Genomic DNA, 109,818 nt, shown 5'->3' on the forward strand with positions numbered 1-109,818 from the left:
GCCGCCTTGCCCGTCCGCCACGGGAGCTTGTCGAAGCGGTCGCGGCCATTTTTCGCGCCGTATTTCGGCAGCTGGAGGATCACGTTCTGCGCATAATCGCGCCACGCCAACTCGCCGAGGAATACGCGGACCGAACCGCCCTTCCCCGCCAGCCGGTGCCAGACCTGCGCCGCCGATACTTCACCGAAGTGAAGATGCGGCGATAGCCGTGAACTGCCTTCGACCGAGGGCAGATTGCGGGTGTGATCGTAGTCGGCGACCGCATCGACGAAATCGTCGAGCCGGTCGTGCGCTCCGGCTTCGCCCGGCGTCCACTCCTTGCCGAACCCGGTCGACCAGTCGGGCTTGGTCGGGAGCAAATCCCAATCCGCCAACACATCGCTCGCGGGCCATGTAGTAGGTGCCGGGATCGCTCGCGGTCGATTGTGCGGATGCGGCGGCGGCATGACGCCATCGAGCGCGCGGCGGAACGGCGTGTAGATCTTGTACGGCGTCCCGCTACCGGTCATGATCGATCCGGGCGACGCGAGATAATTGCCGTCGTGAAGGATCAGGTCGAGCTGCTTGGCGACCGCATCCTCAGCCGCCCGCCACCACGGCTCGTAATGGCTGATCGCATGAACGGCCTGCGCGCCGACCGCCTTGGCAACCTTCGTCAGTTCCTCGGCGCAATCGCCCCGGCGCAGGACCAGTCGCGATCCGCGCGCGCGCAAATCCTTGTCGAGGCTGGCGAGACTATGATGCAACCACCAGCGCGACGCACCGCCCATCCGCCATTGCCCGGCGACATCATCGTCGAGCACGAAGACCGGCACCACCGGCCCCTCCGCGATCGCCGCGGCCAGCGCGGGCTGGTCGGCGAGGCGCAGATCACGGCGGAACCAAAGGAGGTCAGGATCAGGCATTCATCGACGGTACGGTCGGCGCGCCCGTCGGTTCCCTACTCCGCGCGCGGCTCCTTCTCGACCATCCAGGTCTGGCCCTGGCTGAGCAATTTCTGGAGGTTCGCTGCCTTGCCCTCGCTTGCTGCCGTGTTCTGCGCGACGACGGCGCTGTCGAAGGTCGGCGCGGGGTCGTCGTACAGCACGCCGAGCGCCATCGGGAACGACCCGAACGGCATCTCGACCAGCATGTGCGCGAGGCCGCGGTTGGTCTGGTCGTGCACCGCGACCCCCGCCGCCTGCCAGTCGCCGCCCGCCACGTCGACGACCTTCAGCACCAGCCGCTCGACGTCCATCGCCAGCCCCTTGGTGCCGCCGTCGAACAGCAGCGGCTTGCCGTGCTCGACCCACATCTGGTTGCCGGCATTGGGCTTGGCCGTGAACGACGCGAAGACGTCGTCGTTATAGACGATGCAGTTCTGGAAAATCTCGACGAACGCCGCGCCCTGGTGGGCATAGGCCGCCTTCAACACCATCGGCAGGTTCTTGTGCACGTCGATCCCGCGCGCAACGAACCGCGCGCCCGAGCCAAGCGCGAACGCACACGGCGTTGCCGGGCGATCGACCGAGCCGAACGGGGTCGACGGGCTGCGTGTGCCGACCCGCGACGTGGGCGAATATTGCCCTTTGGTCAGGCCGTAGATCTCGTTGTTGAACAACAGCACTTGGCAGTTCAGGTTCCGCCGCAGCAAGTGCATCGTATGGTTGCCGCCGATCGACAGCGCGTCGCCGTCGCCGGTGATGATCCACACGTCGAGATCCGGATTGGCGAGCTTGACCCCCGTCGCCACCGCCGGCGCGCGGCCGTGGATGGTGTGGAAGCCGTACGTCTCCATGTAATAAGGGAAGCGCGACGAGCAGCCGATGCCGCTGACGAACACGGTATTTTCGGGCCGCGCGCCGATTTCCGGCATGGTCCGCTGCACCGCCTTCAGGATGGCATAGTCACCGCAGCCGGGGCACCAGCGCACCTCCTGGTCGGTCTCCCAGTCCTTGGGCAGCGACTTCGCGGACGGGGTCATGTCGTTCATGGATTGACGGCCTTGATCGAGGGCAGTTCGGTGCGATCGGCGGCGACCTCGCCGCCTTCCCCACCCGCCAGCATCGCGTCGATCGCGGCTTCGATCTCGGCGATGCGGAAGGGCTGGCCCGACACCTTGTTGAGCGGCTTCGCGTCGACCAGGAACTGATCGCGGAGCACGGTCTTTAGCTGGCCGGTGTTCATCTCCGGCACCAGAACATGGTCGAACCGCTTGAGCAAGGAGCCCAGGTTCTGCGGCATCGGCCAGATGTGGCGGATATGGATGTGGCTGACGTCGAGCCCTTTGCGCCGCGCGCGTCGCACCGCCTGGTGGATCGGCCCGAAGGTCGAGCCCCAGCCGACCACCACGAGCTTCCCGCTATCCTCGCCGAGCTCCACCGCCTGGTCTGGCACCTTGATCCCCGCTACCTTGTCGCGGCGCGTGTCGGTCATCGCCTGGTGGTTGCCGGGCGAATAATCGATGTTGCCCGTCCCTTGCGCCTTCTCGATCCCGCCGATGCGGTGGAGCAGGCCGGGGGTGCCGGGCTTGACCCATGGCCGCGCGAGCTTGGCGTCGCGGGCATAGGGCTTGAACCCCTCGGCCGGCGCTTCCTCGAGGAACTGGACCGGGAACGGCTCGTACGTGCTCACGTCGGGCACCTTCCACGGCTCGGCGGCGTTGGCGATATAGCCGTCGGTCAGCAGCATCACCGGCGTCATGTACTGCGTCGCGATGCGGCACGCTTCGATCGCCACCTCGAACGCGTCGGCGGGCGAGCGCGCGGCGATCACCGGCATCGGCGCGTCGCCGTTTCGCCCGTAAACCGCTTGGTATAGGTCGCTTTGCTCGGTTTTGGTGGGAAGTCCGGTCGACGGTCCGCCGCGCTGCGAATTGACCACCACCAGCGGCAATTCGGTCATGATCGCGAGCCCGATCGCCTCGCCCTTCAGCGCAATTCCGGGCCCCGACGACGAGGTGACGCCGAGCTGTCCGGCATAGCTCGCGCCGATCGCCGAGGCAACCGCGGCGATCTCGTCCTCCGCCTGGAAGGTGGTGACGCCGAACTCCTTGAGGCGGCTCAGATGATGCAAGATCGCCGACGCCGGCGTGATCGGATAGCCGCCGAAGAACATCGGCAGGCCCGCGAGTTGCGCGCCTGCGACTAGCCCCATCGACACCGCTTCCGCACCCGTCACGGTGCGATAGAGCCCGGGCTCGGCGGGCGCGGCCGGCACGCTGTGCTGCTTGAGCGGGCCCGAAATCTCCGCCGTCTCGCCATAAGCATGGCCGGCGTTGATCGCGGCGATGTTCGCCTCGGCCAGCGTCGGGTTCTTCGCGAACTTCGCCTTCAGCCAGTCGATCAGCGGCTGGCGGTCGCGATCGAACATCCACAGCGCGAGCCCCAGCGTCCACATGTTCTTGCAGCGGAGCGCTTCCTTGTTGCCCAGCCCGAACGGCTTCACCGCGTCGAGCGTCAGCTGCGAGATGTCGAACGCCAGCAATTGCCACTTCGCCAGGCTGCCGTCCTCCAGCGGGTTGGCGTCGTACTTGGCCTTGGCGAGGTTGCGCTCGGTGAACTCGCCGCTGTCGGCGATGATGAGCCTGCCGAGCTTCAGCGCCTCCACATTGGTCTTGAGCGCGGCCGGGTTCATCGCGACCAGCACGTCGAGCGCGTCGCCCGCCGTCTCGATCGAGGTCGAGCCGAAATTGATCTGGAAGGCGCTGACCCCGAACAAGGTGCCGAGCGGTGCGCGGATCTCCGCCGGAAAATCGGGGAAGGTCGACAGGTCGTTGCCGGCCAGCGCGGTCGACAGCGTGAACTGGCCGCCGGTCAGCTGCATGCCGTCACCGGAGTCCCCGGCGAAACGGACGACGATCGATTCAGCGGACGGATGCGCCGACGCCTCGGCGGGGGTGATTTCGTGTGTGGCAGTCGCCATGCCTGTTCCTAGCGAGATAATCGCGACATGCTCTAGGCCGTCCCGCGACGGTGGCCAACCAAAGTTTGCGCCCGCCCTCAGTGTAGCAGTTTTTCACCCCAATCGACGCTAATCACGCGATAGCGTTGCGGCTCGGCCTGCCGCGACGACGCCATCGTTGCGCCCCAGCGTCAGGATCGTCGCGACGTGGCGGCGGGCGATGGCGAGGACGTCGTCGCCATAGCCGCCGCCGACGGTGCTCACGAGGGGGATGCGGCGGGTGCGTGCGAGGTCGGCGATCAGGCGATCGCGGCGGATCAGCCCCTCCTCGCTCAGCGCGAGACGGCCGAGGCGGTCGCCGACAAAGGGATCGACGCCGCCCTGGTACAGGATCAGATCGGGCCGTTCGGCATCGAGCAGCGGGGTCAGCGTCGTGCCCAGCGTCTCAAGATAGGCGTCGTCGCCGATCCCGTCCGCCAGCGGCACGTCGAGCGTCGAGCGGGCCTTGCGCGCCGGGAAGTTTTTCTCGGCATGGATCGAATAGGTCGCGATGCCGGGCCGGCCGGCGGTGAGCGCGGCGGTGCCGTCGCCCTGGTGCACGTCGCAATCAACGATCAGCACGCGGCCAACGACGCGCTCCTCGGTCAGGCGGATCGCCGCGATCGCGAGGTCGTTGAACACGCAATAGCCGGCGCCGGTGTCGTACAGCGCATGGTGGCTGCCCCCTGCCCCGTTCGCCGCATAGCCGCGCTCCAGCGCCAGCCTGGCTGCAAGGTATGTACCACCGGGCACCACCTGCGCCCGGCGCGCGACGATCTCGTTGACTGGAAAGCCGATCCGCCGCTCCTTCTCGCGCGGGACCTGGGCGGCCAGCACCTGCGCCACGTAATCGGGGTCGTGCGCCGCCTCCAGCCAGCGCAGCGGCATCGGCTCGGGGACATGCCACTCGATCACAGCGTCCGACTCGCGCAGCAGATCGCGGATCGCGCCGTTCTTGTTCCACGGATAGCCCGAACGCGGCAGGCCCGGCGCGACGTAATCCGGATGATGGACGACCGCGATCATCCTGCCTAGGTACGGTGGAAAGCCGAGAGAGGATAGCGATGACCGACCCGTACGTGCGCCCCGACGTCCGCCAGTTCCTGCAATTCCTGGCCAACATTCCGGGGCCGAAGATGCACGAGCTCGATGCCCCGGCGGCGCGCGCGCAATACTTCGCGATGAAGGATATCGCTGACCCGCCGGCCGGGCAGCTCGGCACGATGCTCGACCTGACCGTTCCGGGGCCGGCGGGCGATATCCCCGCGACCCTGTTCGATCCGCGCGCCAGCCGCGAGCCGGGGCCGGCAGTGGTGTTCTATCATGGCGGTGGGTTCGTGATCGGCAACGTCGCGACGCACGCCAGCTTCTGCGCGGAGATGGCGCGCACGCTCGATCTGCCAGTGATCTCGGTCGATTATCGCCTCGCGCCGGAGGCGCCGTGGCCCGCCGCGCCCGACGACTGCGAGGCGGCGGCGCGTTGGGTGGCAGAGAGCCCGGCGGCGCTGGATCGCGCGGTGACGGCGCTGATCCTGGCGGGCGACAGCGCGGGGGGTAATTTGGCGGTGGTGACGGCGATGGCGCTCCGCGATGTACCCGCCAAGGTGCCGGTGATCGCGCAACTGCCCTTCTATCCGGCGACCGATATGGCGACCGAGTATCCGTCGTACAGCGAGTTCGCCGACGGCTATCTGCTGACTCGCGACGCGATGGAGTGGTTTGGCGCGGCCTATGCGGCGGAAGCGGAGCATGTCCGCACGTCGCCGCTCCGCGGTGACCTCGCCGGACTGCCGCCCGCAGTGGTGCTGACGGCGAGCCTCGACCCGATCCGCGACCAGGGGCGCGCCTATGCCGCCGCGCTCGCCAAAGCCGGCGTGCCGGTCGTGTTCCGCGAGGCGAAGGGGCAGATCCACGGCTTCATCACGCTGCGCCAGGCGATCCCATCGGCGGTCGGGGACGTGGCGGGCGCGCTCGCCGCGCTCAAGGATCTGGTGGTCGAGGCCGAGGGCGAGCGCGTCATGGCCCAGGCCGCCGCATGACCGATCTCGCCGACCTTCCCTACCGCCCCTGCGCCGGGGTAATGCTGGTCAACCACGCCGGCAAGGCGTTCGTCGGCCAGCGGCTCGATGCCACGACCGAAGCGTGGCAGATGCCGCAGGGCGGGATCGATCCCGGCGAGGACGCGCGGACCGCCGCCGTGCGCGAGCTGGGCGAGGAGATCGGCGTCGGGCCGAAGCATATCGACTTCGTGGCGCAGGCGCCGGGCGAATTCACCTACGACCTGCCCGCCGAGCTGATCGGCAAGGTGTGGAAGGGCAAGTATCGCGGCCAGCGCCAGACGTGGTTCCTCTATCGCTTCACCGGCGAGGATACCGACATCAACCTCGCGACCGCGCATCCGGAATTCATGTCGTGGCGCTGGGTCGATCCGGCGGAACTGCCGTCGCTGATCGTCCCGTTCAAGCGCAAGCTGTACGAGGACGTGCTGGCGGCGTTCGCTGGGGAGTTGGGCGAAAAGATCGGCAACTAATACCCAACCTTCACTCCAGCCAATCGAGCGGGTAGAGCGTCGGGATGACGCTTCCGACCGACAGCGCCGCGATCCTCGACCGGGTCGGTGCCGAACCGATGCTGGCGAACACGCGAGCCTGGGCGGCGGTCAATAGCGGGACGCGAAACCTGGGCGGGCTGGCGACGATGGCGGGGCTGCTCGCCGATGCCTTCGCCGCGCTGCCGGGTGACATCGCGCTCCATGAACCAGCGCCGGCGAGCGCGGTCGGCGCCGACGGCACCACCAGCGCGATCGAGCATGGCCGCCACCTCGTCCTGCGCGTGCGGCCCGACGCGCCGGTGCGGATGCTGTTCACCGGGCATATGGACACGGTCTATCCCGCCGATCATCCCTTCCAGACGCTGACCACAATCGACGCCAACACGCTGAACGGCCCCGGCGTCGCCGACATGAAGGGCGGCCTCGCGCTGCTGCTCGCCGCTTTGAAGACCATCGAGGAAACCCCGCTCGCCGCGCGGATCGGCTATGATGTACTCATCAACTCGGACGAGGAAACGGGTTCCTTCTCCTCCGCCGCGCTGATTGCCGAACTGGCGCGCGGTAAGGTCGCGGCGCTGACCTACGAGCCGGCGCTGGCCGACGGGACGCTGGCGGGCGCGCGTAGCGGCACCGGCAATTTCTCGCTCGTCGTACATGGCAAGAGCGCGCATGCCGGGCGCAATCCGGACGAAGGTCGCAACGCGATCGTCGCAGCGAGCGACCTGGCGGTCCACCTGTTCGCGGCACGGCGCGAAGGGCTAGCGGTCAATCCGGCGCGGATCGAGGGCGGCGGGCCGAATAATGTCGTGCCCGATCTGGCGGTCCTGCGCGTCAACTTCCGCCCCGCCTCGCCAGAGGCCATCGTAGCCGCCCAGGCCGCGCTCGACGACGCCGTCGCCGGAGTCGCGAGCAACCACGACGTCCGCATCGAGCTTCACGGCAGCTTCAACCGCCCGCCCAAGCCGATCGACCCCGCCGCCGCGCGCCTGTTCGAGCTGGTCCGTGGCGCCGGCCACGACCTCGGTCTCACGATCGGATGGAAAGAGACCGGCGGCGTGTGCGACGGCAACAACATCGCGGCGTGTGGCGTGCCGGTGGTCGACACGATGGGCGCACGAGGCGGCGCGATCCATTCAACGGACGAGTTTCTGCTGGTCGACTCGCTGCCCGAACGTGCCGCCTTGTCGGCGCTGACCATCCTCAAGATCGCCGAACAGGGGGGCGTGTGAGCTTTCGAATCCGCGCGGCGCAGGACGCCGACATCGACCATCTCTACGAAATGGCCAAGCTGACCGGGGGCGGGTTCACCAACCTGCCGGCCGATCGCCCCGCGCTGAAGCGACGGCTTGACCAGAGCGGCGCGGCATTCGCGCGAGGCGACGATAAGCTCGACGACGACGTATTCGTGTTGATGCTGGAGAATATCGACACCGGCGACGTCCGCGGTACCTGCCAGCTGTTCAGCCAGGTCGGCCAGAAGCACCCGTTTTATTCGTACCGCATGGGCACGCTGACGCAGCAGAGCGAGGTGCTCGACCGCACGTTCCGCGCCGAACTGCTGAGCCTGACCACCGACCTGGAAGGGTCGAGCGAGGTCGGCGGGCTGTTCCTTCATCCGGGAGAGCGGGCCGGCGGGCTCGGCATGCTGCTCGCGCGCAGCCGCTACCTGTTCATCGCGATGCATCGCGCGCGCTTCGCCGACCGCGTGCTGGCAGAGCTGCGCGGGATCATCGATGAGGCCGGCGGCTCGCCGTTCTGGGACGGGCTGGCGGGGCGGTTCTTCGGGATGAATTTCCAGGACGCCGATCGCTTCAACGCAATGCATGGACACCAGTTCATCGCCGATCTGTTCCCCAGGCACCCGATCTACGTCGCGATGCTGACCGAAAGCGCGCGCAGCGTCATCGGCCTGCCCCACCCCTCCGGCCGGGCCGCGATGCGGATGCTGGAAAGCGAGGGGTTCGCGTTCGAGAAATATATCGACATCTTCGACGGCGGCCCGACCATGACCGCGCGGACCGACCGCGTGACCAGCATCGCCAACGCGACGACCGCAACGATCGTGGCGATCGACGAGGATGGCGGCGATCGCGCGCTGGCGGCGTGCGGGCAACTCACCGATTTCCGCTGCACCTTCACGCGTATCCGCCCGGCGGCGGGCGGGGTCGTGATCGACCGCACGGCGGCGGCGGCGCTGGGCGTCGGCGAGGGAGACGCGATCACCTATGTGGCGCGGGCGTGAGCGTGCTCGTCGAGATCAATTTCGACGGTATCGTCGGGCCGAGCCACAATTACGCCGGGCTGAGCCACGGCAATCTCGCTGCCACCGCCAATGCCGGCCGGGTGTCGCGCCCACGCGAAGCAGCGCTGGAGGGCGTGACGAAGATGCGCGCGAACCTGGCGCTGGGGCTGACGCAAGGGACCCTGTTGCCGCACGACCGGCCCAATGACGCCTGGCTTGCGGCGCTGGCGACCGAGTACGACGCGGCGCCCGCGTACCTAAGGGCGCAGGCGCTGTCGGCGTCGGCGATGTGGGCGGCGAACGCGGCGACGGTCTCCCCTGCCCCCGATACCGGCGACGGCGCGTGCCACCTGACCGTCGCCAATCTGATGACGATGCCGCACCGCAGCCACGAATGGCCGCAGACGCTGGCGCAACTTCGCCTCGCCTTCACCGACCCGGCGTTCTCGGTGCACGGTCCCGTCCCCGCCCCGTTCGGCGACGAGGGCGCCGCCAACCACATGCGGCTGTGCGAGCAGCACGGTGCGCCGGGTGTCGAACTGTTCGTCTATGGCGAGCCCGGTGGTCGCTTTCCGGCACGGCAGCGGCGCGAGGCGTGCGAGGCGGTCGCGCGGGCGCATCGGCTCGATCCGGTGCGAACGATCTTTGCCCAGCAATCTAATGAGGCGATCGCGGCCGGCGCGTTCCATAACGACGTCGTCGCGGTCGCCAACGAACGCGTGCTGTTTGCACACGAACAGGCGTTTGAGGACAAGGCGGCGCTCTATGCCGAGATCGCCGCCGTGGCACCCTGGGCGGAGATCGTCGAAGTGCCCGCCGCGCGGGTCAGCTTGGCCGACGCGATCGCCTCGTACCTCTTCAACGCACAGCTCGTGACACCGCCCGATGACGCGATGACGCTGATCGTGCCGGGCGAAGCGCGCGACAATGCGGCGGTGTGGGGCTGGTTGCAGGACATGCTGGCGGGCAATGGCCCGATCCGCCGGGTCGAGGTGGTCGACGTGCGCCAGTCGATGGCGAATGGCGGCGGCCCAGCGTGCCTGCGACTGCGCGTGGTGTGCGATCCGGCGACGGTCGATCCGCGCTTCCTGGTCGATGCCGCAAAGCTCGACCGCATCGCCGCGGTGATCGAGGCGCACTGGCCAATCGAGATCGCCGCCGACTCGATTGCCGACCCGACGCTGATCGCGCGCATCCGGGCGGCGCGCGCGGCGCTGCTCGACGCGCTCGATCTGTCGGATTTACTGACAGTTAACCCTGTTGCTTAATCCGAAGCCACGGATTTCCGCCGTTGGCACGGTGCATGCGTTAACGCAGGCATGTGGACCAAGCTCGCGCGCCTGTTCGTCATCAAGACCAAGTTCGAAGCGTTCGCGGTGATCTACGCGCTCGGCCTGGGCGCGGTGGAGCGTGGGATGCATTACCTTCAGCAATATCCTGGCGTCGGCGGCTGGCTGCTGTTCGCGTGCTGCCCGGTCGCCGTGTTCATGGCCGGCGCGCGGATCCTCGATTCGGTGGAGCGGTCACACGGGTGAGATGCGCGGAAGGCGCCGCGGCGAAGCCGCGTCGTCGGTCGGGAGCGTTGCCCCACCTGCCGGACTCGTCGCCGAGCCGCAAAATAGCTTCCGCTATTTCGCTGCGGCGAGCCTCACCACCACTGATCCGGCCGCGCGACGAACCCGGCCCGCTCTTCCAGCGCCAGCCCCGCGTTCAGCACGCTTTGCTCGTCCAGCGCCTTGCCGATCACCTGCAACCCCAGCGGCAGGCCGGCCGCGTCTAGCCCGCCCGGCACCGACATCGCGGGCAGGCCCGCAAGGCTCGACGGCACGGTGAAGACGTCGTTCAAATACATCGCGATCGGATCGGCCGACTTTTCGCCCAACGCGAACGCCGCCGATGGCGCTGTCGGCGTGAGCAGCAGGTCGCATGACTTCCACGCTTCGTCAAAATCGCGGGCGATCAGCGCGCGGACCTTCGACGCCTGCGTGAAATACGCATCGTAGAAGCCGGCCGACAGCACGTACGTCCCGATGAGGATGCGGCGCTTGACCTCCGGCCCGAACCCGACGGCACGCGTGGCGGCGTACATCTCCTGGAGATTCGCGCCCTCGGGCAAGTCACGCAGGCCGTAGCGCACGCCATCGTAGCGCGCGAGGTTCGACGACGCCTCCGCCGGGGCGATGATGTAATAGGCCGGCAGCGCGTATTTGGTGTGCGGCAGCGAGACATCGACGATCGCCGCCCCGGCATCGCGCACCCAGTCGATGCCCTGCTGCCACAGCGCCTCGATCTCCGCCGGCATGCCGTCGACACGATATTCCCTGGGGATGCCGATCCGCTTGCCGGCCAGGCTGGCGTTCAGCCCCGCCTCCCACTTCGGCACGTCGAGTTGCAGGCTGGTCGCATCCTTGGCGTCGAACCCGGCCATCGCCTCCAGCATGATCGCGCAGTCGCGGACGTCGCGCGCCATCGGCCCGGCCTGGTCGAGGCTGGATGCGAACGCGACCACGCCCCAGCGCGAGCAGCGGCCATAGGTCGGCTTGATCCCGGCGATCCCGGTGAACGCGGCGGGCTGGCGGATCGAGCCGCCGGTGTCGGTGCCGGTCGCCGCCGGGCACAGCCGCGCGGCGATGGCGGCGGAGCTGCCGCCCGACGATCCGCCCGGCGCGAGCGCGGCGTTGCCGCCGTCATTGCGCCGCCACGGCGAGATGACGTTGCCGAAATAGCTGGTCTCGTTCGACGACCCCATCGCGAACTGATCCATGTTGAGCTTGCCCAACATGCCCACGCCCGCGTTCCACAAATTCTGGCTGACGGTCGATTCGTATTCGGGCGTGAACCCTTCGAGGATGTGGCTCGCCGCGGTCGAGGCGACGCCCTTGGTGCAGAACAGGTCCTTCATCCCGATCGGCACGCCGGCAAGCGGCTTGAGCTCCTCGCCCTTGGCGCGCGAGTCGTCAGCGGCCCGGGCGGCGGCGAGCGCGTGATCGGGGGTTTCGACCAGGAAGGCGTTGAGCGTCTTCGCGGCGGCGACCCGCGCGGTGAACGCCTCCGCCACCTCGGTCGCGGAGAAGGTGCCGGCACGCACGCCATCGCGGATGGCGGCGACGCCGAGATCGGTGAGGTCGGTCACTTCAAATACTCCGTCATCCCCGCGAAAGCGGGGACCCGACTCCTGAGGGAGCCGCAAGGTGCAACAGTCGAGTGATGGGCCCCCGCTTTCGCGGGGGTGACGATCGAAGGCATCACTCGATCACCTTCGGCACGGTGAAGAAGCCATGTTCCGCTTGCGGCGCATTCGCCAGCACGGCGTCGCGCTTGCCGCCGGCGGTCGCGGGATCGGCATCGACTACGTCGTCGCGCAGGCGCAGATGGTTGGAGATCACTGCGGTCATCGGCGCGACGCCCGACGTGTCGACCTCGCCCAATTGCTCGATCCAGCCCAGGATGTTGTCGAGTTCGGGCGCGATCCTCGCGACTTCCTCGTCGGTGATCGCGATGCGGGCAAGGCTCGCGATCTTCTTCACGGTGGCGGTGTTGACGGACATAGAGGCGCGGCTAGCCAGCGGCGCCCGAGATTGCAACCGCCGCCGCCTTCAGGCACGGGCGCGGCGTGGCTCGCAAGTTCCTTTACGTCATCGTCGTCCTGATCCTGCTGGCGATCGCGGGAGCATTCGCCTACCGCTTCTTCGGCAAGCAGTTGATGCGGATGGCGCTGGTGCCGAGCGAAGCGTTCGTCGCCGCCCCGCCCGAGCCCGCCGCCGCCTACGCCGACAGGAAGATGTGGATCGCGCGGCCTGATCTGCCTGGCAATCCAGCCATGTGGACGCCGCCCGGCTACGGCGTGCCGGCGGCGGCGCCGGTCGCGGTGTTCTACATCCACCCGACCTCCTACATCGATCGCGCGCACTGGAACGCGCCGGCAGACGACGAGCGCGCCAATTCCTATGCCGACCTGTTCACCAAGGGGCAGGCGTCGGCGTTCAACCAGGTCGGCCAGATCTGGGCGCCGCGCTATCGCCAGGCGACGTTCGGCGCGTTCCTGACCGGGCAGAAGGAAGCGGGCCAAGCGCTCGACCTCGCCTATCGCGACGTGCTCGCAGCGTTCGACGCGTTCGTGCAGCAGATCGGGCCGGATCGCCCGATCATCCTGGCCGGGCATAGCCAAGGGTCGCTCCACCTGACACGCCTGCTCCGCGACCGGATCGCGGGGACGCCGCTCGCGCAGCGGATCGTCGCCGTCTACGCGATCGGCTGGCCGATCTCGCGCACCGCCGATTTGTCCGCGCTCGGCCTGCCCGAATGCCGGGCGGCGGATCAGAGCGGCTGCATCCTGTCATGGCAGAGCTTCGCCGAGCCCGCCGATCCCAGCCAGGTCCTCGACCTGTTCGATCAGACGACGGGGCCGACCAGCATAGCCCGGCGCGGCACTGCGCTGGTCTGCACCAACCCGCTGACCGGGACCGCAGACGCAACCGCGCCGGCGAGCGCCAATCTCGGCACGCTAACCTCGTCGGCCGATTTCCAGACCGCGACGATGGTCGCGAACACGGTGCCGGCGGCCTGCATTGGGCGCGGTATCCTGAGCATCGGCGCGCCAATCGACATGGGCAAGTATGTGCTGCCGGGCAACAACTACCATGTGTACGACTACTCGCTGTTCTGGGCGAACATCCGGGCCGATGCGGCGCGGCGGTTCGCGGCTTTCAGCAAACGATGATTACCGCCGATCGCTCCGTCTTCCGCGACGCTTTGCCGTCGGGCGGGCGGCTGCTCGGGCTCGATGTGGGGACGAAAACGATCGGCACCGCCTTGTGCGACGCCGGGTGGAGCTTCGCGAGCCCCGCCGAGTTGATCCGCCGCACCAAGTTCACCGCCGACAAGGCCGCGCTCGCCACGCTGATCGCCGCGCAGGGCGTGAAGGGGCTGGTCGTCGGCCTCCCCCTCAACCTCGACGGCAGCGATTCCCCGCGCACGCAATCGACTCGCGCCTTCGCCCGCAATCTCGCCGATCTCAGCCTGCCCATCCTGCTGTGGGACGAACGTTGGTCGACCCAGGCGGTCGAGCGCCAGATGATCGCCGAGGACCTGTCCCGCGCCAAACGCGCCGAACGCGTCGACAAGCTGGCGGCGAGCTACATCCTGCAAGGCGCGATCGATGGCCTGACCGCGAGCTGACCGCAACCGGTCGTTGCGCGATCGGCGGGCAGCGGCTAGGCGATGGCTTTAATGTCATCCTCGGACCACCGCCCCGCCGCCCTGATCGCAGGCGGCGCCGTTTTCCCGCACCGTCACCTGACCGGTATCGCCGATCTGCTGCCGCACGAGATCACGTTCCTGCTCGACGAAGCGGAACAGTGGATCGCGGCCAATCGCGCGCATGCCAAGCCCGACAAAAGGCTGGCCGGACTCACCCAGATCAACGCCTTCTTCGAAAATTCGACGCGCACGCTGCTGAGCTTCGAGATCGCCGGCAAGCGGCTCGGCGCCGATGTCGTCAACATGCATGCCGGGCAATCGAGCGTGAAGAAGGGCGAGACGCTGATCGACACCGCCCAGACGCTGAACGCGATGCGCGCCGACATGATCGTCATCCGCCACGCCAGTTCGGGCGCGGTGCGGCTGATCGCCGGTAAGGTCGATTGCCCGGTACTCAACGCCGGCGACGGCAGTCACGAGCATCCGACCCAGGCATTGCTCGACGCACTGACGATCCGGCGGCGGCGCGGGAGCATCGCGGGGCAGCGTGTGGTGATCTGTGGCGATATCCTTCACAGCCGGGTCGCGCGGTCAAACATCCTGGCGCTGACCGCGCTCGCCGCCGAAGTCCGCGTGGTCGCGCCGGCGACGCTGATGCCGGCGGCGATCGAGCGGATGGGGGTGACGCCTTTCGCCGATTTCGATGCTGCACTGGACGGCGCCGACGTGGTGATGATGCTGCGGTTGCAGAACGAGCGGATGGACGGCGCCTTCATCCCGTCGACGCGCGAGTTCCACCTACGTTACGGCCTGACGGTCGAGCGGCTGAAACGGGCCAAACCCGGCGCACTGGTAATGCACCCGGGGCCGATGAACCGCGGGGTCGAGATCGATTCGATCGTCGCCGACGGCGTGCAATCGGCGATCACCGAACAAGTCGAGATGGGCGTCGCGGTGCGCATGGCGTGCCTGGACGTGCTGACCCGGCGGGCGCGCGGCGTGGAGAGCTGGGCATGACCGCGCTTCGCTTCGTCAACGCGCGGATCGTCGGCGCCGAGGGCGTGACTGACGGCGAACTCGCGGTGCGTGAAGGCATGATCGTCGATGCCCCCTCCCCCGACGCGGCCACGATCGATTGCGGCGGCAAGCTGCTGGCGCCGGGGATTGTCGATCTCGGCGTGTTCGCGATCGATCGCGCGGCGTTTCGCGCGGGCGGCATCGTTCGAGTCGGGCTTATGCCCGACCAGTCACCGGTGCTCGACGATCCGGGCATCGTCCAGCGCGCGTCGCTGGTCGGCAAGCCGCATCTGTGGATCCACCCGATCGCCGCCGCGACCAAGGGCCTGAAGGGCGTCGACCTCGCCGAGATGGCGATCATGAAGGGAGCCGGCGCGCGCGCGGTCGCGACCGGACGGCGCTGGATCGCCGATTCGGGGGTGATGGCTAAAGTCTTCGCCTATGCCCGCGAGCTCGACTTGACCGTCATCACCCATGCCGAGGACGCTGGGCTGACCGCCGGCAAGGTCGCGACCGCCGGGGAGACCGCGACACGGCTCGGCCTGCCCGCTGCGCCCGCGCTGGCCGAGCCGCTGGCAATCGCGCGCGACCTTGCGCTGGCGGAGGAGACTGGCGCGCGGCTTCATATCCGGCAGGTCACGACGGCGGCCGGGTTCGACTTGGTGCGCAGCGCCAAGCGGCGCGGCGTCGCCGTGACGTGCGGGATCACCCCGGCGCACTTGCTGCTGTCGGACATCGCGATGAGCGACTTCCGTACCTTCGCGCATCTGTCGCCGCCCTTGCGCGACGAGAGCGACCGCCGCGCGGCGCTGGCGGCGCTCAAGGACGGGACGATCGACGTGCTGTGCTCGGGCCACGATCCGCGCGGGCCGGAAGAAAAGCGCCTGCCCTTCGCCGATGCGACCGCGGGCGCGTCGGGGGCGGAGACGTTGCTGGCCCTAGCGCTATCGCTGCAACTGCCGCTCGAGCGCCTGTTCGCGCTTCTCGCCGCCAATCCGGCAAAGGTGCTCGGGCTCGATACGGGGGCGTTGGCGCCGGGCCAGTCGGCCGACCTGATGCTGCTCGATCCGAACGCACCGTGGCAGGTCAAGGGCGACGCGCTACTCGCCCGCGCCGGCAATACGCCGTTCGACGGCCTGCCGGTGCAAGGCAAGGTGTTGCGCTTGTGGAAGGGCGGGAAGGAAATTCCGGCCTAGCGCGCCGCCTACTGCACCGTCATCCCCGCGAAAGCGGAGACCCATCTTCCGATATCGCCGATCACGCCCGTCGCGCCCAGTGCATCATCCGGGAGATGGGTCTCCGCTTTCGCGGGGGTGACGACGTAAGTAAGGCGAAGCTTACTTCTTGCTCCAATCCGCCGACTTCTCGCCGGCGCCGGTGCGCACGAAGCACTTGCCGCCATGCGCGCGGTATCCGGCGCACAGGCGCTTGGCGCCCGCTTCGTCGAACCCGCCGACCGACAGGCGGTAGAAGCTCTTGCCGCCGGCGGTGAAGTTCATGCCTTGCGGCGTCTGGCCGGCAAAGGCGGAATAGCGGCGTGAGGCGCGGCTCCAATCGTCGCGGGCGACGCCCACGCTGTCATAGGCGCCGAGCTGGACGAAGAAATTGCCCTTCCCGACCACCGGCCTCACGCTGACCTTGACTGCCCCCGGGGTGGGTGTGGCGACGGCCTCGGTCTTGACGACGTTGTTCTTGACCGGCGCTGCGACCGGCTTGGCGAGCTTGCCAGGGGTCGCGACGACGCGACCGGGGAGTGCCTGGACGACTTCGGCGCGCGGGCCGAACACGATGCGGGGCGTCGCGGCGACGGCCACGACCGACGCGGGCGCCTGAGCGGCGACGATGACCGGCGCGGGGGCCGGCGGTGCAGTTTCGACTGGTGCGGACGCGACCGCGACCGGAGCGACCGGCACCGCGGCGTTCAGCGCGAGCGCGACCGGCTGGCCGGGATCGCTCGCGGGGCTCACGCCCAGCAGCGAGGCGACCTGATCGGCGCGGCCCGTCGGACGCGCGAAGGCGGCCCATTGCTCGATCCGCTTGTCGAGATCGGCCGGCGACAGGTCCATGCTCGCGACGAGGCGCGCATCCTGCCAGCGACCCGCCAGCGCCAGGCTGAGCGCGAGGTTCTGGCGCAGCTTGGCATTGGCGCCCGGCTGGCGCGCGATCGGCAACAGCAGGTCGACCGCACCGGCGGGATCGCCCGCCAGCGCCATCGCGAGGCCGCGGTCGGCAACCGGGATCGTGCCCGAGTGGCGATCGAGCGTCGCCCGCGCCCCGGACCAGTCACCATCGGCGATCTGCGCCAGCGACAGGTTGAGTGCGACGCGCGGATCGCCCGGCGACAGCGTCAGCGAGTCGGTGAACGCGGCCTTCGCCGACGCGAACCGCCCGGCGGCGAGATACGCCTGGCCGAGCAACGAGCGATATCCGGCGTCCTGTGGCTGCAGCGACACGGCATACTCGGCATATTGCACCGCCGCCGCGCCGTCGCGCTTGGCGATCGCCTTGGTTGCCTTCACCGCATCCTCGCGCGCCTCGCGCTCAATCTGCGCGGCGGTCCGGCTACCGGCATAGGCGACGCCGGCGGCACATAGCGCCAGCGCCGACAGCCCCAGGGTCAAACCGTTCTTCATCGCAAAGTCCCCCCAACTTACCGCGACGCCCGCGCCGGAACCTGGCGTGCCAGGTCGTCGACTTCGGGCAAGGATGTCAGAAACGCGTCCAGCGCCTCGGTCACCAGCATCTGGGCCGAGTGCCCGCTCACCGCGCTGGCGAGACGGAGCCGCAGGTGGCGATCCTGATCGAGGCGGAGCGTGAACGCCGCCTTGTTCTTGTGCTGCGTCTCGCGCGCCAGCCGTTTGGCGGTGGCGACCGAGACAGAGCGGCGCGGCATCGCGACGACGGCGGGCGCCGGCACGGGCGTTTCGGCGACCGCGAGCTCTTCGATCACCGGTGCCGCCAGTTCCTCATGGAGCTGGCGACGCTGCGCGAGCACCGGCGGCACGCCTTCGGGCGGCGGCACGATGTCGGTCTGCGGCTCGATCGGGTGGACGTCGCCGGCATATTCGGGCGCATGGCCCATGTCATTCCAGCCGAGATCGTCGAGATTGCCGGCCAGCGACGCATAGCCGCCAGTGAACGCCTGCGGGCGCATCGCCGGGCGCGCCTGGCCCTTGCGGGCGAGCAGGCCGGACGACAGCGAGGCGAAGGGCTTGGGTTCGCTCATGGCCACCCCCTCAGCCGATCACGCGCCGGCCGAAGCCGCCGCCGGCCGCAGGCCGCTGCATGCCGAAGGTCGAGGGCACCGAAGTCGGCGCCGCGAACACCGTTCGGCGGAAATTCTTTTCGAGGCGATCGGCGATGTAGCTCCACAGCTCACGAACCTCGCCGGCCGAACGACCGTTGGGATCGACCTCCATCACTGTGCGGCCGTCGATCATCGAGGCGGCGAAGTCGGTGCGATGGTGGATGGTGATCGGGGCAACGGTGCCGTGCTGCGACAGCGCGACCGCGGCCTCGCTGGTGATCTTGGCCTTGGGCGTCGCCGCGTTGACGACGAAGATCAGCGGCTTGCCGGCGCGTTCGCACAGATCGACGGTGGCGCCGACTGCGCGCAGGTCATGCGGGCTCGGCCGCGTCGGGATGACGATCAGCTCGGCGACCTGGATGACGCTGGAGATCGCCATGGTGATCGCGGGCGGCGTGTCGATCACCGCCATCTTGAAACCCTGCTGGCGCAGCACCTCGAGGTCGGCGGCGAGCCGCGCGACGGTGGTCTGGGCGAACGCCGGATATTCGTCCTGCCGCTCGTTCCACCAGTCCGCCAGCGACCCCTGCGGGTCGATATCGATCAGCACGACGGGGCCGGCGCCGGCGAGCTGTGCCTGCACCGCAAGGTGCCCCGACAGCGTCGTCTTGCCCGATCCGCCCTTCTGCGATGCCATCGCGAGAACGCGCATTGATCCCCACACTCCCCTTATTGGTCGGGAGCGAGGTGCCATGGGCGGCACTAAGAACAGGTTAATGACGAAGTTATTGGTTGGATTGGGTTCCTTTATCGCGGTGCCGGCCCGCTCCCCCGTCCGACCACCCATAGGATGGAATATCTGGGTGGTCGCGCGGGGGAGCGGGCCGGCACCGCCTTACCCAACGAAATCTTTGCCTTTCGCCCGAGCGCGCGCGATAGGTCGGGCGAGGAACGACGAGGGGCGGATGATGGGACGAACGCTGATCGGTGCGATCGCGCTGTCACTGGCGGCGACGGCATGGGCGCCGGCGCTGGCCGATACCAAGGCGGGGGTCGATGCGTGGAACCGCGGCGATTATGTCGGCGCGGTCACCGAATGGCGCAAGGCGGCGATCGCCGGCGATCCCGACGCGCAGTTCAACCTGGGCCAGGCGTACAAGCTCGGCCGCGGCGTGCCGGTCGATCTCGCCATGGCGGAAGGCTGGTACCGCAAGGCGGCGGCGCAGGGGCATCCGCAGGCGATCGACAATTACGGGCTCGCCTTGTTTCAGGACGGCAAGCGCACCGAGGCGGTGCCGTGGCTGGAGAAGTCGGTCGCTCGCGGCGAACCGCGCGCGCAGCTGGTGCTCGGCACGATGCTGTTCAACGGCGACGGGATCCAACGCGACTGGGTGCGGGCCTATGCGCTGATGGTGCGGTCGTCGGCGGCCGGGTTGCCGCAAGGATCGCAGACGCTCGCCGACATGGACAAGCTCATTCCCGAGGATCAGCGCCGCCAGGGCTTGCAACTCGCGCGGACGTACGAGGAGCAGGCGGCGCGACCGGCGCTGGGCGGCGAACTGGCGAGCGGCGACATGCCCCCGCCGACGATCTATCGCCCGGCGCCGGATCGTGGTCACGGGCGCGGCCGACCGAGCGGGGCGCCGACCATCGCGACGATCGACGTGCCGCCCTCGGCCGATACCGGTCCGATCTACGCACCCCCTGCCCCGCCCGCGCCGCCGCCGCCAAAGGCGCCCAGGCCGGGCAAGGCCAAGCCGGTCGTCGTGGCGGACGCCGCTCCGCCCAAACCCGCACCCGTCGTCGCCAAGGCCACCCTGCCCCGCGCCCAGCCGGTCGCGACCGGCGGCAATTGGCGCGTCCAGCTCGGCGCGTTCAAGGACGAGGGCAACGCGCGCGCCTTGTGGGAACGCCTCCGCGCACAACTTCCCGCGATGGCAAGCTACCAACCCTATCTCCGCCACGTCGGCCCGCTGACCAAGCTGCAAGCCGGCCCGGTTCGGTCGAAAGCGGACGCCGAACGCCTGTGCCAGAGCGTCGCGCGGACGGGCACCCCGTGCGTGCCGGTGGCGCCTTAGTCTAATCCGTCATCCCGGCGAAGGCCGGGAGCGCTGGACGATCGGGCGGAACAAAAGCCGCCAGCGGCCCCGGCCTCCGCCGGGGCGACGATCAGAGGACCCACTCGCTCCGCTTATACCCTTGCGCATAGAGCAGCGCGGACAGGTCGCCATGGTCGATCCGTGCGCCGGCGGCCTGGGCGACGATCGGCTTGGCGTGATAGGCGACGCCCAGGCCGGCCTGCGTTATCATCGCCAGATCGTTGGCGCCGTCACCGACCGCCAGCGTCTCCTCGCGCATCAGACCGAACTCCAGCATCGCCTCCGACAGCGTCGCCAGCTTGGTCGCGGAATCGACGATCGGCTTGGTCACGGTGCCGGTGAGCTTGCCGTCGGCCACCTCCAGCACGTTGGCGATCGCGCGGTCGAAGCGGATCTCCCGCGCGACCGGCTCGGCGAACCGGGTGAAGCCGCCCGATACCAGGATCGCGGTCACACCGTGTGCGCGCATCGTCCGCACCAGCGCCCTAGCGCCCGGCATGATCGTCACGCGTTCGGCGAGGCAGCGGTCGATGACGCTTTCGTCCAGTCCCTTCAATAGCGCGACGCGGGCATCGAGCGCCTGCTCGAAATCGAGTTCGCCGCGCATCGCCGCCTCGGTCACGGCGGCGACCTCCGCTTTGATCCCGGCATAGTCGGCAAGCTCGTCGATGCATTCGACGGTAATCATCGTCGAATCCATGTCGGCGACGATCAGCTTCTTGCGGCGATGTTCGGCGGGTTGGACGACGACGTCGATCCCCTGCCCCTCCAGCGCCGCGCGCGCCGCGGCCGGATCGCGCGCGAAAGTCAGGTCGCACGCCACGCCGGGCTCGAGCCAGTCGGTCGCGACCGGCACGCACCCCGCCGCATCGAGGCGATCACGCGTGGCGGACACCTCGCCCTGCGGCAAGTCGGCGGCTATCAGGGTGGCGATGTACAACGCATTCCTCCTCGCACCGTCCCCTGCCGTTCGTGTCGAGCGAAGTCGAGACACGTTGTCGCAGCGACTGCTTCTCGACGTCGCTCGAAGCGAACGGTGAGGTGGTAGCCTCCCTCCCCAAAGTCGCGCTCATCGCAGGGCCGACCGCGAGCGGCAAGTCCGCGCTCGCACTGGCGCTGGCCGAGCGGACTGGCGGGACGATCGTCAATGCCGACAGCGCGCAAGTCTATCGCGACCTCCGCACCGTCACCGCGCGCCCGCCGGCCGAAGAGGAAGCCCGCGCACCGCACCGGCTGTTCGGGCACGTCGATGGCGGCGACACCGGTTATTCGGCGGCGCGCTGGGCAGCGGAAGCGCGGGGGACGATCGACGCGGCGGTGGCCGCTGGCAGCCTGCCGATCCTGGTCGGCGGTACCGGCCTCTACCTCCGCACGCTGATCGACGGCATCGCGCCGGTGCCACCGATCGATCCTGCCATCCGTGCCGAGGTTCGCGCGATGGCGGTCGGCGATGCCTATGCCGCATTGCGCGAGGCCGATCCGGCACAGGCCGCCCTGCTCAATCCCGCCGACACGACCCGCATCGCGCGCGCACTCGAAGTGGTGCGATCGACCGGCCGCTCGATCGCCGAATGGCGGCGCGAGCGGGTCGGCGGCATCGGCGATCGCATCGCCCTGACCGCGCTGATCCTGCTCCCGCCGCGCGACTGGCTGTACGAGCGGATCGACCGCCGCTTCGCCGCGATGGTCGATGCCGGCGCCATGGCCGAGGTCGCGGCCCTGATCGCGCGCGAGGACGTGCCGCTCGACGCGCCGATCCGCCGTGCGATCGGCCTGCCCGAACTCGCCGCCGCCGCACTCGGCACGCTGACCGTCGAGGAAGCGATCACGCGCGCCAGCCTCGCCACCCGCCAATATGCCAAGCGGCAATATACCTGGTTCCGCAATCAGCCGCCCGCGGACTGGCAGCGCAGCGACGCGACCGCTACCGACGAGTTGCTCGCCCAGATCGAATCCCGCCTGAAAGCAGATTGATGCGCACCTTCTTCGACGCCGACGCCGACTTGTCGATCATCCGCGGCCGGAAAGTCGCGATCCTGGGCTATGGCAGCCAGGGACACGCCCACGCGCTCAACCTGCGCGACAGCGGCGTCGAACAGATCGTCGTCGCCTGCCGCGAGGGCTCGCCGACCGGCGCGGCGGCCGAGGCGGCCGGGTTCAGGACGATGCGCAATGCCGGCGCCGCCGCCTGGGCCGACCTGGTGATGATGATGGCGCCCGACGAGCACCAGGCGGCGATCTGGCACGCCGACGTGGCACCGCACCTGCGCCCGGGCAGCGCCCTTGCCTTCGCGCACGGCCTCGCGATCCACTTCAAGCTGATCGTCCCCCCGCCCGGCATCGACGTCGTCATGATCGCGCCGAAGGGCCAAGGCCATGGCGTGCGCGCCGAGTTCGTGAAAGGCGGCGGCATGCCCTGCCTGATCGCGGTCGAGCAGGATGCGACCGGACGAGCGCTCCCGCTCGCCGTCTCCTACGCGGCGGCAATCGGCGGCGGGCGATCGGCGATTCTCGAGACGAGCTTCCGCGAGGAATGCGAGACCGACCTGTTCAGCGAACAGGCGGTGCTGTGCGGCGGGCTCACACACCTCATCACCGCCGGGTTCGAAACGCTGACCGAGGCGGGCTATGCGCCCGAGCTCGCCTATTTCGAATGTCTGCACGAGATGAAGCTGATCGTCGACCTGCTCTACGCGCGCGGCATCGCCGAGATGCGGACGAAGATTTCCAACACCGCCGAATATGGCGACATCACCGCGGGCCCGCGCATCATCACGCCCGAGGTTCGCGCCGAGATGAAGCGCATCCTGGCCGACATCCAGTCCGGCGACTTCACGCGGAAGTTCGTCGCCGAGAGCGCGGCGGGCTATCCCGAACTGACGGCGGCGCGCACGGCGGCGGCGGCGCATCCAATCGAGGCGATGGGCAGGAAGCTCCGTATGCTGATGCCGTGGCTGGCGAAATAGTCGTCGTCCCGGCGCCGGGGAACGGACGTTTGACGCCGAAGCCCTGGTCGGTGCAGCGTGGGCACGAAGGGGGAAGCGAATGAGTGAACGACGCGACGGCCGGCCCGAAATCGGGCGAGTCGAGGCGTTTTCCGACGGCGTGATCGCGATCATCATCACGATCATGGTGCTGGAACTGAAGGCGCCGGAGGATCCCGGCTGGGATCACCTGCTGCGGCTGTGGCCGGTCGCGCTCGCCTACATCATCAGCTTCGCCTATGTCGGCGTCTATTGGGTCAACCATCATCGTCTGTTCAGCCACGCGCAGCGGGTGACCAACGCGCTGGTCTGGCTCAACCTCGGGCTGCTGTTCGCGCTCAGCATCGTGCCCTTCTCGACCGCCTATCTCGGCGGCCAGCATTTCAGCCGCGACGCGACGTTGGTTTATCTCGCGACGATGCTGCTCCCGGCGTTGTTCTATTACCCGTTGCAGCAAGTGATCCGCGCGACCGGGGCGACTGGCACCGATGCCGACACCTATCACCGCCAGACCAGCCGCAAGGGGGCGACGGCGACGATCATCTACCTGCTCGGCATCCCGTTGGCGTTCGTGTCGCCGTGGCTCGGGATCGGTGCGGCGGCGCTGGTCGCGATCCTGTGGTTCCTGCCCGACAGTCCGTTCGATGGCCTGTTCGGCGACTAGACCTCGAAATGCCGCGCAATGTCGGGTGAAACGCCCGACAGCAATCCGCGCAGGCGCTGGGCGAAGTCGGCGGCATGTTCTCCCCGCTCGCGGCAGGCCATCGACCATCCGCCGAAATCGCGCACGGTGATGATGCGGTCAATCAGCACATCGAGTTCGCCGTGCCGCGGATCGACTTTCAGCCGCGCGACGAGCGCCTCGACCGCGCCGTCCTCACCCTCGATCGCCTGGACGAAGGTGTCGCCATCCGCGAACAGCAGCCCGCTGATCCCGTCGATACCATTGCGGACATAGGCGCCCTTCGCGATCGCCGCGCAATCGTCGGCCGCTAGCCCACTCGATGCCGTCGTGATGCTGCGATAGACTAGCTGTCGCATGTTCCCCCCGGAAGGACAGAAGGGGAACGGTATCAGGCCGGTCCGGCCAAGTCCTTGCGCTCGATCAAGGTTCGCTCAATCGCGACGACGGACGATCTCGCACCCGATCTGGGCGTCTGGATAGATGTCGGGCTTGGTCGAGCGGACCGTGACCGCGACGACGCGCGGGTCGGCGAGACACAGAACCGCGATTCGCTCGCACAGCACTTCCTGCAGCATGACGTGCCCGGCGGCGGCGATCGCGTGAATGCCCTCGCGCACGCGGTCGTAATCGACCACCGCTTCGATCCGATCGGCCGGCATATCTGGATAGGCGCAGGTCATCGCCACCGACACCAGCACGCGCTGCGGCGCCTGCTCGTGCGCGTGGATGCCCAGCCCCATCGTCACCTCGAGCGCGTCGAGCCGGATCGTGTAGACCGCCTCAGCCATCGCGGCGGCCGGGGGTCGAGAACATCACGTCGCCGTCGCGCTTCAGGAAACGCTGGCCATTATCGACGAACAGCGTCTGCCCGGTGACAGCCGGGGTCGCGAGCAGATAGGTGACGGCCTGCGCGATCACCTCCGCGCCGACCGGACGGCGGAGCAGGTTCTCGCTTGCGACCGCGGCGAACTCCGCCTCGCTCTGGTCGCCGCTCGGCAGCGTCAGGCCGGGGGCGACCGCGTTGACGCGCACCCGGGGGGCGAGCGCCTGCGCCAGCATCGTCGTCGCGCCCTCCAGCGCGACCTTGGTCAGCGTGTAGCTGAAGAAATCGGGATTGAGGTTGTCGACCTTTTGATCGAGCAGGTTGACGACGGCGCCGTCGGTCAGATCGTCCTGCTGTGCCAGCGCACAGGCCAGTGCGACCGGAGCGGCGAGGTTTACGGGGGCGAGCTTCGCCAACAGCGTGGCGTCGAAAGCAGGCGGGCGGTCGAACTCGAACAAGGATGCGCTGTTGACGAGGCCGTCGATCGGTCCCCGCATCGCCTCGCGCGCCGCACGCAGGATCACCGGCGGCGCGGCGGGATCGGCCAGGTCGCCGACCACCGTCGCGACGCGCTCCCCGCTCGGATCGAGTTCGCGCGCCAGCGCCGCCGCTTCGTCGTCATGCGGCTGGTGGTGGTGGATCACGACGCGATGTCCGCCCTGCGCCAACGCGCGCACGATCGCCGCGCCGAGACGACGCCCGCCGCCCGTGACCAGAACGGTACGACTCACGCGCGCCCCTGCATGTCCATCAGCGCCAGCACCTCGCGGCGGCTGCGATCGTCGTCGCGGAACACGCCCATCATCCGGCTGGTCACCATGCCGACGCCGGGCGTGCGCACGCCGCGCGCGGTCATACAGGCGTGCGTCGCCTCGATCACCACCGCGACGCCCTGCGGCTTCAAGTGATTCCAGATGCAATCGGCGACCTCGGCGGTCAGACGCTCCTGCACCTGCAACCGCCGTGCGAAGCCGTGTAGCACGCGCGCCAGCTTGGAGATGCCGACGACATGGTCCTTGGGCAGGTACGCGATGTGCGCGTGGCCGATGATCGGCGCCATGTGATGCTCGCAATGCGACTGGAACGGAATGTCCTTCAGCAGCACGATGTCGTCATAGCCGCCGACTTCCTCGAACACCCGCGCCAGGTGCCGCGCGGGATCGTCGTCGTATCCCGCGCAATATTCCTTCCACGCCCGCGCGACGCGGAGCGGAGTATCGAGCAACCCCTCCCGCCCCGGATCGTCTCCCGCCCAGCGAATCAATGTCTTGACCGCTTCCGCCACCTCGGCCGGCACGGGGATTTTGGGAGCCGACGCTACCAGGTCGCCATCGTTCAGGTCGTCGTCGTGATCGTGCATCGCGGATGGTCGCCTTCGCTCGGGATCGGGTGACGCTACGGCAAGGCCGATCGCATCACGGGAAAGGGGTAACCACTGTTCCCTTTCGGCAACAGAAGCGTGTCCCTGCAACTTTCGGTACGTGTAGCCCATTGACGGCGCAAGTTTAAGCCTCGTAAGTTTGGAATGTTGGGTATGATCCACAGCGCCATCCGGCAAAAAGATCGGGGCGTCGTCCAGAGGGGATGTCATCATGAAGAAGTTCGAGCTGCTTGCTGCATCGGCCATCGCGATGCTGGCCGCGACCCCAGCGCTGGCGCAGACCGCCCCGCAGGATGCGCCGGCGACCACCGCCACCACCACGCCGCAGGATACGAGCACACCCGACGACATCGTCATCACCGCCCAGCGCCAGTCGGAAACGCTGCAATCGGTGCCGATCGCGGTGTCGGCGTTCAGCGCCGCCAACCTGGCGCAGCAGCAGATCAAGACGACCAGCGACCTGCAACTGTCGCTGCCCAACGTGACCTTCACCAAGTCGAACTTCACCTCGTCGTCGTCGTTCAACATCCGCGGCATCGGCGACCTGTGCGTCGGCGTGACCTGCGACGCGGCGACCGCGATCCACGTCAACGACGTGCCGGTGATCGGCTCGCCGATCTTCCAGAACGAATATTTCGACGTCGAGCGGATCGAAGTCCTGCGCGGGCCGCAGGGCACGCTGTTCGGCCGCAACGCGACCGGCGGCGTCATCAACTTCATCACTGCCAAGCCCGACCTCACCGGCATCCATGCCGCGGGCGAGGCCGAATACGGCAATTACAAGAGCATTCGCGTCAAGGGTATGCTCAACATCCCGCTCGGCGACGTGTTCGGCGTGCGCATCGCGGGCTATTATCTCAACCGCGACGGCTTCACCCACAACCTGTTCACGAACACCAATATCGACGGCCGCAACCAATACGACATCCGCGCCTCGATCCGCTTCCAGCCGTCGTCGAGCACGACGCTCGACATTGTCGGCCATTATTTCCACGAGAATGACGACCGCTCGCGCGTGCAGAAGCAACTCTGCCATCGCGATCCGACCGGCATACTTGGCTGCCTGCCCGACCGTCTGGCGAACGAGCAGGTGAATGGCGACTCGACGCTGGCCGCGGTGCTGACGTCGAAGGAGTTCTTCATCGCTCGCGGCATTCCAGGCGCGCTGGCCCTGGGCAGCGTCTATCCGACGGACGGCGACGTCTATTCGGGCTTCACCAACCCGCCGGGTCTGCGCACCGTCAACATCGACTCGCTGCCGACCTTCAAAACGAATGAGAAGCAGATCCTCGCCACCCTCAGCCAGGATTTCGGCCCCAAGTTCAACCTCAAGCTGGACGGCGGCTATACCGAGGGCGGCACCGATTCGTCGGTCGACTACAATATCGGCATCGAACGCTCGCTCGCCGGCAACTCCGGGTTGAATACGCTAGCCTTCCTGGCCGCCGGTGGCGGTGGCGCCGGGCTCGCCGCCATCCTCGGCCCTGTCGCGGCCAAGCTCATCCCCAACGGCCCGAACGGCAACGTCTGCCAGTCGCTGGCCGAACCGACTGGCACCGGCGTCTATGGCGGCCACGCGGTCTGCGCGCCGACCAGCCTCGATTTCGATCGCTCGACGGCCTATGGAAGCCAGTACTTCGCGGAAGGCATCTTCAGCTCGAAGCTTGACGGTCCGTTCAACTTCCTGGTGGGCGCGGGTTATCTTAACTACACCGTCCGCGACAACAGCTACTATGTCAATTCGTTCGCGCTGGACTATGCGTCGGGTATCCTGGGTTCGCTGTCGACCAGCAGTCCGTCGTATCTGGCGACGCCATTCTATCGCAACGATTCCGAATATTATCGGCTCAAGAGCTACGGTCTGTTCGGCGAAGCCTATCTGAACCTCGCGAGCAACCTGAAGTTGACCGCCGGCCTGCGCTACAACCACGACGCGAAGCATATCGAGGCGCGCACGACCTTCGCGAACTGCCCGGTTCCGATCGGCACGGCCAACGCCTACAATGCTGCCAACTTCGCATGCTTCGATGCCGACGGGAATGCGGCGAACGGCAACCAGCCGCTGGCGATCAACGATGTCAGCTTCGGCCGCCTGACCGGTCGCGCCGTGCTCGACTGGCAGATCACCTCGCGCAACCTGCTCTATGCTTCGTACTCGCGCGGGTACAAGTCCGGCGGCATCAACCCGCCGATCTCGCCGACCTTGGCGATCGTGCCGACCACGTTCGGTCCCGAGACGGTGAACGCGTTCGAGGTCGGGTCGAAGAACACCTTCCTCGACGGGCAGCTCCGGCTGAACCTGACGGCGTTCTATTATCAGTACAAGTCGTTGCAGCTCAGCCGCATCGTCGCGCGCACCTCGGTCAACGACAATGTCGACGCCGACATTTACGGCCTCGAAGCGGAAGCGGTGATCCGGCCGATCCCGGCGCTGACTATCAACCTCAACGCCAGCTATCTCCACACCAAGATCGCCACGGACAAGTTCCTCGGCAATCCGCAGGATCCGTCGGGCGGACGCGCGGACGCCGTCATCATCAAGGACATCAGCAACGGTTCGAACTGCGCGGTCGTTTCGAATGCGGGCAGCGCTGCTGTGTCCAACGGCTTCGTCAACGCCGCGAACGCGGCCATCAACGCCGGCGTGTTCAAGGCGCAGGGCTTCGGCGGCGGGTCGGGACTTCAGGGTACCACCGCGATCCCCGGCACGAACACGACCGGCGCTTTCAGCGTCTGCGCCATTCTCGCCGGCTTCCAGGCCGCGACGGCGTCGCCGGTCACCGTTCTACAATCGGGCGTGGCGGTGAATGTCCGCGGCAACGAGTTGCCGCAGTCGCCGCACGCCAAGTTCTCGGCCGGCGTGCAATATGTCGCCAAATTCGACGACTGGAACCTGACGCCGCGCGTCGACCTGTCGTATACCGGCGGCTATTACGGCAGCGTGTTCAACGGCAACATCAGTCGGATTCAGGGCTATGCCGTCGTCAACGCGCAGATCCAGCTGAACGCGCCGAGCGACAAGTTCTACCTTCGCGGGTTCATCCAGAACCTGACCAACAACAACGCGATCACCGGCCTGTACGTGACCGACCAGTCGTCGGGTCTGTTCACCAACGCGTTTACGCTGGAGCCGCGCCGCTACGGCATCGCGGCTGGGTTCAAGTTCTGATGCGGGCGGCCTCGGCTAGCATGAGCTAGCCGGGGACTCGCCGCGTCGAGCGGTGAGGTCGCATAGCCACCTCGTCCGACGGCGGCGCGAAAATATCGACTTCACCAAACCCCGGCCTCACCGCCGGGGTTTTCGTCAGCGCAGCCGCTCGGCGTGCCAGCGGAGGTGATCGGCGATGAAGCTGGCGATGAAATAATAGCCGTGGTCGTATCCCGGCTGCATGCGCAGCGTCAGGTCGATCCCCGCCGCACGGCAGGCGTCGGCCAGCAATTCCGGCTTCAACTGCTCGGTCAAAAAGGCGTCGGCGTCGCCCTGATCGACCAGAATGCTGCGCACCCGTGCGCCGTCCTCGATCAGCGCGCAGGCGTCGTACGCGCGCCACATCGCTCGATCGGGCCCAAGATACCCGCCCAGCGCCTTCTCGCCCCACGGACAGCGCATCGGCGCGACGATCGGCGCGAACACCGACACGCTGGCGAACCGGCCGGGATCGCGTAGTGCCATCGTCAGCGCGCCGTGGCCGCCCATCGAATGGCCCATGATACCCTGCCGCGCCATATCCGCTTGCGGGAACCACGCGGCGATCAGCGCCGGCAACTCGTCTTCGAGATACGACCGCATCCGAAAATTCGCCGCCCACGGCGCTTCGGTCGCATCGAGATAGAAGCCCGCGCCCTGCCCGAAATCGTAGGCGGGATCGTCGGGCACACCCTCGCCGCGCGGGCTGGTATCGGGCGCGATCAGCATCACGCCGAGCTCCGCCGCGACGCGCTGGGCGCCGGCTTTGGTGATGAAATTCTGCTCGGTGCAGGTCAGCCCGGCAAGGAACCACAGGACCGGAAACGGCCCCTCCCCCGGCGGCACGAACACGCCGAAATTCATCGGCGTGCCCGTCATGGCCGCGGCGTGACGATAGACGCCCTGCACGCCGCCGAAGCATCGTTGCTCCGACAGCGTCTCGACCGCCACCGTCACCGCCGCGTCCGTCGTCACGCCGACATGCGGTGCAGCGCGCACAATTTATTGCCGTCCGGATCGCGTAGATAGGCGAGATACAGGGTCATCGTCGCGCCGTTGCGCACGCCCGGCGGATCCTCGATCGCGGTGCCGCCGTGCGCGATCCCGGCCTCGTGCCAGGCATCGGCCTGTTCGGGGCTCATCGCGAAGCCGATCGTGCTGCCGTTGCCGTGCGTCGCGGCCTCACCGTCGATCGGCTTGGTCACCAGGAACAGGCTGCCGTTGTGCGCGTAGATCAACCGGCCCTTGTCGTCCTTCACCCCTGGCTTGCCGCCCATCGCGGCGAAGGTCGCGTCGTAGAATTGCTTGCTGCGATCGATGTCGTTCGATCCGACCATCATATGGCTGTACATCGGCGTCTCCCTCTTCGTGGTGCCGAAAGCGCTATGCGGGCAACCTTCGGCGCAATCAAACGCTGATACGCCCGGACGAAGGAGAGCGACGATGAGCGATCTGAAGAAGGGCGACGACGTGACCTGGCAATCGCACGGCGGCACCGCCCACGGCACGGTCGAGAAGAAGCAGACCAGCGACACCAAGATCAAGGGCCACCAGGTCCGCGCCTCAAAAGATGATCCGCAATACATCGTAAGGAGTGACAATGGCGGAAAGGCAGCGCACAAGAGGGGCGCGCTGACCAAGGCGTAACGAGTCCACGGCCGCAAAGGCCGATACGAACAGGAAGGAATGCAATGGCAACTGCACCCAAGACCGGCGGCATCCATGCCCCCGTCACCCCCTCGCCCGAGCTGGCCGCCGTCGTCGGCAGTGAGAAGCTCCCGCGCAGCCAGGTGATCAGCAAGGTGTGGGACCACATCAAGAAGAACAATCTGCAGAACCCGCAGAACAAGCGCGAGATCCTGGCCGACGACAAGCTGAAGAAGGTGTTCGGCACCGACAAGGTGACGATGTTCGAAATGAACAAGCACATCGCCAAGCACGTCAAGGCGTAACGTTTCTTATTATGCGACGGGGCGGCCGTGAGAAATCGCGGTTGCCCCGTTTATGTTAAGCGAAGTCACGAAGCGATATACGTCCAATGGTTATATCGGAAGACCTCTATGTCTTCCGCACCTCGCACATCGGTTTCTGAACCCTAATCTGGAGACTGGTACTCAATCCATCGGGAAGCAATCGATGCAGGATTTTGAGTAAACCGACGATTACAACCGAACCCATGGAATAAGCTGGTTCAGCATGATCGTAAAAAACGTCGACGCCAAAACCGCTAAACCATCGCATTAAGCTTCGACGATCGTTCATGCGATAAAACGCTGGAAAGACGTCATGCTCTTTGCGCCAAGGCTGGACGCGACGCAGCACCGCGGTGTGAAAAGCTTGAGGTATCAAGCGTGCCGCCATCGCGGGGTAGCCCCATTTATTCGGCGTGCGCGCAAAAATGATACCCCCTGGACGCAGGACGCGCGACAACTCAGCGGCGAACGATTGAGGATATTCGACATGCTCAAACGTCACGTCGCTTACAATTAAGTCGAACAGATCATCGTCGAAAGGCAAGCGCGCATCGTCTAGAATGACCTGATAATCTGAACATGGATGGGTTTGCACGACCGGGTCGACGTCGACAGCCCAAACCTTCCCAAGATCGCGGAGATCACGAAGCGGTCGGATTTCAGGGCTTTGCTCCCAAAAGGAGCCCGCGCCGGCTCCTATATCCATGATGTTTAGCCTGCTTTTGCCAGCAACGGCGTCGCGTATTCGTTGATAGAACACGACGGTACTATTAGGCCTCGCTCGCCCGTTCGACATTCCTGCGCCCCCCCGGGCTCCATCTCGTGCGTGGCCTCGAAATTATCCCCCTCGACCCTGCGCAACGTGTAGCGATACCCGGCGAGCAATTCACGGACAAGGTCAAAATTAGCAGCAGCGATTTCGACGATGATACGGGGGCGAACCTCGCGCAGTAATCGGTCCGCTCCACGTAACGCGTCCAATTCTCCACCTTCAATATCGATTTTGACCAAGCTTGGTGCGGCCCGGTTCCGTAACAGGCCATCAAGTGTTTCCACCCGCACAGCCCGAACTTCACGCGCGCCACCCGTCTGCGTCGATAGAACTCCGCTAATCAATCCGTTCGCGGAACGGCCGCGGGATGCGACCGCGAATTCACCGACCCCGGGTCGGGCGCCGATGGCGACGGACACGATTGACAGTTGGCGGTCTGCATTCGCGCGCGCGGTGCGCTCGATCAATCCCGCCAGCCACTTATCGGCCTCGATGGCCAAAACCGGCTGCTGGGATTGATGTGCAGCAATAAGAGAGAATAGGCCGACATTTGCTCCGATGTCCCAGACGATGTCGTCAGGCCGTACATCTCGACCAATGTCGAGAAGATGGGCATCGAACGCACGGGCCGAAACACGCAGCCAACGTAGCGCAGCATCGGGCGAAGCCATTATTGGTCGGCGGCCGAATTCCGCAGGTAATCGGCGCCAAAAGGAAATCTTACGACAGGCGAGTTCCACAAGGCGTCTGAACAACATTTACGGAGCCTCACACGTGGCAATCGACCGAGCAAGGCATTACCATGTTCACCGAAAATTTAACTAATCGAGCCAGCAGTCTATCGTTCTTAAACGACGACTGAGCCTGTCCTGAGGAAGTTGGTGGTCCCGGAGGGACTCGAACCCCCGACGCCCACTTTAGGAAAGTGGCGCTCTATCCGGCTGAGCTACGGGACCACGCGGGCGCCTAGGTATCGACGCCGCCGGACCTGGTCAATTGCAGGCGTCGGGCGGAACCACCGGAAACGGCAGCGGCGCGACCGGCACGCCGTCTTCGGCCAGCGCCTTCGCCTCCGCGATCGTCACTTGGCCGTGGATCGGCGCATGGTCTTCTGTGCCGTCGTGCATCGCGCGGGCTCGCGTGGCGAAGGTCCCGCCGACCCATTGCGAGCCCTCCAGCGCCTTCGCCTGCGCCGCCGCCAGCGCGGCCATCGCCGCCTTCATCGCCGCCGGCGCGACCTCGGCCTGGCGGTTGGACTTGGCCGCGACCGCCGGCGCCATCACCGCCTTTCCGATATGCTTGTCGCCGCACAGCGGGCACTCGACCAGTCCGCGCGCCTGCTGATCGTCATAATCGGTCGACGAGCCGAACCACACCTCGAACACATGGCCGCTGCCGCATTTGAGGTCGAAGACGATCACGCCTGCCCAACGTCCGGAATCGGCCGGCGGTGCCGCAGCGCCGGGATGCGCTGGCGAATGTCGGCCAGCCGCGTCGGATCGATCGTCGCGAACCCCAGCCCCGCCGCCTCGCCCATATCGAGCAGCACCTCGCCCCATGGATCGACCACCAGCGAATGGCCATAGGTCGTGCGACCGTCGGCATGCTCGCCGGTCTGCGCCGCCGCGACGACGAACGCCGCGCCCTCGATCGCGCGGGCTCGCAGGAGGACGTGCCAGTGCGCCGCGCCGGTCGGCCGCGTGAAGGCGGCCGGCACGCTCAGGATCCTCGCACCGGCATCGGTCAGCGCGCGGTAGAGGTCGGGAAACCGCAGGTCGTAGCAAATCGTCGGGCCGAGCCTGCCTGCGGGCGTATCGACCACCACCGCCGCCTCGCCCGCCGTGTAGGCCGCCGACTCACGCCAGCTTTCGCCATTCGGCAAGTCGACGTCGAACAAATGCAGCTTGTCGTATCGCGCCTGGATCGCGCCTGCATCGTCGATCACGAACCCGCGATTGGCGAACTTGCCGTCCTCCCTTCGGATCATCAGCGAACCGAGATGGACCCACAGGCGATGCTCGGCCGCCGCCGCGCGCACCGCCGCCAGTACCGGATCGTCACACTCTTCGCGGACATGCGCGGCCGCACGCTGGCGATCGCGATCGACCAGCCCCGACATTTCCGGCGTGAACAGCATCACCGCGCCTGCCGCCGCGGCATCGGCAACCGCCTGAACGATCGTGACGGCGTTGGCGGCGGGATCGATCCCGCTCTTCATCTGCAGGACAGCGAGCTTCGTCACGCTCACGCGCTCAGCAGCGGATCGAGCCCCCCGCGGTCATCCAGCGCGGCCAGGTCGTCCGACCCGCCGATGTGCTTCCCGTCGATGAACACCTGCGGCATCGTCATGCGGCCGCCAGACCGCTCGACCATCTCGGCCTTTTTCGGGCCGCCCATGGTCACGTCATATTCGATCGGCTCGACGCCCTTCGACGCGAGCAGCTTCATCGCGCGGGTGCAGTACGGACACCACGCCTTGGTGTAGATTTCGACCTTTGCCATGGTGCGAGAGGTGGCGAGCGGTCCGGTGCTTGTCAATCGGCGGCGTCGCCGACCACCCGTGCCCAGCACAGGATCGTGACTCTGGCCGCGCCGCCTTTCAGCAACGCGCGGGTACAGGCATCGGCGGTTGCGCCGCTGGTATAGACGTCGTCGATCAGCACGACATGGCGGCCGGCGATGGCGGCGGCCCATGCCGGATCGAGTGCGAAGGCCGCACGAACGGCGGCGGCGCGCTGACGCGGGTTCATGTTGCGGAGCGGCGGGGTGCGACGCGGACGGCGGAGTACCAGCGGATCGCAGTCAAGGCCGCTCGTCGCCGACAGCGCCCGCGCGATCAGCACCGCCTGATTGAACCCGCGCGTCCACAGTCGCCAGCGGTGGAGCGGCACCGGCACCAACACCTCCGCATCCGCCGGGATATGCCGCGCCATCAGTCGCGCCGCGGTGGTCGCGAACGCCAGTCGCCCGCCATATTTGAGCCGCAGCGCCAGCGTCTTCGCGACCGGGCCGTACGCGACCGCCGCGCGTACGCCCGCATGGCGCGGCGGATTGGTCAGGCACGCGGCGCACTGTGCATCCGCCCCGCGATCGATCGCGAACGGCACGCCGCAACTCGCGCAGCACGGCTCGCCCAGGAAATCGAGCGAGCCCCAGCACGTCGTGCAGAAGCGATGATCGCCGCGCACCACCGCGCCACAGCCGGGACAGCGCGACGGCAACGCCAGCGCGAGCGCCTCCGCGATCAATCCCGCCGCGCCCGTCCGACGCCACCTCATCCGGCGCTTGTCGCGCGACGACAAGGGCGGCACAAGCGCCGCCGCGATGGATGCCCCCGAAATCTTCGACCGCCACGCCCGCCGCCGCGCGCGCGACCGCGCCGCGCGCGATTATGCGGCGCACGACTTCCTGCGCGCCGCCATGCTCGACGGCATCGCCGATCGGCTGGCGAGCGTGAAGCGCGACTTTGCCGACGTGCTCGACCTCGGCGCGTTCGACGGCGCGTTCGTGGCACCGCCGGGCGCTCGCGTGACGCGAGTCGATGCGGGTGAAGCGTTCGCCGCGCAGACCGGCGGGATGCAGGCGGAGGAGGACCGCCTGCCCTTCGCACCCGGCAGCTTCGACCTGGTCGTGTCGGCCGGCGTGCTCGACAGCGTGGGTGACGTGCCGGGCGCGCTGATTCAGTTTCGCCGGGCGTTGCGGCCGGATGGGCTCTTTCTCGGTGCGTTCGTCGGCGGCAACTCGCTCGCCACCGCGCGCGGCGCCTTTCGCACGGCGGAAGCGGAGCGGCCGGCGGCACGGTTCCACCCGATGATCGACGTCCGTGCGGCAGGCGACCTGCTCGTCCGCGCCGGTTTCGCGCTGCCCGTCGCCGACAGCGAGACGCTGACGGTGCGCTATCCCGATCTGTTGCGGCTGATCGGCGACCTGCGCGGGATGGGCGCGAACAACGTGCTGACCGGGCGGACGGCACTGACCCGCGGCGCGTTGGCGCGAGCGGTCGAAGCGTTTGCCGCCCAGGCCGATGCCGATGGCCGCGTCGCCGAGCGCTTCGACCTGATCTTCCTGACCGGATGGGCCCCCGCCCCCGGCCAGCCGCAACCGGCGCGACGCGGCAGCGCGACGGCGTCGTTATCGGCCGCTCTCGGCCAGCGCGAGCGCGGCGAGTAGCTGACGGTCGAGCGGCGGCATCGGCAGAGCGTCGAGCTCATCGATGGCCGCCCACGTAATCGCCGCCGCCTCGATCGCCACGGCCTCGCCCCGCCATTCGGTACAGCGATAGAGCAACAGCACCATCGGTCGCTCCCCTGCCGATTCGGCGAAAGCCACCGGCTCGACCGCCCCGATCGCGATGCCGAGCTCTTCCGCCAGTTCGCGCGCCAGCGCAGCCGTCGCCGTTTCGCCCGGCTCGACCTTGCCGCCGGGAAACTCCCACAACCCGCCGTGCTGCTTGTCCACCGGCCGCTGCGCGACCAGAACGCGGCCAGCGTTATCGATCAACGCAGCGGCGACGACGATCAGCAACGACATTCCCGTTTCCTTATAGGCATTTCGTTAATCCTCCCGAGGTACGCCGATAGTCGGGATCGGGAGATGTGGCAGCCATGCCATGGAAATCTATGCTTAGCCGCCTGTGGTCGTGTCGTCGCGCCGCGACTGCGATCGAATACGGGCTGATCGTCGCGTTGATCGTGATAGCGATGATCGGCGCGCTGCAATTCTTCGCCAATACCAACACCGGCATCTGGAACAACGTGTCCAGCAAGGTGCAAGCTGCCAGCTAGGGCGACTTGTCGCCGCGATCGTTTCGGATGCGCACCGATCCGCCGTAGCTTGGCGAAGGGACGTGGCGAGGGATCCCGCCCTTAAGACTTTCTCAACCCGCGAGGCTTAATGATTCGGGCTGCTGGTTCGGGGGGCATCTTCCGGTCCAGCCGGGTGACTGAAGTTCGAACTCACTGGAGACCGGAAAATGAAGACCATTCGCAAGTTTGTCGGCAACAAGAAGGGCGCGACCGCCATCGAGTACGGCCTGATCGCCGCGCTGATCGCCGTCGCCGCGATCGCCGCGATGCAGGGCCTCGGCAACAAGCTGCAGACCACGTTTAACAACGTGTCGTCGAACATGAAGGCCACCTAGGCTTTACGCCTTTTGGCCAAGAAGGCGGTGGGACTTCGGTTCCGCCGCCTTTTTCGATTCCAGCACAGCTGAAATGAGACGGTACCGGTTCTCGCCGTGAGGCGAGCCGAATCTAAATCCGCCCCATCTCCAGAAACTTGTCGCGACGGTCGCGCTTCAGCTGATCCGGCGACAAATTGTGCAGGCTGGCGAGCGAGCTTTCCATCGCGTCGCCCAGTGCGGAGATCGCCGCATCCGGATCGCGATGCGCGCCGCCCAGCGGCTCGTTCACGATCGTGTCGATCACGCCCAGCCGTTTCAAATCCTGCGCCGTGATCTTCATCGCGTCCGCCGCCTCGGACGCCTTGTCGGCGGTGCGCCACAGGATCGAGGCCGAGCCTTCGGGCGAGATCACCGAATAGACGGCGTGCTCGAACATCAGCACGCGGTTGCCCGCCGCCAGCGCGATCGCGCCGCCCGAGCCGCCCTCGCCGACCACTGCCGCGATCATCGGCACTTTCAGTTTCAGGCACGCTTCGGTCGAGCGCGCGATCGCCTCGGCCTGGCCGCGCTCCTCCGCCTGCACGCCGGGGAACGCGCCTGACGTGTCGACCAGCGTCAGCACCGGCAAGCCGAAGCGGTCGGCCAGTTCCATCAGCCGGATCGCCTTGCGATACCCCTCCGGCTTGCCCATGCCGAAATTGTGGCGGAGCCGGCTGGCGGTGTCGTCGCCCTTTTCGTGGCCGATCACCATCACACGGCGACCGCGAAACGTCGCGAAGCCGCCCAGGATCGCCTGATCGTCGGCGAAAGCGCGGTCGCCCGCCAACGGCATGAACTCCTCGAACAACCCGGCGACGTAGTTCTTGAAGTGCGGCCGGTCGGGATGCCGCGCGACCTGCGTCTTCTGCCACGGCGACAGCTTGGCATAGGTCGTCTTGAGCAGCGCATCGGACTTGGCCTGCAACCGCGCGACATCGGCGTCGATGTCGATCGCACCGTCGGCCGCCGTCTCGCGCAGTTCGTCGATCCGCCCCTGCAATTCGGCGATCGGCTTTTCGAAATCCAGGAAAGTTGCCATGCGTGCTTGTTATCCGTCCGACGACGGCGGCACCAGCCCGCTCCCCCACCCGACCTCCCAACGGCAGTATCATCTGGGAGGTCGGGTGGGGTAGCGGGCTGGTGCCGCGATCCAACGCGCCTAAGCCCGCCGCTTTACCTCGTCAACGAGCGGGTGGCGGGTGTTGACCAGCTCGACCAGCCGTTTGGCATCGACATGGGTGTAGATCTCGGTGGTGGCGATGTCGGCATGGCCCAGCATCGCTTGCAATGCGCGCAGGTCGGCGCCGCCCTCCAACAGATGCGTGGCGAAAGCGTGGCGCAGCACGTGTGGGCTGACGCGATCCGGCGGGATGCCGGCCTTCGCCGCCAGCGCCTTGACGAGCTGATAAAGCCGCACCCGCGACAGATGCTTGCGGCCCGAAGGGAACAGCCACGCACGATCGCTCGCGACGTGCGTGCGCCACACCGCTACCGCCGCGCGGGCACGGTCGGAGATCGGCACCAACCGCTCCCGCCCGCCCTTGCCGCACAGGATCAGGTACGGCCGATCGACCTGGATCGCGTTGCGCGGGAGCGAGACGAGCTCGGTCGCGCGCAGTCCGGAGCCGTAGAGCAGTTCGATCAACGCCGCGATGCGGAGGTCGTTGGGGTTGGGCGGTACGTGCGCCAGCCGCTCAGCGATGGCGGCGAACAGGCGATCGACATCGGCATGGCTCAGCACCTTGGGCAGGCCGCGCTGCGCGCCGGGTCGCGGCAATGCTACACCGGGATCGTCGGCCCGATGCCCCTCGTCCGCCAGGAAAGCGAAGAAGCGCCGCAGCGCCGCCGACTTGCGCGCGACGGTGGCGCGCGACAGTGTGGCCCACTCCCCGCCGAGCCGCGTCAGAGCGGCCGCATCCGCTGCCGCCAGCCGCCCGCCCAGCGCCGCCGACGCCAGCCGCAAGTCGCTAGCATAAGCCGCCACCGTGTTGCCGGCGGCTCCGGCGGTCGCGGTCAGCATCTCCAGAAAGCGCTCGATCAGCGCAGTGTCGTCGAGGCCGCCGGCGGCGCTCAAGCGCGCGTCACCGCCTCGGTCGCCACCATTCGCGCCATCGCGCCCAACCCGACGACGCGGAGCGCGTTGACGATATGGAACAGCCCCTGCGCGGGTACCGCGCGCCAGTCGTTGGTCTGCATGCCGGTCGCGCACAGGATCAACACTTCGCCCGGGCGCCCTTCGGCGGCGGCGCGGTCGATCGCTTTGGTCCAGGCATTCTCTCCCGCGACATCGACGCCATAGCTCTGCGCGACGGACGCATCGAGCCGGCCGAGCCCGGCCAACCCCGCCGCGAACATCCGTTGCTTGCGCGCATCGCTGCCGAACGCGCCGACATCGCTGCTCGAGTAGCGTTGCTGGCTCTCCGGATCGGACAGCGCGATCAGCGCCCAGCCCAGGCTCCCGCGCCCGACGCTTCCACGCCATTCCGCCGCGCGGCCGTCGAACCCGGCGCTCAGCATCGCGGCGATCAGCGTGTCGCTGTCGTCGGTCTTGTCGGCCAGCGGGATGCGCGATGCGGCGCGCGCGGTCAGGACGTAGCGGCCGTAATGCGCCGCCTCGCCGGCATCGGCACCCTTCCACAATGTCCGCAGCGCGTCGAGCCGGCCATCGCGCGAATTCGCGACATAGGCGTTGCGCACGTCGTTTGCGACGGCGTTGGCGGTGACGCCGGTCTCGTCGCCGGCATCGACCGCACCGTACAGATCGACCAAAGCCGCGTTCGACAGCACGCCCTGCGCCGCCGCCAGTTCCGCGAACGGCGCGCGTGCGACCGGGGTCAGCCGCGGCGACAGCGCGCGCCAGTACGCGACCTGCGGCCCCAGCCCCGCAAACAGCTCGTCGGGGATCGTCTCGCCCAGCGCCGTCGCCAGGCCGTAGCGCCACATCGTCAGGCTCGGCACGCTTTGCCACTCGATCGTGATGTCCTGGCGGTTGCTCGCGCGCCCGGCGATCTTCTGCGCGAGCAACAGGTCGACCCCGCCCGCGATTCGTTTCGCCTGGTTCATCAGCGGCGGCGCGGTGGTCGGCGACGAGCCAAGCCCCGCGCACATCGCGCGTGCCAGCACCCAGCTGGGATCGTCGGTCACGGTGACGGCGGTCGTCGCCAGCGGGCACATCGCGCCGATATCGCCGGTCGCCAGCGCCGCCTGCATCGCCACATCGTACAGCCGCGGCGAGTAATTGTCGGGATCGACCGCCTGCACGATCGCGCGCGCCAGATCCGATTCGCCCATCCGCAGCAACAGCCATGCACGCTCCGCGGCGAAATCGGCGCCGCCCACGTTGCGCGGCGTCGCGAGCGGCTGCGCGAGCATCCGCCGCAGCGCGATCGACACCCAACGCGAGGCGACCGGCGCGCGCGTCGCCTGCATCAATCCGGCGATATAGCGGCCATCCGCGCTGCCGAACGCGGCCGGGTTCATCATCCGATCGGGCGGCACGATGCCGATCAGGTCGAGCGAGCGGCGCGACCCGGCGGGCAGCACGTAATGCACCGGCCCCGCCGCCGGCTGGCCGATCGGCAGTCCGGTCAGCGGATCGGTCGCGACCGGCGACGGCGTCGCACTGGGCAGCGGCGTCGACGTGGCAGCGAGCGGCGTGCCGGGCACGGTCGCCGGACTCGCGGGCGTGGCGCTCGCGGTCGCCACCGGTACGGGTCGGCTGGGCGTCGCACGCGGGCGGCTCGGCGTCGGCGCGCTGGTCGGCTGGTCGAACCCGGGCGGCAGGATCGATTCGGGCTTCTGCTGGCCCAGCGCCGGCCAGCCCGCGATCAGTCCGCCGCCGCCGAGCGCGACCGCCAGCGCTATGCCCGCGCGATCAGCCCTGAAGATTCGCAAGCGACACCGGCTGCTCGACGCGGGTCTGCGGCTTTTCGTGCGCGCGCGACGACAGCAGGAACAACGCCCCGATCAGCACCACCACGACCACCCCTGCGACAACGACCATCCGCGACATGCACCAAACCTCTACCAAATCAGGGTCTTTTCAGACCATGCGCTCATCGCTTGTGCGCAAGCGCCGGGTGCGCTGTATAGCGCCTTCGTCATGTTGCAAAGCGCCCTCTCTCCGCGTGCCTGGACGGGCAAGCCGATCGTGCTGGTCGGGTTGATGGGCGTGGGCAAGTCCACGGTCGGCCGCCGGCTGGCGGCGCGGCTCAAGCTGCCGTTCGTCGATGCCGATACCGAGATCGAGACGGCCGCCGGCATGAGCGTCAGCGAGATCTTCGAGAAATTCGGCGAGCCGTATTTCCGCGACGGTGAACGGCGGGTGATCGCGCGGCTGGTCGATGGCACGCCCAAGGTCATCGCGACCGGCGGCGGCGCGTTCGTCAACGACGAGACGCGCGCGCTGATCCTGGCGCAGGCGATCGCGGTCTGGCTCGATGCCTCGCCCAGGGTGCTGGCCGAGCGCGTGCGGCGGCGGGACACCCGGCCGCTGCTGCGCGGGCGCGACCCGCACGCGGTGCTCAGCGACCTCGCCGCCAAGCGCAATCCGCTCTACGCCCAGGCGCCGATCCGTATCGCCAGCGACCAGGCACCCCACGAAACCGCGGTCTCCGCCATTCTGAAAGCCATCGGACTTTGAAACGTATCGACGTGTCGCTCGGTGAGCGGTCCTATCCGATCCTGATCGAACGCGAGTTGCTGGCGGATGCCGCGACCCATCTCGGTCCGCTGGCGCGCGGGCGGTCGATGGCGATCGTCGCGGACGCCAACGTGACGCCGCATCTGGAACGGTTGCAGGGCGCGCTCGGCGCCGCGGGGATCGCCAGCGAGGCGATCGTGCTGCCGTCGGGCGAATCGACCAAGAGTTGGGAGCATCTCGCGTCGCTCACCGACCGCCTGCTCGCGCACGGGGTGGAGCGCGGCGATTGCGTCGTCGCGCTGGGCGGCGGCGTGATCGGCGACCTGGTCGGGTTCGCCGCGTCGATCCTCAAGCGCGGCTGCGGGTTCGTGCAGGTGCCGACGACGTTGCTCGCGCAGGTCGACAGTTCGGTCGGCGGCAAGACCGCGATCAACACGCCCGCCGGCAAGAATCTGGTCGGCGCGTTCCACCAGCCCAATCTGGTGCTGATCGACCCGCAGGTGCTCGACACGCTGCCGCCGCGCGAATTGCGCGCCGGTTATGCCGAGGTCGTCAAATACGGGCTGATCGACGATGTCGCCTTTTTTGAATGGTGCGAGGCGAACGGCGCGGCACTGCTGGCGGGCGATGCCGAAGCGCGCGAATACGCCATCGCCCATTCGGTCGCCGCCAAGGCGCGGATCGTCGGCGAGGACGAGCGCGAGACCAGCGGCCGCCGCGCCCTCCTTAACCTCGGCCATACCTTCGGCCACGCACTGGAGGCGGAGGCGGGTTTCTCGGACAAGCTGCTCCACGGCGAAGCGGTCGCCGCCGGCATGGCGCTCGCCTTCGCCTATTCGGCTCGACGCGTTCTCTGCCTAGGCCGGGACGCGGAGCGCGTCGCCGCCCACCTCCGCGCGGTCGGCCTGCCCGACAGCTTCGCCGCCGCGGGCATCACTGCTAGCGGCACGACCCTGGTCGACCATATGCGCCATGACAAGAAGATGGATGCCGGCACCCTGCCCTTCCTCCTCGCCCGCGGCATCGGCCAGACCTTCGTCGATCATTCGGTGGATCTGACGGACGTCGCGAGCTTTCTCGACGATCGCTAGCCCCGCACGCTCCACGCCAGCCACAACCACCCCGCGATCAGCATCGCACCGCCGATCGGCGTCACCGCGCCCAGCCAGCGTGGCGCGCCGAGCGCCATCGCGTAGAGCGTGATCGCGAAGATCGCGCCGCCGGCGACGAACAGCCAGGCCGGCCCGCGCGTCTCCATCCGGAGCGCGATCAGCGCGGCGACGGCATGCACGAGTTGATACTGCCCGCCGGTCTTCAGCCACTCCGCCGCCTGCCCGCTCGCGCCATGCGCCCCGAACGCCCCCGCCGCGACCGCCAGTGCGCCGGACAGCCCCGCCAGAATCGCCAGAACATTCATCGGACGGCACCCCATTCGCGTAGCACGGCCGGCCCGCGATCGACCATCAGCGCGCCAGCCGTCACCACCGCCGCTGCGCTGATTGCGAGTACGGCACCGGCGACCATGTCCTTCGCCGCCTTGATCTCGTCGTGCAGGCCGGGATGCAGCAGGTCGATCACGGCTTCGATCGCGCTGTTCAGCAGTTCGAGCGCGAGCACCAGCGCCACCAGGATCGCGACGTTCGCCCACCAAGCCGGTGCCGGCCGCAATATGAGCAGCGCGACCAGCGCTCCGATGCCGGTCAGCGTCTGGGCGCGAAAGCTGCGTTCGCGCCGCCAGCCGGCTCGCCACCCGGCCAGTGCAAAGCCGAGCCGCTCACGGAATCGCCGGTTCTTCACGGCTCCTGTCCCCGTCCGACGTCAGTGGCCGTGTCGCGGCTGGTCGCGGCGCCCAGCGCTTCGCGTTCGTCGGCGGTGATGATGCGCTCGCGGGCGGCGCGCAGATCGCCGGCTTCGTATTGCGCGCGCAGGCGTTCCTTGTCGCGGGCGCGATACATATCCTCGGCGCGGTCGATCTGTTCGTGGTCGACGTCGATCGCCTCGAGCGCCATGCGACCCATCTTGACCGCCGACTCCATGACTTCGCGGACCACGCCCGATACCGGCGAGCCCTTGAGCTTGATGAGCGCGCGACGATCATAGGTCCGCGCAAAGATCGCGGCCGCCGGGAACGCCTCGTGCACGCCCTCGATCAGATCACCGTCCAGCTGGTCGCCATCGATGCAGAAGAGGATGAGCTCGGCCTCATGCGCGCCGGCCTGGCGGAGCAGGTCGAGCCGGGTGCCGTCGCCGTAATAGACCTTCGCGCCGAATTCGCCGGCAATGTCGATCATCTCGATATCGGTGTCGATCAGCGTCACCGGCACGCCGGCCGCGATCAGCAGCTGCGCGACCGTCTGTCCGAACCGGCCATAGCCGATGATGAGAGCGTTGGCGCCGTCGGCGCGCGGCCCCTCGCGCTCGCCGGTCACTTCGGGTGCGCGGCGGATGCGCGCGGTCGCCATCATCAGGAACGGCGTCGTCGCCATCGACAGCGTGACGATCGCGGAGAACAGGCTGACCGCCGCCGGGTCGATCAGGTAGGCGCCCCGCGCCTGGGCGAAGATGACGAACCCGAACTCGCCGCCCTGACTGAGCAACAGCCCTAGCGCGAGCGCGGCGCGCCAATTCATCCGGAACGCGAGGCCGATCACCATGACGACCGCCGCCTTCACCGCGATCAAGGTCGCCGCCATGCCGATCACGAACACCGGCCGCTCGGCGATGACGTGGAGGTCGAGCATCATGCCGACCGCCAGGAAGAACAGCCCGAGCAGGATCGAGCGGAACGGCTCGACATCGGCCTCCAGCTCGTGGCGATAGGGCGAATCGGCCAGCATCACGCCGGCGACGAACGCGCCCAGCGCGGTCGACAGATGGAGATATTCCATCAACGCCGCCGCCGCGATCACGGTGAACAATGCGGCGAAGATGAACATCTCGCGCTCGCCGAGATTGCCGATCACGCGGAACAGCGGGCGCAGCAGATAGCGTCCCGCCAGCACCAGCCCGACCACCGCCGCGACCGTATAGGCGAACAGCAGGAACCCCGACGGCCCCTGCTTGTCCGCCGCATTGCGCGACAGGATCGTGACGAGCGTGATGAGCGGGACGATCGACAGGTCCTGGAACAGCAGGATCGCGAACGCGCGCTCGCCGAACGGGGTGCGTAGTCGCCCGGCCGATTGCAGCATCGGCAGCACCTGCGCGGTCGACGACAGCGCGAGCGGGAAGCCGAGCACCACCGCCGCCTGCCACGAAAAACCCACCGCGACGTGCAGGATCGCCGAGATCGCCGCGCCGCACGCCATCACTTGGAGCGCGCCGAGCGCGAAGATGTCCTGCTTCATCTTCCACAGGCGCGAGGGATTGAGTTCGAGCCCGACGATGAACAACAGGAGGGTGATGCCGAGCTCGGCGACACCGATCTTGCCCTCGGCGTCACCGATCAGGTGCAGTGCCTGCGGCCCGATCACCGCGCCGGCGACGAGATAGCCCAGCGTGGCCCCCAGCCCGAGGCGACGGAACAGGAGCACGAAGACGAGCCCGGCGCCGAGCATGACGACGCCGTCGCGAAGCATCGATTCGCCCATCAGGCGGCGGCTCGAGTCGATGCGGCGGCGGCGGCCTCCGCTCCCGCCTCGAACGCCAGGCGGATCGAGGGGTGGCGGGCGGTGACGGCGAGGGCGGGCGTGAACACGTCGATCCCCGGCCAGTCGGGCATCGCGCCCTCCCCGGCCAGCCACGCGGTCAGCGAGTCACGCGCCGCCGCCAGTTCCGCCGGGGTGCGCCCCACCGCATGCGCGGCGAACAGCGACGAGGATGCCTGGCCGAGCGCACAGGCGCGGACCAACATGCCGAGCGCATCGATGCGGCCATCCGCCATCGCGACATCGACCGTCACCCGGCTGCCGCAGATCGGCGAGCGCTTCTCGCTGGTCGCCATCGCCTCGGTCAATCGCTCGTGATGGGGGATCGTCGCCGCCAGCCGCAGGATGTCGGTGTTGTAGAGCGGCGCGTTCATCGCTGCGGCATGTAGGGCAGGAGACGGCAAAGCGCGACCCCCTCCCATACCGCCGTGCTCCTGCGAACGCGGGAGCCCAGGGTTACTCGGCGTGACGCTTCCGGCTCTGCGCTTCTGATTTCGTAGGAGAACGGGTAGGTTTGGGCGTCGGCTCCGCGTCTGCAGCGGTCGCGGCGGTCTCGTTGCTCGTCGCATAGCTCGCATTGTCACTACCGAACATCGACCGGCCGGCCCGGCGCTTGCCGATCACGTCGGCGACATAGGCGCTGGTCGAATTAAGCAGCGGATAGGTCCGCGCATGCGTCAGCCACGCCGGGCGCTGGCGCGGGCCGCCGCCTGCCGTATCGGTCACCAGCACCAGCAGCAGGAAGGCGAGGCTCGCGAGGATCAGGCCCTTGAGCGCGCCGAACCCAAACCCCATCGCGCGGTCGAGCGGCCCCAGGATCGACGCCTTCGTCCGGCGCCCCATCGCGCGGGCGAACAGCCGCCCGCCGAACCACGCCGCCCCGGCGATCAGCGCGAACGCCAGCACCGCCGCCCCGGTCGGCGTCGCGACCATGCCGGCCAGCGCCTGCGTCAGCGGCGCGTGGAGCAGCTTGAGCGCGAACACCACCAGCACCCAGGCGAACAGCGCCAGCACCTCGTGGACGAAGCCACGCCACGCCCCTAGCACCGCCGCCGCCGCGACGCCGAGCAGGACGAGGATGTCGAGCGTGTGCAGATTCATCGATTGGAGGAGCTAGCCGCGCCCCAGCATGTGGTCAACGAGGCTGCCGAGCGTACGGAAGCCGCTGACCCGCATGCCGTCGCCGGTCAGGCCCGCGGGACCCAGCGCGCGCTCGAACCCCAATTTCGCCGCTTCCTTCAGCCGCAACGCCGCGTGGGCGACCGGGCGCACTTCGCCCGACAACGCGATCTCGCCGAACGCGACGGCATCCGCCGGCACCGGCCGCTCGCTGAGCGCCGAGATCAAAGCCGCCGCCACCGCCAGATCGGCGGCCGGATCCTGCACGCGATAGCCGCCGGCGATGTTGAGATAGACTTCGCAGGTCGAGAAGCTGAGCCCGCACCGCGCCTCCAGCACCGCCAGGATCATCGCCAGCCGCCCGCTGTCCCAGCCGACCACCGCCCGCCGCGGGGTCGCGCCCGACGCCAGCCGCACGACCAGCGCCTGCACCTCGACCAGCACCGGCCGCGTTCCCTCCAGCGCCGGGAACACCGTCGTGCCGGTCACGCCCTCCTCGCGATGCGTCAGGAACAGCGCCGAGGGGTTGGCGACTTCGCTCAGCCCCGCCGTCTCCATCGCGAACACGCCGATCTCGTCGGTGCCGCCGAAGCGGTTCTTGATCGCGCGCAGGATGCGATATTGGTGGCTGCGTTCGCCCTCGAAGCTCAGCACGGTGTCGACCATATGCTCCAGCACGCGCGGACCGGCGATCGTGCCGTCCTTGGTGACGTGGCCGACCAGCACCAGCGCGGTGCCGCGCTCCTTGGCGAAGCGGATCAATTCCTGCGCCGACGCGCGAACCTGGCTGACCGTGCCGGGCGCTCCCTCGATCAGGTCGGAATGCATCGTCTGGATCGAATCGATCACCAGCAGCGCGGGCGGTCGCCCCTGACCCAGCGTCGTCAGGATATCGCGCACGCTGGTCGCCGCCGCCAGCTGCACCGGCGCCTCGCCCAGCCCCAGCCGCCGCGCCCGCAACCGCACCTGATCGGCGGCTTCCTCGCCCGAGACATAGGCGACCGACTGCCCGCCCAGCGCCATCCTCGCCGCCGCCTGGAGCAACAGGGTCGACTTGCCGATCCCCGGATCGCCGCCGATCAGCGTCGCCGACCCCTCGACGAACCCGCCGCCCAGCGCGCGGTCGAGCTCGGCAATCCCGCTCGCCAGCCGCGCCGGCAGCGCGACCTCGGCATCCAGCCCGACCAGCGAGATCGCGCGCCCCCCGCCCTGCAGGTTGTGCTTGGCCTGGAACGGCGTGACCACCGCGCCGGCCTCCTCGACCAACGTATTCCATTCCGAACAATCGACGCACTGCCCCTGCCAGCGATGGCTGACCGAGCCGCACGATTGGCAGACATAGCGCTTCTGGGGTTTGGCCATGAGCGCGCAAATATCAGCGGAACGAGACGGGAACAAGCACTGCCGCGTCAACGCTTCGGCAACTCGCGCCGAGTTATACGGACGACATGCTACCCACCGAGCCCCTGCCGCTTCACCATAGCTGGCCGCTCGACGCTCCGGCCGGGGGGATGGCGCAGGGGATGTCGTTCGATCCGGGTCGTCTGCCTGACGCCAGCGGTCGGTGGCAGTGCGATCTGGCGAGCGACACGCTGATCTGGGACGCGACGGTTCGGGCACTGTTCGGCCTGCCGCCCGGCACGGCACCGACACGCGACTATGCCCTGCGCTGTTACGCGGAAGACTCGCGGGCGGCGATGGAGCGCCTGCGTGCGCATGCGATCAGGCATCGTCGCGGCTTTACCCTCGACGTCGAGATCGGCCCACCCGCTTGCGCGCGACAATGGGTCCGCCTGATGGCGATGCCGATCCTGGACGGCGGCCGCGTCGTCGCGCTGGCAGGCGTGAAGCGGCGGCTGGACGCCTGAGCCCTCACTCGGCGCAGACGGCAAGTCCGCGCTGCACCGCCGGCCGCGCCAAGCCACGCTCCAACCAAGCCTGGACGTTCTTGAAGGCATCGAATCCCACGATGTCGCCGGCGCCGTAGAAGCCGGTCAGGTTGCGCACCATGCCGAGCATCGAGATGTCGGCGATGCTGAAGTCGTCGCCCAGAAACCACGTCCGCCCGTCGAGCTGCCGGTCCATCACGCCGAGCAGCCGCTTCGCCTCCGCAACGTAGCGGTCGCGCGATTGCGGCTCGTTCCAGTCTTTGCCTGCGAACTTCACGTAGAAGCCGACCTGGCCGAACATCGGGCCGACGCCGCCCATCTGGAACATCAGCCACTGGATCGCACGCCACCGCCCGGCGGGATCTGACGGAATGAACCGCCCGGTCTTGTCGGCGAGATAGAGCAGGATCGCGCCGCTTTCGAAGAGCGCCAGCGGCTGGCCGCCCGGTCCGTCGGGGTCGAGGATCGCCGGGATCTTGCCGTTGGGGTTGAGGCTCAGGAATTCGGGCGACTTCTGCTCGTCCTTCGCGAAATCGACCTTGTGCGCTTCGTACGGCAACCCGGTTTCCTCGAGCATGATCGACACCTTGACGCCGTTGGGTGTCGGCAGGCCGTAATATTGCAGCCGGTCGGGATGCTGCGCGGGCCATTTGCGGGTGATGGGAAATGTCGAGAGGTCGGTCATCGATGGGCTCCTTTCGGATGCGGGACGCGCTCGCTATGGCGCGGGGCATGGTGGACAAGCAACGATCGGCGGTGGTGATCGGTGCCGGCGGCGCGATCGGTGCGGCGCTGGCGGAGGTGATCGCGGAGGAGGATACCTTCGCGACCGTCCACCGTTTCGCGCGCTCGGCAAGCGGGGCGGCGCACCTCGACCTCGACGACGAATCGAGTATCGCGAGTGCGGTCGCGCATGTCGCAGGCGGCCCGCCGCCGACGCTGGTGATCGTCGCGACCGGCCTGCTGCATGACGACGCGGGGAACGGTCCGGAAAAAGCGTTGCGCGACCTCGACCCGGCCTGGCTTGCCCGCACGTTCGCGGTGAACGCGATCGGGCCGGCGATCGTCGCCAAGCATTTCCTGCCGCTGATGCCGCGCGGCGAACGCACCGTGTTCGCTGCTTTGTCGGCGCGGGTCGGCAGCATCACCGACAACCGGCTGGGCGGGTGGTATGGCTATCGCGCGGCGAAGGCGGCGCTCAACCAGCTCATCCGCACGATCGCGATCGAGGATCGCCGCCGCAACGAACGCGGGATCGTCGTCGGGCTACACCCCGGTACGGTCGACACGCCGCTGTCGCGCCCGTTCCAGGGCAATGTCGCGCCCGGCCAGCTATTCGCGCCCGATCGCGCGGCGGTACAATTGCTCGACGTGATCGACGGCCTCCGCCCGGCCGATAGCGGCAAGCTGTTCGCGTGGGACGGCGTCGAGATCGCGCCCTGATCCCGCGCGCGTAACGATGCGATAGGCAAGCGCGACGCGGCCCGCTATGGCGCGTGACCATGCAACCCGGGGATCTTCGCGTCGCGCTGTTTTCGGGCAACTACAATTACGTCCGCGACGGGGCGAACCAGGCGCTCAACAAGCTGGTCGGGCATCTGTTGTCGCGCGGGGTCACCGTCCGGGTCTATTCGCCGACGACGAACACGCCGGCTTTCCCACCGGTCGGCGATCTGGTCAGCGTCCCCGGCCTGCCGGTCCCGGGTGGGCGCGAGGAATACAAGTTCGCCATCGGCCTGCCGAGAAAGACGCGCAAGGATCTGGAGGGGTTCGCGCCCAATATCGTGCATCTGTCCGCGCCCGAATTTCTCTGCCACGGCGCGCTGAAATGGGCGCGCCGCAACGACGTCGCGGCGTTCGCCTCCTTCCACACGCGCCTGGAAACCTATCCGGCCTATTATCATCTCGGTTTCCTGGAAAAGCCGCTGACGCGCCTGTTCGCCCGGTTCTACAACCGGACCGAGCAAGTGGTGGTGCCGGCACCGTCGTCCGAGGAATTGCTGCGGCAATGGGGCGTCACCGCGCCGATCGACATCTGGTCGCGCGGGGTCGATCATCAGCGTTTCCATCCGCGCCAGCGCAGCCTGGACTGGCGCCGGTCGCTCGGCATCGGCGACGACGAAGTGGCGATCGGCTTTCTCGGCCGGCTGGTGCTGGAAAAGGGCCTCGACATCTTCGCCGACGTGGTGACGCGATTGAGCGAGCGTGGCGTCAAGCACCGTGTGATGGTGATCGGCGAAGGACCCGCGCGCGACTGGTTCGCCGACCGCGTGCCACAGGCGGTCTTCACCGGCTTCCAGTCGGGTGACGCGCTCGGCCGCGCGGTCGCGTCGATGGACGTGTTCTTCAACCCCAGCGTGACCGAGACGTTCGGCAACGTAACCGCGGAAGCGATGGCGGCCGGCGTACCGGTGGTCGCCGCGCGCGCGACCGGCGCGGTCGACCTGGTCAGCGACGGCGTGACCGGCTTCCTGGTGCCGCCGCGCGACGTCGACGCCTATGCCGACGCGATCGCCCGGCTGGCGCAGAACGACGAACTCCGCCGCCGGGCCGGGCTGGCCGGGCACGCCGCCGCCGAGCAGTACGAATGGGAGCCGGTCAACGAGACCGTGCTGCAGAACTATTTGTCGTTGATCGCTCGCCGCGGCGGCTGATCGCTCGCGCCGAGCCCGAGGTCGCGGCCGAGCGCCGCGATATCCGCACCCACCGGCACGACGCGCCACATATCGGGATGCGCGGTGTCGATCAGCGTCACGGCGTTGCGCGGGCAAATGCCGAGGCATCGCGTCTCGATCACCCCGAACGGCGCCTTGCGGCCCTTCTTGAGCCCGAATGCCTTGCGCAGCGCCTTGGCGAGCGACCAGCGCCGTTTCGGCCCGAACCCGCCGTCGAGCTTTTTCGAGCATTTGCCGCACACCAGCACCGCGCCGTTCCACCGACTGGCGACGCCGCGTCCCAGTCCGCCGATCGGCGTTACGCGGTCGGCTTCCACGTCCGCTCTTCCTCGGCGACGCGCAGCACGTCGTAGGCAGCTTGGATCGCCTGGAACCGTTTGGCGGCGTCGGCGTCGCCGGGGCGCACGTCAGGGTGGCATTCCTTGGCGAGCTTGCGCCACGCGCTGCGGACTTCGTCGAAGCTCGCATCGGGGTCGAGCTCGAACAGTTCGAGCGCGCGCATCTCGTCGCGCGAGCGGCTACCGTCGCCGGGGCCGGCCCACGCATTGTGCTTCGACTGGGCATAGCCGTTGGCGGTACGCGTCTCGTCCGCCTCACGCGCGGCGGCTTCCTCGGCGGTCAAGCCCTCGAAATAATTCCAGCCGCGATTGTATTCGGCGGCATGCTCCTGGCAGAAATACCAGCGGTCCGGGCTGTTGGGCGATTTCGGCGCGGGACAGTCGCCCTTTTCCTCGCAGCCGTGGCGGTCGCAGATACGCACCCGCGCCGCTTCGCGCGACGAACCGTATCCGCCCCAGCGGGGAAAGCCCCAATTGTCCGAACGGGTCGCGCGCGCCATCCGGGGGCATCTAGGCGGCAAGGCGGGGATTTGCCACCCGTGGGAAGGTAGTCGCGGCAATTTCGAGGATCGTATTCCTGCGAAGGCAGGAATCCATGGTCGCGAGCGATGCGGCCCGTGGCTCTGGGCTCCCGCCTTCGCGGGAGCATGGTGCGCGTGGGAACCGGCGCGGCGCTGCCGCGCGACCGGGATTAGCTTTCGCTAATCCCGGCGCACGAGCGCCACAGGATCTATAAGCCGGGTTCTGTCCTCCCCCGGACCATCATCCGGGGGATGGGCGACCATTCCTCTAGGACGACGCTCGCACGCCGCCTCCAGCAACCAACCCGGGCGACGAGCTGAAACGAAGCCCATGCGCCGCCCCTATTCGGTCTTGCTCCCGGTGGGGTTTGCCGTGCCGCGACCGTTACCGGCCCCGCGGTGCGCTCTTACCGCACCCTTTCAGCCTTACCGTGTCCGAAGACGTTGGCGGTCTACTCTCTGTGGCACTTTCCCTGGGCCAAAAATCGCTTTCTGGCCCGGCGGGCGTTACCCGCCACCGTCGTTTCGCGGAGCCCGGACTTTCCTCGCGTGCTTGCGCACCCGCGGCCGCCCGATCCTCTGGCCGTCACCTTGTATAGCCGTCTGCTCAATTGTCCAATATTGACAGCTAGATCCAATTGCCCGTCACCTGCATTGCCGCAACGAAGGTCGCGCCCATCGTCAGGCCAAGCATCGCAATCGCGATCGATGCTCCAAAAATGCGACGGTCTTTCATGAGGAGCGGCATGACCACGATCATCGCTGCACTAATCAACAGCAGAGAACACAAAAAGAAAACGACGATCGACGCGGGATGCAGATCGCCCGGCCGCACGCGAAAAAGCCATCCCAACCCAAGGGCGACCAACGGCGGCACAATCGGTGCAGCCGCCCACGCCCGGCCTCGGCCCAATCGAAAGCTGCTCCATGGAAAGGTCGCTGACGCAGTACCCACGCCAATCACGAATAGAATCGGGATCAACAGCAGCGGGTCCATTCACTCATCCCCCTGCGGCTTTGGCAACAGCAGCGCCAGCAGCAGGCTACGGCATTCGCCGTCGATCTCGCCGTCGATCAGTTCGGGGCGGAAGCGGCGCTGGAAGGCGACGACGGCGGCGAGCCGGTCGGTGACGTCGTAGCCGAACCGTTCGAGCGCAAGCAAGAAGCCGGCGTCGCTCCACAACGGGTCCATCAGATTGCGCGTCGGTCGCGGCATCGCCAGCCGGAGCCGCGCGAGCTTCCCCCAGGGAAAGCGCTCGCCCGGGTCCTGCTTGCGGGTCGGCGCGATATCCGAATGGCCGACGATGTTGCCCCGGGTGATGCCGTGGCGGTCCTTGATCGCCTGCATCAGCGGGACCAGCGCGTCGATCTGCGCGTCCGGAAAGTCGCGATAGCCGTATTCGTGCCCCGGATTGACCAGTTCGATCCCGATCGAGGCCGAGTTGACGTCGGTGATCCCCCGCCAGTGCGACGCTCCGGCGTGCCAGGCGCGCTGGTCCTCCGGCACGAGCGCGTGGACGGCGCCGTCCTCATCGATCAGGTAATGCGCGGACACTTGGGCCACCGGATCGGTCAGCCGCGCGATCGCCGCCGCGGCGCTTTCCATGCCCGTATAATGCAGCACGATCATCGTGACCGGCAGCTGCCGCTCGTTGAAATTGGGCGACGGGGTCTCGACGATGCTCACGAGGCCGAGGATTGCGGCGAACTGCGGCGAAAGTAAACCTGAAGCAATCAGGCCGCCGCAGCGGCGCTCCAGTTGGGCTCGTACAGGCCGCGATAGCGGCTGCTCGGGCGGAACGCCTCGCTATAGCCGATCACGGTCTCGCCCGCGCCCAGCACCAGCACGCCATCGGGCCGCAACACTTGCGCCAGCCGTTCCAGCACCGCGCGGCGCAACTCCGGCGCGAAGTAGAACAGCACGTTGCGGCACAGGATGACGTCGAACCGCCCGATCGGCAGCGGATCGCCGACCAGGTTCATGCGGCGGAACGCGATATTTCGCACCAGTTCCGGATGCGCGACCCAATCATTGTCGACCTGATCGAACCAGCGCACCATCCGCCGCACCGGCAGGCCACGCTGGATCTCGAACTGGCTGTAGCGGCCGGCGCGGGCACGGCGGAGTGCCGCATCGGACACGTCGGTGGCGACGATCTCCGGTACCGGGCCCTCGCCTTCCGCGAACATCATGGCCAGGCTGAGCGGCTCCTGCCCGGTCGAACAGCCCGCCGACCAGATGCGCGGGCGGCGTTCGGCGGAGACCGTGCGGACCGCTTCGGCGACGAGGTCGAACACCGCGGCGTCACGGAAGAACGAGCTTTCCTGGTTGAGCAGTTCGTCGATCACCCGGTCGGCGATCGCACTGTCGGGTGCGCGATGGACGGCGTCGGCCAGCGCGTCCAGGTCGCGGTGGCCGGTGTCGCGCGCAACGACCTGGAGCGCGGTCTCGATCCGCCAGGCGCGGCTGCTGCCGACCTGTTGCCCGGTGCGCGCCTCCAGCACGTTCAGCAGGCGTTCAATCGCGCCGGGCGGCAAGGCGTTCAGCATGACGGCCGGCGCCGGCCCGCCATCAGCGCGCCTATCCTGTCGGGGGGCAGGATCGCTGCGCCGGGACAGGACTGGACCGCGGCGCCCGGCATGCCCCAGATCACCGACGACGCGCGATCCTGCACGACGACGCTGCCGCCCGCCGCCGCCAGCGCCGCGGCACCGATCGCGCCGTCGCGACCCATGCCGCTCAGCACCACCGCGAGCCCGCGCGCGCCGTACACATCGGCCAGCGACTCGAGCATCGGATCGACCGACGGCAAGCATCCGCTCGCCGCCGGCGCGGTCGACAGCCGGATCGCGGCGCCGTCGCCCATCGAGACGATCCGCATGTGCGCGCGGCCGGGCGCGACAAGGATACGGCCGGGACGGATTCGCGAATGATCTTCGGCGACTTCGCAGGGCCGCCCGGCTAGCACCGCGACCTGCGCGGCGAAATACGGCATGAACGATTCGGGCAGGTGCTGGGTGATGAGCATCGGCAAACGGAACTCGGCGGGCAGCGCGCGGAGCAACTGGCTGAGCGCGTGGATGCCGCCGGTCGAGGCACCGATCGCGACCACATCGAAATCGTCCCCCGGCACCACCACCGTCGTCGGTGTCGGCGGCAGCGGCACCTCCTCGGCGGCGACCAGCCGGTTGAGGCGCTCATTGAGCAAGTCCGCGAACCGCCCGGCGAATGCGCCGACGGTCGGCTTGACCAAGGTATCGGCCGCCCCCAGCGCCAGCGCCTGCACGGTCGCCGCACCGCCGTCCGCCGCGCTGGACGAGACGATCAGGACGCGGGCTCCCTGCCCCGCCGCGATCAGGTCGGGCAGCGCGGTCAGCCCGTCGACGCCGGGCATCTCGATATCGAGCAGGATGACGTCGACGCGGTGGCGCGCCAGAAACGCCAGCGCCGCGTTCGCATCGGATACGGCGCCGGCGACGACGCAGCGGTCGCCACTGTCGATCGCGCGCGCCATCACCGCGCGCGCGACCGCCGAATCATCGACGATCAGGACCGAGCGTGGTTGGTCGGGATCCGGGGAAGGCGCCTTGCTGGCCATGACGGCGCGGACCGAGTCCGGCTCAGGCCATGCCGACGATTTGCAGCTTCGATTCCAGCGCCTCGCGGTCGAACGGCTTCATGACATACTCGTCGGCGCCCGCCTCGATCGCGGCACGGATATAGGCCATGCCGTTCTCGGTCGTGCAGAACACCACCTTGGGCCGGCTGGCGAGCGCGGTCTCGCGTAGCGCGCGCAGGAAATCCATGCCGCTCATGACCGGCATGTTCCAGTCGAGCAGGATGACGTCGGGCGTGCTGGCGATGCAGGCGTCGAGCGCTTCGCGGCCGTCAGCGGCCTCGCGGACGTCGAAATCGAGCGTTTCGAGGATGTGGCGGGCGACCTTGCGGATCACCTTCGAGTCATCGACTACCAGACACGTCTTCATCACCCAACAACCCCTTTACCCGACCCGTTTTCGGGCGATCCCCGCGTGTTAACGCGAAACCGTTAATTGACCGTCATCGTGGCGGCACCGACACCCGGTCCGGCGACCAGCGCGGCGAGGTCGATCGCCAGGATCGGCTCGCCGTCGCGTTCCACTTCGCCGCAACCGGCGCTGCGCCAGCCGTTGTCGAGCGCGATCCCCGGGGTCAGCGGCGCGACCGCGAACGGCGCGACATCCTCCAGCGCATCGACCAACACGGCATAGTGATGCCCGTCGATCACCGTGATGACCGCGCGGTCGCCGACGATCCCCGCCGCGCGCAGCCCGAGCGCGGCATGCGCGTCGATCACCGTCACCACGCGGCTGCGCAGGGCGGCGAGCCCGCGAATGTGCGGCGCCACGCGCGGCGTCGGCGTCACCCGGCCGATATCGACCACCGATTCGACCTGCGCCGAATCGATCGCGACGCCACGTCCGGCAATCGTCGCGATCAGGAAAAGCCGTTCGTTCATGCCGCTGCCCCCACTCGCTCGGCGACCGCGGCGAGCAGCCCCGCGCGATCGTATCGATAGACGGATCCGCGCGCGGTGCGATCGTTGCTCAGCCGCACGACGCGGGCATCGCCGCCCTCCGCCGCCGTTGTCAGGATCACCGCGGGCTGCTCGCCGGCCGCGCTCGTCGCGACACGATACCCCGCGCTTTCGAGCACCGGAGTCAGGAACGTCGCGAGCCACGCATCCGCCGCGCAATCGAGCAGGCAGAGCGGCGCCGCGCTCGTCGCGCCATCCGCCGCCTCGATCCCGAGCAGCCATTGCGGATCGATCAGTTCGACCTGATCGTCGTCCAGCGTGATGACGCCCAGGATCGGCCCCGGCGCCGCGACGGGCGCGATGTCGGCTGGCATCGCCACGATGTCGAGCGGCTCGGCGATCGCGTAAGCGACCTCGGCCGCGCCGTCCTTGATCCGCAGCACCGCGAATTCCGCGCCGCCGGGCAGGTCGCCCAGTGCCGCAAGCGGCAGGATGCGGCCGTCCGCGAGCAGGCGCCAGCGCCCGCCGGTCAGCGCCGCGGCATCGCGCGCCACGGTCTCGACGCGATCGATGATCGCCAGCGGGATCGCGCGGCGGCGCCCGTCGAGATCGGCGAACAACAGGGCGTCGACCACCGGCATCGCGCTCGCGGCGGCCTCGTCGACGTCACGCGCCGTCTCAGTCTCGAACGCGATTCCGGCGGCTTCGGCGATTCCGCCGCAATCGAGCAGCAGCATCGGCGACCCGCTGTCAGGCAGGGTCTGCCCGGCATAGATGCCCGCCGCCATCACGGCCGGCGCCGCCGGCTTGATGACCAGTTCCTCGTGATCGAGCACCGAATCGACCGCGACGGCGAAGCTGCCCCCGCTCGCGGTGATGATCGCCAGCATGTCGACCCGCGCCGGATCGGCCACGCTCAACGCCAGCAGCGCGCCGAGATCGACCAGCGGCATGCGGCGATCGCGCACCGTCACCGCGATGCTGTCGCCGATGCGATCGAGCCGGATCGAGCCGTCGCCGCCGGTCCCGCCGACATGGACGATCTCCTCGATCGCCTGACGCGTGACGGCGAAGCGCTGGCCGCCGACGCCGATCACGATCGCCGGGATGATCGACAGCGTCAGCGGCACGTGGATTTGGAGGCGCAAGCCCCGACCCGGATGGTTGGTGAGCTCGATCCGCCCGCCGATCTGCTCGACGTTCGCGCGGACCACGTCCATCCCGACGCCGCGGCCGGAAATCGCGGTGACCTCGGTCTTGGTCGAAAGGCCGGGTTCGAAGATCAGGTCGAGCTTGGCGCGCTCGCTCAGGGCGGCCAGGTCGCGGCCCCGCGTCTGGCCGGCGGCGGTCAGCTTGCGGACCAGCCGGTCGGTATCGATGCCGCGCCCGTCGTCGGCGACCTCGATGATGATCTGGTTGCCCGATTGCCGGGCGGAAACGGCGAGCCGGCCGCTCTCGCGCTTGCCGGCGGCGCGGCGTTCGTCGGGACTTTCGATGCCGTGGTCGATCGCGTTGCGGATGATGTGCACCATCGGGTCGCGCATCACCTCGATCATCTCGCGGTCGAGCTCGACATCGGCGCCATCGACGCTGAGCTGCACCGCCTTGCCGAGTTCGCCGGCGGTATCGCGCACGATCCGCGGCAGCGCCGAGAACAGGGCATCGACCTTCTGCATGCGCGTGCGGCTGACGGTGTCGCGCAGTTCGGCGACGGTCAGCGAGAGGCGATCGAGCGCCGCCTCCACCGCGGGGTCGGCGTCGCTGTCGCGCATCCGCCGCGCCAGTTCGTTGCGCGCCAGCACCATGTCGGACATGCCGCTCATCATGCGATCGAGCAGGTCGGTCGACAGGCGGACGCTGCGCTGGACGCCGCGCCCGGCGGGCGCCACGATCGCGACGGGGCTCGCGAGTTCGACCGGATCGGCGCTGCCGTCGAGCGCGGCGATCAGCAAGTCCTCGCCGGCATCGTCCAGCGCGGCCCCGGCATCGATCGCCTCGACCAGCGCGCCGATGCGATCGACGATCGCCAGCACCGCATTGACGAGCATCGGGTCGGGCACGCGCTCGCCCGAGCGGACCGCTGACAGCACGTCCTCAGCGGCATGGCTCAGCCGTTCGAGCCGCGGCAGATCGAGGAACCCGCAGCTGCCCTTCACCGTGTGCACGAAACGGAAGATCGCGTCCAACCGCGCGCGATCGGCCGGATCGGCTTCCCACGCGATGATTTCCCCCGCGAGCGCTTCGAGCGTCTCGCGCGTCTCGGCAATGAATTCCTGGAGCAGGTCGTCCATGGGTCCCCGGGGCGTTGGCGCGCGGCGATCCATGGACCAGCACTGGTTAAATACTGCTTTACCGGGGGGTTACAGAGAACCCAATCCTGCCGTGCTCCTGCGCAAGCAGAAGCCCAGAGCCACCAACGATACCGCCTGAAATCCTGGACTCCTGCTTCCGCAGGAGTACGGAAGCGTTCGTTAACCCACCAGGATCGTCGCGCCGAACAGCAGCACCGGCGCGTCGGGCGGGGAGATCTGGATGCTGCCGCCGCCTTCGGTCACCAGCGAGTGGACGAGGTAGGCGGCCGCGCCGCGCGGGGTCACCACGTCGTCGTCGAGCTGGCCCATCAGCGTCGTGCGCAGTTCCTGGTCGAGCACCAGCCGCGATCCCTCGGCACGGACGACGATCTCGACGCGGCCCTCGGCCTGTTCCGCGCCGATGTCGAGCTGGCCGCCGCGAACCAGCGCATCGGCGGCGATCAGCGACAGGTTGAGCAGTACCTTCACCGCCGACTTGGGCAGCGCGCCGTCATCGACCATCCAGCCGATCGTCACCTTGCCGCCCTCACCGAACAGCCCCTCGATCGCCGCCTTCGCCTCGCGCGTGTCGACCGTCTCGCCGAAGCCGCCGGCCGCGCCGAACGCCAGGCGGAAGAATTTCAGCTTGTTGGCCGACGCTCGCGCGCTTTCGTTGAGCAGGTCGAGGCAGCGCTGGCGCATGTCCGGATCGTTCTCGTCCGCCAGCAGCTCGAGCCCGTTGTTGAGCGCGCCGACCGGCGACAGCAGGTCATGACACAGCCGCGAGCACAACAGGCTGGCGAAATCGACCGGGGAAATGGACATGGAGCGCGTTCCTTTGTTGCCCGCCTTCTGGCCAAGCCGCGACCAAGGTTCAAGCCGCGATTGCCGGGTGCACCACCTTGAAATCCAACGCCGCGACCCCATTTCAGACCTGAATGGGATCGGGGGTTTCCATCTTGCAGGCAGAGATCGCGGCGACCGCCGATGGCTGGCGCGTGGACCGCGCGCTGGCCGACGCGCTGCCCACCCTGTCGCGCGAGCGGCTGAAGGTGCTGATCGCCGGCGGGCAGGTTTCACGCCCCGACGGCGCACTGATGCGCGACCCTGCCAGGAAGGCGGTGGCGGGCGAGACCTACGCGGTCGCGGTGCCCGATCCGACTCCGGCGCATAACGAAGCGCAGGACATCCCGCTCGTCGTCGCGTTCGAGGACGAACATCTGATCGTGATCGACAAGCCCGCTGGCCTCGTCGTGCATCCGGCCGCGGGCAATCTCGACGGGACCTTGGTCAATGCCCTGCTCCACCATTGCGGCGGTTCCCTGAGCGGGATCGGCGGGGTGGCGCGGCCCGGCATCGTCCATCGCATCGACAAGGACACGTCGGGACTGATGGTCGCGGCCAAGACCGACCGCGCGCATGAGGGGCTGGCGAAGCAGTTCGCCGATCACTCGATCGACCGCCGCTACAAGGCGATCGTCGGCGGCCGCCCGATCCCGCCAACGGGCAGCGTCGATGCGCCGCTCGCGCGGAGCCCGCACGACCGCAAGAAGGTCGCGATCGTCAGGACCGGCAAGCGCGCCGTGACACATTACCGGATGCTGGAACCGCTCGCCGACGCCGCCTTGCTCGAATGCCGGCTCGAGACCGGGCGCACGCATCAGGTTCGCGTGCACATGGCATCGATCGGCCACGCCTTGCTGGGCGACCCCGTTTATGGTAGAACAAAACCGGCCCACAGGAAGGTTCTGGAAACCCTGAATTTCCGCCGTCAAGCCTTGCATGCCGCCCGGCTCGGGTTCATCCACCCGATATCCAAGCACGCTTTGTCGTTCGACAGCGACATGCCTGCCGACATGCAGGAACTCTTCGTACACCTCGCTCATTGATTTTTTTGCAGCGCGGCATGTCGCCTCTTCTGGGGCATGCCGGCTGGACTAAGGGAGACACGATCATGGCAAACCGCAGCAACGTCCCGGCGACGATACCTGCCCTCGGCGGCGAGGCGAGCCTCAACCGCTACCTGGCCGAGATCAAGAAATTCCCGATCCTGACGCCCGAGCAGGAATATATGCTCGCCAAACGGTTCGAGGAGCATGGCGACACCGACGCCGCGCACCAGCTGGTGACGTCGCACCTGCGCCTCGTCGCCAAGATCGCGATGGGCTATCGCGGCTATGGCCTGCCCGTCAGCGAGCTTATCAGCGAGGGCAATATCGGCCTGATGCAGGGCGTGAAGAAGTTCGAGGCCGATCGCGGCTTCCGCCTCGCGACCTATGCGATGTGGTGGATCCGCGCGTCGATCCAGGAATTCATCCTGCGTTCGTGGAGCCTGGTGAAGATGGGCACCACCGCCGCGCAGAAGAAACTGTTCTTCAACCTGCGCCGGATGAAGTCGAAGCTCGACGCGTTCGAGGACGGCGACCTTTCTCCGGAGAACCTCGCCAAGATCGCCAAGGACCTGGGCGTGACCCAGGACGAGGTCACCAGCATGAACCGCCGCATGGCGATGGGCGGCGACACGTCGCTCAACGTCTCGATGCGCGAGGACGGCGAGGGCCAGTGGCAGGACTGGCTGGTCGACGATGCGCCGTTGCAGGACAAGGTCGTCGCCGACACGCAGGAGGCGGACGTCCGCCACAGCCTGTTGATGGAGGCGATGGACGACCTCAACGACCGCGAGAAGCATATCCTGACCGAGCGTCGCCTGACCGACGATCCCAAGACGCTCGAGGAACTGAGCCAGGTCTATGGCGTGTCGCGTGAGCGCGTCCGCCAGATCGAGGTGCGCGCGTTCGAGAAACTGCAGAAGGTGATGATGCGGCTGGCCGGCGAAAAGCGCCTGATCGCCGCATGATAGGATGCGCGGCGGCGGTGGACATGCCCCGCCGCGCTGGCTAGCCTTCGCGACGGGGCGAGCCGAGGAAACGACCATGTGGCGCTATGTGAAGATTCCGCTGGTGGTCGCCTTGCTGGCGTTCGTGCTGCCGTGGCTGTCGATCTCGCTGTTCGGGCAGCATCTCCTGTCGGCGACCGGCTGGCAGTTGGCGAGCGGGCATGCGCAGGCGCAAGTCGGCGATCTCACCGTCCGGAGCAGCGGCGATCAGATCAATTATTACATGACGGTCGCTCTCGCCTTGACCGCCGCCGCGCTGATCGCGTCGTTTCTCCGCCGAAGCGTCGCGGTCGTCGTGGCGATCCTGTCGGTGCTGGCGATGGCGCTGATCTGGGCGGGATCGAACCAGTATAACCAGTCGCGGATCGATGCGGCGGCGGCAAAGGCCGGCGGCATCTTCGGGTCGCTTGCCGCAACCGGCGTGCAGGTCGAATGGCAGATCGGTTACTGGGTGGCGCTGATCGCGCTCGCCATCGCCGCGGTCGTAGCATTCCTGGCGATCCGCGACCCTTCGTGATCGCGTGAGCTACGACGTCGTCGTGGTCGGAGCCGGTGCAGCCGGCATCGCCGCCGCGCGCCGGCTCCACGACGCCGGCTGCAACGTCCTGCTGGTCGAGGCGAGCGAGCGGATCGGCGGGCGCGCCCACACGATCCGCGTGCGTGGCGAGACGCTCGATCTCGGTTGTGCTTGGCTCCACTCGGCCAATCGCAACCCGTGGACGCGGATCGCGCTCGCCGAGGAATTCGCGATCGACCGCGGCGACGCGCACTGGCGCGAGCAATGGCGCGACCTCGGCTTCCCGCCCGAGGAACGCCGCGCGTTCGAGGCCGCCTATGCCGAATGGCACGATCGCGCCGAAGCCTATGTTGCCGGACTCGACCGCCCGCTGAGCGATTTCATTGCCGCCGATGCGCCGTGGCGACCGCTGATCGACGCGATCTCCGGCTATGCCAACGGTGCGAACCTGCGCGACGTGTCGCTGCACGACTGGGCGGCGTACGAGAATGCGGCGGGCGAGGACAATTGGCGGCTGCGCGACGGCTATGGCGCGCTGGTCGCGCGGCATGCGAAGGGTGTGCCGCTCCGGCTCGCGACCCCGGTCACGCGGATCGATCATCGCGGCGCGACGATCCGCCTGACGACGCCGAGCGGCACGATCGAGACCGATCGCGTGATCGTCGCCGTGCCGACCCCGGTGCTAGCCGACGGCGACATCATCTTCGACCCGCCGCTCCCCGACAAGCGTGACGCGGCAGCCGCCCTGCCGCTCGGCCTCGCCGACAAGATCTTCCTCGGCATCGCCGGTAGCGACTATCCGCACAACGCGCACCTGATCGGCAACCCGCATTCGGCGCACACCGCGAGCTATCAGGTCGGCTGGCTCGGCGCACCGGTGGTCGAGGCGTTCTTCGGCGGCGACTGCGCGGAGGCGATCGAGCGCGCCGACGATCGCGCCGCCGCCGACTTCGCGATCGGCGAACTAGCCGCATTGCTCGGCAACGACTGGCGGTTGCGGTTGCAGCCGATGGCGCGAACGCGGTGGCGCGCGGAACGCTTCATCCGCGGCAGCTATTCGCATGCGCGCGTCGGCCAGGCCGGGCAGCGCGGCGTTCTCGCCCGGCCGCACGACGATCGCCTGTTCTTCGCCGGCGAAGCCTGCCACGCCAGCGACTTCTCGACCGCGCATGGCGCCTACGAGACCGGCATCGCCGCTGCCGACGCCGTACTTGCGGCCAGGCCCCGTCCGCGCGTATCGGCGGCACCGCCGCTCGCCGCGGCATCCGCCCCTGACCCGACCCCAGCCCCCACCGAGCCCTCGCCCGATCCAATGCCCGCCCGCCCGACCAAGCCACGCCGTTCCTGGGGCCGCCGCCTGTTCAGCTGGCTGTGGAAAACATTGCTCGGGTTCGTCGTGCTCAGCGTGCTGTGGGTGCTCGCGCTCAAGGTCGTAAACCCGCCGATCACCTTCACGATGATCGGCGACCAGTTACGCGGCAACGGCGTGGTCAAGCAGTGGATGGGGCTCGACCGGATGGACCCCGACATGCCGCGCGCCGCGATCGCCGGCGAGGATGCACGCTTCTGCCTGCACAACGGCTTCGACCTGCGCGCGATCGAGCAGGCGTACGATCGCAACCAGAAGGGCGGCCGCATCCGCGGCGGCTCGACGATCAGCCAGCAGACCGCGAAGAACGTCTTCCTGATCCAGGGCGGTGGCTATGTCCGTAAAGGCTTCGAAGCGTACTTCACCTTCCTGATCGAGCACCTCTGGGGGAAGCGGCGAATCATGGAGGTGTACCTGAACGTGGCGGAGACGGGGATCGGCACCTATGGCGCGAATGCCGGCGCGATCCGCTATTTCGGGCACGACGCGTCGCACCTGACCCCGGTCGAGGCCGGCCGCATCGCGGCGGTGCTGCCCCAGCCGAAGCGGCGCGATGCCGTCGACCCGACCGGGTTCGTGCGGCGGCACGGGAATGCGATCGCCCGCTATGTCGGCGTGGTGCGGACGAGCGGGTTAGATGGATGCTTGCGGTAAAATCCCTCTCCCACCGGGAGAGGGAGGATGCGCCGAAGGCGCGGAAGGGTGAGGGATAGGTCGAAAGCGTTTCGACCTATCCCTCACCCCGCGGCGCTGCGCGCCTTGCCCCTCTCCCCGAGGGAGAGGGGGATAAGAGACAGTTCAAACTTCGACGGCAGCGGCGAGCCCTCGCGTGTCTCGGCAACATGGCGACGGCGAAGCCGCCGCCGTCGGCCGGGCGCGAGCGCCCGCCGGCCGGCCTGGCGCGAGGTGGCCGGGCGTAGCCGGCCCCCGCGCTTCGGCTCAGAACGGCAGTTTGAAACCCGGCGGCAAAGGCAGGCCCTGAGTCATCTTCGCCATTTCCGTGTTCGAGGCGGCGTCCGCCTTCGCCCGCGCATCGTTGAACGCCGCGACGACGAGATCCTCGAGCATTTCCTTGCCCGACGGCACGATCAGCGAATCGTCGATCGAGATGCCGATGATCCGACCCTTGGCCGACGCCGTCACCTTGACCAGCCCGCCGCCCGCGACGCCCTGGACTTCGATCTTGTCGAGCCCGTCCTGCGCCTTCGCTAGCTCGGCCTGGACGTTCTGCGCCATGGCCATGATGTCTTCGAGATTGTTCACGCGTTCGCTTCCTTCGGTTCCTTGGTCCAGTTTTCCAGCACGGCGTCCGGGAATGCCTCGAACGCCGCCTGGACGACCGGGGTTGCGAGGATCGCGGCGCGATCCGCTTCCTCGGCGGCCTTGCGGCGTTCGGCGATCGTCGCCTCGCCCTCGGCATCCTGCGTCGTGACTTTCCAGCGAGTCGCGGTCAACTCGCTCAACCGCGCGGCGAGTTGCGCCGGCAGGTCGGCCGGCAGCGGCCGTTGCGTGCTCAGCACGAGTTCGGGCGGGTCGTAGCGGACCGGCCGCGCATTTGCGTTGAGGTGCGACAGCAGCGAGCCGCCACCGTTCCGCTCGATCAACGCGACCATCGCCTCGAACGAAGCCGGCAATGTCGGAGCGGCAGGCGCCGCCGGAGCAAGCGAAGGTGCAGCCGACGGCGCCGCGATCGGCGCACCGCTCGCGATCTGCCGCGCCAGTTCACCCGGATCGGGCAGACTGGAAGCATGGACGACACGCAGCAGCGCCATCTCCCCCGCCTCGATCGGCAGCGTCGCCTTCGCGACCTCGTCATGCCCCTTCAGCATCAACTGCCACAGCCGATGCAGCGCCGCGAACGACAGCGCCGTCGCCCAGCCGGCATAGGCGGCGCGCTCGTCGGCGGATTGCGACGGATCGGCCTCCCCGCCCAGCTTGGCGAGCGTCACCGCATGGACCGTCTCCAGCAGCCCGCGCAGCACCGCCTGCGGATCGACGCCGAGATCATATTGCCCGCGCAATGCCGCCAGCGCAGCGGGCGCATCGCCGTCGAGCAACAGCCCGAACAAATCGCGGATCGCGGCGCGGTCGCTCAAGCCGAGCATCGCGCGGACCGCCGGCGCCGTGACGCCACCGCCCTCCATCCCGGCATGCGCGATCGCCTGGTCGAGGATCGAGAGGCCGTCGCGCGCCGACCCGTCCGCCGCCCGCGCGATCAGCGCCAGCGCCTCCGGCTCGGCCTCAGCCCCTTCGAGGGCCGCCACCTTCGCGAAATGCGCGGCCAGCTTGTCGGCGGGGATGCGTCGCAGGTCGAACCGCTGGCACCGCGAGAGCACCGTCACCGGCACCTTCTGCACCTCGGTCGTGGCGAGCAGGAACTTCACATGCTCGGGCGGTTCCTCCAGCGTCTTCAGGAGCGCGTTGAACGCGTTCTTCGACAGCATGTGGACTTCGTCGATGATGTAGATCTTGAACCGCGCGCCGAACGCCGCCAGCCGCGCCGCATCGATCACCGCGCGCATGTCGTCGACGCCGGTATGCGACGCGGCGTCCATCTCGATCACGTCGATGTTGCGCCCTTCCGCGATCGACACGCACGGCTCGCACACGCCGCAGGGGTCGATCGTCGGACCGCCCTGCCCGTCCGGGCCGATGCAGTTGAGCGCCTTAGCGATCAGCCGCGCGGTGCTGGTCTTGCCGACGCCGCGCACTCCGGTCAGCAGGAAGGCATGCGCCAGCCGCCCGCGCCGGATCGCGTTGGCCAGCGTCTGCACCATCGCATCCTGACCGATCAGCTGGTCGAAATTCTGCGGCCGGTACTTGCGCGCCAGGACGCGGTACGCGGTGTCCTTGGGCTGCGGCGGCTCACCGAGATCGAGGAAGGAGTCGTCGGACATCCCGCCTATCTAGGGCCCGGACCAAGGACCGGCAACGGTCGTGACGGAGCGGATTTTGGTGCCCAGGCAGGAGCAAGGAGGGAGCGATCTGAAAGCATCGTGACCGACGCACGACGCACATGGGTGCCAAAATCCGCCCGCGCAGCGGTCGCCGTGAGAAGCCCGCCGAGCGGCGTCGCTCGTTTGCGCGTAGCTTCAGCTACGCGTCTGCACCACGCCCCTTGTCAGCGGGCTTCTCACGGCGATCACGGCCATTGCCGGCCATTGGTCCGGGCCCTCGGCACGGCGCGCCGCGACGTCGAAGCCTCTGTCAGCGCCAGCGGCGGTAATAGGGCCGCCGGTAATAGCGCGAGCGATAGTATGGGCGATGGCGCCAGGACCGGTACGGCCGGTACGTATAGCGCGGACCCCAGCGGCGGAAGCCGTAGCGACGATAGCCGTAGCGCGGACCGTACCGATATCGGTCGCGGTAACGATATTGCTCGGCCTTGACCGGCGTGATCGCCGCCGGCGTGGCGGGCAGGACGCGGACGGTGGTGGTCTCCGCAGCGGCGGGGTTCGCGGCGAGCGACAGGCCGGTGAAGGTCAGCGCGGCGGCCAGGATCGTGAGCAGGCGCATGGTTCATCCTCTCGACGTTGGGCCGGGATGGTATCAGCTTGGCGGGCGGATGGAAGGGCGATCCGGTGGGCGGGTCGGCGTTCGGGATGGGTCGGGACTGGTTGTGGCGTCGCGGCGGAGCCGCGTCGTCGGACGGGCCGCTGGCTCGCCGGCCGCGCTTGCGCGACTTGGCATCAGCTTCGCTGCTGCCATGCGCGCTGCGCGGTGGGAGCCGGAACGACCCGCGGCGAAATCGTTGTGGCTGCTTCCGTCAGGATCTGACCAGGTTGGCGACGACCACGTCCGCCCGACTCCCGCGGCGCATATGGCGGGGTCGGGCGGTGGTTTCAAGCGCTTACCAGCGCACGCGCACCTTCTTGCAGGTGCGGTACTTGTGACCGTGCTTCCACCAGGTCCGGCACTGCGTCTTCCAGCGGGTGCGGCCATGCCAGCCGTTATGGTGATCGCGCACCGTGGTGCGGCTCGTGACCTGACCATGGTCGCTGGTCGTGACGGTCCGCGTCGTCGTGGTCTGCGGCGCGGCCGTCGCGGCGCCCGGCACCATCATGGCGCCGGCGACGAACGCGGCGCTCAGACAAGCTGCTATTTTCATTGTCACTCCTTTCACTCTCCCCTGATCCAGGGCAAACGACTTGGCGGCGAGGTCGTTCCATGAGCGCAATGGCCGGAGCGGGCGTTGTCGGGTCCGTAGTCGTCTGGCACGAGGATCGTGATTGTCAGCAGAAGGCCGCCGACGAGGAGTGCCGCGCCGTCGCGCAGCCGAAGCTGCGCGCAAGCAAGCGACGACGCTCGGCGGCCTTCTGCGGAAAACCGCATGGCGGCGGCCCGATTTGGCGCCCGGCGGCGGCGCTACGTCAGTTTCGATGCCTTCAGCATCGCGCCTTCCTTGCTTCTTGCCCGACACCAAAATCAGCTCCGTCACGACCTCGTGCCAGATGAGTACAGACCCTAGCGCCCCTGCATGTTGCGCGCCTCGGGCGGAATGCGGACGGTGAGGCCGTCGAGCGTGTCGTCGAGCACGATCTGGCAGGCCAGCCGGCTGTGTCGCGTCGCGCTCGCCGCGAGGTCGAGCATGTCCTCCTCCTCCTCGACCGCCGGCGGCAATCGCGCGAAGTCGGTGGCGTCGACGATCACATGGCAGGTCGAGCAGGCCATCTGTCCCTCGCACGTTCCTTCCAGCGGTTCGCCGGCGTTCTGCGCGACCGACAGCAAGGTGTCGCCCAGCGCCGCCATCACGTCACGCACCCCGCCGTTGCGTTCGATGAAACGGATGCGGATCATGCCGCCGCTCGCTGCGCGCGTGCCGCCGCGTCGATCCGCGTCAGCGCCTCGCACAGCTCGTCCTCGCGCGTGTAGCGACCGAACCCGATCCGGATGCTGGAGCGCGCCTCCGCCTCGCTCAGCCCGATCGCGCGGAGCACATGGCTCGATCGACCCGACCCGCTTGCGCAGGCCGACCCGGCGGAAAAGGCGATGTCGCGCAGGTCGGACATCAGCCGCGCCACGTCGAGCCCCGGAAAGCGCACGTTGAGATTGCCGCGATAACGATGCTCGGTCGATCCGTTGACGATCCACCCGTCGCCCAGCGTAGCGATCGCCGCATCCCACAAGCGATCGACATGCGCCGCGTCCTGCCCGGCGCGATCCTGCATCAGTTGGGCAGCAACACCGAACCCGGCGCACAAGGCTGGCGACAGCGTGCCCGATCGTCCCGCCGCCTCCTGCCCGCCGCCATGCAGCAGCGGCGCCAGCGCCGCCTTCTCGCCGATCCACAACGCGCCGATCCCCTTGGGGCCGTAAATCTTGTGTGCCGAGACGGCCACCATGTGGTCGGTCATCCCGACCGGCAGCGGCACGCGCCCATAGCCCTGCACCGCGTCGCATAGGAGCGCCGAGCCGACCTGCCGTGCAAGGCCGAGCAGTTCGGCCAGCGGCTGGATCACCCCGATCTCGTTATTGACCAGCATCGCCGCGACCAGTCCGACCCCCGGCCGGATCGCTGCGCGCGCCGCGTCGAGATCGACCAGGCCGTCGCGCCCGACCGGCAGGATCGTGATCGCCCGCCCGCGCCGCGCCTCCGCCGCGACCGTATCGAGGACGGCGGCATGCTCGGTCGCGATCGTGACGATCGGGCCGTCGGTGCCCTGGATCGCCCAGTTGATCGCCTCCGTCGCGCCCGAGGTGAAAGATAGCGCGCCGTCGCCCGCTCCGAACCCGCGCGCCACACGTTCGCGCGCCACCTCGACCGCCGCCTTCGCCGCGCGCCCCGGCCCGTGCGCCGAATGCGGATTGGCGTGTTGGTCGCGCAGCCAGGGCAGCATCGCGTCCAGCGCCTCTGGCGCGAGCGGCGTCGTCGCCTGATAGTCGAGATAGGTCACGCCGCGCGCGCTCGTCCGGCAGCGATCGCGCGCCACTCGGCCAGGAACGCGTCGAGATCGGCCCGCGTCGTCGATCGCCCGAAACTTACCCGCACCACTTCCTGCGACGCCGTGCGATCCCAGCCCATCGCGGTCAGCACATGGCTCGGCTTCATGCTCCCGCTCGCGCAGGCACTCCCCGCCGATACCGCGATCCCGGCCATGTCGAAGCGGATCAGCTGCGTGGTCGCGGCCGTGCCCGGCATGCGATACGCGCCGATCGCCGGATACCGGCTCGCGTCGGCCAGGACCGGCTCGCCCCCCGCCGCCATGACGCCGGCGTCGAAATAGTCGCGTAACTCCTGATACTTGGCGATATCCTCGGGCTCGGCCAGCGCGGCGGCATAGCCGAGGATCGCGGGCATGTTCTCGGTCCCCGGGCGATAGCCGCGCTCCTGCCCGCCGGTCGGATCGAGCGTCGCGAGATTGCGGACCAGCAGCGCCCCCACCCCGATCGGCCCGCCGCGCTTGTGCGCCGACAGCGCGACGAAATCGGCGTGCCGCGCAACCTCGCGATCGGCACCCGCCGGCATCTGCGCGGCATCGACCAGCAGCAGGTGGCCCGCCGCATGGATGCGCTCGGCCAGTGCGGCGATCGGCTGGCGCACCCCGGTCTCGGAATTGCACCATTGGATCGCGACGATCGCCTGCCCATCTCCTATCAGCATCGCATCGAGCGCCGCCATGTCGACCAGCCCGTCCGCGCCGACCGGCACCAAGGCGATATCGTAGGCCGCGCGCAGCACCGCATCGTGTTCGACCGCACTCGCCAGCCGCCGCGCGACCGCGCTCCGTGTCAATGCGATCCGCAGCGACTCGCTCGCCCCGCTCGTGAACAGCACCTCGCCCGCCCAGCCATAGGCCGCCGCGACGCTCGCCCGCGCCTGCTCCAGCGCCGCCTTCGCCGCGCGCCCCTCCGCATGCGGCGACGACGGATTGGCCCAACGCGCGAACCCTTCCGCCATCGCCTCGCGCGCGGCGGGCAGCAGCGGGGTCGTCGCGGCATGGTCCAGATAGATACGGTCGGCCATGATGCGGCGATTCGTTCCAATTGCGTGGGCGGGCGTCCTGCCTATATAGCGCGCAACCTTTCGCGCCACATCGGCGCGCGCACCAGTTTCGTCAGGATACCATGCCCGAAGTCATCTTTCCAGGCCCCGAAGGCCGCCTCGAAGGGCGTTTCGCCCCCGCTCCCAAGCCCCGCGCGCCGGTCGCCATGATCCTGCATCCGCACCCGCAGGCGATGGGCACGATGAACAACCGCATCGTGATGGAGCTCTACAAGACGTTCCAGCGGCGCGGTTTCGCGACCTTGCGTTTCAATTTCCGCGGCGTCGGCAAGAGCCAGGGGACGTTCGACAACGGCATCGGCGAGCTGAGCGATGCGGCCTCGGCGCTCGACTGGGTGCAGAGCTTCCATCCGGAAGCGTCGACCACATGGATCGCCGGAGTCAGCTTCGGGGCGTGGATCGGCATGCAGTTGTTGATGCGCCGGCCGGAGATTCGCGGCTTCATCTCGGTCGCGCCGCCGGCCAACCTCTACGACTTCACCTTCCTCGCCCCCTGCCCGGCGAGCGGCATCCTGATCGCCGGCGAGAATGACGAGGTCGCGACTCCGCCCGCGATCCAGAAGCTGGTCGACAAGCTTCGGACGCAACGCCACATCACGATCCACCACGACACGATCCCGAAGGCGAACCACTTCTTTGAACACGAAATGCCCGAGCTGATGGGCAGCGTGGACAAGTATCTGGATATGCGCCTCGACCCCAATTCACCGATCCGGTGAGCCGGTCGCCGATTTAGCGTCAGCTAAATCGCGACTTCAGGCTCACCCGGCCGACGGCGCTCAAGCGCCGGCCGACGGCAGCGGCTTTGCCGCTGCCCGCCCTAATGCTTTACCCGCGCCGCAAGATCTTCCGCGCCTCCCGCGGCCCCGCCATCGCGCAGGCGACGAGGAAGAACGCGACCGCCAGCGGCGCGATGGCGATGCTCAGCAGGATGCGTTCGATCGGGTTCTTCATCGCCTGCCCCTCATAGCGTCCAGATCACCACGTTCGCGATCAGCACGATGGCCATCACCACCATCAATACGCCCTTGGTCCGCGTGTCCGGGCGAAGCGCCAGGCGGATGCCGAACCAGGTCAGGATGAACGCCGCGATCATCGCGATCGCGGGAGCGGCTTGTTCGAGGCCGGTCATGCGGTCTCGCTGAGCGCGGCGATGGCGGGGATGTCCACGGTGTCGGGCGCGATCACACTTGCATAAGCGTCGACGTCGACGTTGCCGCCCGACAGGATCACGAGCAGCCCCGGCTCGGCCGCGACCTTGCCGGCGAGCAACGCGGCGAGTGCGACCGCGCCGCCCGGCTCGATCACTAGATGCAGCTTCGCCGCCGCCCAGCGTTGCGCGGCGCGGACTTCCGCCTCGCTCACCGCCACGCCGGTCGCATCCCGCCGGGCGAGCACGTCGAACGTCAGCGGTGATACCTCAGGAGTCTGCAACGCGTCGCAGGCAGTCGGCGGCGGATTGGGACCGACCGGCTCGATCCAGCTCGCGTCGAGACTGCGGCGCATGTCGTCCCAGCCCTCGGGCTCGACCACGGTGATTCGCGCCTCGCCCAGACCCAGCGCGATCCCGGCCGCCAGACCACCGCCGCCGCACGGTACGACGACGTGAGTCGGCTCGCCCAGCCCCGCCGCCTCCATCTGCCGCCGCGCTTCGATCCCGACGCTGCCCTGTCCCTCGATCACCCATGGATCGTCGAAGCTCGGCACCAACGTCGCGCCGCGCGCCTCGGCCAGTTCGGCGGCGATGCGGATGCGATCCTCGGTCATGCGATCGTAGGGCACGACCTCCGCCCCCAGCGCCAACGTCCCGTCGCGCTTCGCCCGCGGTGCGTCGGCGGGCATCACGATCGTCGCGGGAATGCCGAGCCGCTTCGCCGCCCAGGCGACGCCCTGCGCGTGGTTGCCGGACGAGAAGGCGACGACGCCCCGCGCCCGCTGATGCTCGTCCAGCGCGGTCAGCCGATGCCACGCCCCACGCAGCTTGAACGCGCCCATCGGCTGGAGCGACTCGGCCTTGAACGCGACCGCCACCCCGTTGATTTCGTGGCTGAAAAGCGGGGTCGGTGGCAGGATCGCCGCGATCTTCGCGGCGGCATCGCGCACCCCGGCGCGGGTCGGCTGTCGCACTATCGTCACTATTCGTCTCCGTCCCGCAATGACGCGGATCAAAACGCTTTACTTGGCCGTTTCGCGTCCCTAAGTCCGCCCTCCGCTGCCCCATGGGACTTCCAACCGCAAGGCAGCTTTTTGTCACCGTCGGCGAAAGCCACTTGGAGGTCCCTTGAATTGCACAAGCATCATAGCGCGCTGGGGCTAGTTGCCTCCCGACCGGTTCAGCCGGTCACGCTCATTCGTCCGCACGCCGCTGCGCGCGCCGCTCGTTACTTCGTGGAGAAGTTTCCGGGCCGGTCGCTCTATGCGGTAAAGGCGAACCCCTCGCCGGCGCTGATCCGGACGCTGTGGGAGAGCGGAATCACGCATTACGACGTCGCGTCGATCGCCGAGGTGCGGCTGGTCCGGCGCACGCTGCCCCAGGCGACCCTGTGCTTCATGCACCCGGTCAAGGCCGAAGAAGCGATCGCCGAGGCGTATTTCAAGCATGGCGTGAAGACGTTCAGTCTCGATTCGATCGAGGAACTGGACAAGATCGTCCGCGCGACTCGCAGTGCCAGCGACCTGACCTTGTGCGTGCGGCTGCGCGTGTCGTCGGAGCATTCCAAGCTCAGCCTGGCGTCGAAGTTCGGCGTCGCGCCCGGCGAATCGAAGGAATTGCTGTTCCGCGCCCGCCAGGTCGCCGACGCGCTCGGCATCTGCTTCCATGTCGGCAGCCAGGCGATGACGCCCGAAGCCTATGGCAACGCCATGGAGCGCGTGCGCCAGGCGATCGTCGAGGCGGCGGTGACGGTCGACGTCGTCGATGTCGGCGGCGGTTTCCCCTCGACCTATCCGGGCATGGAGCCGCCCCCGCTGGAGGCGTATTTCGAGACGATCCACCGCGCGTTCGAATCGCTGCCGATCAGCTATTCGGCGGAACTGTGGGCCGAACCGGGCCGGGCTTTGTGCGCCGAATACAGCTCGATCATCGTCCGCGTCGAACGCCGCCGCGGCGACGAGCTGTACATCAATGACGGCGCGTACGGCGCGCTGTTCGACGCCGCGCATATCGGCTGGCGCTTCCCGGTCACGCTGCTGCGCGAACCGGAGTCGAACGCGCGTGAGATGGCGTTCTCCTTCTACGGCCCGACCTGCGACGATCTCGACCATATGACGGGGCCGTTCCTGCTGCCGGCCGACGTGCAGGTGGGCGACTATCTCGAGATCGGGATGCTCGGTGCTTACGGTTCGGCGATGCGAACCGCGTTCAACGGCTTCGGATCGGACGAGACGGTGACCGTCGACGACGAACCGATGGCGTCGCTCTACACGCACGTGGAGCGCGAGGTCGCGTCGAACGTCGTCAAGCTGTAACAGCGCAATCCTAGCGAATTGGCGGCGGCGCGCTTCGGTGCGCCGCCCCTTACGGGTTTCCGCGTCCCCATAACGACGGCGGCATGAGAGAAAGACGACCCATGACCGACACCCTGACCAAGACCGCCGCGGCCAACGCGCCGATCAACGACACGCGCAAGGCCGAATTGCTGGCGAAGACGGTCAAGCATATCGACATCACCAGCTTCGACGCGCGCCCGATCGTCGATGCGATGGCCGACATGAGCTTCACCAGCCGCGACCTCGGCCGCGCGACCAAGATCTACAACCAGATGCTCGCCGACAAGGATTGCACGGTGGTGCTGGTCATCGCCGGCTCGACCTCGGCCGGCGGGTGCATGGACCTCTATGCCGAGCTGATCCGCAACAACATGGTCGATTGCGTCGTCGCGACCGGTGCCACCATCGTGGATATGGATTTCTTCGAAGGTCTTGGCCACAAGCATTACCAAGCGCTTGAAATCCCTGACGACGACACGCTGCGCTCGCTCTACATCGACCGTATCTACGACACCTATATCGACGAGGAGCAGCTCCAGGACTGCGACTTCACGATCAACAAGATCGCGAACGAGCTGGAGCCCAAGGCGTACAGCAGCCGCGCCTTCATACGCGCGATGGGCAAGTATCTGTCGGAGCACGGCAAGAAGGACAACAGCCTGGTCAAGCTCGCCTACGAGCATGACGTGCCGATCTTCTGCCCGGCGTTCGTCGACTCGTCGGCCGGCTTCGGCCTGGTCAAGCACCAGGTCGACCAGATGAAGGCGGGCAAGCCCTACCTGATGATCGACGCGGTCGCCGATTTCCGCGAACTGACCGAGATCAAGATCAAGGCGGGCACCACCGGGCTCCTGATGATCGGCGGCGGCGTGCCGAAGAACTTCGTCCAGGACACGGTCGTCTGCGCCGAGATCCTGGGCCACGAGGACGTCGAGGTGCACAAGTACGCGGTGCAGATCACCGTCGCCGATGTCCGCGACGGCGCCTGCTCGTCCTCGACGCTGCAGGAGGCGGCGAGCTGGGGCAAGGTCAACACCGGCATCGAACAGATGGTGTTCGCCGAGGCCGGCAGCGTGATGCCGCTGCTCGCCAGCGACGCCTATCATCGTGGCCACTGGAAGGATCGCGCCAAGCGCGCCTGGGCCACGCTGTTCGCCGACTGACCGCACGCCGATCAACATCCGCTGATCGCGAGACGGTCGAGGCCGGGCGGCGCGGTGTAACTGCGTCCGACGTCGCGGGATTTATTCCCGTGACGGCACTCAGCCGATTGCGCCCGCGACCCGATTGATGCAGCCTCCCCCGATCAAATTCGGGGGAGGCTTTTTCATGCACAGCGAAATCCTGAAGCCCGTCGTCGTGCTGATCGCGTGGACGCTCGTGATGCTGGTCTGGCTGGTCGCGACGCGGTTGCCGGCGATGAAGTCGGCCGGGGTCGACATCAACAAGCTGGTCGGCGGCAAGGGCGGCGATGCGGACGGGGTGCTGCCCGCCAAGGCGCAGTGGAAAGCGCACAATTACAATCACCTGCTGGAGCAACCGACGTTGTTCTATGCGGTCGCTTTGGTGATCGCGTTTACCGGCACAGGGGACGGCCTCAACGCGACGATCGCCTGGGCCTATGTCGCGTTGCGCATCGCCCACAGCCTGTGGCAGGCGACCGTCAACAAGGTGAACGTCCGCTTCCTGTTGTTTGCGCTCGCAACGCTCTGCCTCGTCGCGCTGACGTTGCACGCCGCGATGGCGGTGTTCGGCTGGCACCATGGCTAAGGGCGAAGGGTTCGAGCGCCACAAGCAACCGTGGCGACAAGACGAGGTGCAGAAGCTGCACACGCTGGCGAAGAAAGGCATGGCGCTGAAGGCGATCGCCAAGGCGCTGACCCGCAGCGAGGAATCGGTGAAGGCACGGGCGAAGGAAGACGGGCTGAGTATCGCGAAATTGCGGTAACCGGTCCGTCATTGCGAGCGTAGCGAAGCAATCCAGCGCGTCGCGCGGAACACTGGATTGCTTCGCTACGCTCGCAATGACGACGTTATCCGAACAACCGAGCGAGACTGCGGTCGAGCGTCACGAGCTGCCACAATGTCCGGCCATGTTCCGCCCGTCCCGACCGATGCTCGGTCGCCAGCCGCTCGATCGCCGGCCCGTCGAACCATTCGAGCAACCGCGGCGACCGCGCCAGCGCCGCCGCCTCCCCGGCCAGTTCGCCGCGGAACCACGCGCTGACCGGCGTCACGAACCCCATTTTCGGCCGGTACAGGATGTCGCGCGGCAGATAGCGCTCCATCGCTTTCTTCATCAGCCATTTGCCCTGCCCGCCGCGCAGCCGCATCGACACCGGCAGCGACGCCGCGAACTCCATCAGGCGATAGTCGAGCAACGGCTCGCGCGCTTCCAGGCTGACCGCCATGCTGGTGCGATCGACTTTGGTCAGGATGTCGCCGGGCAGATAATGGCGAATGTCGGCATATTGCGCGCGGTCGAGCGCGTCGCGCGCCGGGGCCTCGCGCATCGTCGCGACATAACGGTCCTCGGCCCGATGGCCGCCGAGTTGCCGCCATGCCGCCGGCGTGAACAGCCGTTCGCGCACCGCCGATGTCGTCACGCCGACCGATCTCGCATAGGCGGTCGCGCCATCGTCGGCGAGCGCGAGCAGGGTCGTCTTCGCGCGCAACGGCCGCGGCGCCCAGTCGGCCTTCGGATACCACCGCCCCAGCGTCCCGAACACGCGCGACGACAGCGTGCCGGGCAGTAGCGCCCGCACCCGCTCCTCCGCCGCCTGGAACTTGTAGCGGCGATACCCCGCCAACGCCTCGTCCGCGCCATCCCCCGACAGCGCCACCGTCACCTGCTCGCGCGCCAACTCGCACACGCGATAGGTGGCGAGCGCCGAAGCGTCGGCGAACGGCTCGTCGAACGCCGTCGTCAGCCGGTCGAGCAACGCGAAATCGTCCGCCGCGATCAGCCGCTGGCGGTGGTCGGTATGGTAACGCTCGGCGATCGCGTCGGCGTAGCGGCGTTCGTCGTGGCTCGCCTCGCCGAAGCCGATCGTGCAGGTCTTGATCGCGCCGGCCGACGCTTCCGCCATCAGCGCGACGACCGCCGAACTGTCGACTCCACCCGACAGGAACGCCCCGAGCGGCACGTCCGACACCATCCGCAAGCGCACCGCCGCGCGCATCCGCTCGACCAGTTCGGCCTTGAGGTCGCGGACCGATCCGCTGGCGCGCGCGGTGAAGTCGAGGTCCCACCAGCGCCGTGGCGGCGGCACCGGCCGCCCGCGCTCGATCAGCAGGGAATGGGCGGCGGGCAGCTTCCTGACGCCAGCGACGATGCACGCGTCATCGGGGACGTAGCCGAGCCCCATGAAGTCCTCGATCGCGCGCGGATCGGGCGCGCGGCGGAGCAACGGGTGCGCGAGCAGGCCCTTCAGTTCCGATGCGAACGCCAGCGACCCGTCGCTCAATTCGACATAATGGAGCGGCTTCACCCCCAGCCGGTCGCGCGCCAGGAACAGGTTCTGCCGCCCGGCATCGTGCAGCGCGAAGGCAAACATGCCGTTCAGCCGGTCGAGCATCGCCGGCCCCCAGGCGCGCCAGCCGTGGAGCAGCACCTCGGTATCGCCCTCGGTCTGGAAGCGGGCGCCCATCGCCTGCAACTCGCGGCGGACCTCGGCGAAGTTGTAGATTTCGCCATTGTACGTGACGGTCAGGTCGCCGTCCTGCATCGGCTGCGGACTGCCGGCAACGTCGATGATCGCGAGCCGGCGATGCGCCAGGCCCACGCCGGGCGCCGTCCACACCCCTGCCCCGTCGGGTCCGCGATGCGCCTGCGCGTCGGCCATCGCCAGCACGCGGGCACGCTCGACAGGCTTGGGCGTTCCGGGGTGGAAGACCCCGGCGATCCCGCACATCCTAGCGCACCATCCCGGCGCTGCGGTCGGCCAGGGCGTCGATCGGTCCCAGCGCGGCGAGGAACCGCGTCATGACGGCATGCGGGTCGCGCCCGGGCAGGACTTCGGCGGATACGTGGATCGCGACGGCGCGCTGCGGCCCGCCGAACAGCTTCGCCTTCAGGGTCTGGAGCTTCACGATCTTCCCGCTTGCCGTGGTCACGTCGCCGACGCGGTACCACGTCGCGACCAGCCGCTCCACCGGTCCGGCGGCAGTGATCTCCATCAGCGACCCGCCGTCGAGCGGGGCCAGGTCCTTCACGCGCACCCAGCGATCATCCTGCTGCAACACGCCGATGCCGAAGCCGACCAGCTCGCGGCCCTCGCTCTGACTGCCATAGACGGTGATCGACAGGTCGACCGCATCGCCCTGCGCGTCGACATAGCGGCCGAACAGTTGATGGTCGGGATTCGTATAGTGCGGCTGCCACGGCGCGCGCGTGCTGAGCGGCGCGCGAGTCCAGCCCACCACCTCGGGCAGGTCGATATGCGCGGGCAGCGGCTGGGTGCGGCCGGCGATCGCCTGGCTCCATGCCGGAAAGACGGCCGCGCTCGCCAGCACCAGCAGCGCCGCCGCCAGCGGATCGAGCCGCCAGCGGATCGGCGCGCGCAGCGTCGCGGGGTCGAACGCCGGTGCGTCGGGCGCGCGATCGAACCACCTCCACCCGATCGCCAGCACTGCCGCCATGACAACGCCGAAGAACACCCAGCCGAACACGATATGGTCGTATCCCGTCGCAGCCTCGACGCTGGTCAGCACCGCGGCATAGATCGTCCCGAACGCGCGCAGACCGTTCGCGAGCACCGGCACTACCAACGCGACGCCCAGGAACGCCGCGCGCCGCCGCCACGTCCGGTAGCAGAGGTTGGCCACCAGCACGCCGTACGCCACCATCGCGATGACGAACTTGGAGCCAGAGCACGCCTCCGCCACTTCGAAATATTTCTCGCCGGCGGTGATGAGCACGCCGTTCACGGTCGCGGTCACCCCGACGAGGTGGAGCAGGTGCATCGTGATCCAGACCGTGACCGTCTGCAACGGTGGCTCGAGGAAATCGCCGAACGGCACCAGGAACCACGCATAGGCAATCGGAAACGCCAGACCGCGCGCGACGTTCGGGCCGAGCAGCGTCAGCACGCTCCCCTGGAGCATCGTCACCAGTCCCAGATGCCGTGCGAACGACACCCCCGCCGCCTCGCCGACCAGCCAGCAGAGTCCGCCCCCCGCCACGACCGCAACGCCCGGCGCCCAGCCCTGCGGCGTCAACTGGGCAAGCTCGTGCCGCCGGATCCACACCAGCCAGGCGATCACCGGCGCGATGAACAGGCAATGTCCGAACGTGGTGTTGGTCCAGTAGAGCGTCGCCAGCGCCGCGGCGTCATGGCGGAACATCGCCAGCAGCAGCGCCGCCGTCACGGCGAGCGCGGCCAGCGGACGACGCCATGCCGGCGCAATCGGCCAATCGCGCGGCGATGCCTTCGCGACGCTGGTCATGCCGCGTCCCGCGTGGCCGACGCCGAGCAACGGATCGAGCGGCGCCAGCCTCGCGTCCCAGCCATAGCGGCGGATCACCTGCGCGCGGGCACGCTTCCCCCTCGTTTCCGCCTCGGCCGTGTCGCGCAGAACTGCACCCACCGCGTCGGCGATACCGGCAGCGTTGCCGGCCGCGACGATCGTACCGGCATGGTCGATCCCCTCGGCCGCCGCGCCGCTCGTCACCACCGGGCGCGCCATCGCCATGGCTTCGAGCACCTTGTTCTGCACCCCGCGCGCGATCCGGAGCGGGGCGACGACGCACGCCGCCGCCGCGAGCCAGCCGCGCACGTCGGCGACCTCGCCGGTGACGATGACATGTTCGCCGGCCAGCGCCTGCACCGCCGTGGTCGGATTGCGCCCGACGATCGCGAAGCGCGCATCGGGATGGCGGGCGCGGATCGCCGGCAGGATATCCCGCGCGAACCACGTCACCGCCTCGACATTGGGGCGATAGTCCATCTGGCCGGTGAAGACGATCAGCCGGCCGGGCTCATCGACCCGCACGAACGTCGCGGCCGGGTCGAAGAACGTCGTGTCGATGCCGTTCTCGACCACGTGGATGCCGTCGGCGGCGCTCGCCTGCCGGAACAGCCCTGCCTCCGCCTCGCTCACGAACAGGCTCGCATCGACGCGCCGCGCCACGTCGCACTCGAACTGCCCCAACAACCGCGCCTCGCGTCGCATCAGCCAGGACATCGGCCAGCGCGCAGCGGCGGCGTAATCGGCGAACTTCAGCGAATCCACGTCGCAGAAGTCCATCACCACGCGCGCTGGCGTGTCGGCCGGAAGATACTGCGCCATCTGGCCGGAAAAGACGTAGATCGCGTCGATCGATCGCGTCGCCAGCACGTCGGCAATCGCGCGCGCCATCCGCCGATCGGCAAAGGCGGTGAGCGATGCCGGCTTGCCCCGCGCCAGCGCCGCCAGCGTCGCCACCACCCGCCCCTTGCCGCGCCAGATCAGCGACCGGCTCGCCGTCAGCCTATCGAGCCCTTCCGCCGCCGCCAGATCGCGCGGATCGTCGACGAAGGCGAGCAGGTGAACCGGCCGCCGCACCGCGATATGCTTCAGGACGTGGTACGCGCGGATCTTGTCGCCGCGATCGGGCGGGAACGGCGAGCGATGCGCCAGGAACAGGACGTCGCCCATCCGCCGCTCAACCCAGGCCCTTGGCGATCGCCGGCCCCATCGTGTTGGCGAGCCACAGCGGCAGCTTCTTCCACACCGCGACCTGGAGCCGGTATTTCGGGCTCATCGGGTTCATCTCGCGCGGCGCCGCGCCGTCGGCGACGCGCTTGGCATAACGCAGCGGCACTGGATCGAACCCCCAATTCTTCTTGAACGCGGCAACGCCGGTCCCAACCTTCGACCGCCCGAAATCGAACCGCGTGCAGCCACGCCGCCGCGCATGGAGCATCAGTTCATAATAAAGCCGGTCGTTCGCCTTCAGCGCGCGCGCCGCCCGCGTGCCGCCGCCCCAGAACGGATAGACGGTGCCATTGAGGTAGAGGCTGAACACGCTCGCATGCGGCGTGTCGTCGTACCGCACGGTCATGACGTCGCACGCGTCGCCGAGCTCGGCGGCGACTTCGCGGAACAGAGCGGCGGGAAACACCGGCGTGCCGAGGTTGCGGACGCTTTCGGAGAAGACGGCGTAGTGCTCGGCGAGATCGCGCGGGGTGGTGCCGACCGTCACTTCGAGGTCGGCGTCGAGCGACTTGCGCACCTCGGCGCGCTGCTTGCGGGGAATCGCGCGCAACTGCGCCTCGTCGTCCGCCGCGAGATCGCGCGCGAAACCGAGATAGGTGGTCTCGTCGACGATCCAGCCGTCCCCCGGTGCCGGCCCGCCGCGCAGTTCGAGGCCGGGACACCGCAACTCGCGCGCGAGCGCCCAGCCCGCCGCCGCCAGCGCCTCGGCCACGGCATCGCGCCGGGTCAGGATACCGCCATCGACCGCGAACCCGCTCGACACCAGCGCCTTGCCGAACAGCGGCGAGCGGATTTCGGTCAGCGGCAGGATGCCAACGATCGCGCCGTCGGCCTGTTCGGCGACCAGGCAATGCGCGCGTTGCCCGCACGCCCGCGCCACCGCGACGTTCCAGCCGGTCAGGTGAAACGGCGTCGCATCCGGCTGCGCGCGCACGAACGCATCGATCCGCACGCGCGCCGCGCGATCGCGCAAGTCGGCGCGGCCGACCGCGAACAGGGTCGGGAGCTGGACCGTCATTGCAACCGCTCCGCCTCGCGCGCGACGACGGCGTCGACGCGGCCCCACTCGTGCCGCGCGACGAGCCCACGCAGCTTGCCCGCCATCGCGCCCAGCCGGCTATAGTGCCGCAGCTTCGACTTGAGCGGCGCGTCGGCCACGTGCGGCTGGCCCGGGTCGATCTCCCACGGATGGAAATAGAAGACCGCCGGGCGGCCGTCGGCGTCGTTCGCGCGTGCGACGGCGCGGTGCGTGATCGCCGCCGGGAACAGCCGGAAGAACCCGCCCCCTGTCGCGATCGGCCGTCCCGCGACGTCGGCGAGCGTGATCGGCAGCTCGATCAGGTCCGACCCGGCGACAGGCCGCCAGGCGTGGCGCGGCGAGCCGGCCCAGCCGTAATGGTCGTGCTTCAGCGGCGCAACGCTCGACGAATAGAGATAGCCTTCCTCGGCCAGTACCTGATGCGCCCATGGCGTGCGCTGGTCGATCGAGAAGCTCGGCGCGCGATAGCCGGTGATGCGCTGGCCCGACGCATCCTCCAGCGCAGCGCGCGCGCGGGCGAGATCGGCGCGGAAGCCGGCGGCGTCCATCGTGAACACACGATCATGGTCCCAGCCGTGACTGGCGACCTCGTGCCCCGCGTCGGCGATCCGCTGCACCAGCTTCGGGTAGCGCGCCGCGACCCAGCCCAATGTGAAGAAGGTCGCCTTGACGCCGCTTTCCGCGAACAGGTCGAGCACCGCGCCGGTATTCGCCTCGACCCGGCTGTCGAGCGAATCCCAGTCGGACTTGGCGATCACGCGTTCGAACGCGCCGACCTGGAACCATTCCTCGACATCGACCGACAGGCCGTTGAGCATGATCCTGCCTCCGTCAGGCGGCGCGGCCGCCGCGCGACGCGGCTTCGTTACCCTCGACCCAATCGACCAGCAAGGCGAGCACGCGGCGCAGCGCGGCGTCCTGCTCCTCCAGCCTCGCCTCGATCGCGGCGAAGCGATCGACCGGGGTCGGCTCGACGATCACGGCTTCGGGAACGGGCGCCGGCTCTGGCTCCGGTTCGAGTTCTGGCGCCGCATCGTTGGCGGGGGTCGACATCGGCAGCGGCGCGAAGTCCGGCTCCCATAACGGTGGCGCCGGCGGTGCGAGCGCGACTGGCGCTTCGATCGGCGCGGCGGGCGGTTCGACGGGAGCTGGCGCGGGCGTCGGCTGGGGTTCCGCTTCGAACGGGACTTTGGTGGCGGCCGGGGCAATGGCCGGCGCGTCCGGCGCGTCGCCGTTGATGTCCGCCGCGACCAGATCGACGGTTTCGGCATCGATCACGTCGAGCCCTTCGATCGCGCCCTGCAACATAACGCGCCCGGCGAGCTGGTTGAGCCGGCGCGGAATGCCGTCCGACCCGCGATACAGAGCGGCGATCGCCGCCGGGGTGAAATCGGGCGTGCCGGTCCAGCCGACCAGCGCGAGCCGATGCGAGATATAGCCCGCGACCTCATCCTCGCCCATCGGATCGAGGTGATGGAGCGCGATGACGCGCTGGCGCAGTTGCTCCAGCCGCTCCGATCCGTTGAGCGCGGCGCGGAACTCGGGCTGGCCGAGCAGGAAGATCTGCAACAGCGCATGCCCGCCCGCCTGGAAGTTGGACAGCATGCGGAGCTCTTCGAGCGCGCCGGTGTGCAGCGCCTGCGCCTCGTCGACGATCAGCAGGGTCCGCCGTCCGCCGCGTGCGACCGCATGCAGCCCGCGCTCGATCGCGACGAGCAGTTGCGCCTTCATCATCCCGGCCGTGTCGACGTCGAGCCCCTGCGCGACCAGCCGCAACAGGTCGTCGGCCTCGATCTGGGTCGAGACCAGCTTGACGACGTGCAGCCGCTCGCGATCGATCGTCGCCATCAAATGGCCGACGAGCGTGGTCTTGCCCGCGCCGACCTCGCCGGTGATGACAATGAACCCCTCGCTCTGGCTCAGGCCATAGCCGAGATACGCCATCGCCTTGCGGTGGGTGGCGGTATCGAACCAGAATTTCGGATCGGGCGTCAGCGCGAAGGGGCGGCCGCTCAGTCCGTAATGGTCGTCGTACATCGTCATCGTCTCCACGGCGGATGGACCGCCGGCGTTGATCGTCAGAACCGGTATTGCGCGCTCACCTGCGCTTGGGCCGAGGTCTCGTCCTGCTGGCCCTTGGCGCTGATGTTGTAGATGCCGAGCGACGCGGTCGTGCCGAGCCGCCCGAAGCTGCGCGACAGCGATCCGGTCGCGCCCAGGCTGTAGACACCCGACACGGTGCCGAAGCCCGGGTCGTAATAATTGGCGAAGACGTCGGCGTTGAACGTCGTGCGGCCGCCGATCGGCGCCGAATAGAACAGCTGCGCGTAATAGCTCTCGTCGGTCACGCCATAGACCGTGATGCCCGGCGTGTTGGCGGCATAGGTCCGCCGCGTCGAATAGCCCGCGCCGAAGCCGATCGTCGACGCGCCGCGTGATGCGGTGATCGTCCCGTCGACGCCGCGCGCGCGATAGGTCGCCGACGACACCGCCTGGAACACCGAATTGAGGCATGCGCCCGATGCTCCGCCCCCGGTCGTGCCGAAGGTGCAGCCGCTGAACTGCTGCGCGAGCAGGTCGCGCGTCGTGGTGAATTCGGTCGGCAGGCCGCGCAGGCCGCGCTGCAACTGGCCGCCGAACGTCTCGACCGTGTCGTACACGCTCACCTGCACCCCGACGCTGCGCGACGGCGCGTAGCTGAGCGCGCCGGTATAGCTCCACGAGCCGTAGCGTCGCCCGACATGCGCCCATAGCGACGTGCGCGGGCTCGGCCGCCAGGCGACGCCGGCATCCCAATAGATACCGTCGGTGCGATAGGCGATGCGCCGCGGCGACGCCGGGTCGGTGACGTAGCGGCCATGGCTGTCGACCACGGCATTGCCGTTCGCGTCGAGCAGCGGGTCCTTCGAACTCGAGGTGATCTTCTCGTATCCTGCGCCGCCTTCGACCGCGAAGGTGCCGCTCAGCGGCAGCACGAGGTCGCCGCGGCCGTACAGCCCGTCGAAGCGACTGCTCAACTGGCTCTGGTCGTCACGCGTCCAGCCGGCGCTCAGCGTCGCGCCGAACGGCGCGATCACGCCCGACTTGAACCCGGTCGAGACGGTCGCCGTCTGGTATTTCGAATCGTCGAAATAATCCTGCCGCGCCGGGCCGACCGCGGTGAAGCCGTAATTCGGCAAGGTCAGCTTGGTATAGGCGAAGCGATAGCCGGCGTTGAGGAAGATCGGCCCGCTGCCGGTGTTCAGCGTCGGCCCGACATAGGCCGAATAGAGGTTGCTGACGTCGCGGCGCTCGTAATCGTTGAACAACGGCCCGCCGAGCCCGCTGCGCGTCCGCGTCGCGATGCCGCCGCCGTCGAGCGTCAGCCCGCGGGCGACGCGGACCTGCGCATTGGCCAGGCCCGACACGACATCGGCGTCGCCAGTGCGCTTGTCCCAGGCGAACTGATGCTCGTAACGGACGTTGGCGTTGACCTTGACGCGGCGAGTCTGGATCGACGCATCGACCCCCGCCGCCGCCGACGTGTAGGTCAGCACGTCGTCGTTCTGCAGGTCGGCCACCGCGACCTGGCTCAGTTCGATATAGGGCGAGATCGACACTTGCCGTCGCCCGTCCCCGTCGCGCGCCATCGCCGGCGTCGCCGCCAGCAGCGCGCCGAGCGCCACAGCGCCCAGCCCGAAATATCGCATCACTGGCCCCCCTCCTGGCCGTAATAGCTGCCGAACCGCGCACCGCCCGGGGCGAACGCGACCTGGTTAAGCAGCAACTGGATATGCTCGCAGCCTTCGAGCCGCTGTACCGACTCGCGAATCTCGTTCTCCGACGTGCGATCGGCGCGGACCACCAGCATGACTTGCCCGACATGCAGCGCGAGCACTGCCGCCGGCGATGCGGCGAGTGCGGGCGGCGAATCGAACACGATCACGCGCTCCGGGTCGGCGGCGAGCAGTTGCGCGATCAGCGCCGACGTGCGGTCGCTCGCGACCAGTTCGGTATCCTCGATCGACCCGGTGCCGGCGGGCAGCAGGCTGAGGTTCGGGATGTCGGTCGCCACCACGCAGCGTTCGACGTCGAGGCTCGGATCGCCCAGCGCATCGAGCAACCCCGGGCCATCCTCGACCCCCAGCCGCGCCACGACGTCGGGCTTGGCGAAATCGGCATCGACCAGCAGCACGCGCAAGTCGCGCTCGGCGGCCAGGCTGATCGCCAGGTTGACCGCGCAATAGGTCTTGCCCTCGTCCGGCTTGGCCGAACAGACCAGGATCGTCCGCGCCTTGGCGTCGTGGCCCAACTGACGCGCGGTCAGCAGCAGATGGCGCTTCGCGAGCCGGAACTCCTCCGCCAGGACGCCGATCGGCGCGCCGGGGACGAGCAGCCCGTTCTCGGCCAGCATCGCACGGTCGATGGCGGCATGGCGGCCGGCGACCGGCGGCGCGACGACGACGGGCGCCGTCGCCTGCGGCGCTGCCGGAGCAGGTGCGGCGGGCGCGGGCGTTGGCGCCGGCGCGGCGGCCGGCTGCAACGCCTCGACCGGGATCTGGCTCGCACGCAAATGCGCCGAGAAATCATACACCTCGGCGGCGCGCTCGAGCAGCGAGTCACCGCGCCGGATCAATGGCTTGTTCATGCCGCCAGCCCCCGCATCAGCATCTCGACCCCCAGCAGCCCGACAAAGGCAATTGCGAGCCCGCCCCCCGCGCCTGCGAAGATCATCAACTTGCGCCGACGCAGTGCGGCATCGGCGCGCGACACGCGCTCGCTGATCGACCCGATCACCGGCAGGCCGCTGGCACGTTCGAGCCGCGCCGCGGTCGCGAAGGTCGCCTTAAGTTGCGACAACGCGAACGCCGCCCCGACCCCTGCGAGTACCGCGAAGATCAGCACCCCGGTCAGCAACAGCGGCCGGTTCGGCGCGGTCGGCGCGCGCGGCGCGACCGGCGGGTCGATCGTGCGGAACTTGATCGCGTCGGTCTGCGCCTGCGCCTGCGCACGCACGCGGACCTCCTCGCGGCTGGCGAGCAGCTGGTCGTATTGCGTCTTGAGCACGAGATAGTCGCGCTCGATCTGGCTCTGCTCGTTGGCGACCGCCGGGTCGCCGTTCAGCTTGGCCATGATCGCGTCCATGTCGTGCTGGAGCTGTTGCTTGCGCGCGGCGAGCGAGGCGGCCTGCGCCTGCTTGTCCGCCTGCATCGACTTGAGCGACAGATAGACCGGGTTGGCCGCGCCGCCGCCCGCACCCAGCGGCTCGCGCGCCGCCGCCGCGCGCGCCGCCGCGAGCTGGCCGTTCAGCGCAATCACGTCCGGATGGCTGTCGGTATAGCCCCGCGCCCGCGCATCGGCGAGCTGGCCCTCGATCGCCGCGAGCCGCGCCCGCGCCGGACCCGGCGCCACCGCGACGCCGCCGCCGGAGGTGGCCGATTGCCCCGCCATCTGGCCGTTGATCGCCGCCAGGCTGGTCTGCGCCGCCGCCAGGTCGCTGTCGATCGCCTGCATCTGCGTGCGCGCCGCCGACATGCGATCCTGGAGCGAGCCGGTCCCGGGCAGCGCGCCGAGATACTGCGTCTGGAACTGCGTCCGCTTGGCATCCGCATCGGCCAGCCGGTTCTGCAACTGCTCGACCTGGTTATCGAGGAAGCGCAGCGTCTGCGTCGTGTCGTTGCGATCGTCCGACAGGTTCTGGTCGACGAAGATCGAGATCAGCTTCGCCACGATCTGCTGCGCCAGCTTTGGGCTCGACGCCGAGGCGGTGATCTCGAACAGGTTGTTCTGCTGCGCGATGACCTTGATCCCGGCCTGCAATCCGGCGATGCGGTCGGTCAGGTCCTGCGGCGTCGCGACCGTGTTGGCCAGGTCGGTGCCACGCACCACCTTCTCCAGGTTCACCGAGCTGGTCAGCGTCTGGCGGATGGTATCGACGTCGTTCTGCTGGTCGGCGGCGGTGATGCCGATCTTGGCCGGCAGCACGCTACTCATCTGGACGAAGACGCGTGCCTTCGCCTCGTAGCGGTTGGGCATCTGGCTGACCACCAGCCAGCCGAGGAGCGCCACGCCCCACGCCACGCCAAGCGCCAGCCAGCGCCGTGTCCACACCGCGTGGGCCGCCAGCCGCAATTCGTCGTACAGACCGTTCACGAGTGCATCGCCCCTTAGAACATTGATTCGGGGATGATGATGACGTCGCCCGGTTCCAGCCGGACGTTCGCCGACGGGTCGCCGTTCTTCAGCAGGCGCCCGATCTTGATGTTGTAGTCGGTCTGCTTGCCCGTCGCGCGGTCGTAACGGATCAGGCGCGCGCGGTTGCCCGCGGCATATTGGTTCAGCCCGCCGACCGCGATCATCGCGTCGAGCAGGGTCATGTTGGCGCGGTACGGGATCGACGCCGGCTTCTCGGTCGCGCCGACGACGCGGATTTGCTGGCTGAACGTACTCTGCGCCGACTTGACGATGACCGAGACGATCGGATCCTTGATGTAGGTCGACAGCGCGATCTTCATGTCGTCGGCCAGCATCGCCGGGGTCTTGCCGACCGCGGGCATGTCGCTGACCAGCGGCGTCGTGATGCGCCCGTCCGGCCGCACCGACACGTCGGCCGACAGTTCGGGATTGCGCCAGACGAAGATGCTCAGCTGGTCGCTCGGCCCGATGACATATTCCTCGCCCGCCTGCTCGCGCTGGCCGACGAACGGCGCGGGCGACAGCTGCTGGCCGCCGCCGCCACCGACGCAGCCGCCGAGCGCGCTCGCCGCCGCGCCCGTCAGGACGAATGCCCGGGAAAGTTTCAGGAATCGCATCGACCGGCCTCCCGTCATGCGCGGGTTGATGCCGGTGACGTCAAACCGGCGCGCGCAGACTTTCGAGCGCCGCTATGGGCGAAGGGAGGTAAAGATCGGGTTAGTGCTATGCGCCGACCAGGATCTCAGCCGGTGCGGGATGGCCCAGGAACGCCTGCGGGCTGGCGGTCAGACCGTAGGCGCCGGCCATGAACACGGCGATGACGTCGCCGGGATGCGCGACCGGCAACTCGACCTGATCGCCGAGCCGGTCGAGCGGCGTGCACAGCGGGCCGACCACGCTAACGACCTCGCGCGGAGCATCGGGCGCGGCGGTGGCGATCGCGATCGGATAGTTGCGGCGGACGACGGTCCCGAGGTTGCCGGACGCCGCCAGTTGATGGTTCATGCCCCCGTCACAGACCAGGAAGGTCTCGCCCTTGCTCTCCTTGCGATCGATCACGCGGGTCAGGTACACGCCCGCCTCGCCGACCAGCCAGCGACCGAGTTCGATCGCGAAACGAGTGCCCACGAGGCTGGCGGGCAATGCCGCCAGCCGCTCGCGCAAAGCTTGGCCGATCGCGGCAATATCGATCAGCAACTCGTTGGGAAAATACGGAATCCCGAACCCGCCGCCGAGGTTGACGAGCGGCGGCGTCCCGACGTCGTCCGCCAGCCGCGCGGCGAGGTCGAGGGTCCGCGCCTGGCTATCGATGATCGCCGCGGCATCGAGCGCCTGCGATCCCGCGAAGATGTGGAAACCGCGCCAGTCGGCCCCGGCGGCGACGATCCGCCGGACCAAAGCCGCCGCGCGATCGGCATCGACCCCGAACGGCGACGCGCGCCCGCCCATCCGCATCCCCGATCCGCGCAACTCGAAGTCGGGGTTTACCCGCACCGCCAGCCGTGGCCTGACGCCGGCCCGATCGGCAATCGCAAGGGCGCGGTCGGCCTCACTTTCGCTTTCGAGATTGATCGTCACCGCGGCCCGGATGGCGGCGTCGAGTTCCGCATCGGTCTTGCCCGGCCCGGCGAAACTCACCGCCCGTCGCAAGCCCGCCACCATCGCCAATTCACCCGCCGAAGCGATGTCGAACCCGTCGACCAGCGGCGCCATCGCCGCGAGCAACGGACCATATGGATTGGCCTTCACGGCATAATGCAGATCGACGCCCGTAAACGCTCCCCGAAACCGTGCGATGCGGTCGGCGACAATACCGAAATCGTAGACGAAGACCGGGGTATGCTCGGTCAGTTCCGCAATCGACCGTCCGCCGATCGTCAGCGGCAAGCCACGAAAATCGCTGGGGATCGCGCCCATCGGCTTCATGATGTCATCCCCCTCATCCCGGCACGGTCGAGCTTGCCGTTGGCATTGCGCGGCAGTGACGTCAGCCACACGTAGCGCACCGGTTGCATGAAGCCGGGTAGATCGCGCCGCAGCCGCTCGCGCAAGCCCGCTTCCACCGAGCCGTCGCCCGCCGCGACCACCACGATCGCCTGGCCCAGCCGCTCGTCGGGCACGCCGAACGCGGCTGCCTCGCGCACCTCGCCGTCCGCCGTCACCGCGTCCTCGATCTCGGTCGGGCTGATGCGGTTGCCGGCCGATTTTATCATCTCGTCATCGCGCGCGACGAAGCGGAGCAGTCCGTCCGCGCCGATCGTGCCCAGATCGCCCGAATAGACCGCCGTCCCGCGATCGTCGAACCAGTCGGGCGCGGGGTGATAGCGTTCCGGCATCCGTGCCGCGTCGTGCCAATAGCCGAGCGACACGAGCGGCCCGGCATGGACGATCTCCCCCGTTTCGCCCGGCGCGGCCCGGCTACCATCGGGGCGCACCACCGCGACCTCGGCGAAGGGGATCGCGGTGCCCACCGCATCGGGGTGCGCGTCGATCAACGCCGGGTCGAGATAGGTCGAGCGGAACGCTTCGGTGATGCCGTACATCGCGTAGATATCGGCGGACGCGAACCGCGACCGCAGCCCGTCGATCAGCCGTCGAGTCAGTGCACCGCCTGAGTTCGTCAACCGTTTCAGACTACTTATGTCACTTTCCTGATCCACGACGTCAAGCAATTGCGCCCATAACGGCGGCACACCGGCCAGCGTCGTGATCCGCTCGCGCGCGATCGCGCGATAGACGTCGCGGGGCAGCAGATAGTCGAACGGCACCACGCACCCGCCCGCCGCCCAGGTCGAGAACAACTGGTTCTGCCCGTAATCAAAACTGAGCGGCAGCACGCCGAGCACGCGGTCCGCCGGCGCGAGCTTCAGGTAATGCGCCACGCTGATCGCGCCCAGCCACAGGTTCGCATGGCTGAGCATCACGCCCTTCGGCTGCCCGGTCGATCCCGACGTATACAGCAACGCGGCCAGCGCCTGCGGATCGGCCGCGGACGGCGGCAAACGGTCACCGTCGAGCGGCGGCTCGGCGGTTGCCACCGCGCAATCCGCCAGCGTCAAGGTTGCGGCGCGCTCGGGCTGGGTCAGCAGCAGCCGCGCGCCGCTGTCGCGCAGAATATGCTCGACTTGCAGGTGCTTGAGCAACGGATTGACCGGCACATGGACGAAGCCGGCGCGCGCCGCCGCCAGCGGCATCAGGCACGCAACGCGAGTCTTCGGCAACCACGTCGCCAGGCGATCACCCGGCGCCAGCCCCCGCTCCGCCAGCCATGCCGCCAGCGCGCCGACCGCCGCCTCCAGCCCGGCATAATCGAGCATACCCTCGCGTGTCTGCAACGCCGCGTCGCCGAACCGCCCGCGTGACGTCAGGTGGTCGATCGGGTGCGGCACGGGATCGAGCGGGATCATGCCGCCGCTGATAGCGCCGCCGTGCGCTTCCCCCAAGCACCCTTCCCAACACCGCGCCCGGACGGTAACGCGCGAGGCGCATGACCCAGCCGATCCAGCATACCTCCCGCCCCCAGATCGCCGACACCGATCGCATCGTCCGCGCGGTGCTGCGCGACGTGCTGGCGCTCGACCAGGCGCGGGTCGATGGCTTCGACAGCGCGACGCCGCTGTTCGGTGCGCTGCCCGAGCTCGATTCGATGGCGGTGGCCGGCGTGCTGACCGAGATCGAGGATCGGCTCGGCATCCTGATCGAGGATGACGAGGTCGACGGCGCCATGCTGGAGACGTTCGGCGCGCTGACCGCGTTCGCGCAGGCCAAGGTCGCCGCCAGGACGCGCGATTGACCGAATATTACGACTGGGCCGGCGGGCGCGAGGCGCTGCTGCGCTGCGGTCCGGCGCAAGGCCCGGTCGCCGTGCTCGCCTTGCCGCTGTTCGAGGAAGCCAATCGCACGCGCACCTTCGCGGTCGGACTGATGCGGCGGCTGGTCGATCGCGGCGTCGCGAGCGCGCTGCCCGATCTGCCGGGCCAGAACGAGAGCGTCGTGCCGACCGAGCAGGCGATGCTGGCGGGGTGGCGCGCCGCCTTCGCCGCAGCCGCCATGGCGGCGGGACGCGGACGCACGGTGCATGGCGTGGCGTTCCGCGGCGGCGCACTGGTCGATCATGACGCCGCGCTCGCCAGCCGCTGGCAACTGGCGCCGGCCAATGGCGACGCGCTGGTCCGCGAGCTGTTCCGCATCGCGCAGGCGGCGGGAGAGCCGCTCGGCATCGATCTCGACGCCTATAGCGACGAGGGCGGCCCGGTGACGATCGCCGGCAACCGCATCGCGCGCCCTTTGCTCCGCGACCTCGCCGCCGCCGATTGCGTGCGCGACGGTGCCGTCCGCGTCGTCCGGCTGGAGACCGACCCGGCGGTCGCCGACCGCAAGCTGTCCGGCACGCCGTTGTGGCGGCAGAGCGAGCCGGGCGACGACCCCGCGCTCGCCGACGCGCTGGCCGACGACATCGCCGGATGGATTGCCCGATGCGCGAGTTGATCGCGTTTCCCTGCGACGGCGACACGCTGGCCGGCACGCTCGACGATGCCGGTGGCGCGACCGGGCTGCTGATCGTGTCGGGCGGCAACGAGATTCGCTGCGGTGCGCATCGCGGGATGGCGTTGCTGGCGGCGGAGCTCGCGGCGCGGGGGGCGCCCGTGTTCCGGTTCGATCGCCGCGGGATCGGCGATTCGGAGGGCGCCAATCATGGCTGGGCCGATAGTGGCCCCGACATCGCCGCCGCCACGCAGGCGTTCCGCGCCGTCGCGCCGGGTGTGCGGCGGATCGTCGGGTTCGGCAATTGCGACGCCGCGACCGCGCTGGCGCTGTTCCATGCTGAGGCCGGGATCGACGCGCTGGCGCTCGCCAATCCCTGGGTCGGCGACGAGGACGACGACCTGCCCCCCGCCGAGGCGATCCGCGCGCATTATGCCGATCGCGTGCGAGACCCTCGCCAATGGCTGCGCGTGCTGCGCGGCGGCGTCGATATCGGCAAGGCGATCAAGGGGTTACGAAAGGCTTCCGACACGTCGTCGCAAACGGTCAACCCTATCGTCGAACGGATGGCGACGGCGCTTGCCGGCACCCCGCACCGCTTCCTGCTGGCGGGCGGGGACAACACCGCGATCCGCTTCGCGTCGGCCTGGAGCGGCGGCGGCGACATCCGCCGACTCGACAGCAACAGCCATAGCTTCGCCAAGCCCGGCGACGGCGCGTGGCTGCGCGACCAGTTGGTCGACGCGCTGCGCTGACGATCACTCCGCCGCTTCGGCGACCTGTTCGAAATCGGCCTCGGCCAGGAAGCGCTCGGCATCCAGCGCGGCCATGCATCCCGTCCCCGCCGCCGTCACCGCCTGGCGATAGACCTTGTCCATCACGTCGCCGCACGCGAAAACGCCGGGCACGCTGGTCCGGGTCGAGCCGACCTCGACCTGGATGTAATGATCCGCATCCAACGCCAAGTGACCGCGGAACAATTCGGTCGCCGGATGGTGCCCGATCGCGACGAACCCGCCCTCGACGTCGAGCCGCGACAGTTCGCCCGTCACCGTATCCCGCAGTTCGAGCGCGACCAGCCCGGCGGTGCCGCCGCCGTCGACGAAGGTCTCGACCTCCTTGTTCCACAGCACGTTGATCTTGTCGCTCGCGTGGAGCCGTTCCTGCAGGATCTTCTCCGCCCGCAGCGAGTCGCGGCGGTGGATCAGCGTGACGTCGGGCGAATGGTTGGTGAGGTACAGCGCTTCCTCGACCGCGGTGTTGCCGCCGCCGATCACCGCCACCCTCTTGCCGCGATAGAAGAAGCCGTCGCACGTCGCGCAGGCGCTGACGCCCTTCCCCTTCAACGCTTCCTCGCTGTCGAGCCCCAGCCATTTGGCCTGCGCGCCGGTCGCGATCACCAGCACGTCGCCCTCGTACACGTCGCCGCCATCGCCGATCAGGCGGAACGGGCGGCGGGTCAGGTCGACCTCGACGATCGAATCCCACATCATCCGCGTGCCGACATGCTCGGCCTGCGCCTGCATTTCCTGCATCAGCCACGGCCCCTGGATGACGTCGCGGAAGCCGGGATAATTCTCGACATCGGTGGTCGTCGTGAGCTGGCCGCCGGGCTGGATGCCCTGCACCACGATCGGCGCGAGTCCGGCGCGCGCGCCGTAGATCGCGGCGCTGAGCCCCGCCGGGCCGGAACCGAGGATGAGCATGCGAGTGGTATGCGTGGTCATGCGCAAAGTCCTAGGGGCGAAGCGCCCGTCCACGCAAATGTGGGGTGCCGCTTATCCACAACAAGCTGTGGCGGCGAGCGGAAACGCTTGCGCGACCCCGAGGCGCGCCGGATGCTCCGACGATCGGATCGAACGGAGAATCGCTATGCGCCAGTTGCGGTGGGTTCTGCTTGGCGCGCTGGCGCTGACCGGCATGGCGTGCCGCGCGGCGCCAGCGCCCCAACCGCAAGACAAGCCGTCGCCGGTGCCGGCCAAGAAACCCGACGTGTTCACGGTCGGTGTCTGGCAACCAGCGGCCGGACTGCGGCAGGCTCCGATCTGGCCCGGCCCCGCGCCCGACGGAACGCTCCGACCGCAGGGACCCGAAACGATCCAGACCTACGATGATCCGCCTGCGACCGGCGGCACGTCGCAGGCGGTGCTCAACGTCGCGATCCCGACGATGACGATCATTCCTGCGAAGGGCCGCACTACCGGTACCGCGGTCATCGTCTTCCCGGGTGGCGGGTTCCAGAAGGTGTTCATGGGGCTGGAAGGTACCGAAATCTGTGACTGGCTGGTCGCGAAGGGCATCACCTGCATCGTCTCCAAATATCGCGCGCCGGGCGGCAACGATTACTGGGACGACAACCTAAAGCGCCACATCACGCCCAAGATCATGCGCGCGCTCCAGGATGCGCAGCGGACGATCCGGCTGGTCCGCTCGAAGGCCGGTGAACTCGGGATCGATCCGCACAAGATCGGCGTCATCGGCTTTTCGGCCGGCGGCTATCTGGTCGCGCAGACCAGCAATATCCTGACTCCCGCGTACAAGCCGGTCGACGCGATCGACCAGGTGAGCAGCCGCCCGGACTTCGCCGTAGCGCTCTATCCGGGCCATATCTGCCGCGACGACGGCAAGACCTTCGACCCGACGCTCCCCATCAGCAAGACCGCCCCGCCGACCTTTATCGCGCAGTCGTGGGATGATCCGGTCGATCCGATCTGCAACAGCCTGATGTATGCCGCTGCGCTCGACAAGGCCGGCGTCTCGACCGAAATCCACCTGTTCGCGCATGGCGGCCACGCCTTCGGCCTGCGCAAGAAGGATCAGCCGGTCGGCGTCTGGCCGACGCTGGTCGAGGCGTGGTTGAAGCAGCTCGGCATGTTATAGCTCACGGAATCTCGAACAACCCTGCCGCGCCCATCCCGCCGGCGGTGCACATCGAAACGACGACATACCTCACCCCACGCTTGCGCCCCTCGATCAGCGCGTGTCCGACCAGCCGGCTGCCGGTCATGCCGAACGGATGACCGACCGCGATCGCGCCGCCATTGACGTTAAACCTGGCCGGATCGATGCCGAGCGCGTCGCGACAATAGAGGCATTGCGACGCGAACGCTTCGTTGATCTCCCACAGGCCGATATCGCCGACCGAGAGCCCGGCGCGATTGAGCAGCTTGGGGATCGCGAAGACCGGACCGATCCCCATCTCGTCCGGCTCGCAGCCCGCGACCTGAAACCCGCGATAGATGCCGAGGATGTCCTTGCCCTCCGCCTCCGCCGCCCTGCGCTCCATCAGCACCTGCGCCGCCGCGCCGTCCGACAGTTGCGACGCGTTGCCGGCGGTGACGTTCCGGCCCTCGCGAATCACCAGCCCGTCCTTCAACACGGTGCGTAGGCCCGACAGGATCTCGGCGGTGGTGCCGCCGCGAATGCCCTCGTCCTGAGTCACGGTGATTTGCTCGGTGCCGGTCGCGTTGCCTTCCTTGTCGAACGTCGCCTTCTCGACCGTGATCGGCGCGATCTCCTCGGCGAAGGCGCCGTTCCGGAGGCCGTCGAACGCGTGCTGCTGGCTCATCGCGGCGAACTCGTCCTGCGCCGCGCGCGAAATACCGTAGCGGTCGGCGACCACCTCCGCGGTCTCGATCATCGACATATAGGCGAGCGGTTTGCGCGCCAGCACCGACTGGTTCTGGACCGGCCCGGGCGCCTGTTTCGCGGTCAGCGTGATCGACTCCATCCCGCCGGCCAGCGCCACGTCGAGCTCGTCGCACATGATCCCGCGCGCGGCATGCGCGATCGCGGTCAGGCCGGAGCCGCATTTGCGGTCGAGCGTGAACGCCGGCACCGTGATCGGCAGGCCGGCGGCGAACACGCACATCCGCGCGAGGTTGCCCCCTTGCGTCCCCCATTCGTTGCCCGCGCCGTAGAAGACGTCGTCGATCCGCGCCGGGTCGATCCCGGCCCGCTCGACCGCGGCGTTCATCACGTGCGCACCGAGCACGGGTGCTTCGGTCGCGTTGAAATAGCCGCGATTGGCCTTGCCGATGCCGGTGCGGGCGGTGGAGACGATGACGGCTTCGCGCATGACAATCCTCTCGATTTATCGAATATCGGGTACGGCCTGTATCGGCAAGCCGCCGCGAAATCGAGAGGGACTGGCGCAGGTCATGGCGGCAGGGCTAGATGCCGCGATGACGACCAGCCCCCTCGCCGCCCGCTCGCTCCTGTTCGCGCCGGGCGATTCGCCGCGCAAGCTCGAGAAGGCGGGGCTGAGCGCGGCCGATCTCGTCATCGTCGACCTGGAAGATGCCGTCGCCGAGGGCGCCAAGCCGGACGCGCGCCACGCCGTAGCCGCGCACCTGACGGCGACGCATCGCCGCCAGCCGCATTGGGTGCGGATCAACCCGCTCGACACGCCGCACGCATTGCCCGACCTCGCCGCGATCGTCCCGGCACGGCCCGACGGCATCGTCCTGCCGAAAGCGACGCGGGCCGATGCGGAGACGCTGCACCGCTATCTGGAGGCGCTGGAGGCGGCGGCGGGGTTGCCGGTCGGCGGCATCCCGATGTTCGTGCTGGCGACCGAGACCGCCGCCGGCGTGTTCGACGTCGGCAATTATGCCGGCTGCCCCCGCCTCGCGGCGCTGAGCTGGGGGGCGGAGGACAGCGCGACCGCGCTCGGCGCGACCAGCAATCGCGACGACGACGGCGAGTACGACTTCCCCTATCAGATGTTTCGCGCACTCTGCCTGACCGGTGCCGCCGCCGCCGGGGTCAGCGCGATCGAGACGATCCATGGCGATTTCCGCGACGCCGCCGGGCTGGATCGGATGGCGCGCCGGGCGCGGCGGGCAGGCTTCCGCGGGATGCTCGCGATCCACCCCGACCAGGTGCCGGTCATCAACGCCGCTTTCTCCCCGAGCGCGGACGAAGTCGCGCACGCCGAAGCCGTCGTCGCCGCCTTCGCCGCCCATCCGAGCGCGGGCACGGTCGGCCTGAACGGCGCGATGCTCGATCTGCCGCACCTGAAGCGCGCGCAGGCGTTGCTGGCGATGAAACGGTAAGCCCAAACGGTCGCTGCTACCCGAATGGTAGCGGAGGAGGGACTTGAACCCCCGACCCCAGGATTATGATTCCCGTGCTCTAACCAGCTGAGCTACTCCGCCCAACCGTTTGGAAGGCGCGCCTATAGGTGCGGGCGCGGCGCTCGGTCAAGCGCACATGTGGCGCGACAGCAATTCCCACGGGCCGCCGCGATACCACCACGCGGCATAGCCGGCGATCGCGAGCGGACGCGGCCGGAAATCGGGGGTGAGGTCGGCGAGCAGGGCGCGGGCGGTCGTGGGGTCGACCTTGTTCTGGATCGTGACGTGCGGGCGCCAGCCGCTCGCGTCCTGCGGCGTCAGCAGCGACGCCCAGCGCTCGGCGAGGTGCGCGCGAACGGCGGCGAGGTCAGGGCTGTCGATCCGATACGCGACACCGCGGCCGAGCGAGATCAGGCCGGCCAGCCGCGTCGCCGGCCGCCCCTCGCGCGCCGCGGCGGCCAGTTGCTCGCGCACTTCGTCGGCGATCGACGGCGGCAGATGGTGGAACATCGTCAGATGCGCGGCCAGGAAATTGCGCTCGGGCGGGAAATGCGCCTGCCGCTGGCGGTCGAACCACGCCTGGTCTTCGCGGCCGAACAGTGCGGTTACGATGATCGGCGCCGGCGTCATCCCGCCCCTCTACGTCATCCCCGCGAAAGCGGGGACCCATCTCGAGGACTTTCAGCAGACACGACCGCAGTGATCGAGGCTATCGCGGGAGATGGGTCCCCGCTGTCGCGGGGATGACGGCGGAGGTTCAAATCTCCACCTGGCTCCCCAGTTCGACCACGCGATTGGTCGGCAGGCGGAAGAATTCCATCGCGCTTTCGGCGTTGCGCAGCATCCACGCGAACAGCTTCTCGCGCCAGATCGCCATCCCCGGCTTGGCCGACGGCAACAGCGTCTGCCGCGCGAGGAAGAAGCTGGTGTCCATCATCTTGAACTTCTCACCGCAATTGCCGACCAGCTTCAGCGCGGCGGGCACGTCCGGCTCCTCCATGAAGCCGTAGCGCAGCACCAGCCGATGGAAGCCGTGGCCGAGATGATCGAGCGCGAAGCGGTCACCCGGCGGCACGTATGGCACGTCGGCGATCTTTACCGTCAGCAGCATGATCCGCTCGTGCAGCACCTTGTTGTGCTTGAGGTTGTGGAGCAGCGCGTGCGGCACGCCGTCGGCCGACGATGTCATGAACACGGCGGTCCCCGGCACGCGGCTGGCGTGAGTCGCGGCGGACTGGATGAAGACCTTGATCGGCATCGCCCCCTCGCGCATCCGCGCCATCATCAGCTGCCGCCCCTTCGACCAGGTCGTGAGGATGGTGAAGACGACGAACCCGACCAGCAGCGGGAACCAGCCGCCATCGGGGATTTTGGTCAGGTTGGCGGTCAGGTAGGCGCCGTCGACCAGGAAGAACAGGCCGAGCAGCGGCGCCGCCGCCCATTTCGGCCAGTGCCACAGCCGGAACAGCACTACGCCGAGCAGGCAGGTGTCGATCGTCATCGCGCCCGTCACCGCGATCCCGTACGCGCTGGTCAGGTTCGACGAGGTGCGGAAGAACGCGACCAGGATCAGCACCATCGCCAGCAGCATCCAGTTGATGAGCGGGATGTAGATCTGCCCGGCGGTGGACGCGCTGGTATGCTCGATGCGGAGCCGCGGCACGAAGCCGAGCTGGATCGCCTGTTGCGTGACCGAGAACGCGCCCGAGATCACCGCCTGCGACGCGATCACCGCCGCCGCCGTCGCCAGGAACACCAACGGCAATTGCAGCATGTCCGGCGCGAGCAGGTAGAACGGGCTGCGCAGCGCCGCCGCCCCGTCGCGGGTCAGCAACGCCGCCTGCCCCATATAATTGAGGATCAGCGCCGGCAGGACGAAGAACAGCCACGAAATCCCGATCGGCCGCCGCCCGAAATGGCCCATGTCGGCATAGAGCGCCTCCGCCCCCGTCACCGCCAGCACCACCGAACCCAGCGCCAGGAACGCGCGGTGCGGCCCGGCGATGAAGAACTCGATCGCATGGTGCGGCGACAGCGCGCCGAGCACGCCGGGCGTCTTGACGATGCTCAGGATGCCGAGCGTCGCGATCGTCGCGAAGTAGAACAGCATCACCGGTCCGAAGAACAACCCGACCTTCGCCGTCCCCTGCTTCTGGATCGTGAACAGGAAGATCAGGATCGCGAACACGATCGGCAGCACCCAATGGCCCAGGCTCGGCTGCGCGACCGCCAGGCCCTCGACCGCCGACAGCACCGACACCGCTGGGGTAATCATGCTGTCGCCGTAGAACAGCGACGTCGCGAACACGCCGAGCAGGATGATCCCCGCGGTCCAGCGCTTGGTCTTGGTCCGCCCCGACACGAGCGCGAGCAGCGCGAGGCTGCCCCCCTCGCCCCTGTTGTCGGCGCGCATGATGATCGCGACGTACTTGATCGTCACCACGATCATCATCGACCAGAACATCAGGCTGGTGACACCGAGGATATGGGTCTGGTCGAGCGGCAGTTGGTGGTGCTCGTTCGCGAACGTCTCGCGGAACGCGTAGAGCGGGCTGGTGCCGATATCGCCGAACACGATGCCGACCGCGCCGATCGCCAGCTTGACCAGACCGTCATTGCCGTGGCCGTGCGGATGCCCGGCGGGAATCGCATCCTCCCGCCCCGCCGGCAACGCATTGTCTGGGTGAGTCGCCGCGCTCATCGCACGGCCGCAAGGAAGGTCATGACGACCGTATTAAGCCCCTGTTCAAATTGGCGGCGCGGTAGCACTCCGCACGAACGCCCGCAACGACCATTGGATGCATCGGTACGCTCTCGATCACGGCCGCCTAATCACCTCGCGGATGACGAAATGCGACGCCAGCCGCGTGACGCCGGGCAGCCGCGACAGCGTTTCGCGGTGGATGCGTTCGAAACTGTCGTCGCGCGTCACCTCGACGTGGAGCATGTAGTCCGCCTCCCCGCTCATCAGGAAACAGTCGCGAATCTCCGGCACGTCGAGAATCTCGCGCTCGAATGCGGCCATCGTCTCCTGCCGCTGATCCTTCAGCGTCACGTTGACCATCACCACGGTGGGGCTTCCGCGCGCCTCGCGCGACAGCACGGCGCGGAACCCGGCGATCAGCCCGCGTTCGCGCAGGGAACCGACCCGGCGATGCGCGGCGCTGGCGGACAGGCCGACCTTCTCACCCAGTTCGGCGCTGGTCAGGTCCGAATTGGCGATCAGCTGGCCGAGGATCCTGCGGTCGAGCGCGTCGAGCATCGCATCGCGTTAGCAGAGCAACCGACGCGATAAAATCCCGATCGAGCGCCGCCAGGCGGATATTTTCGCACACCTCTCCCGCCCGATCGGCGGTATTTGCTCGGACAATTCACAGGAGAGCGAAAATGCGAGTCGGTGTCCCCAAGGAAATCAAGAACCACGAATATCGCGTCGGGCTGACCCCCGCCTCGGTCGCCGAGCTGGTCCATGCCGGCCATGAAGTAATCGTCGAGACCAACGCCGGCACCGGCATCGACTTCGACGACAGCGCCTATACCGACGTCGGCGCGCGCATCGTCGCGACCGCCGCCGACGTGTTCGACCAGGCCGAGATGATCGTGAAGGTGAAGGAGCCGCAGGCGAGCGAGATCGCGATGCTCAAAGGCCACCACCTGCTGTTCACCTACCTCCACCTCGCCGCCGACAAGCCGCAGGCGGAGGGCCTCATGAAGTCGGGCGCGACCTGCATCGCGTACGAGACGGTGACGGATCGAAAGGGCGGCCTCCCGCTGCTCAAACCGATGAGCGAAGTCGCCGGCCGCATGTCGGTCCAGGTTGGCGCGCATTATCTGGAAAAGGAACAGGGCGGCCGCGGCGTCCTGCTCGGCGGCGTGCCGGGCGTGGCCCCGGCCAAGGTCGCGATCCTGGGCGGCGGCATTTCCGGCGTGAACGCCGCGCAGATGGCGGTCGGCATGCGCGCCGACGTCACGATCTACGACATCTCGAACGATCGCCTGGCCGAGCTCGACATGTTCTTTTCGAGCCAGATCAAGACCGAATATGCGTCGAAGGCGGCGATCGCGGCGGCGGTCAAGGACGCCAGCCTGGTGATCGGCGCGGTGCTGGTGCCGGGAGCGGCGGCACCGAAGCTCGTCACGCGCGAGATGGTCAAGACGATGAAGCGCGGATCGGTGCTGGTCGATATCGCGATCGACCAGGGCGGCTGTTTCGAGACCAGCCACGCGACGACGCACGAGGACCCGGTGTTCCTGGTCGACGACGTGATCCACTATTGCGTCGCCAACATGCCGGGCGCGGTCGCGCGCACCTCGGCGTTTGCGCTCAACAACGCGACGCTGCCGTTCGCGTTGCAACTCGCCAATCTGGGTGCGGAAGCGGCGATGAAGGCGAACCCGCACCTCGCGGCGGGGCTCAACGTCTACAAGGGCAAGATCGCGTACAAGGCGGTCGCCGACGATCTCGACCTGCCCTACCAAGCCTGGAACGGATAAGGAACAAAGGCGTTGGTCGCCGGAAAGGAATGTCCCGTGACCGACGTCAATCCGAAAGACCATCCGACCGGCAATGCCGAGAAGGATCCTGACGACTGGACCACCGGCGATGAGCCGATGACCGGCGCGCAGGCGAGCTATCTCAAGACGCTGAGCGAGGAAGCCGGCGAGGATTTCGACGAGTCTCTGACCAAGGCCGATGCGTCGAAACGGATCGACGCCTTGCAGGTGAAGACCGGGCGCGGGGTGGATTGAGGCGCCCTCGGGTTCGATCGGCCCGGATTATTGCTGGCTGAAGCGCGGGTCGGCCAGGATGCGGTCGAGCAGCGCCAGCCGCGCCGCGATCGCGATGCGATAGCTCGCCTTGGCCGGTGTCAACGCCAGCGCCCGCGCCCAATACGGCCGCGCCTTCGCGAACTCCCCGGCGCGCAGATAGGCGTTGCCGAGGAAATAGGGCGGCCCGGGATGCTGCGGCGCGATCGTCATCGCACGCTGGAACGCGAACAGCGCCGCCGGCGACACCATCGCGTGGTCGTGCAGCGCGATGACGTTGCCGAGCTCGCTCCACAGCCCGAAATCGTTCGGCAACGCGCGCAACGCGCCCGCCAACACGCCGGCCGCGAAGGTCGTGTCGCCCTCGCTCAACTGCGCGTCGGCGATCGCGAAATAGGCCGATTCGGTGCTGAAGCGGCCGTACAGATCGTCGCGCATCTGCGTGTAGGCGGGCGGCGGCGGCAGCTTGACCGCGTCCGCCTCCGCCGGATGCGCGGCGAGGTCCGGCTCGCCCTGCCACGCATAGCCCGCCGCCCCCAGCATCAGGAACGTCGCCACCAGCGTCCACAACGTCCGCGGCACGCGCAACACCAGCAACAGCGCCGCGACCGTCGCGATCAGCAGCACCAGCGTCAGCCAGCCCATCACCGCACCCTCCGCCGAAAGCTCGACCGTGCAATCCACGCTCCCACGACCAGCAGCGCGATCGGCGCGAGCCACAGCGGCCAGGTCGCGCCGTCGAGCGGCGGGTCGTAGCTGATATAATCGCCGTAGCGGCCGATCAGCCAGTGACGCACCTGCCCCGGCGTCTCGCCCCCGGCGATCCGTTCGCGGATCAGGCTGCGCATCGTCCCGGCGATCGGCGCCTGGCTATCGGCGATCGACTGGCCCTGGCACTCGACGCAGCGGATCGTCGTCATCAGCGCTCGCGCCTGCGCTTCCTGCGCGCGGTCGGGAAGCTGGGTATCGGCGAGCGAAGTTTGCGCCAGCGCCGGCGTCGCGAACGCCATCAGCGCCCCAACCCAAACCGTCACCCCGGCCTTGTGCCGGGGTCCACTACGCCGCACGCTCTTCGCTGGAGCTTCTTGCCACGTCTCTTGCCGCTTGGTGGATGCCGGGACGAGCCCGGCATGACGGAGCAGGAAACCCGTCACTTCGCCGCCTTCCATGCGCGGAGGATGTCGGCGACCTGATCGTCCTGCAGGTTGCTGACATACTGGCGCACGATCCGGCCCTTGCCGTCGACCAGGAACGTCTCGGGCACCCCGGCCGAGCCCAGCGTGACCTGAACCCGGCCGCCGGCATCGTTGCCGATCCGCTGGAACGGATCGCCGTAGCGCGCCAGGAAATCGCGCACACCGTCGGGCGTGTCGTTGATCGCGATTCCATCGATCGGCACGCCGGCGGCGGCCAGCTTCGCCAGCGCCGGCGCTTCCGCCCGGCACGGCACGCACCAGCTGCCGAACACGTTGATGAGCCGCGGTTGCCCCCCGCCATAGGCCGTCCGCGCGACGCCGGGCTTGGTCGGCAACATCGCGGGCAACGCGAAATCGGGCAGCGGCTTGTCGGTCAGCGCCGAATGCACCGTGCGGCTCGCTGGCCGCAGCAGCCCGAACCCGACCAGCGCGAACAGCCCGGCGAACAGCACCAGCGGAAGCCACAGCAACGCGCGCCTCATGCATAGCCCTCCTCGTCCGCCAGCCGCCGCCGCGTCCGCCGCGCGCGCCACCACCGCCCGAGGATCGACAGCGCCCCGCCCAGCGCGACCAGCCCGCCGCCGGCCCAGATCAACGTCACGAACGGCTTCCACCACAATCGCAACTGGTATCCGCCTTGCCCGTCCGCCTGGCCGAGCACGGTGTAGAGCTGGCCGTCGAGCATCGTGCGGATCGCCGATTCGTTGGTGGTGGTCGGCGGGTTGGCGAAGAAGTGCTGTTCGGGCGACAGCGTGAACGCGTCACCCTCGCCCCGCGTCACCGTCAGGTCGGCGGCCAACCCGGAGAAGTTCTGCGCCACCACCGGGCGCAGTCCGGCCAGCCGGACGCGGAACGGCCCGACCGCGACGGGATCGCCCGGCCGCACGACCACCAGCCGCTCCTCCGTGAACGCGCTGTCGCAGGCGATCCCGGCCAGGCTGACCGCAATGCCGACATGCGCCACGACCATGCCCCAGATCGTCAGCGGGGTGCGACGCCAACTGCGCCCCCACAACGGCGCGACGCTCGCCACCGCCAGCCCCGCCGCCAGCGCCAGCCCGAGCAGCGGCAGCACGCCCGCGCCCCAGGCGAACGGCACCAACACGATCAGCGCGATCCCGAACGCCGCGACCGGCGGCGTCATCCGCCTGAGCAGCGCGCTCGCCTCGTCGCGCCGCCACCGCAGCAGCGGCCCCGCCGCCATCACCGCGACCAGCACCAGCGCGACCGGCCCGATCGTCTTGTCGAAGAACGGCTTGCCGACCGACAGCTGCACCCCGAACCCCGCCGCGACCAGCGGGTAGAGCGTCCCGATCAGCACGATCCCCAGGATCACCGTCAGCAACAGGTTGTTGACCACCAACGCGCCTTCGCGGCTGAGCGGCGCGAACAATTTGCCCTGCCGCACCGTGCCGATGCGCAGCGCGAACAGCGCCAGCGCCCCGCCGATATAGATCGCCAGCAACGCCAGGATGAACGCCCCGCGTTCCGGGTCGACCGCGAAGGCGTGGACGCTGGTCAGGATGCCCGATCGCACCAGAAACGTGCCGATCATGCTCATGCTGAACGCGACCACCGCCAGCATGATCGTCCACGCGCGCAACCCGTCGCGCGTCGCCAGCACGCTGACCGAATGGAGCAACGCGGTCGCCGCCAGCCACGGCATCAGCGAGGCGTTCTCGACCGGATCCCAGAACCACCAGCCACCCCAGCCGAGCTCGTAATAGGCCCAGTAACTGCCCGCGGTGATCCCCAATGTCAGGAACACCCACGCCCCCAGCACCCAGGGCCGCATCGCCCGCGCGAAGGCCGGTCCGACGTCGCGCGTCACCAGCGCGCCGACCGCGAAGCTGAACGCGATCGAGATACCGACATAACCGACGTAGAGCGTCGGCGGATGGAAGGCGAGGCCGGGATCCTGGAGCAGCGGGTTGAGCCCCTCGCCGTCCGGCGGTGCCGGGAACATGCGGGCGAACGGGTTGGAGGCGACCAGCAGGAACGCGTAGAAGCCCGCCGCGATCGCCGCCTGCGCGCCGATCGTCGCGATCAGCGTGCGCTCGGCCAGTTGCCGCTCGAACAAAGCGACGCCCGCCCCGGCCAGCCCTAGGATCGTCACCCAGAGCAGCATCGACCCCTCGTGATTGCCCCACGCGCCGGCGAGCTTGTAGATCAGCGGCTTGGCCGAATGGCTGTTCTCGACCACCAGCTTGACCGACATGTCGCTGTTCGCGAACACCAGGATCAGGCACAGCATCGCCAGCGCGACGAGGAACCCCTGCGCGATCGCGACCGGGCGGACGGCGCGGGCGAGGTTTGCGCCCAGGGGCGAACGCGAGGATCGCACCGCCCCCACCGCCAGCACGGCCTGCAACGCCGCCATCGCCGCCGCCAGCCACAGCGCCGCCAGACCCAGTTCCGCGATCATCGCTCGAGCGTCTTCGTTTCGTGCATCTTGCCCGCCATTTCGGGCGGACGGTATTTCTCGTCATGCTTGGCGAGCAGATTGTCGGCGACGAAGCTGCCGTCGCGCTGGAACTGCCCCTCGGCGACGACGCCCGATCCTTCGCGGAACAGATCGGGCGGGATGCCCTTGAACGTGACCGGCGTGGTCGCCGCGCCATCGGTCACGACGAAGCTGAGCGTGACGCCGTCCGCCGCTTTCCTGAGCGAGCCGCGCTCCACCATCCCGCCGAGCCGCACGCCCCGCCCGAGCGGTAGGCCGTCCTTCTTCACGTCGCCTGGCGAATAGAAATAGGCGGCCTGATCCTTCAGCGCCGACAGCGCGAGCAGGCTCGCCGCAATGACCGCCAGCACGGCCAGGCCGACCAGCCACATCCGTTGGTGCTTCGGTTTCACTTCGGATCGCGCTCCGCCGCGCGCATCGCCCGCCACGCGCCCAGCACGAGCGCCGCCGTCGCCGCCAGTGTCAGGCCATAGGCGGCCCCCACGAACCACCAATGATTCATGCCGGCACGTCCGCCGCCATCCGCCGCAGCCGCGCCTCGCGCTTCTCGGTTGCCAGCACGCTCCGCATCCGCATCAGCACGACGGCGGCGAAGATCAGCGTGAACCCGGCCAGCGTGAACCACAGCGGCCACAGCATCGACCCGTCGATCGTCGAGCTGGTCAGCCCGATCGACTCGCCCTGATGGAGCGAATTCCACCACACCACCGAATAGCGGATGATCGGCAGCAGCACGCTTCCCGCGATGCCGTAGATCGCCGGGATGCGCCCGTCGCCGCCCTGGTCGGCGTCCGCCCGCGCCAGCGCGATATAGGCGAGATAGACGAAGAACAGCAGCAGCATCGAGGTCAGCCGCCCGTCCCATTGCCACCACGTCCCCCAGGTCGGCCTCCCCCAGATCGATCCGGTCGCCAGGCACAGCAACGCGAACAGCGCCCCGGGTGCCGCGATCGCGCGCGCCGCGACCCGCGCCAGCGGGTGACGCCAGATCAGGTACACGATGCTCGACGCCGCGATCCCGCTCCATCCCGCCATGCCGAGCCATGCGGTCGGGACGTGGATGTAGAGGATGCGGACGCTGTCGCCCTGGAGATAATCGGGCGGCGTCTGGGTCAGCCCGGCCCAGCATCCGAACAGCGCCAGCACGATCCCCGGCCACAGCAACGCCGGCGTCAACGGACGCGCGAGCCGCAGGAACCGGGCGGGATTGGCGAGGGCGTGGAGGCTGGGCACGATTGCAGGCCGCGATAAGCTAAAGTCGCGGCGGCGTCACGCCCACGATGACGATGTCACGCGCTTTCAATGTAGGACTTGGCGTGACACCGTGCCGGCCGCTCTTTCTCATCGTCGGTCGCCATCGTCACGGATCCGAGACGTACGGACAGGAAGCCGCTTGCGGCGGGGCGGGCTCTCGGACGGATCGGCGTGACGGATCGGCCAAACCGAACGTCACCCCGGCCTTGTGCCGGGGTCCACCAGGCGGCTTTCCACGGCGCGAGAAGATCCAGAGATGCGCGAGCGGCTCGGTGGACCCCGGCACGAGGCCGGGGTGACGGTATCATCCACGCAACCGCCGATGAATGTCGATCGGCCCTGGCTGCGTCGCGACGAGCCGCCCGGTCACGGCCGTCGATTTCGTCAAGCCTGGCCTGCGCGGGACGCCGCTACCCTCGTCAACTTCGTCAAGTTTGGCCCGTGCCGGACGCCGCTACCCTCGTCAATTTCGTCAAGTTTGGCGCGCTCAGCCGCGCCCGATCAGCCGCCGCGCCATCGCGTCGGCGACGTCGGACGACGGCTGGCCGGTGCGGTCGCTCTCGTCCCACACCGCGACCAGCCGCTCGGGAATCCGCGCGATCCGTGCCTCGACCTCGGCGCGGTCGCCCTGGCCGAGATATTCGAGCCCGACATTGATGATCCCGCCCGCGTTGATGACGTAGTCGGGCGCGTACAGGATGCCCCGCGCGTGCAGCGTCGCGCCGTCGGCCTTCGTCGCCAGCTGGTTGTTCGCGCCGCCCGCCACGACCCTGGTGTCGAGCGCGGCGATCGATTCGGCGGTCAGGATCGCGCCGAGCGCGTTGGGGCTGACGATGTCGGCCTTGCGCGCCAGGATTTCCTCGGTCGGCGCGGTGTCCGCGCCCAGCTCGGCGGCGAGCGCCTTCGCCTTGTCCCCATTGACGTCGGCGAGAGTCAGCTTGGCGCCGTCCTTCGCCAGCAACCGCGCGAGCCCGCCGCCGACGCTGCCGACGCCCTGGATCGCGACGTGCACGCCGGCCATCGTGTCGGCGCCCAGCGCGCGCTTAGCCGCCGCCTTGACGCCCTGATACACGCCGCTCGCGGTGAACGGACCGGGATCGCCGCCCGCCCCGCCGGCCGCGACCGGCAGGCCGGAGACGTAGCGCGTCCTGGTCGCGATCACCTTCATGCTCGCCTCGGACATGCCGACATCCTCGGCCGTCACGTAGCGTCCGCCGAGCGAATCGACCGCGGCGCCGAACGCCTCGAGCTGCGCGGGGCTGATCGCCTCGCCCGGCCGCGACGCCAGCACGACGCCCTTGCCGCCGCCCAGCGGCAGGTCGGCCATCGCATTCTTGTAGCTCATCCCCCGCGACAGCCGCAGCGCATCGGTGATCGCGCCGTTGGCGTCGGCATAGTGCCAGAAGCGCACCCCGCCCGCCGCCGGCCCCAGCGCGGTCGAATGCACCGCGATCACCGCTGTCAGCCCGCTGGCGGGATCACGAAACAGGTGTACCCCTTCGTGATCATCGAAATCGGGCAAATCCCACACCGCGGCCATCGTCGTTTCGTCCTCAAAAGGAAATTACGAGGACGCGTATTATTGTTTCGCGACCGCGAAGGCCAGCCCGGAAAACGCAAGGATGGGAAAATGGGGCGACCGACGGGACTTGAACCCGCAACTTCCGGCATCACAAGCCGGCGCTCTAACCAATTGAACTACGGTCGCCGCGAAGTGCCGGCCCCTAGCGGGCGTCGGGGTGGCCGGTCAAGATGGTGAGCATGGATCGGCGTAGCCCGTTGGCGGTGCCGGCCCGCTCCCCCACCCGACCGCCCATATGATACTGCCGTTGGGCGGTCGGGTGGGGGAGCGGCCGGCACCGCCCATCAGAAGCGCCCTTCGATCCGCAGGCTGTAGCCGCCCCCGCTGGGCTGGAACCCGGCCCCGGCCAGCGCCGCCGCGGCGGCGGCATCGGCGGGGCGCGCGGTCAGCGTCGCGCGATACTTGCCGTCAGCCTCGATCGACACGGCGATCGATTCGGTCTGCGCCTGGCTGGCGAGCGGCACCAGCAGCGTCCCGCCCGAACACCGCGCCGTACCGCTCAGCGACGGCGGCAGGGTCAGTTGCGGCATGGTGCTGGCGATCAGCGCGGTCACCTTGCCCTCCGCGCTCGCGCAATTGCCGTCGCGGAAATGGACGCTGACGTCGTCGAACCGCAACGCCGCGATCGGCAGCGGCGCGAACGCGCTGCTGGCGGGGAGCGTCGCGGTCACGTCGTCGACGCCGAAGGTCGACCGGCTGACGCTCAGCGCCCCGCGCAACGCCTGGTCGCCGCTGGTTCCCGCGCCCGCCACGTCAATCCGCGCGCGGCCGATGGCGAGCTGGAGCGGCGACAGCCCGGCGTCGAGATCGCCCAGCGCGATGTCGCCGTAATGCGCGTCGTTGAGCCCGCCCGCCCAGACCGGTCCGGTGACCTCGCGGGCGCTCAGCCCCTGCGCCCCCATGTCGATCAGCCCCAGCGCCAGCC

118 protein-coding genes, 3 tRNA genes, 2 other RNA genes and 2 pseudogenes (2 of these 125 only partly in view) are annotated in these 109,818 nt (G+C 68.4%); 42 read left to right on the top strand and 83 right to left on the bottom strand.

Annotated features, from left to right (window positions below; all coding sequences use genetic code 11):
- From J0I47_RS05090 to J0I47_RS05105, 4 genes are all read right to left on the bottom strand, one after another.
- A protein-coding gene (locus J0I47_RS05090; protein WP_294045353.1) for a deoxyribodipyrimidine photo-lyase crosses the window boundary here: on the bottom strand, window positions 1–905 show its 5' portion. It extends 469 nt beyond the left edge of the window; the window shows 905 of its 1,374 coding nt (coding positions 1–905); the start codon lies at window positions 903–905; the stop codon falls past the left edge of the window.
- Between the two features lie 35 nt (window positions 906–940).
- A complete protein-coding gene (locus J0I47_RS05095) occupies window positions 941–1,972 on the bottom strand; it encodes a 2-oxoacid:ferredoxin oxidoreductase subunit beta (protein ID WP_294045355.1) in 1,032 nt (343 codons plus the stop codon).
- Window positions 1,969–3,903 (bottom strand): 2-oxoacid:acceptor oxidoreductase subunit alpha, encoded by a 1,935-nt coding sequence (locus J0I47_RS05100; protein WP_294045356.1) that lies wholly within the window; start codon window positions 3,901–3,903, stop codon window positions 1,969–1,971. Before J0I47_RS05100 ends, J0I47_RS05095 begins: the two co-directional genes overlap by 4 nt.
- A 108-nt stretch (window positions 3,904–4,011) precedes the next feature.
- Complete coding sequence (locus tag J0I47_RS05105) at window positions 4,012–4,947, bottom strand: histone deacetylase (protein WP_294045357.1); 936 nt, start codon at window positions 4,945–4,947, stop codon at window positions 4,012–4,014.
- Between the two features lie 38 nt (window positions 4,948–4,985).
- Between J0I47_RS05105 and J0I47_RS05110 the strand changes: the two genes are divergently transcribed.
- Genes J0I47_RS05110 through J0I47_RS05135 form a run of 6 tightly spaced genes read left to right on the top strand, consistent with a single transcriptional unit; the run spans window position 4,986 to window position 10,249 of the window.
- Complete coding sequence (locus J0I47_RS05110; protein WP_294045358.1) at window positions 4,986–5,960, top strand: alpha/beta hydrolase; 975 nt, start codon at window positions 4,986–4,988, stop codon at window positions 5,958–5,960.
- Window positions 5,957–6,451, top strand: coding sequence for an RNA pyrophosphohydrolase (locus tag J0I47_RS05115; RefSeq protein ID WP_294045360.1), 495 nt, complete (start codon window positions 5,957–5,959; stop codon window positions 6,449–6,451). The genes J0I47_RS05110 and J0I47_RS05115 overlap by 4 nt, the downstream gene beginning before the upstream one ends.
- 44 nt (window positions 6,452–6,495) lie before the next feature.
- On the top strand, window positions 6,496–7,701 hold the full coding sequence (locus J0I47_RS05120) for a hydrolase (protein ID WP_294045361.1): 1,206 nt from the start codon (window positions 6,496–6,498) through the stop codon (window positions 7,699–7,701).
- The gene (locus J0I47_RS05125; RefSeq protein ID WP_294045363.1) at window positions 7,698–8,714 is read left to right on the top strand and encodes an arginine N-succinyltransferase; all 1,017 of its coding nucleotides are present in this window, start codon (window positions 7,698–7,700) and stop codon (window positions 8,712–8,714) included. Before J0I47_RS05120 ends, J0I47_RS05125 begins: the two co-directional genes overlap by 4 nt.
- A gap of 2 nt (window positions 8,715–8,716) precedes the next feature.
- The gene (locus tag J0I47_RS05130) at window positions 8,717–9,982 is read left to right on the top strand and encodes an N-succinylarginine dihydrolase (protein WP_294045873.1); all 1,266 of its coding nucleotides are present in this window, start codon (window positions 8,717–8,719) and stop codon (window positions 9,980–9,982) included.
- Window positions 9,983–10,033: 51 nt separating this feature from the next.
- Window positions 10,034–10,249 (top strand): hypothetical protein, encoded by a 216-nt coding sequence (locus tag J0I47_RS05135; RefSeq protein ID WP_294045364.1) that lies wholly within the window; start codon window positions 10,034–10,036, stop codon window positions 10,247–10,249.
- A 113-nt stretch (window positions 10,250–10,362) separates the two neighbouring features.
- On the opposite strand, the gene gatA is transcribed toward J0I47_RS05135, so the two are convergent.
- Window positions 10,363–11,847, bottom strand: a complete 1,485-nt coding sequence (gene gatA / locus J0I47_RS05140) for an Asp-tRNA(Asn)/Glu-tRNA(Gln) amidotransferase subunit GatA (RefSeq protein ID WP_294045365.1) — start codon at window positions 11,845–11,847, stop codon at window positions 10,363–10,365.
- 112 nt (window positions 11,848–11,959) lie between these two features.
- Entirely contained in the window at window positions 11,960–12,262 is a 303-nt protein-coding gene (gatC, locus tag J0I47_RS05145) for an Asp-tRNA(Asn)/Glu-tRNA(Gln) amidotransferase subunit GatC (protein ID WP_294045366.1), read from the bottom strand.
- Window positions 12,263–12,327: 65 nt separating this feature from the next.
- On the opposite strand from gatC, the gene J0I47_RS05150 reads away from it, so the two are divergent.
- Genes J0I47_RS05150 through J0I47_RS05165 form a run of 4 tightly spaced genes read left to right on the top strand, consistent with a single transcriptional unit; the run spans window position 12,328 to window position 16,126 of the window.
- A complete protein-coding gene (locus J0I47_RS05150) occupies window positions 12,328–13,434 on the top strand; it encodes a DUF3089 domain-containing protein (protein WP_294045367.1) in 1,107 nt (368 codons plus the stop codon).
- Window positions 13,431–13,892: a Holliday junction resolvase RuvX gene (gene ruvX, locus J0I47_RS05155; protein ID WP_294045369.1), complete on the top strand. Its 462-nt coding sequence runs from the start codon at window positions 13,431–13,433 to the stop codon at window positions 13,890–13,892. Before J0I47_RS05150 ends, ruvX begins: the two co-directional genes overlap by 4 nt.
- Window positions 13,893–13,943: 51 nt before the next feature.
- Window positions 13,944–14,930 (top strand): aspartate carbamoyltransferase catalytic subunit, encoded by a 987-nt coding sequence (locus J0I47_RS05160; RefSeq protein WP_294045370.1) that lies wholly within the window; start codon window positions 13,944–13,946, stop codon window positions 14,928–14,930.
- Window positions 14,927–16,126, top strand: coding sequence for a dihydroorotase family protein (locus J0I47_RS05165; RefSeq protein WP_294045371.1), 1,200 nt, complete (start codon window positions 14,927–14,929; stop codon window positions 16,124–16,126). The genes J0I47_RS05160 and J0I47_RS05165 overlap by 4 nt, the downstream gene beginning before the upstream one ends.
- A gap of 141 nt (window positions 16,127–16,267) precedes the next feature.
- On the opposite strand, the gene J0I47_RS05170 is transcribed toward J0I47_RS05165, so the two are convergent.
- From J0I47_RS05170 to J0I47_RS05180, 3 genes are read right to left on the bottom strand one after another with little or no spacing between them, the layout of a single operon-like run.
- Window positions 16,268–17,563 (bottom strand): SPOR domain-containing protein, encoded by a 1,296-nt coding sequence (locus J0I47_RS05170; RefSeq protein WP_294045372.1) that lies wholly within the window; start codon window positions 17,561–17,563, stop codon window positions 16,268–16,270.
- A 17-nt stretch (window positions 17,564–17,580) separates the two neighbouring features.
- A complete protein-coding gene (locus J0I47_RS05175; RefSeq protein ID WP_294045373.1) occupies window positions 17,581–18,156 on the bottom strand; it encodes a hypothetical protein in 576 nt (191 codons plus the stop codon).
- 10 nt (window positions 18,157–18,166) lie between these two features.
- Window positions 18,167–18,889 carry a ParA family protein gene (locus J0I47_RS05180; protein ID WP_294045374.1) on the bottom strand — a complete coding sequence of 241 codons (723 nt, stop codon included), beginning with the start codon at window positions 18,887–18,889 and terminating at the stop codon, window positions 18,167–18,169.
- A gap of 253 nt (window positions 18,890–19,142) precedes the next feature.
- On the opposite strand from J0I47_RS05180, the gene J0I47_RS05185 reads away from it, so the two are divergent.
- Window positions 19,143–20,255 (top strand): SPOR domain-containing protein, encoded by a 1,113-nt coding sequence (locus J0I47_RS05185; protein ID WP_294045375.1) that lies wholly within the window; start codon window positions 19,143–19,145, stop codon window positions 20,253–20,255.
- Between the two features lie 91 nt (window positions 20,256–20,346).
- On the opposite strand, the gene serB is transcribed toward J0I47_RS05185, so the two are convergent.
- Complete coding sequence (gene serB / locus J0I47_RS05190) at window positions 20,347–21,216, bottom strand: phosphoserine phosphatase SerB (RefSeq protein ID WP_294045376.1); 870 nt, start codon at window positions 21,214–21,216, stop codon at window positions 20,347–20,349.
- A 101-nt stretch (window positions 21,217–21,317) separates the two neighbouring features.
- On the opposite strand from serB, the gene miaA reads away from it, so the two are divergent.
- The 3 genes from miaA (at window position 21,318) to J0I47_RS05205 (ending at window position 23,924) form a co-directional block, all read left to right on the top strand.
- Window positions 21,318–22,250 carry a tRNA (adenosine(37)-N6)-dimethylallyltransferase MiaA gene (gene miaA / locus J0I47_RS05195; protein WP_294045377.1) on the top strand — a complete coding sequence of 311 codons (933 nt, stop codon included), beginning with the start codon at window positions 21,318–21,320 and terminating at the stop codon, window positions 22,248–22,250.
- Window positions 22,250–23,242 carry a ketol-acid reductoisomerase gene (ilvC, locus tag J0I47_RS05200; RefSeq protein ID WP_294045378.1) on the top strand — a complete coding sequence of 331 codons (993 nt, stop codon included), beginning with the start codon at window positions 22,250–22,252 and terminating at the stop codon, window positions 23,240–23,242. Before miaA ends, ilvC begins: the two co-directional genes overlap by 1 nt.
- A gap of 79 nt (window positions 23,243–23,321) precedes the next feature.
- A complete protein-coding gene (locus J0I47_RS05205; RefSeq protein ID WP_294045379.1) occupies window positions 23,322–23,924 on the top strand; it encodes a TMEM175 family protein in 603 nt (200 codons plus the stop codon).
- On the opposite strand, the gene J0I47_RS05210 is transcribed toward J0I47_RS05205, so the two are convergent.
- From J0I47_RS05210 to folE, 4 genes are all read right to left on the bottom strand, one after another.
- Window positions 23,921–24,301 (bottom strand): BLUF domain-containing protein, encoded by a 381-nt coding sequence (locus J0I47_RS05210; RefSeq protein ID WP_294045380.1) that lies wholly within the window; start codon window positions 24,299–24,301, stop codon window positions 23,921–23,923. The genes J0I47_RS05205 and J0I47_RS05210 overlap by 4 nt on opposite strands.
- Before the next feature lie 75 nt (window positions 24,302–24,376).
- Window positions 24,377–24,733, bottom strand: a complete 357-nt coding sequence (locus tag J0I47_RS05215) for a dihydroneopterin aldolase (protein ID WP_294045381.1) — start codon at window positions 24,731–24,733, stop codon at window positions 24,377–24,379.
- The gene (locus tag J0I47_RS05220) at window positions 24,726–25,499 is read right to left on the bottom strand and encodes an SDR family NAD(P)-dependent oxidoreductase (protein ID WP_294045382.1); all 774 of its coding nucleotides are present in this window, start codon (window positions 25,497–25,499) and stop codon (window positions 24,726–24,728) included. Before J0I47_RS05220 ends, J0I47_RS05215 begins: the two co-directional genes overlap by 8 nt.
- Complete coding sequence (gene folE, locus J0I47_RS05225; RefSeq protein WP_294045383.1) at window positions 25,496–26,128, bottom strand: GTP cyclohydrolase I FolE; 633 nt, start codon at window positions 26,126–26,128, stop codon at window positions 25,496–25,498. The genes J0I47_RS05220 and folE overlap by 4 nt, the downstream gene beginning before the upstream one ends.
- 232 nt (window positions 26,129–26,360) lie before the next feature.
- Between folE and J0I47_RS05230 the strand changes: the two genes are divergently transcribed.
- Entirely contained in the window at window positions 26,361–29,318 is a 2,958-nt protein-coding gene (locus J0I47_RS05230; protein WP_294045384.1) for a TonB-dependent receptor, read from the top strand.
- Window positions 29,319–29,453: 135 nt separating this feature from the next.
- On the opposite strand, the gene fghA is transcribed toward J0I47_RS05230, so the two are convergent.
- Both fghA and J0I47_RS05240 read right to left on the bottom strand, forming a co-directional pair.
- Window positions 29,454–30,287, bottom strand: a complete 834-nt coding sequence (gene fghA / locus J0I47_RS05235) for an S-formylglutathione hydrolase (RefSeq protein ID WP_294045874.1) — start codon at window positions 30,285–30,287, stop codon at window positions 29,454–29,456.
- A 20-nt stretch (window positions 30,288–30,307) separates the two neighbouring features.
- Window positions 30,308–30,688 carry a VOC family protein gene (locus tag J0I47_RS05240; RefSeq protein ID WP_294045385.1) on the bottom strand — a complete coding sequence of 127 codons (381 nt, stop codon included), beginning with the start codon at window positions 30,686–30,688 and terminating at the stop codon, window positions 30,308–30,310.
- Window positions 30,689–30,779: 91 nt separating this feature from the next.
- Here J0I47_RS05240 and J0I47_RS05245 point away from each other — a divergent pair, with 91 nt between their 5' ends.
- On the top strand, window positions 30,780–30,983 hold the full coding sequence (locus J0I47_RS05245) for a DUF2945 domain-containing protein (RefSeq protein ID WP_294045386.1): 204 nt from the start codon (window positions 30,780–30,782) through the stop codon (window positions 30,981–30,983).
- Window positions 30,984–31,027: 44 nt separating this feature from the next.
- Window positions 31,028–31,288: an SWIB/MDM2 domain-containing protein gene (locus tag J0I47_RS05250; protein WP_294045387.1), complete on the top strand. Its 261-nt coding sequence runs from the start codon at window positions 31,028–31,030 to the stop codon at window positions 31,286–31,288.
- 106 nt (window positions 31,289–31,394) lie between these two features.
- Here J0I47_RS05250 and J0I47_RS05255 read toward each other — a convergent pair whose 3' ends face one another.
- From J0I47_RS05255 to J0I47_RS05285, 7 genes are all read right to left on the bottom strand, one after another.
- Window positions 31,395–32,069, bottom strand: coding sequence for a methyltransferase domain-containing protein (locus tag J0I47_RS05255; protein ID WP_294045389.1), 675 nt, complete (start codon window positions 32,067–32,069; stop codon window positions 31,395–31,397).
- Entirely contained in the window at window positions 32,021–32,839 is an 819-nt protein-coding gene (locus tag J0I47_RS05260; protein ID WP_294045390.1) for an FkbM family methyltransferase, read from the bottom strand. Before J0I47_RS05260 ends, J0I47_RS05255 begins: the two co-directional genes overlap by 49 nt.
- Before the next feature lie 121 nt (window positions 32,840–32,960).
- Window positions 32,961–33,037: transfer RNA gene (locus J0I47_RS05265), tRNA-Arg, on the bottom strand.
- A gap of 36 nt (window positions 33,038–33,073) precedes the next feature.
- Window positions 33,074–33,502, bottom strand: a complete 429-nt coding sequence (locus J0I47_RS05270; protein WP_294045391.1) for a DUF1178 family protein — start codon at window positions 33,500–33,502, stop codon at window positions 33,074–33,076.
- Window positions 33,499–34,299 (bottom strand): carbon-nitrogen hydrolase family protein, encoded by an 801-nt coding sequence (locus J0I47_RS05275; RefSeq protein WP_294045876.1) that lies wholly within the window; start codon window positions 34,297–34,299, stop codon window positions 33,499–33,501. Before J0I47_RS05275 ends, J0I47_RS05270 begins: the two co-directional genes overlap by 4 nt.
- A gap of 26 nt (window positions 34,300–34,325) precedes the next feature.
- Window positions 34,326–34,583: a glutaredoxin 3 gene (gene grxC / locus J0I47_RS05280; protein WP_294045392.1), complete on the bottom strand. Its 258-nt coding sequence runs from the start codon at window positions 34,581–34,583 to the stop codon at window positions 34,326–34,328.
- Between the two features lie 32 nt (window positions 34,584–34,615).
- Window positions 34,616–35,359: a ComF family protein gene (locus J0I47_RS05285; RefSeq protein ID WP_294045393.1), complete on the bottom strand. Its 744-nt coding sequence runs from the start codon at window positions 35,357–35,359 to the stop codon at window positions 34,616–34,618.
- A gap of 46 nt (window positions 35,360–35,405) precedes the next feature.
- Here J0I47_RS05285 and J0I47_RS05290 point away from each other — a divergent pair, with 46 nt between their 5' ends.
- Complete coding sequence (locus tag J0I47_RS05290) at window positions 35,406–36,251, top strand: methyltransferase domain-containing protein (protein ID WP_294045877.1); 846 nt, start codon at window positions 35,406–35,408, stop codon at window positions 36,249–36,251.
- On the opposite strand, the gene J0I47_RS05295 is transcribed toward J0I47_RS05290, so the two are convergent.
- Complete coding sequence (locus tag J0I47_RS05295; protein WP_294045394.1) at window positions 36,213–36,611, bottom strand: (deoxy)nucleoside triphosphate pyrophosphohydrolase; 399 nt, start codon at window positions 36,609–36,611, stop codon at window positions 36,213–36,215. The genes J0I47_RS05290 and J0I47_RS05295 overlap by 39 nt on opposite strands.
- 89 nt (window positions 36,612–36,700) lie before the next feature.
- On the opposite strand from J0I47_RS05295, the gene J0I47_RS05300 reads away from it, so the two are divergent.
- Both J0I47_RS05300 and J0I47_RS05305 read left to right on the top strand, forming a co-directional pair.
- On the top strand, window positions 36,701–36,865 hold the full coding sequence (locus J0I47_RS05300) for a Flp family type IVb pilin (RefSeq protein WP_294045396.1): 165 nt from the start codon (window positions 36,701–36,703) through the stop codon (window positions 36,863–36,865).
- A 188-nt stretch (window positions 36,866–37,053) separates the two neighbouring features.
- A complete protein-coding gene (locus tag J0I47_RS05305) occupies window positions 37,054–37,221 on the top strand; it encodes a Flp family type IVb pilin (RefSeq protein ID WP_294045398.1) in 168 nt (55 codons plus the stop codon).
- Window positions 37,222–37,333: 112 nt separating this feature from the next.
- Here J0I47_RS05305 and J0I47_RS05310 read toward each other — a convergent pair whose 3' ends face one another.
- The 3 genes from J0I47_RS05310 to J0I47_RS05320 all read right to left on the bottom strand — a co-directional run bounded on the left by J0I47_RS05310 (window position 37,334) and on the right by J0I47_RS05320 (window position 41,136).
- Window positions 37,334–38,281 carry an acetyl-CoA carboxylase carboxyltransferase subunit alpha gene (locus tag J0I47_RS05310; protein WP_294045400.1) on the bottom strand — a complete coding sequence of 316 codons (948 nt, stop codon included), beginning with the start codon at window positions 38,279–38,281 and terminating at the stop codon, window positions 37,334–37,336.
- 120 nt (window positions 38,282–38,401) lie between these two features.
- Window positions 38,402–39,316, bottom strand: a complete 915-nt coding sequence (locus J0I47_RS05315; RefSeq protein ID WP_294045401.1) for a tyrosine-type recombinase/integrase — start codon at window positions 39,314–39,316, stop codon at window positions 38,402–38,404.
- A complete protein-coding gene (locus J0I47_RS05320; protein ID WP_294045402.1) occupies window positions 39,313–41,136 on the bottom strand; it encodes a hypothetical protein in 1,824 nt (607 codons plus the stop codon). The genes J0I47_RS05315 and J0I47_RS05320 overlap by 4 nt, the downstream gene beginning before the upstream one ends.
- 208 nt (window positions 41,137–41,344) lie before the next feature.
- Here J0I47_RS05320 and J0I47_RS05325 point away from each other — a divergent pair, with 208 nt between their 5' ends.
- Both J0I47_RS05325 and aroB read left to right on the top strand, forming a co-directional pair.
- The gene (locus tag J0I47_RS05325; protein WP_294045878.1) at window positions 41,345–41,884 is read left to right on the top strand and encodes a shikimate kinase; all 540 of its coding nucleotides are present in this window, start codon (window positions 41,345–41,347) and stop codon (window positions 41,882–41,884) included.
- Window positions 41,881–42,975: a 3-dehydroquinate synthase gene (gene aroB / locus J0I47_RS05330; RefSeq protein ID WP_294045403.1), complete on the top strand. Its 1,095-nt coding sequence runs from the start codon at window positions 41,881–41,883 to the stop codon at window positions 42,973–42,975. The genes J0I47_RS05325 and aroB overlap by 4 nt, the downstream gene beginning before the upstream one ends.
- Here the strand turns inward: aroB and J0I47_RS05335 are convergent.
- The 6 genes from J0I47_RS05335 to radA all read right to left on the bottom strand — a co-directional run bounded on the left by J0I47_RS05335 (window position 42,972) and on the right by radA (window position 48,012).
- Window positions 42,972–43,301: a DUF423 domain-containing protein gene (locus tag J0I47_RS05335; RefSeq protein WP_294045405.1), complete on the bottom strand. Its 330-nt coding sequence runs from the start codon at window positions 43,299–43,301 to the stop codon at window positions 42,972–42,974. The genes aroB and J0I47_RS05335 overlap by 4 nt on opposite strands.
- On the bottom strand, window positions 43,298–43,681 hold the full coding sequence (locus J0I47_RS05340; protein ID WP_294045406.1) for a diacylglycerol kinase: 384 nt from the start codon (window positions 43,679–43,681) through the stop codon (window positions 43,298–43,300). The genes J0I47_RS05335 and J0I47_RS05340 overlap by 4 nt, the downstream gene beginning before the upstream one ends.
- Window positions 43,678–45,474, bottom strand: a complete 1,797-nt coding sequence (locus J0I47_RS05345; protein WP_294045407.1) for a monovalent cation:proton antiporter-2 (CPA2) family protein — start codon at window positions 45,472–45,474, stop codon at window positions 43,678–43,680. The genes J0I47_RS05340 and J0I47_RS05345 overlap by 4 nt, the downstream gene beginning before the upstream one ends.
- Entirely contained in the window at window positions 45,474–45,905 is a 432-nt protein-coding gene (locus J0I47_RS05350) for an iron-sulfur cluster assembly scaffold protein (protein ID WP_294045409.1), read from the bottom strand. The genes J0I47_RS05345 and J0I47_RS05350 overlap by 1 nt, the downstream gene beginning before the upstream one ends.
- 82 nt (window positions 45,906–45,987) lie before the next feature.
- Window positions 45,988–46,632: a CvpA family protein gene (locus tag J0I47_RS05355; protein WP_294045411.1), complete on the bottom strand. Its 645-nt coding sequence runs from the start codon at window positions 46,630–46,632 to the stop codon at window positions 45,988–45,990.
- Between the two features lie 12 nt (window positions 46,633–46,644).
- Entirely contained in the window at window positions 46,645–48,012 is a 1,368-nt protein-coding gene (radA, locus tag J0I47_RS05360; RefSeq protein WP_294045413.1) for a DNA repair protein RadA, read from the bottom strand.
- Between the two features lie 86 nt (window positions 48,013–48,098).
- Here radA and J0I47_RS05365 point away from each other — a divergent pair, with 86 nt between their 5' ends.
- On the top strand, window positions 48,099–48,518 hold the full coding sequence (locus tag J0I47_RS05365; protein ID WP_294045414.1) for a diguanylate cyclase: 420 nt from the start codon (window positions 48,099–48,101) through the stop codon (window positions 48,516–48,518).
- 4 nt (window positions 48,519–48,522) lie between these two features.
- On the opposite strand, the gene J0I47_RS05370 is transcribed toward J0I47_RS05365, so the two are convergent.
- Window positions 48,523–49,224 (bottom strand): glutathione S-transferase C-terminal domain-containing protein, encoded by a 702-nt coding sequence (locus tag J0I47_RS05370; RefSeq protein ID WP_294045415.1) that lies wholly within the window; start codon window positions 49,222–49,224, stop codon window positions 48,523–48,525.
- 47 nt (window positions 49,225–49,271) lie between these two features.
- On the opposite strand from J0I47_RS05370, the gene J0I47_RS05375 reads away from it, so the two are divergent.
- Window positions 49,272–49,982 carry an SDR family NAD(P)-dependent oxidoreductase gene (locus J0I47_RS05375; protein ID WP_294045416.1) on the top strand — a complete coding sequence of 237 codons (711 nt, stop codon included), beginning with the start codon at window positions 49,272–49,274 and terminating at the stop codon, window positions 49,980–49,982.
- 59 nt (window positions 49,983–50,041) lie between these two features.
- Window positions 50,042–51,193 (top strand): glycosyltransferase family 1 protein, encoded by a 1,152-nt coding sequence (locus J0I47_RS05380; protein WP_294045417.1) that lies wholly within the window; start codon window positions 50,042–50,044, stop codon window positions 51,191–51,193.
- On the opposite strand, the gene J0I47_RS05385 is transcribed toward J0I47_RS05380, so the two are convergent.
- The 11 genes from J0I47_RS05385 to J0I47_RS05435 form a co-directional block, all read right to left on the bottom strand.
- On the bottom strand, window positions 51,160–51,498 hold the full coding sequence (locus J0I47_RS05385) for a (2Fe-2S) ferredoxin domain-containing protein (protein WP_294045880.1): 339 nt from the start codon (window positions 51,496–51,498) through the stop codon (window positions 51,160–51,162). The genes J0I47_RS05380 and J0I47_RS05385 overlap by 34 nt on opposite strands.
- 14 nt (window positions 51,499–51,512) lie before the next feature.
- A complete protein-coding gene (locus J0I47_RS05390) occupies window positions 51,513–52,052 on the bottom strand; it encodes a J domain-containing protein (protein ID WP_294045419.1) in 540 nt (179 codons plus the stop codon).
- A gap of 217 nt (window positions 52,053–52,269) precedes the next feature.
- Window positions 52,270–52,656, bottom strand: an RNA gene (gene rnpB / locus J0I47_RS05395) — RNase P RNA component class A.
- A 45-nt stretch (window positions 52,657–52,701) separates the two neighbouring features.
- Window positions 52,702–53,070 carry a hypothetical protein gene (locus J0I47_RS05400; protein ID WP_294045420.1) on the bottom strand — a complete coding sequence of 123 codons (369 nt, stop codon included), beginning with the start codon at window positions 53,068–53,070 and terminating at the stop codon, window positions 52,702–52,704.
- Window positions 53,071–53,760, bottom strand: a complete 690-nt coding sequence (locus tag J0I47_RS05405) for an N-acetylmuramoyl-L-alanine amidase (RefSeq protein WP_294045421.1) — start codon at window positions 53,758–53,760, stop codon at window positions 53,071–53,073.
- A gap of 47 nt (window positions 53,761–53,807) precedes the next feature.
- On the bottom strand, window positions 53,808–54,623 hold the full coding sequence (locus tag J0I47_RS05410; RefSeq protein WP_294045423.1) for a CheR family methyltransferase: 816 nt from the start codon (window positions 54,621–54,623) through the stop codon (window positions 53,808–53,810).
- Window positions 54,617–55,672: a chemotaxis protein CheB gene (locus tag J0I47_RS05415; RefSeq protein WP_294045425.1), complete on the bottom strand. Its 1,056-nt coding sequence runs from the start codon at window positions 55,670–55,672 to the stop codon at window positions 54,617–54,619. Before J0I47_RS05415 ends, J0I47_RS05410 begins: the two co-directional genes overlap by 7 nt.
- Before the next feature lie 22 nt (window positions 55,673–55,694).
- On the bottom strand, window positions 55,695–56,060 hold the full coding sequence (locus J0I47_RS05420; protein ID WP_294045426.1) for a response regulator: 366 nt from the start codon (window positions 56,058–56,060) through the stop codon (window positions 55,695–55,697).
- Between the two features lie 62 nt (window positions 56,061–56,122).
- On the bottom strand, window positions 56,123–56,572 hold the full coding sequence (locus J0I47_RS05425) for a chemotaxis protein CheW (protein ID WP_294045427.1): 450 nt from the start codon (window positions 56,570–56,572) through the stop codon (window positions 56,123–56,125).
- Window positions 56,569–58,881 carry an ATP-binding protein gene (locus J0I47_RS05430; protein WP_294045428.1) on the bottom strand — a complete coding sequence of 771 codons (2,313 nt, stop codon included), beginning with the start codon at window positions 58,879–58,881 and terminating at the stop codon, window positions 56,569–56,571. The genes J0I47_RS05425 and J0I47_RS05430 overlap by 4 nt, the downstream gene beginning before the upstream one ends.
- Window positions 58,882–59,061: 180 nt before the next feature.
- Window positions 59,062–59,706: a histidine phosphotransferase family protein gene (locus J0I47_RS05435; protein ID WP_294045430.1), complete on the bottom strand. Its 645-nt coding sequence runs from the start codon at window positions 59,704–59,706 to the stop codon at window positions 59,062–59,064.
- A gap of 113 nt (window positions 59,707–59,819) precedes the next feature.
- On the opposite strand from J0I47_RS05435, the gene J0I47_RS05440 reads away from it, so the two are divergent.
- From J0I47_RS05440 to mtgA, 5 genes and pseudogenes are all read left to right on the top strand, one after another.
- Window positions 59,820–60,770 carry an RluA family pseudouridine synthase gene (locus tag J0I47_RS05440; RefSeq protein ID WP_294045431.1) on the top strand — a complete coding sequence of 317 codons (951 nt, stop codon included), beginning with the start codon at window positions 59,820–59,822 and terminating at the stop codon, window positions 60,768–60,770.
- A 65-nt stretch (window positions 60,771–60,835) separates the two neighbouring features.
- Window positions 60,836–61,738 carry an RNA polymerase sigma factor RpoH gene (rpoH, locus tag J0I47_RS05445; RefSeq protein ID WP_294045433.1) on the top strand — a complete coding sequence of 301 codons (903 nt, stop codon included), beginning with the start codon at window positions 60,836–60,838 and terminating at the stop codon, window positions 61,736–61,738.
- 76 nt (window positions 61,739–61,814) lie between these two features.
- Complete coding sequence (locus tag J0I47_RS05450) at window positions 61,815–62,294, top strand: hypothetical protein (RefSeq protein WP_294045434.1); 480 nt, start codon at window positions 61,815–61,817, stop codon at window positions 62,292–62,294.
- A gap of 22 nt (window positions 62,295–62,316) precedes the next feature.
- Window positions 62,317–63,495: pseudogene (locus tag J0I47_RS05455) on the top strand (NAD(P)/FAD-dependent oxidoreductase); the annotation flags it as partial.
- 111 nt (window positions 63,496–63,606) lie between these two features.
- Window positions 63,607–64,317, top strand: a complete 711-nt coding sequence (gene mtgA, locus J0I47_RS05460; protein WP_294045882.1) for a monofunctional biosynthetic peptidoglycan transglycosylase — start codon at window positions 63,607–63,609, stop codon at window positions 64,315–64,317.
- Between the two features lie 285 nt (window positions 64,318–64,602).
- Here mtgA and J0I47_RS05465 read toward each other — a convergent pair whose 3' ends face one another.
- From J0I47_RS05465 to J0I47_RS05500, 8 genes are all read right to left on the bottom strand, one after another.
- The gene (locus tag J0I47_RS05465) at window positions 64,603–64,926 is read right to left on the bottom strand and encodes a YbaB/EbfC family nucleoid-associated protein (protein ID WP_294045436.1); all 324 of its coding nucleotides are present in this window, start codon (window positions 64,924–64,926) and stop codon (window positions 64,603–64,605) included.
- Window positions 64,923–66,560 carry a DNA polymerase III subunit gamma/tau gene (locus tag J0I47_RS05470; protein ID WP_294045437.1) on the bottom strand — a complete coding sequence of 546 codons (1,638 nt, stop codon included), beginning with the start codon at window positions 66,558–66,560 and terminating at the stop codon, window positions 64,923–64,925. Before J0I47_RS05470 ends, J0I47_RS05465 begins: the two co-directional genes overlap by 4 nt.
- Before the next feature lie 310 nt (window positions 66,561–66,870).
- On the bottom strand, window positions 66,871–67,179 hold the full coding sequence (locus J0I47_RS05475) for a hypothetical protein (protein ID WP_294045438.1): 309 nt from the start codon (window positions 67,177–67,179) through the stop codon (window positions 66,871–66,873).
- 200 nt (window positions 67,180–67,379) lie between these two features.
- Window positions 67,380–67,477, bottom strand: an RNA gene (gene ffs, locus J0I47_RS05480) — signal recognition particle sRNA small type.
- 36 nt (window positions 67,478–67,513) lie between these two features.
- On the bottom strand, window positions 67,514–67,771 hold the full coding sequence (locus tag J0I47_RS05485) for a hypothetical protein (RefSeq protein WP_294045439.1): 258 nt from the start codon (window positions 67,769–67,771) through the stop codon (window positions 67,514–67,516).
- Window positions 67,772–68,127: 356 nt separating this feature from the next.
- Complete coding sequence (locus J0I47_RS05490) at window positions 68,128–68,460, bottom strand: 2Fe-2S iron-sulfur cluster-binding protein (protein WP_294045440.1); 333 nt, start codon at window positions 68,458–68,460, stop codon at window positions 68,128–68,130.
- Window positions 68,457–69,557, bottom strand: coding sequence for a cysteine desulfurase family protein (locus J0I47_RS05495; protein ID WP_294045884.1), 1,101 nt, complete (start codon window positions 69,555–69,557; stop codon window positions 68,457–68,459). The genes J0I47_RS05490 and J0I47_RS05495 overlap by 4 nt, the downstream gene beginning before the upstream one ends.
- Window positions 69,554–70,627, bottom strand: coding sequence for an aminotransferase class V-fold PLP-dependent enzyme (locus tag J0I47_RS05500; protein WP_294045441.1), 1,074 nt, complete (start codon window positions 70,625–70,627; stop codon window positions 69,554–69,556). Before J0I47_RS05500 ends, J0I47_RS05495 begins: the two co-directional genes overlap by 4 nt.
- A gap of 101 nt (window positions 70,628–70,728) precedes the next feature.
- On the opposite strand from J0I47_RS05500, the gene J0I47_RS05505 reads away from it, so the two are divergent.
- A complete protein-coding gene (locus J0I47_RS05505; protein WP_294045443.1) occupies window positions 70,729–71,385 on the top strand; it encodes an alpha/beta hydrolase in 657 nt (218 codons plus the stop codon).
- Between the two features lie 109 nt (window positions 71,386–71,494).
- On the opposite strand, the gene J0I47_RS05510 is transcribed toward J0I47_RS05505, so the two are convergent.
- From J0I47_RS05510 to J0I47_RS05520, 3 genes are read right to left on the bottom strand one after another with little or no spacing between them, the layout of a single operon-like run.
- Window positions 71,495–71,620 carry a hypothetical protein gene (locus J0I47_RS05510; protein WP_294045444.1) on the bottom strand — a complete coding sequence of 42 codons (126 nt, stop codon included), beginning with the start codon at window positions 71,618–71,620 and terminating at the stop codon, window positions 71,495–71,497.
- A 10-nt stretch (window positions 71,621–71,630) separates the two neighbouring features.
- Complete coding sequence (locus J0I47_RS05515) at window positions 71,631–71,798, bottom strand: hypothetical protein (RefSeq protein WP_294045445.1); 168 nt, start codon at window positions 71,796–71,798, stop codon at window positions 71,631–71,633.
- Window positions 71,795–72,802 carry a threonine/serine dehydratase gene (locus tag J0I47_RS05520; protein WP_294045447.1) on the bottom strand — a complete coding sequence of 336 codons (1,008 nt, stop codon included), beginning with the start codon at window positions 72,800–72,802 and terminating at the stop codon, window positions 71,795–71,797. The genes J0I47_RS05515 and J0I47_RS05520 overlap by 4 nt, the downstream gene beginning before the upstream one ends.
- Before the next feature lie 150 nt (window positions 72,803–72,952).
- Here J0I47_RS05520 and J0I47_RS05525 point away from each other — a divergent pair, with 150 nt between their 5' ends.
- From J0I47_RS05525 to J0I47_RS05540, 4 genes are all read left to right on the top strand, one after another.
- Window positions 72,953–74,134, top strand: coding sequence for a type III PLP-dependent enzyme (locus tag J0I47_RS05525; protein ID WP_294045448.1), 1,182 nt, complete (start codon window positions 72,953–72,955; stop codon window positions 74,132–74,134).
- Between the two features lie 101 nt (window positions 74,135–74,235).
- A complete protein-coding gene (locus J0I47_RS05530; RefSeq protein ID WP_294045449.1) occupies window positions 74,236–75,318 on the top strand; it encodes a deoxyhypusine synthase in 1,083 nt (360 codons plus the stop codon).
- 166 nt (window positions 75,319–75,484) lie between these two features.
- Window positions 75,485–75,925, top strand: coding sequence for an MAPEG family protein (locus J0I47_RS05535; protein ID WP_294045451.1), 441 nt, complete (start codon window positions 75,485–75,487; stop codon window positions 75,923–75,925).
- Window positions 75,918–76,103: a hypothetical protein gene (locus tag J0I47_RS05540; protein WP_294045452.1), complete on the top strand. Its 186-nt coding sequence runs from the start codon at window positions 75,918–75,920 to the stop codon at window positions 76,101–76,103. Before J0I47_RS05535 ends, J0I47_RS05540 begins: the two co-directional genes overlap by 8 nt.
- Window positions 76,104–76,188: 85 nt before the next feature.
- Here the strand turns inward: J0I47_RS05540 and J0I47_RS05545 are convergent, their stop codons facing one another.
- The 12 genes and pseudogenes from J0I47_RS05545 to J0I47_RS05600 form a co-directional block, all read right to left on the bottom strand.
- On the bottom strand, window positions 76,189–78,069 hold the full coding sequence (locus J0I47_RS05545; protein WP_294045453.1) for an XrtA/PEP-CTERM system amidotransferase: 1,881 nt from the start codon (window positions 78,067–78,069) through the stop codon (window positions 76,189–76,191).
- Window position 78,070: 1 nt separating this feature from the next.
- Window positions 78,071–79,603: an exosortase A gene (gene xrtA, locus J0I47_RS05550; RefSeq protein WP_294045886.1), complete on the bottom strand. Its 1,533-nt coding sequence runs from the start codon at window positions 79,601–79,603 to the stop codon at window positions 78,071–78,073.
- An 18-nt stretch (window positions 79,604–79,621) separates the two neighbouring features.
- Window positions 79,622–80,794: pseudogene (locus tag J0I47_RS05555) on the bottom strand (TIGR03087 family PEP-CTERM/XrtA system glycosyltransferase); the annotation flags it as partial.
- A gap of 7 nt (window positions 80,795–80,801) precedes the next feature.
- The gene (locus J0I47_RS05560; RefSeq protein ID WP_294045454.1) at window positions 80,802–81,872 is read right to left on the bottom strand and encodes a FemAB family XrtA/PEP-CTERM system-associated protein; all 1,071 of its coding nucleotides are present in this window, start codon (window positions 81,870–81,872) and stop codon (window positions 80,802–80,804) included.
- A complete protein-coding gene (locus J0I47_RS05565; RefSeq protein ID WP_294045455.1) occupies window positions 81,869–82,711 on the bottom strand; it encodes an XrtA system polysaccharide deacetylase in 843 nt (280 codons plus the stop codon). Before J0I47_RS05565 ends, J0I47_RS05560 begins: the two co-directional genes overlap by 4 nt.
- A 13-nt stretch (window positions 82,712–82,724) precedes the next feature.
- The gene (locus J0I47_RS05570) at window positions 82,725–83,930 is read right to left on the bottom strand and encodes an AAA family ATPase (RefSeq protein ID WP_294045887.1); all 1,206 of its coding nucleotides are present in this window, start codon (window positions 83,928–83,930) and stop codon (window positions 82,725–82,727) included.
- A gap of 41 nt (window positions 83,931–83,971) precedes the next feature.
- On the bottom strand, window positions 83,972–85,582 hold the full coding sequence (locus J0I47_RS05575; protein WP_294045888.1) for a hypothetical protein: 1,611 nt from the start codon (window positions 85,580–85,582) through the stop codon (window positions 83,972–83,974).
- The gene (locus tag J0I47_RS05580; protein WP_294045456.1) at window positions 85,582–86,520 is read right to left on the bottom strand and encodes an AAA family ATPase; all 939 of its coding nucleotides are present in this window, start codon (window positions 86,518–86,520) and stop codon (window positions 85,582–85,584) included. Before J0I47_RS05580 ends, J0I47_RS05575 begins: the two co-directional genes overlap by 1 nt.
- Window positions 86,517–88,025: an XrtA system polysaccharide chain length determinant gene (locus tag J0I47_RS05585; RefSeq protein ID WP_294045457.1), complete on the bottom strand. Its 1,509-nt coding sequence runs from the start codon at window positions 88,023–88,025 to the stop codon at window positions 86,517–86,519. Before J0I47_RS05585 ends, J0I47_RS05580 begins: the two co-directional genes overlap by 4 nt.
- A gap of 14 nt (window positions 88,026–88,039) precedes the next feature.
- Window positions 88,040–88,684: an XrtA/PEP-CTERM system exopolysaccharide export protein gene (locus J0I47_RS05590; protein ID WP_294045458.1), complete on the bottom strand. Its 645-nt coding sequence runs from the start codon at window positions 88,682–88,684 to the stop codon at window positions 88,040–88,042.
- A 106-nt stretch (window positions 88,685–88,790) separates the two neighbouring features.
- Window positions 88,791–89,993 carry a pyridoxal-dependent decarboxylase, exosortase A system-associated gene (locus tag J0I47_RS05595; protein WP_294045459.1) on the bottom strand — a complete coding sequence of 401 codons (1,203 nt, stop codon included), beginning with the start codon at window positions 89,991–89,993 and terminating at the stop codon, window positions 88,791–88,793.
- Window positions 89,990–91,474, bottom strand: a complete 1,485-nt coding sequence (locus J0I47_RS05600) for an AMP-binding protein (protein ID WP_294045461.1) — start codon at window positions 91,472–91,474, stop codon at window positions 89,990–89,992. The genes J0I47_RS05595 and J0I47_RS05600 overlap by 4 nt, the downstream gene beginning before the upstream one ends.
- 80 nt (window positions 91,475–91,554) lie before the next feature.
- On the opposite strand from J0I47_RS05600, the gene J0I47_RS05605 reads away from it, so the two are divergent.
- From J0I47_RS05605 to J0I47_RS05615, 3 genes are read left to right on the top strand one after another with little or no spacing between them, the layout of a single operon-like run.
- A complete protein-coding gene (locus tag J0I47_RS05605) occupies window positions 91,555–91,860 on the top strand; it encodes an acyl carrier protein (protein WP_294045462.1) in 306 nt (101 codons plus the stop codon).
- Window positions 91,857–92,555 carry a hypothetical protein gene (locus J0I47_RS05610; protein WP_294045463.1) on the top strand — a complete coding sequence of 233 codons (699 nt, stop codon included), beginning with the start codon at window positions 91,857–91,859 and terminating at the stop codon, window positions 92,553–92,555. Before J0I47_RS05605 ends, J0I47_RS05610 begins: the two co-directional genes overlap by 4 nt.
- The gene (locus J0I47_RS05615) at window positions 92,543–93,307 is read left to right on the top strand and encodes a hydrolase 1, exosortase A system-associated (protein ID WP_294045464.1); all 765 of its coding nucleotides are present in this window, start codon (window positions 92,543–92,545) and stop codon (window positions 93,305–93,307) included. Before J0I47_RS05610 ends, J0I47_RS05615 begins: the two co-directional genes overlap by 13 nt.
- 3 nt (window positions 93,308–93,310) lie before the next feature.
- Here the strand turns inward: J0I47_RS05615 and trxB are convergent, their stop codons facing one another.
- Window positions 93,311–94,279, bottom strand: coding sequence for a thioredoxin-disulfide reductase (trxB, locus tag J0I47_RS05620; RefSeq protein WP_294045465.1), 969 nt, complete (start codon window positions 94,277–94,279; stop codon window positions 93,311–93,313).
- A 145-nt stretch (window positions 94,280–94,424) separates the two neighbouring features.
- Here trxB and J0I47_RS05625 point away from each other — a divergent pair, with 145 nt between their 5' ends.
- Window positions 94,425–95,432 carry an alpha/beta hydrolase gene (locus J0I47_RS05625; RefSeq protein WP_294045466.1) on the top strand — a complete coding sequence of 336 codons (1,008 nt, stop codon included), beginning with the start codon at window positions 94,425–94,427 and terminating at the stop codon, window positions 95,430–95,432.
- Window position 95,433: 1 nt separating this feature from the next.
- Here the strand turns inward: J0I47_RS05625 and J0I47_RS05630 are convergent, their stop codons facing one another.
- A complete protein-coding gene (locus J0I47_RS05630) occupies window positions 95,434–96,630 on the bottom strand; it encodes an acetyl-CoA C-acyltransferase (protein WP_294045467.1) in 1,197 nt (398 codons plus the stop codon).
- A gap of 106 nt (window positions 96,631–96,736) precedes the next feature.
- On the opposite strand from J0I47_RS05630, the gene J0I47_RS05635 reads away from it, so the two are divergent.
- Complete coding sequence (locus tag J0I47_RS05635) at window positions 96,737–97,609, top strand: CoA ester lyase (protein WP_294045468.1); 873 nt, start codon at window positions 96,737–96,739, stop codon at window positions 97,607–97,609.
- 25 nt (window positions 97,610–97,634) lie between these two features.
- Here the strand turns inward: J0I47_RS05635 and J0I47_RS05640 are convergent.
- The 4 genes from J0I47_RS05640 to J0I47_RS05655 form a co-directional block, all read right to left on the bottom strand.
- Window positions 97,635–97,711: transfer RNA gene (locus J0I47_RS05640), tRNA-Met, on the bottom strand.
- A 45-nt stretch (window positions 97,712–97,756) separates the two neighbouring features.
- Window positions 97,757–98,260, bottom strand: a complete 504-nt coding sequence (locus J0I47_RS05645) for a 2'-5' RNA ligase family protein (RefSeq protein ID WP_294045470.1) — start codon at window positions 98,258–98,260, stop codon at window positions 97,757–97,759.
- Window positions 98,261–98,387: 127 nt separating this feature from the next.
- A complete protein-coding gene (locus J0I47_RS05650) occupies window positions 98,388–100,331 on the bottom strand; it encodes a potassium transporter Kup (protein ID WP_294045471.1) in 1,944 nt (647 codons plus the stop codon).
- A 117-nt stretch (window positions 100,332–100,448) separates the two neighbouring features.
- Window positions 100,449–100,892 carry an Lrp/AsnC family transcriptional regulator gene (locus J0I47_RS05655; RefSeq protein WP_294045472.1) on the bottom strand — a complete coding sequence of 148 codons (444 nt, stop codon included), beginning with the start codon at window positions 100,890–100,892 and terminating at the stop codon, window positions 100,449–100,451.
- A 125-nt stretch (window positions 100,893–101,017) separates the two neighbouring features.
- Between J0I47_RS05655 and ald the strand changes: the two genes are divergently transcribed.
- Both ald and J0I47_RS05665 read left to right on the top strand, forming a co-directional pair.
- Window positions 101,018–102,124, top strand: a complete 1,107-nt coding sequence (ald, locus tag J0I47_RS05660; protein WP_294045473.1) for an alanine dehydrogenase — start codon at window positions 101,018–101,020, stop codon at window positions 102,122–102,124.
- A gap of 36 nt (window positions 102,125–102,160) precedes the next feature.
- Window positions 102,161–102,379: a DUF3072 domain-containing protein gene (locus J0I47_RS05665; RefSeq protein ID WP_294045475.1), complete on the top strand. Its 219-nt coding sequence runs from the start codon at window positions 102,161–102,163 to the stop codon at window positions 102,377–102,379.
- Between the two features lie 27 nt (window positions 102,380–102,406).
- Here J0I47_RS05665 and J0I47_RS05670 read toward each other — a convergent pair whose 3' ends face one another.
- The 9 genes from J0I47_RS05670 to gspN all read right to left on the bottom strand — a co-directional run.
- Window positions 102,407–103,042 (bottom strand): tetratricopeptide repeat protein, encoded by a 636-nt coding sequence (locus tag J0I47_RS05670; protein WP_294045889.1) that lies wholly within the window; start codon window positions 103,040–103,042, stop codon window positions 102,407–102,409.
- Window positions 103,042–103,407 (bottom strand): cytochrome c-type biogenesis protein, encoded by a 366-nt coding sequence (locus J0I47_RS05675; protein WP_294045890.1) that lies wholly within the window; start codon window positions 103,405–103,407, stop codon window positions 103,042–103,044. Before J0I47_RS05675 ends, J0I47_RS05670 begins: the two co-directional genes overlap by 1 nt.
- 140 nt (window positions 103,408–103,547) lie before the next feature.
- Window positions 103,548–104,075 (bottom strand): redoxin family protein, encoded by a 528-nt coding sequence (locus J0I47_RS05680; protein WP_294045477.1) that lies wholly within the window; start codon window positions 104,073–104,075, stop codon window positions 103,548–103,550.
- Window positions 104,072–106,018 (bottom strand): heme lyase CcmF/NrfE family subunit, encoded by a 1,947-nt coding sequence (locus J0I47_RS05685; RefSeq protein ID WP_294045479.1) that lies wholly within the window; start codon window positions 106,016–106,018, stop codon window positions 104,072–104,074. The genes J0I47_RS05680 and J0I47_RS05685 overlap by 4 nt, the downstream gene beginning before the upstream one ends.
- Window positions 106,015–106,449, bottom strand: coding sequence for a cytochrome c maturation protein CcmE (ccmE, locus tag J0I47_RS05690; protein ID WP_294045481.1), 435 nt, complete (start codon window positions 106,447–106,449; stop codon window positions 106,015–106,017). The genes J0I47_RS05685 and ccmE overlap by 4 nt, the downstream gene beginning before the upstream one ends.
- A 106-nt stretch (window positions 106,450–106,555) precedes the next feature.
- A complete protein-coding gene (gene ccmC, locus J0I47_RS05695) occupies window positions 106,556–107,290 on the bottom strand; it encodes a heme ABC transporter permease CcmC (RefSeq protein WP_294045482.1) in 735 nt (244 codons plus the stop codon).
- Window positions 107,291–107,798: 508 nt separating this feature from the next.
- Window positions 107,799–108,851: a Glu/Leu/Phe/Val dehydrogenase dimerization domain-containing protein gene (locus J0I47_RS05700; RefSeq protein ID WP_294045484.1), complete on the bottom strand. Its 1,053-nt coding sequence runs from the start codon at window positions 108,849–108,851 to the stop codon at window positions 107,799–107,801.
- A 91-nt stretch (window positions 108,852–108,942) separates the two neighbouring features.
- Window positions 108,943–109,019 (bottom strand) — tRNA-His (locus J0I47_RS05705).
- Window positions 109,020–109,177: 158 nt separating this feature from the next.
- Window positions 109,178–109,818, bottom strand: the 3' portion of a protein-coding gene (gspN, locus tag J0I47_RS05710) for a type II secretion system protein N (RefSeq protein WP_294045485.1). It continues 79 nt past the right edge of the window; the window shows 641 of its 720 coding nt (coding positions 80–720); its start codon lies off the right edge, out of view; the stop codon is at window positions 109,178–109,180.

The sequence above is a fragment of the Sphingomonas sp. genome (genome assembly GCF_017304635.1).
Classification (GTDB): Bacteria; Pseudomonadota; Alphaproteobacteria; order Sphingomonadales; family Sphingomonadaceae; genus Sphingomonas.

Excerpts from the sequence above, each read along its gene's own strand:
- J0I47_RS05515 (WP_294045445.1), bottom strand. The coding sequence starts at position 71,798 with ATGACCGGCCTCGAACAAGCCGCTCCCGCGATCGCGATGATCGCGGCG.
- J0I47_RS05275 (WP_294045876.1), bottom strand. The coding sequence starts at position 34,299 with ATGAAGAGCGGGATCGATCCCGCCGCCAACGCCGTCACGATCGTTCAG.
- J0I47_RS05180 (WP_294045374.1), bottom strand. The coding sequence starts at position 18,889 with ATGCGCGTTCTCGCGATGGCATCGCAGAAGGGCGGATCGGGCAAGACG.
- J0I47_RS05160 (WP_294045370.1), top strand. The coding sequence starts at position 13,944 with ATGTCATCCTCGGACCACCGCCCCGCCGCCCTGATCGCAGGCGGCGCC.
- J0I47_RS05135 (WP_294045364.1), top strand. The coding sequence starts at position 10,034 with ATGTGGACCAAGCTCGCGCGCCTGTTCGTCATCAAGACCAAGTTCGAA.
- J0I47_RS05410 (WP_294045423.1), bottom strand. The coding sequence starts at position 54,623 with ATGCTGAACGCCTTGCCGCCCGGCGCGATTGAACGCCTGCTGAACGTG.
- J0I47_RS05230 (WP_294045384.1), top strand. The coding sequence starts at position 26,361 with ATGAAGAAGTTCGAGCTGCTTGCTGCATCGGCCATCGCGATGCTGGCC.
- J0I47_RS05575 (WP_294045888.1), bottom strand. The coding sequence starts at position 85,582 with ATGCGATATTTCGGGCTGGGCGCTGTGGCGCTCGGCGCGCTGCTGGCG.
- J0I47_RS05530 (WP_294045449.1), top strand. The coding sequence starts at position 74,236 with ATGACCGACACCCTGACCAAGACCGCCGCGGCCAACGCGCCGATCAAC.
- J0I47_RS05365 (WP_294045414.1), top strand. The coding sequence starts at position 48,099 with ATGCTACCCACCGAGCCCCTGCCGCTTCACCATAGCTGGCCGCTCGAC.
- J0I47_RS05635 (WP_294045468.1), top strand. The coding sequence starts at position 96,737 with ATGACGACCAGCCCCCTCGCCGCCCGCTCGCTCCTGTTCGCGCCGGGC.
- J0I47_RS05295 (WP_294045394.1), bottom strand. The coding sequence starts at position 36,611 with ATGTCGTTGCTGATCGTCGTCGCCGCTGCGTTGATCGATAACGCTGGC.
- J0I47_RS05210 (WP_294045380.1), bottom strand. The coding sequence starts at position 24,301 with ATGCGACAGCTAGTCTATCGCAGCATCACGACGGCATCGAGTGGGCTA.
- ald (WP_294045473.1), top strand. The coding sequence starts at position 101,018 with ATGCGAGTCGGTGTCCCCAAGGAAATCAAGAACCACGAATATCGCGTC.
- J0I47_RS05630 (WP_294045467.1), bottom strand. The coding sequence starts at position 96,630 with ATGCGCGAAGCCGTCATCGTCTCCACCGCCCGCACCGGCATCGGCAAG.
- J0I47_RS05590 (WP_294045458.1), bottom strand. The coding sequence starts at position 88,684 with ATGCGATTCCTGAAACTTTCCCGGGCATTCGTCCTGACGGGCGCGGCG.
- J0I47_RS05205 (WP_294045379.1), top strand. The coding sequence starts at position 23,322 with ATGAGTGAACGACGCGACGGCCGGCCCGAAATCGGGCGAGTCGAGGCG.
- radA (WP_294045413.1), bottom strand. The coding sequence starts at position 48,012 with ATGGCCAAACCCCAGAAGCGCTATGTCTGCCAATCGTGCGGCTCGGTC.
- folE (WP_294045383.1), bottom strand. The coding sequence starts at position 26,128 with ATGCACGATCACGACGACGACCTGAACGATGGCGACCTGGTAGCGTCG.
- J0I47_RS05325 (WP_294045878.1), top strand. The coding sequence starts at position 41,345 with ATGTTGCAAAGCGCCCTCTCTCCGCGTGCCTGGACGGGCAAGCCGATC.
- J0I47_RS05430 (WP_294045428.1), bottom strand. The coding sequence starts at position 58,881 with ATGGACGACCTGCTCCAGGAATTCATTGCCGAGACGCGCGAGACGCTC.
- J0I47_RS05475 (WP_294045438.1), bottom strand. The coding sequence starts at position 67,179 with ATGCGCCTGCTCACGATCCTGGCCGCCGCGCTGACCTTCACCGGCCTG.
- J0I47_RS05490 (WP_294045440.1), bottom strand. The coding sequence starts at position 68,460 with ATGATCCGCATCCGTTTCATCGAACGCAACGGCGGGGTGCGTGACGTG.
- J0I47_RS05425 (WP_294045427.1), bottom strand. The coding sequence starts at position 56,572 with ATGAACGAACGGCTTTTCCTGATCGCGACGATTGCCGGACGTGGCGTC.
- J0I47_RS05655 (WP_294045472.1), bottom strand. The coding sequence starts at position 100,892 with ATGCTCGACGCGCTCGACCGCAGGATCCTCGGCCAGCTGATCGCCAAT.
- ilvC (WP_294045378.1), top strand. The coding sequence starts at position 22,250 with ATGCGCACCTTCTTCGACGCCGACGCCGACTTGTCGATCATCCGCGGC.
- J0I47_RS05095 (WP_294045355.1), bottom strand. The coding sequence starts at position 1,972 with ATGAACGACATGACCCCGTCCGCGAAGTCGCTGCCCAAGGACTGGGAG.
- J0I47_RS05535 (WP_294045451.1), top strand. The coding sequence starts at position 75,485 with ATGCACAGCGAAATCCTGAAGCCCGTCGTCGTGCTGATCGCGTGGACG.
- J0I47_RS05700 (WP_294045484.1), bottom strand. The coding sequence starts at position 108,851 with ATGGCCGCGGTGTGGGATTTGCCCGATTTCGATGATCACGAAGGGGTA.
- J0I47_RS05470 (WP_294045437.1), bottom strand. The coding sequence starts at position 66,560 with ATGTCCGACGACTCCTTCCTCGATCTCGGTGAGCCGCCGCAGCCCAAG.
- J0I47_RS05175 (WP_294045373.1), bottom strand. The coding sequence starts at position 18,156 with ATGAGCGAACCCAAGCCCTTCGCCTCGCTGTCGTCCGGCCTGCTCGCC.
- J0I47_RS05400 (WP_294045420.1), bottom strand. The coding sequence starts at position 53,070 with ATGGACCCGCTGCTGTTGATCCCGATTCTATTCGTGATTGGCGTGGGT.
- J0I47_RS05505 (WP_294045443.1), top strand. The coding sequence starts at position 70,729 with ATGCCCGAAGTCATCTTTCCAGGCCCCGAAGGCCGCCTCGAAGGGCGT.
- J0I47_RS05290 (WP_294045877.1), top strand. The coding sequence starts at position 35,406 with ATGGATGCCCCCGAAATCTTCGACCGCCACGCCCGCCGCCGCGCGCGC.
- grxC (WP_294045392.1), bottom strand. The coding sequence starts at position 34,583 with ATGGCAAAGGTCGAAATCTACACCAAGGCGTGGTGTCCGTACTGCACC.
- J0I47_RS05570 (WP_294045887.1), bottom strand. The coding sequence starts at position 83,930 with ATGTACGACGACCATTACGGACTGAGCGGCCGCCCCTTCGCGCTGACG.
- J0I47_RS05415 (WP_294045425.1), bottom strand. The coding sequence starts at position 55,672 with ATGGCCAGCAAGGCGCCTTCCCCGGATCCCGACCAACCACGCTCGGTC.
- J0I47_RS05545 (WP_294045453.1), bottom strand. The coding sequence starts at position 78,069 with ATGTGCGGGATCGCCGGGGTCTTCCACCCCGGAACGCCCAAGCCTGTC.
- J0I47_RS05240 (WP_294045385.1), bottom strand. The coding sequence starts at position 30,688 with ATGTACAGCCATATGATGGTCGGATCGAACGACATCGATCGCAGCAAG.
- J0I47_RS05305 (WP_294045398.1), top strand. The coding sequence starts at position 37,054 with ATGAAGACCATTCGCAAGTTTGTCGGCAACAAGAAGGGCGCGACCGCC.
- J0I47_RS05650 (WP_294045471.1), bottom strand. The coding sequence starts at position 100,331 with ATGAGCGCGGCGACTCACCCAGACAATGCGTTGCCGGCGGGGCGGGAG.
- J0I47_RS05440 (WP_294045431.1), top strand. The coding sequence starts at position 59,820 with ATGGGATCGGGGGTTTCCATCTTGCAGGCAGAGATCGCGGCGACCGCC.
- J0I47_RS05120 (WP_294045361.1), top strand. The coding sequence starts at position 6,496 with ATGACGCTTCCGACCGACAGCGCCGCGATCCTCGACCGGGTCGGTGCC.
- J0I47_RS05500 (WP_294045441.1), bottom strand. The coding sequence starts at position 70,627 with ATGGCCGACCGTATCTATCTGGACCATGCCGCGACGACCCCGCTGCTG.
- J0I47_RS05310 (WP_294045400.1), bottom strand. The coding sequence starts at position 38,281 with ATGGCAACTTTCCTGGATTTCGAAAAGCCGATCGCCGAATTGCAGGGG.
- J0I47_RS05250 (WP_294045387.1), top strand. The coding sequence starts at position 31,028 with ATGGCAACTGCACCCAAGACCGGCGGCATCCATGCCCCCGTCACCCCC.
- J0I47_RS05595 (WP_294045459.1), bottom strand. The coding sequence starts at position 89,993 with ATGAAGCCGATGGGCGCGATCCCCAGCGATTTTCGTGGCTTGCCGCTG.
- J0I47_RS05115 (WP_294045360.1), top strand. The coding sequence starts at position 5,957 with ATGACCGATCTCGCCGACCTTCCCTACCGCCCCTGCGCCGGGGTAATG.
- J0I47_RS05185 (WP_294045375.1), top strand. The coding sequence starts at position 19,143 with ATGATGGGACGAACGCTGATCGGTGCGATCGCGCTGTCACTGGCGGCG.
- J0I47_RS05245 (WP_294045386.1), top strand. The coding sequence starts at position 30,780 with ATGAGCGATCTGAAGAAGGGCGACGACGTGACCTGGCAATCGCACGGC.
- J0I47_RS05345 (WP_294045407.1), bottom strand. The coding sequence starts at position 45,474 with ATGGGCGAATCGATGCTTCGCGACGGCGTCGTCATGCTCGGCGCCGGG.
- J0I47_RS05260 (WP_294045390.1), bottom strand. The coding sequence starts at position 32,839 with ATGTTGTTCAGACGCCTTGTGGAACTCGCCTGTCGTAAGATTTCCTTT.
- J0I47_RS05110 (WP_294045358.1), top strand. The coding sequence starts at position 4,986 with ATGACCGACCCGTACGTGCGCCCCGACGTCCGCCAGTTCCTGCAATTC.
- trxB (WP_294045465.1), bottom strand. The coding sequence starts at position 94,279 with ATGACCACGCATACCACTCGCATGCTCATCCTCGGTTCCGGCCCGGCG.
- J0I47_RS05375 (WP_294045416.1), top strand. The coding sequence starts at position 49,272 with ATGGTGGACAAGCAACGATCGGCGGTGGTGATCGGTGCCGGCGGCGCG.
- rpoH (WP_294045433.1), top strand. The coding sequence starts at position 60,836 with ATGGCAAACCGCAGCAACGTCCCGGCGACGATACCTGCCCTCGGCGGC.
- gatC (WP_294045366.1), bottom strand. The coding sequence starts at position 12,262 with ATGTCCGTCAACACCGCCACCGTGAAGAAGATCGCGAGCCTTGCCCGC.
- J0I47_RS05560 (WP_294045454.1), bottom strand. The coding sequence starts at position 81,872 with ATGACGGTCCAGCTCCCGACCCTGTTCGCGGTCGGCCGCGCCGACTTG.
- J0I47_RS05215 (WP_294045381.1), bottom strand. The coding sequence starts at position 24,733 with ATGGCTGAGGCGGTCTACACGATCCGGCTCGACGCGCTCGAGGTGACG.
- J0I47_RS05100 (WP_294045356.1), bottom strand. The coding sequence starts at position 3,903 with ATGGCGACTGCCACACACGAAATCACCCCCGCCGAGGCGTCGGCGCAT.
- J0I47_RS05510 (WP_294045444.1), bottom strand. The coding sequence starts at position 71,620 with ATGAAGAACCCGATCGAACGCATCCTGCTGAGCATCGCCATCGCGCCG.
- J0I47_RS05435 (WP_294045430.1), bottom strand. The coding sequence starts at position 59,706 with ATGTCCATTTCCCCGGTCGATTTCGCCAGCCTGTTGTGCTCGCGGCTG.
- J0I47_RS05670 (WP_294045889.1), bottom strand. The coding sequence starts at position 103,042 with ATGGGCTGGCTGACGCTGGTGCTGCTGATCGCGACGGTCGCGGCGCTG.
- J0I47_RS05450 (WP_294045434.1), top strand. The coding sequence starts at position 61,815 with ATGTGGCGCTATGTGAAGATTCCGCTGGTGGTCGCCTTGCTGGCGTTC.
- J0I47_RS05605 (WP_294045462.1), top strand. The coding sequence starts at position 91,555 with ATGACCCAGCCGATCCAGCATACCTCCCGCCCCCAGATCGCCGACACC.
- J0I47_RS05355 (WP_294045411.1), bottom strand. The coding sequence starts at position 46,632 with ATGAATCTGCACACGCTCGACATCCTCGTCCTGCTCGGCGTCGCGGCG.
- J0I47_RS05580 (WP_294045456.1), bottom strand. The coding sequence starts at position 86,520 with ATGAACAAGCCATTGATCCGGCGCGGTGACTCGCTGCTCGAGCGCGCC.
- J0I47_RS05485 (WP_294045439.1), bottom strand. The coding sequence starts at position 67,771 with ATGAAAATAGCAGCTTGTCTGAGCGCCGCGTTCGTCGCCGGCGCCATG.
- J0I47_RS05335 (WP_294045405.1), bottom strand. The coding sequence starts at position 43,301 with ATGAATGTTCTGGCGATTCTGGCGGGGCTGTCCGGCGCACTGGCGGTC.
- J0I47_RS05615 (WP_294045464.1), top strand. The coding sequence starts at position 92,543 with ATGCGCGAGTTGATCGCGTTTCCCTGCGACGGCGACACGCTGGCCGGC.
- J0I47_RS05285 (WP_294045393.1), bottom strand. The coding sequence starts at position 35,359 with ATGAGGTGGCGTCGGACGGGCGCGGCGGGATTGATCGCGGAGGCGCTC.
- J0I47_RS05165 (WP_294045371.1), top strand. The coding sequence starts at position 14,927 with ATGACCGCGCTTCGCTTCGTCAACGCGCGGATCGTCGGCGCCGAGGGC.
- J0I47_RS05170 (WP_294045372.1), bottom strand. The coding sequence starts at position 17,563 with ATGAAGAACGGTTTGACCCTGGGGCTGTCGGCGCTGGCGCTATGTGCC.
- J0I47_RS05625 (WP_294045466.1), top strand. The coding sequence starts at position 94,425 with ATGCGCCAGTTGCGGTGGGTTCTGCTTGGCGCGCTGGCGCTGACCGGC.
- J0I47_RS05645 (WP_294045470.1), bottom strand. The coding sequence starts at position 98,260 with ATGACGCCGGCGCCGATCATCGTAACCGCACTGTTCGGCCGCGAAGAC.
- J0I47_RS05105 (WP_294045357.1), bottom strand. The coding sequence starts at position 4,947 with ATGATCGCGGTCGTCCATCATCCGGATTACGTCGCGCCGGGCCTGCCG.
- J0I47_RS05380 (WP_294045417.1), top strand. The coding sequence starts at position 50,042 with ATGCAACCCGGGGATCTTCGCGTCGCGCTGTTTTCGGGCAACTACAAT.
- J0I47_RS05540 (WP_294045452.1), top strand. The coding sequence starts at position 75,918 with ATGGCTAAGGGCGAAGGGTTCGAGCGCCACAAGCAACCGTGGCGACAA.
- J0I47_RS05565 (WP_294045455.1), bottom strand. The coding sequence starts at position 82,711 with ATGCTCAACGGCCTGTCGGTCGATGTCGAGGAATGGTTCCAGGTCGGC.
- J0I47_RS05420 (WP_294045426.1), bottom strand. The coding sequence starts at position 56,060 with ATGAAGACGTGTCTGGTAGTCGATGACTCGAAGGTGATCCGCAAGGTC.
- J0I47_RS05675 (WP_294045890.1), bottom strand. The coding sequence starts at position 103,407 with ATGGCGTTCGCGACGCCGGCGCTGGCGCAAACTTCGCTCGCCGATACC.
- xrtA (WP_294045886.1), bottom strand. The coding sequence starts at position 79,603 with ATGACCAGCGTCGCGAAGGCATCGCCGCGCGATTGGCCGATTGCGCCG.
- mtgA (WP_294045882.1), top strand. The coding sequence starts at position 63,607 with ATGCCCGCCCGCCCGACCAAGCCACGCCGTTCCTGGGGCCGCCGCCTG.
- J0I47_RS05370 (WP_294045415.1), bottom strand. The coding sequence starts at position 49,224 with ATGACCGACCTCTCGACATTTCCCATCACCCGCAAATGGCCCGCGCAG.
- J0I47_RS05350 (WP_294045409.1), bottom strand. The coding sequence starts at position 45,905 with ATGAACGCGCCGCTCTACAACACCGACATCCTGCGGCTGGCGGCGACG.
- J0I47_RS05300 (WP_294045396.1), top strand. The coding sequence starts at position 36,701 with ATGCTTAGCCGCCTGTGGTCGTGTCGTCGCGCCGCGACTGCGATCGAA.
- J0I47_RS05680 (WP_294045477.1), bottom strand. The coding sequence starts at position 104,075 with ATGAGGCGCGCGTTGCTGTGGCTTCCGCTGGTGCTGTTCGCCGGGCTG.
- ruvX (WP_294045369.1), top strand. The coding sequence starts at position 13,431 with ATGATTACCGCCGATCGCTCCGTCTTCCGCGACGCTTTGCCGTCGGGC.
- J0I47_RS05685 (WP_294045479.1), bottom strand. The coding sequence starts at position 106,018 with ATGATCGCGGAACTGGGTCTGGCGGCGCTGTGGCTGGCGGCGGCGATG.
- J0I47_RS05390 (WP_294045419.1), bottom strand. The coding sequence starts at position 52,052 with ATGGCGCGCGCGACCCGTTCGGACAATTGGGGCTTTCCCCGCTGGGGC.
- J0I47_RS05600 (WP_294045461.1), bottom strand. The coding sequence starts at position 91,474 with ATGATCCCGCTCGATCCCGTGCCGCACCCGATCGACCACCTGACGTCA.